93 protein-coding genes (2 of these 93 running past the window's edge) are annotated in these 115343 nt (G+C 67.3%); 34 read left to right on the top strand and 59 right to left on the bottom strand.

Annotated features, from left to right (window positions below; genetic code table 11):
* The 3 genes from GGQ62_RS09080 to GGQ62_RS09070 all read left to right on the top strand — a co-directional run.
* Positions 1 to 423: the 3' portion of a sigma-70 family RNA polymerase sigma factor gene (locus tag GGQ62_RS09080; RefSeq protein WP_243446640.1), read on the top strand. The gene continues 156 nt to the left of window position 1, outside the view; the window shows 423 of its 579 coding nt (coding positions 157-579); its start codon lies beyond the left edge, outside the window; its stop codon occupies positions 421 to 423.
* The gene (locus tag GGQ62_RS09075) at positions 420 to 1145 is read left to right on the top strand and encodes an anti-sigma factor (RefSeq protein WP_152577613.1); all 726 of its coding nucleotides are present in this window, start codon (positions 420 to 422) and stop codon (positions 1143 to 1145) included. The genes GGQ62_RS09080 and GGQ62_RS09075 overlap by 4 nt, the downstream gene beginning before the upstream one ends.
* 206 nt (positions 1146 to 1351) lie before the next feature.
* The gene (locus GGQ62_RS09070) at positions 1352 to 1861 is read left to right on the top strand and encodes a fasciclin domain-containing protein (RefSeq protein WP_152577759.1); all 510 of its coding nucleotides are present in this window, start codon (positions 1352 to 1354) and stop codon (positions 1859 to 1861) included.
* Between the two features lie 79 nt (positions 1862 to 1940).
* On the opposite strand, the gene GGQ62_RS09065 is transcribed toward GGQ62_RS09070, so the two are convergent.
* Together GGQ62_RS09065 and GGQ62_RS09060 are read right to left on the bottom strand one after the other, a co-directional pair.
* Positions 1941 to 3758, bottom strand: a complete 1818-nt coding sequence (locus GGQ62_RS09065) for an ABCB family ABC transporter ATP-binding protein/permease (RefSeq protein ID WP_243446139.1) — start codon at positions 3756 to 3758, stop codon at positions 1941 to 1943.
* 276 nt (positions 3759 to 4034) lie between these two features.
* The gene (locus GGQ62_RS09060; RefSeq protein WP_152577615.1) at positions 4035 to 4628 is read right to left on the bottom strand and encodes a LolA family protein; all 594 of its coding nucleotides are present in this window, start codon (positions 4626 to 4628) and stop codon (positions 4035 to 4037) included.
* Between the two features lie 119 nt (positions 4629 to 4747).
* On the opposite strand from GGQ62_RS09060, the gene GGQ62_RS09055 reads away from it, so the two are divergent.
* A complete protein-coding gene (locus tag GGQ62_RS09055; protein ID WP_152577616.1) occupies positions 4748 to 5044 on the top strand; it encodes a hypothetical protein in 297 nt (98 codons plus the stop codon).
* A 4-nt stretch (positions 5045 to 5048) separates the two neighbouring features.
* Here the strand turns inward: GGQ62_RS09055 and GGQ62_RS09050 are convergent, their stop codons facing one another.
* The 4 genes from GGQ62_RS09050 to GGQ62_RS09035 form a co-directional block, all read right to left on the bottom strand.
* Positions 5049 to 5711 (bottom strand): L,D-transpeptidase, encoded by a 663-nt coding sequence (locus GGQ62_RS09050; protein WP_152577617.1) that lies wholly within the window; start codon positions 5709 to 5711, stop codon positions 5049 to 5051.
* Positions 5712 to 5834: 123 nt separating this feature from the next.
* Positions 5835 to 7679: a cobaltochelatase subunit CobT gene (gene cobT / locus GGQ62_RS09045; protein WP_152577618.1), complete on the bottom strand. Its 1845-nt coding sequence runs from the start codon at positions 7677 to 7679 to the stop codon at positions 5835 to 5837.
* Positions 7680 to 7691: 12 nt separating this feature from the next.
* The gene (cobS, locus tag GGQ62_RS09040; protein WP_152577619.1) at positions 7692 to 8654 is read right to left on the bottom strand and encodes a cobaltochelatase subunit CobS; all 963 of its coding nucleotides are present in this window, start codon (positions 8652 to 8654) and stop codon (positions 7692 to 7694) included.
* Positions 8655 to 8692: 38 nt separating this feature from the next.
* Complete coding sequence (locus GGQ62_RS09035) at positions 8693 to 9229, bottom strand: DnaJ domain-containing protein (protein WP_153401237.1); 537 nt, start codon at positions 9227 to 9229, stop codon at positions 8693 to 8695.
* Positions 9230 to 9339: 110 nt separating this feature from the next.
* On the opposite strand from GGQ62_RS09035, the gene GGQ62_RS09030 reads away from it, so the two are divergent.
* Complete coding sequence (locus GGQ62_RS09030) at positions 9340 to 9612, top strand: BolA family protein (protein WP_152577620.1); 273 nt, start codon at positions 9340 to 9342, stop codon at positions 9610 to 9612.
* Here the strand turns inward: GGQ62_RS09030 and GGQ62_RS09025 are convergent.
* From GGQ62_RS09025 to GGQ62_RS09015, 3 genes are all read right to left on the bottom strand, one after another.
* Positions 9587 to 10597, bottom strand: coding sequence for a glutathione S-transferase family protein (locus GGQ62_RS09025; protein ID WP_152577621.1), 1011 nt, complete (start codon positions 10595 to 10597; stop codon positions 9587 to 9589). The genes GGQ62_RS09030 and GGQ62_RS09025 overlap by 26 nt on opposite strands.
* A gap of 90 nt (positions 10598 to 10687) precedes the next feature.
* A complete protein-coding gene (locus GGQ62_RS09020; RefSeq protein WP_152577622.1) occupies positions 10688 to 13870 on the bottom strand; it encodes a WD40/YVTN/BNR-like repeat-containing protein in 3183 nt (1060 codons plus the stop codon).
* Between the two features lie 148 nt (positions 13871 to 14018).
* On the bottom strand, positions 14019 to 14480 hold the full coding sequence (locus GGQ62_RS09015) for an Lrp/AsnC family transcriptional regulator (protein WP_152577623.1): 462 nt from the start codon (positions 14478 to 14480) through the stop codon (positions 14019 to 14021).
* A gap of 324 nt (positions 14481 to 14804) precedes the next feature.
* Between GGQ62_RS09015 and GGQ62_RS09010 the strand changes: the two genes are divergently transcribed.
* The 4 genes from GGQ62_RS09010 to GGQ62_RS08995 all read left to right on the top strand — a co-directional run bounded on the left by GGQ62_RS09010 (position 14805) and on the right by GGQ62_RS08995 (position 23068).
* Entirely contained in the window at positions 14805 to 17381 is a 2577-nt protein-coding gene (locus GGQ62_RS09010) for a TonB-dependent receptor (protein WP_167649556.1), read from the top strand.
* The gene (locus GGQ62_RS09005; protein ID WP_243446641.1) at positions 17378 to 18718 is read left to right on the top strand and encodes an amidohydrolase family protein; all 1341 of its coding nucleotides are present in this window, start codon (positions 17378 to 17380) and stop codon (positions 18716 to 18718) included. The genes GGQ62_RS09010 and GGQ62_RS09005 overlap by 4 nt, the downstream gene beginning before the upstream one ends.
* The gene (locus tag GGQ62_RS09000; protein ID WP_152577625.1) at positions 18715 to 20028 is read left to right on the top strand and encodes an amidohydrolase family protein; all 1314 of its coding nucleotides are present in this window, start codon (positions 18715 to 18717) and stop codon (positions 20026 to 20028) included. Before GGQ62_RS09005 ends, GGQ62_RS09000 begins: the two co-directional genes overlap by 4 nt.
* Before the next feature lie 100 nt (positions 20029 to 20128).
* Positions 20129 to 23068 (top strand): M14 family zinc carboxypeptidase, encoded by a 2940-nt coding sequence (locus GGQ62_RS08995; protein ID WP_207790492.1) that lies wholly within the window; start codon positions 20129 to 20131, stop codon positions 23066 to 23068.
* A 21-nt stretch (positions 23069 to 23089) separates the two neighbouring features.
* On the opposite strand, the gene GGQ62_RS08990 is transcribed toward GGQ62_RS08995, so the two are convergent.
* Entirely contained in the window at positions 23090 to 26233 is a 3144-nt protein-coding gene (locus tag GGQ62_RS08990) for a WD40/YVTN/BNR-like repeat-containing protein (RefSeq protein WP_152577626.1), read from the bottom strand.
* A 256-nt stretch (positions 26234 to 26489) separates the two neighbouring features.
* Between GGQ62_RS08990 and GGQ62_RS08985 the strand changes: the two genes are divergently transcribed.
* Entirely contained in the window at positions 26490 to 28415 is a 1926-nt protein-coding gene (locus tag GGQ62_RS08985; RefSeq protein ID WP_152577627.1) for a TonB-dependent receptor plug domain-containing protein, read from the top strand.
* A 17-nt stretch (positions 28416 to 28432) separates the two neighbouring features.
* Here GGQ62_RS08985 and topA read toward each other — a convergent pair whose 3' ends face one another.
* The 7 genes from topA to GGQ62_RS08950 all read right to left on the bottom strand — a co-directional run bounded on the left by topA (position 28433) and on the right by GGQ62_RS08950 (position 38944).
* Positions 28433 to 31003 carry a type I DNA topoisomerase gene (topA, locus tag GGQ62_RS08980; protein ID WP_152577628.1) on the bottom strand — a complete coding sequence of 857 codons (2571 nt, stop codon included), beginning with the start codon at positions 31001 to 31003 and terminating at the stop codon, positions 28433 to 28435.
* A gap of 103 nt (positions 31004 to 31106) precedes the next feature.
* On the bottom strand, positions 31107 to 31778 hold the full coding sequence (locus GGQ62_RS08975) for a response regulator transcription factor (RefSeq protein ID WP_152577629.1): 672 nt from the start codon (positions 31776 to 31778) through the stop codon (positions 31107 to 31109).
* Positions 31775 to 34486 (bottom strand): sensor histidine kinase, encoded by a 2712-nt coding sequence (locus GGQ62_RS08970; protein ID WP_152577630.1) that lies wholly within the window; start codon positions 34484 to 34486, stop codon positions 31775 to 31777. Before GGQ62_RS08970 ends, GGQ62_RS08975 begins: the two co-directional genes overlap by 4 nt.
* A complete protein-coding gene (gene kdpC / locus GGQ62_RS08965) occupies positions 34467 to 35048 on the bottom strand; it encodes a potassium-transporting ATPase subunit KdpC (protein WP_152577631.1) in 582 nt (193 codons plus the stop codon). Before kdpC ends, GGQ62_RS08970 begins: the two co-directional genes overlap by 20 nt.
* Positions 35049 to 35058: 10 nt before the next feature.
* On the bottom strand, positions 35059 to 37095 hold the full coding sequence (gene kdpB / locus GGQ62_RS08960) for a potassium-transporting ATPase subunit KdpB (RefSeq protein ID WP_152577632.1): 2037 nt from the start codon (positions 37093 to 37095) through the stop codon (positions 35059 to 35061).
* Positions 37096 to 37108: 13 nt separating this feature from the next.
* On the bottom strand, positions 37109 to 38812 hold the full coding sequence (gene kdpA, locus GGQ62_RS08955) for a potassium-transporting ATPase subunit KdpA (RefSeq protein ID WP_152577633.1): 1704 nt from the start codon (positions 38810 to 38812) through the stop codon (positions 37109 to 37111).
* A gap of 12 nt (positions 38813 to 38824) precedes the next feature.
* Positions 38825 to 38944, bottom strand: a complete 120-nt coding sequence (locus GGQ62_RS08950; RefSeq protein WP_194163368.1) for a potassium-transporting ATPase subunit F — start codon at positions 38942 to 38944, stop codon at positions 38825 to 38827.
* 583 nt (positions 38945 to 39527) lie between these two features.
* Between GGQ62_RS08950 and GGQ62_RS08945 the strand changes: the two genes are divergently transcribed.
* Positions 39528 to 40241, top strand: coding sequence for a LuxR C-terminal-related transcriptional regulator (locus GGQ62_RS08945; protein ID WP_167649555.1), 714 nt, complete (start codon positions 39528 to 39530; stop codon positions 40239 to 40241).
* A 16-nt stretch (positions 40242 to 40257) separates the two neighbouring features.
* On the opposite strand, the gene GGQ62_RS08940 is transcribed toward GGQ62_RS08945, so the two are convergent.
* Positions 40258 to 40998 carry a methyltransferase domain-containing protein gene (locus GGQ62_RS08940; RefSeq protein WP_152577635.1) on the bottom strand — a complete coding sequence of 247 codons (741 nt, stop codon included), beginning with the start codon at positions 40996 to 40998 and terminating at the stop codon, positions 40258 to 40260.
* A 131-nt stretch (positions 40999 to 41129) separates the two neighbouring features.
* A complete protein-coding gene (locus GGQ62_RS08935) occupies positions 41130 to 42341 on the bottom strand; it encodes a glycosyltransferase family 2 protein (RefSeq protein WP_167649554.1) in 1212 nt (403 codons plus the stop codon).
* A 188-nt stretch (positions 42342 to 42529) separates the two neighbouring features.
* On the opposite strand from GGQ62_RS08935, the gene GGQ62_RS08930 reads away from it, so the two are divergent.
* From GGQ62_RS08930 to GGQ62_RS08915, 4 genes are read left to right on the top strand one after another with little or no spacing between them, the layout of a single operon-like run.
* Complete coding sequence (locus tag GGQ62_RS08930) at positions 42530 to 44038, top strand: lipopolysaccharide biosynthesis protein (RefSeq protein WP_152577637.1); 1509 nt, start codon at positions 42530 to 42532, stop codon at positions 44036 to 44038.
* A gap of 20 nt (positions 44039 to 44058) precedes the next feature.
* The gene (locus GGQ62_RS08925) at positions 44059 to 45042 is read left to right on the top strand and encodes a glycosyltransferase family 2 protein (protein WP_167649552.1); all 984 of its coding nucleotides are present in this window, start codon (positions 44059 to 44061) and stop codon (positions 45040 to 45042) included.
* Positions 45042 to 46046: a glycosyltransferase family 2 protein gene (locus GGQ62_RS08920; RefSeq protein WP_152577639.1), complete on the top strand. Its 1005-nt coding sequence runs from the start codon at positions 45042 to 45044 to the stop codon at positions 46044 to 46046. Before GGQ62_RS08925 ends, GGQ62_RS08920 begins: the two co-directional genes overlap by 1 nt.
* A gap of 10 nt (positions 46047 to 46056) precedes the next feature.
* Positions 46057 to 47334: an outer membrane beta-barrel protein gene (locus GGQ62_RS08915; protein ID WP_152577640.1), complete on the top strand. Its 1278-nt coding sequence runs from the start codon at positions 46057 to 46059 to the stop codon at positions 47332 to 47334.
* A gap of 7 nt (positions 47335 to 47341) precedes the next feature.
* Here GGQ62_RS08915 and GGQ62_RS08910 read toward each other — a convergent pair whose 3' ends face one another.
* Entirely contained in the window at positions 47342 to 48124 is a 783-nt protein-coding gene (locus GGQ62_RS08910; RefSeq protein ID WP_167649551.1) for a family 16 glycosylhydrolase, read from the bottom strand.
* Positions 48125 to 48149: 25 nt separating this feature from the next.
* Positions 48150 to 50360, bottom strand: a complete 2211-nt coding sequence (locus GGQ62_RS08905; protein ID WP_243446096.1) for a GumC family protein — start codon at positions 50358 to 50360, stop codon at positions 48150 to 48152.
* Between the two features lie 295 nt (positions 50361 to 50655).
* On the opposite strand from GGQ62_RS08905, the gene GGQ62_RS08900 reads away from it, so the two are divergent.
* Positions 50656 to 51834, top strand: coding sequence for a hypothetical protein (locus GGQ62_RS08900; RefSeq protein ID WP_153401239.1), 1179 nt, complete (start codon positions 50656 to 50658; stop codon positions 51832 to 51834).
* A 50-nt stretch (positions 51835 to 51884) separates the two neighbouring features.
* On the top strand, positions 51885 to 52658 hold the full coding sequence (locus GGQ62_RS08895) for a metallophosphoesterase family protein (protein ID WP_152577643.1): 774 nt from the start codon (positions 51885 to 51887) through the stop codon (positions 52656 to 52658).
* 7 nt (positions 52659 to 52665) lie between these two features.
* Here the strand turns inward: GGQ62_RS08895 and GGQ62_RS08890 are convergent, their stop codons facing one another.
* Positions 52666 to 53373 carry a sugar transferase gene (locus GGQ62_RS08890; RefSeq protein ID WP_243446097.1) on the bottom strand — a complete coding sequence of 236 codons (708 nt, stop codon included), beginning with the start codon at positions 53371 to 53373 and terminating at the stop codon, positions 52666 to 52668.
* A 550-nt stretch (positions 53374 to 53923) separates the two neighbouring features.
* Here GGQ62_RS08890 and GGQ62_RS16385 point away from each other — a divergent pair.
* From GGQ62_RS16385 to GGQ62_RS08870, 4 genes are all read left to right on the top strand, one after another.
* The gene (locus GGQ62_RS16385; protein ID WP_243446098.1) at positions 53924 to 54490 is read left to right on the top strand and encodes a PEP-CTERM sorting domain-containing protein; all 567 of its coding nucleotides are present in this window, start codon (positions 53924 to 53926) and stop codon (positions 54488 to 54490) included.
* Positions 54491 to 54662: 172 nt separating this feature from the next.
* A complete protein-coding gene (gene xrt / locus GGQ62_RS08880; RefSeq protein ID WP_152577644.1) occupies positions 54663 to 55658 on the top strand; it encodes an exosortase in 996 nt (331 codons plus the stop codon).
* Positions 55655 to 56359, top strand: coding sequence for an exosortase C-terminal domain/associated protein EpsI (locus tag GGQ62_RS08875; RefSeq protein WP_152577645.1), 705 nt, complete (start codon positions 55655 to 55657; stop codon positions 56357 to 56359). Before xrt ends, GGQ62_RS08875 begins: the two co-directional genes overlap by 4 nt.
* Positions 56352 to 57419 carry a glycosyltransferase gene (locus GGQ62_RS08870; protein WP_207790559.1) on the top strand — a complete coding sequence of 356 codons (1068 nt, stop codon included), beginning with the start codon at positions 56352 to 56354 and terminating at the stop codon, positions 57417 to 57419. Before GGQ62_RS08875 ends, GGQ62_RS08870 begins: the two co-directional genes overlap by 8 nt.
* On the opposite strand, the gene GGQ62_RS08865 is transcribed toward GGQ62_RS08870, so the two are convergent.
* On the bottom strand, positions 57392 to 58669 hold the full coding sequence (locus tag GGQ62_RS08865) for an O-antigen ligase family protein (protein ID WP_167649550.1): 1278 nt from the start codon (positions 58667 to 58669) through the stop codon (positions 57392 to 57394). The genes GGQ62_RS08870 and GGQ62_RS08865 overlap by 28 nt on opposite strands.
* A 107-nt stretch (positions 58670 to 58776) precedes the next feature.
* Between GGQ62_RS08865 and GGQ62_RS08860 the strand changes: the two genes are divergently transcribed.
* Together GGQ62_RS08860 and GGQ62_RS08855 are read left to right on the top strand one after the other, a co-directional pair.
* Positions 58777 to 59868 carry a nucleotide-diphospho-sugar transferase gene (locus GGQ62_RS08860; protein WP_167649549.1) on the top strand — a complete coding sequence of 364 codons (1092 nt, stop codon included), beginning with the start codon at positions 58777 to 58779 and terminating at the stop codon, positions 59866 to 59868.
* Between the two features lie 2 nt (positions 59869 to 59870).
* Complete coding sequence (locus tag GGQ62_RS08855) at positions 59871 to 60557, top strand: class I SAM-dependent methyltransferase (RefSeq protein WP_194163373.1); 687 nt, start codon at positions 59871 to 59873, stop codon at positions 60555 to 60557.
* 44 nt (positions 60558 to 60601) lie between these two features.
* On the opposite strand, the gene GGQ62_RS08850 is transcribed toward GGQ62_RS08855, so the two are convergent.
* Genes GGQ62_RS08850 through GGQ62_RS08840 form a run of 3 tightly spaced genes read right to left on the bottom strand, consistent with a single transcriptional unit; the run spans position 60602 to position 63658 of the window.
* Positions 60602 to 61522, bottom strand: a complete 921-nt coding sequence (locus GGQ62_RS08850) for a glycosyltransferase family 2 protein (RefSeq protein ID WP_167649547.1) — start codon at positions 61520 to 61522, stop codon at positions 60602 to 60604.
* Positions 61519 to 62535 carry a glycosyltransferase family 2 protein gene (locus tag GGQ62_RS08845; protein ID WP_153401241.1) on the bottom strand — a complete coding sequence of 339 codons (1017 nt, stop codon included), beginning with the start codon at positions 62533 to 62535 and terminating at the stop codon, positions 61519 to 61521. Before GGQ62_RS08845 ends, GGQ62_RS08850 begins: the two co-directional genes overlap by 4 nt.
* 37 nt (positions 62536 to 62572) lie before the next feature.
* Complete coding sequence (locus GGQ62_RS08840; protein WP_243451559.1) at positions 62573 to 63658, bottom strand: glycosyltransferase family 2 protein; 1086 nt, start codon at positions 63656 to 63658, stop codon at positions 62573 to 62575.
* Positions 63659 to 63723: 65 nt separating this feature from the next.
* Here GGQ62_RS08840 and GGQ62_RS08835 point away from each other — a divergent pair, with 65 nt between their 5' ends.
* Positions 63724 to 64305 carry a polysaccharide biosynthesis/export family protein gene (locus tag GGQ62_RS08835; RefSeq protein WP_152577650.1) on the top strand — a complete coding sequence of 194 codons (582 nt, stop codon included), beginning with the start codon at positions 63724 to 63726 and terminating at the stop codon, positions 64303 to 64305.
* Here the strand turns inward: GGQ62_RS08835 and GGQ62_RS08830 are convergent.
* The 5 genes from GGQ62_RS08830 to GGQ62_RS08810 all read right to left on the bottom strand — a co-directional run bounded on the left by GGQ62_RS08830 (position 64302) and on the right by GGQ62_RS08810 (position 69794).
* Entirely contained in the window at positions 64302 to 65432 is a 1131-nt protein-coding gene (locus GGQ62_RS08830; RefSeq protein ID WP_152577651.1) for a glycosyltransferase family protein, read from the bottom strand. The two genes, GGQ62_RS08835 and GGQ62_RS08830, sit on opposite strands and share 4 nt — an antisense overlap.
* Positions 65433 to 65465: 33 nt before the next feature.
* Positions 65466 to 66290: a peptidyl-prolyl cis-trans isomerase gene (locus GGQ62_RS08825; protein WP_167649546.1), complete on the bottom strand. Its 825-nt coding sequence runs from the start codon at positions 66288 to 66290 to the stop codon at positions 65466 to 65468.
* A 256-nt stretch (positions 66291 to 66546) separates the two neighbouring features.
* Positions 66547 to 67680, bottom strand: a complete 1134-nt coding sequence (locus GGQ62_RS08820) for a glycosyltransferase family 2 protein (RefSeq protein WP_243446642.1) — start codon at positions 67678 to 67680, stop codon at positions 66547 to 66549.
* Between the two features lie 125 nt (positions 67681 to 67805).
* Positions 67806 to 68813 (bottom strand): N-acetyltransferase DgcN, encoded by a 1008-nt coding sequence (gene dgcN, locus GGQ62_RS08815; protein ID WP_153401301.1) that lies wholly within the window; start codon positions 68811 to 68813, stop codon positions 67806 to 67808.
* 96 nt (positions 68814 to 68909) lie between these two features.
* A complete protein-coding gene (locus GGQ62_RS08810) occupies positions 68910 to 69794 on the bottom strand; it encodes a LysR family transcriptional regulator (RefSeq protein WP_152577653.1) in 885 nt (294 codons plus the stop codon).
* A gap of 137 nt (positions 69795 to 69931) precedes the next feature.
* Between GGQ62_RS08810 and GGQ62_RS08805 the strand changes: the two genes are divergently transcribed.
* Complete coding sequence (locus GGQ62_RS08805; RefSeq protein WP_152577654.1) at positions 69932 to 71563, top strand: N-acyl-D-amino-acid deacylase family protein; 1632 nt, start codon at positions 69932 to 69934, stop codon at positions 71561 to 71563.
* Between the two features lie 34 nt (positions 71564 to 71597).
* On the opposite strand, the gene GGQ62_RS08800 is transcribed toward GGQ62_RS08805, so the two are convergent.
* A complete protein-coding gene (locus tag GGQ62_RS08800) occupies positions 71598 to 74462 on the bottom strand; it encodes a TonB-dependent receptor plug domain-containing protein (RefSeq protein WP_152577655.1) in 2865 nt (954 codons plus the stop codon).
* A 254-nt stretch (positions 74463 to 74716) separates the two neighbouring features.
* Here GGQ62_RS08800 and GGQ62_RS08795 point away from each other — a divergent pair, with 254 nt between their 5' ends.
* Positions 74717 to 77122 (top strand): penicillin acylase family protein, encoded by a 2406-nt coding sequence (locus GGQ62_RS08795; RefSeq protein WP_167649545.1) that lies wholly within the window; start codon positions 74717 to 74719, stop codon positions 77120 to 77122.
* Here GGQ62_RS08795 and dacB read toward each other — a convergent pair.
* Genes dacB through GGQ62_RS08770 form a run of 5 tightly spaced genes read right to left on the bottom strand, consistent with a single transcriptional unit; the run spans position 77119 to position 82725 of the window.
* On the bottom strand, positions 77119 to 78564 hold the full coding sequence (dacB, locus tag GGQ62_RS08790; RefSeq protein ID WP_152577657.1) for a D-alanyl-D-alanine carboxypeptidase/D-alanyl-D-alanine endopeptidase: 1446 nt from the start codon (positions 78562 to 78564) through the stop codon (positions 77119 to 77121). The genes GGQ62_RS08795 and dacB overlap by 4 nt on opposite strands.
* On the bottom strand, positions 78564 to 79580 hold the full coding sequence (locus tag GGQ62_RS08785; RefSeq protein WP_152577658.1) for a serine hydrolase domain-containing protein: 1017 nt from the start codon (positions 79578 to 79580) through the stop codon (positions 78564 to 78566). Before GGQ62_RS08785 ends, dacB begins: the two co-directional genes overlap by 1 nt.
* The gene (locus GGQ62_RS08780) at positions 79577 to 81106 is read right to left on the bottom strand and encodes an MFS transporter (RefSeq protein ID WP_341534274.1); all 1530 of its coding nucleotides are present in this window, start codon (positions 81104 to 81106) and stop codon (positions 79577 to 79579) included. Before GGQ62_RS08780 ends, GGQ62_RS08785 begins: the two co-directional genes overlap by 4 nt.
* Positions 81090 to 81833, bottom strand: a complete 744-nt coding sequence (locus GGQ62_RS08775) for a GntR family transcriptional regulator (protein ID WP_152577659.1) — start codon at positions 81831 to 81833, stop codon at positions 81090 to 81092. Before GGQ62_RS08775 ends, GGQ62_RS08780 begins: the two co-directional genes overlap by 17 nt.
* On the bottom strand, positions 81826 to 82725 hold the full coding sequence (locus GGQ62_RS08770) for an N-acetylmuramic acid 6-phosphate etherase (protein WP_152577660.1): 900 nt from the start codon (positions 82723 to 82725) through the stop codon (positions 81826 to 81828). Before GGQ62_RS08770 ends, GGQ62_RS08775 begins: the two co-directional genes overlap by 8 nt.
* Before the next feature lie 137 nt (positions 82726 to 82862).
* Here GGQ62_RS08770 and GGQ62_RS08765 point away from each other — a divergent pair, with 137 nt between their 5' ends.
* Genes GGQ62_RS08765 through GGQ62_RS08755 form a run of 3 tightly spaced genes read left to right on the top strand, consistent with a single transcriptional unit; the run spans position 82863 to position 85881 of the window.
* The gene (locus GGQ62_RS08765; RefSeq protein WP_152577661.1) at positions 82863 to 83879 is read left to right on the top strand and encodes an SIS domain-containing protein; all 1017 of its coding nucleotides are present in this window, start codon (positions 82863 to 82865) and stop codon (positions 83877 to 83879) included.
* Positions 83876 to 85012: an N-acetylglucosamine-6-phosphate deacetylase gene (nagA, locus tag GGQ62_RS08760; RefSeq protein WP_152577662.1), complete on the top strand. Its 1137-nt coding sequence runs from the start codon at positions 83876 to 83878 to the stop codon at positions 85010 to 85012. Before GGQ62_RS08765 ends, nagA begins: the two co-directional genes overlap by 4 nt.
* Positions 85009 to 85881, top strand: coding sequence for a glucosamine kinase nucleotide-binding domain-containing protein (locus tag GGQ62_RS08755; protein WP_152577663.1), 873 nt, complete (start codon positions 85009 to 85011; stop codon positions 85879 to 85881). The genes nagA and GGQ62_RS08755 overlap by 4 nt, the downstream gene beginning before the upstream one ends.
* Here the strand turns inward: GGQ62_RS08755 and GGQ62_RS08750 are convergent.
* From GGQ62_RS08750 to GGQ62_RS08645, 22 genes are all read right to left on the bottom strand, one after another.
* Complete coding sequence (locus GGQ62_RS08750; protein WP_152577664.1) at positions 85874 to 87244, bottom strand: DUF6519 domain-containing protein; 1371 nt, start codon at positions 87242 to 87244, stop codon at positions 85874 to 85876. The genes GGQ62_RS08755 and GGQ62_RS08750 overlap by 8 nt on opposite strands.
* 10 nt (positions 87245 to 87254) lie before the next feature.
* On the bottom strand, positions 87255 to 89387 hold the full coding sequence (locus GGQ62_RS08745) for a hypothetical protein (protein ID WP_152577665.1): 2133 nt from the start codon (positions 89385 to 89387) through the stop codon (positions 87255 to 87257).
* Positions 89388 to 89392: 5 nt separating this feature from the next.
* Positions 89393 to 92641: a putative baseplate assembly protein gene (locus GGQ62_RS08740; RefSeq protein ID WP_152577666.1), complete on the bottom strand. Its 3249-nt coding sequence runs from the start codon at positions 92639 to 92641 to the stop codon at positions 89393 to 89395.
* The gene (locus GGQ62_RS08735; protein WP_152577667.1) at positions 92638 to 95226 is read right to left on the bottom strand and encodes a putative baseplate assembly protein; all 2589 of its coding nucleotides are present in this window, start codon (positions 95224 to 95226) and stop codon (positions 92638 to 92640) included. The genes GGQ62_RS08740 and GGQ62_RS08735 overlap by 4 nt, the downstream gene beginning before the upstream one ends.
* Complete coding sequence (locus GGQ62_RS08730; RefSeq protein ID WP_153401246.1) at positions 95223 to 95588, bottom strand: GPW/gp25 family protein; 366 nt, start codon at positions 95586 to 95588, stop codon at positions 95223 to 95225. Before GGQ62_RS08730 ends, GGQ62_RS08735 begins: the two co-directional genes overlap by 4 nt.
* Positions 95585 to 95908: a hypothetical protein gene (locus tag GGQ62_RS08725; protein ID WP_152577668.1), complete on the bottom strand. Its 324-nt coding sequence runs from the start codon at positions 95906 to 95908 to the stop codon at positions 95585 to 95587. The genes GGQ62_RS08730 and GGQ62_RS08725 overlap by 4 nt, the downstream gene beginning before the upstream one ends.
* Positions 95909 to 95918: 10 nt before the next feature.
* Positions 95919 to 96446, bottom strand: a complete 528-nt coding sequence (locus GGQ62_RS08720; RefSeq protein WP_152577669.1) for a phage baseplate assembly protein V — start codon at positions 96444 to 96446, stop codon at positions 95919 to 95921.
* Positions 96443 to 97570, bottom strand: a complete 1128-nt coding sequence (locus GGQ62_RS08715; RefSeq protein WP_152577670.1) for a hypothetical protein — start codon at positions 97568 to 97570, stop codon at positions 96443 to 96445. The genes GGQ62_RS08720 and GGQ62_RS08715 overlap by 4 nt, the downstream gene beginning before the upstream one ends.
* Entirely contained in the window at positions 97563 to 97877 is a 315-nt protein-coding gene (locus tag GGQ62_RS08710) for a LysM peptidoglycan-binding domain-containing protein (RefSeq protein WP_152577671.1), read from the bottom strand. The genes GGQ62_RS08715 and GGQ62_RS08710 overlap by 8 nt, the downstream gene beginning before the upstream one ends.
* A gap of 9 nt (positions 97878 to 97886) precedes the next feature.
* Entirely contained in the window at positions 97887 to 98540 is a 654-nt protein-coding gene (locus GGQ62_RS08705; protein WP_152577672.1) for a hypothetical protein, read from the bottom strand.
* A 49-nt stretch (positions 98541 to 98589) separates the two neighbouring features.
* Entirely contained in the window at positions 98590 to 98751 is a 162-nt protein-coding gene (locus GGQ62_RS08700) for a hypothetical protein (protein WP_153401248.1), read from the bottom strand.
* An 18-nt stretch (positions 98752 to 98769) separates the two neighbouring features.
* Entirely contained in the window at positions 98770 to 99690 is a 921-nt protein-coding gene (locus GGQ62_RS08695) for an eCIS core domain-containing protein (protein ID WP_152577673.1), read from the bottom strand.
* Positions 99691 to 99839: 149 nt separating this feature from the next.
* Complete coding sequence (locus GGQ62_RS08690; RefSeq protein ID WP_152577674.1) at positions 99840 to 100091, bottom strand: hypothetical protein; 252 nt, start codon at positions 100089 to 100091, stop codon at positions 99840 to 99842.
* Positions 100088 to 102175 carry an ATP-binding protein gene (locus tag GGQ62_RS08685; RefSeq protein ID WP_207790494.1) on the bottom strand — a complete coding sequence of 696 codons (2088 nt, stop codon included), beginning with the start codon at positions 102173 to 102175 and terminating at the stop codon, positions 100088 to 100090. The genes GGQ62_RS08690 and GGQ62_RS08685 overlap by 4 nt, the downstream gene beginning before the upstream one ends.
* A complete protein-coding gene (locus tag GGQ62_RS08680; protein ID WP_153401250.1) occupies positions 102172 to 103431 on the bottom strand; it encodes a Pvc16 family protein in 1260 nt (419 codons plus the stop codon). The genes GGQ62_RS08685 and GGQ62_RS08680 overlap by 4 nt, the downstream gene beginning before the upstream one ends.
* Entirely contained in the window at positions 103428 to 104318 is an 891-nt protein-coding gene (locus GGQ62_RS08675; RefSeq protein ID WP_153401252.1) for a hypothetical protein, read from the bottom strand. The genes GGQ62_RS08680 and GGQ62_RS08675 overlap by 4 nt, the downstream gene beginning before the upstream one ends.
* Positions 104315 to 105067, bottom strand: a complete 753-nt coding sequence (locus GGQ62_RS08670; protein ID WP_152577676.1) for a hypothetical protein — start codon at positions 105065 to 105067, stop codon at positions 104315 to 104317. The genes GGQ62_RS08675 and GGQ62_RS08670 overlap by 4 nt, the downstream gene beginning before the upstream one ends.
* Positions 105068 to 105077: 10 nt before the next feature.
* Entirely contained in the window at positions 105078 to 105602 is a 525-nt protein-coding gene (locus tag GGQ62_RS08665; protein ID WP_152577677.1) for a phage tail protein, read from the bottom strand.
* Between the two features lie 11 nt (positions 105603 to 105613).
* Positions 105614 to 107494 carry a phage tail sheath family protein gene (locus tag GGQ62_RS08660; protein ID WP_152577678.1) on the bottom strand — a complete coding sequence of 627 codons (1881 nt, stop codon included), beginning with the start codon at positions 107492 to 107494 and terminating at the stop codon, positions 105614 to 105616.
* Between the two features lie 328 nt (positions 107495 to 107822).
* Positions 107823 to 108197, bottom strand: a complete 375-nt coding sequence (locus tag GGQ62_RS08655) for a YciI family protein (RefSeq protein WP_152577679.1) — start codon at positions 108195 to 108197, stop codon at positions 107823 to 107825.
* A 34-nt stretch (positions 108198 to 108231) separates the two neighbouring features.
* Positions 108232 to 109242, bottom strand: coding sequence for an NADP-dependent oxidoreductase (locus tag GGQ62_RS08650; RefSeq protein ID WP_152577680.1), 1011 nt, complete (start codon positions 109240 to 109242; stop codon positions 108232 to 108234).
* Positions 109239 to 110147 carry an alpha/beta fold hydrolase gene (locus tag GGQ62_RS08645; RefSeq protein WP_243446644.1) on the bottom strand — a complete coding sequence of 303 codons (909 nt, stop codon included), beginning with the start codon at positions 110145 to 110147 and terminating at the stop codon, positions 109239 to 109241. Before GGQ62_RS08645 ends, GGQ62_RS08650 begins: the two co-directional genes overlap by 4 nt.
* Before the next feature lie 158 nt (positions 110148 to 110305).
* Between GGQ62_RS08645 and GGQ62_RS16380 the strand changes: the two genes are divergently transcribed.
* The 5 genes in view from GGQ62_RS16380 to GGQ62_RS08625 are tightly spaced (at most 36 nt apart) and all read left to right on the top strand, a layout consistent with a single transcriptional unit that may run on beyond the window.
* A complete protein-coding gene (locus tag GGQ62_RS16380) occupies positions 110306 to 110980 on the top strand; it encodes a TetR/AcrR family transcriptional regulator (protein WP_152577682.1) in 675 nt (224 codons plus the stop codon).
* The gene (locus GGQ62_RS08640) at positions 110959 to 112377 is read left to right on the top strand and encodes a protein adenylyltransferase SelO family protein (protein WP_424022214.1); all 1419 of its coding nucleotides are present in this window, start codon (positions 110959 to 110961) and stop codon (positions 112375 to 112377) included. Before GGQ62_RS16380 ends, GGQ62_RS08640 begins: the two co-directional genes overlap by 22 nt.
* Positions 112378 to 112413: 36 nt before the next feature.
* Positions 112414 to 112908 carry a flavin reductase family protein gene (locus GGQ62_RS08635; protein ID WP_152577684.1) on the top strand — a complete coding sequence of 165 codons (495 nt, stop codon included), beginning with the start codon at positions 112414 to 112416 and terminating at the stop codon, positions 112906 to 112908.
* Positions 112898 to 114478 carry a lipopolysaccharide biosynthesis protein gene (locus GGQ62_RS08630; RefSeq protein WP_167649544.1) on the top strand — a complete coding sequence of 527 codons (1581 nt, stop codon included), beginning with the start codon at positions 112898 to 112900 and terminating at the stop codon, positions 114476 to 114478. The genes GGQ62_RS08635 and GGQ62_RS08630 overlap by 11 nt, the downstream gene beginning before the upstream one ends.
* A 4-nt stretch (positions 114479 to 114482) precedes the next feature.
* Positions 114483 to 115343: the start of a DUF885 domain-containing protein gene (locus GGQ62_RS08625; protein WP_152577685.1), read on the top strand. The gene runs 996 nt beyond the window's last position; 861 of the gene's 1857 nt are visible here — the first part of the coding sequence; it begins with the start codon at positions 114483 to 114485; its stop codon lies beyond the right edge, outside the window.

Below are 115343 nucleotides of genomic sequence, written 5' to 3'. Positions count from 1 at the left end.
GGCGAAGCCGAGGATGTTCTGCAGGAGGTTTTTGTGACGATCTGGCGAAAGGCGGCCGAATTCGACGCGTCGCGCGCCAGCCCGATCACCTGGGCAGCCACGATCGCCCGCAACCGCGCCATCGACCGGCTGCGCGCGCGCGGCAGCCGCCCGTCGGTGCCCATCGACGATGCCATGCAGGTCCGTGACGAGCGTCCCGATGCGCCGGCCCTGATCGATAGCGCCGGCGATGTCGCGCGGGTTCAGGCTGCGCTCGATGCGCTCGAACCCCGCCACGCCGCGGCGATCCGCAGCTGTTATTTCGAAGGCATGACCTATGAGGTGCTCGCGGCACGCGAGGGTGTTCCCGTCGGCACGCTGAAAAGCTGGGTGCGGCGTGGCATGATCCGCATGAAACAGGGCCTGGGAGTTGGCCCGTCATGACCGGCGACGATCCGATGGACGGCCTTGGCGCCGACGAGATGCTGGCGATGGACTTCGCGCTGGGCACGCTCGGCCGCGCCGACCGCCAGGCAGCGATACTGCGCATGCGATCCGACCCCGGTTTTCGGGCCCTGGTGGAGGCGTGGCAGGCGGCCTTGTCCCCGCTCGATGCCGAAACACCTGCCGTCGCACCGCCGGCTGACGTGTGGACCGCGATCGCTGCCGAACTGACTCCAGTGGCGACACCGGTGCCGGCGCGGGTCGAAGCCTCGGGCCTTTGGCACAGCCTCGCCTTTTGGCGCAGCCTGGCGCTGGCCGCCACGGCCGCGGCGGCAATCGCTGCGCTGCAGATCGGGCCCGCGCCGCAGCCGCCGGGCGCGCCGCCGCAGTTGCTGGTCGCCGCGCTTGCAGGTGCCGATGGCACGCCCCTGCTGTCTGCCGCTTATGATCCGTTGCGCGGCGCGGTGGTGCTGACGCCGGCGACACAACGCGACGATGCCGGAAAGTCGCCTGAGCTCTGGGTGATCGAAGGCGAGAAGCCGCCGCGATCGCTGGGTGTCATCGATATCCGTGGCCCCAACGCCCATGTGGTGTCGTCCCGCCAGATCGCCGGGCTGGCGGCGGGGTCGGTGCTCGCCATCTCCATCGAGCCTTTGGGCGGATCACCGACCGGCCAGCCGACCGGTCCGGTCGTGGCGACGGGGAAACTGTCCGCGATCTGACAGGCGAACGTTGCGATGGGGGCACATTGCCGCAAGCGACGATTGGGCCTGCAACCGCACCGCGGCGGTTCGCGTAGATGGCATGTCCCACAGGATGGGGCCGCCAGTTTCTACCGGGAGATCCTATGACCAATTCCAAGCTGATCGGGACCGCGCTGTTCGCCATCGCGGCCGCCGGCCTGTCCGCCGCGCCGACGGCAGCGCAGATGGCAGCTGCCCCGGCCATGGCCGGCAAGTCCGTGATGGTCGGCGGCGCCGCCATGCTGCCGACACGCGACATCATCGACAACGCCGTCAATTCCAAGGACCACACGACGCTGGTCGCCGCCGTGAAGGCGGCGGGGCTGGTCGACACGTTGAAGGGCGCGGGGCCGTTCACCGTGTTTGCGCCGACCAACGCGGCGTTCGCCAAGCTGCCGGCCGGCACGGTCGATACGCTGCTGCAGCCTGCCAACAAGGCAACGCTGACCGCGGTGCTGACCTATCATGTCGTAGCCGGCAAGATGAACGCCAAGGACATCGCTGCTGCCATCAAGTCCGGTGGCGGCAAGGCAACCCTGACCACGGTTCAGGGCGCGCCGCTGACGGCGTCGATGATGGGCAAGACGCTGGTGCTGACCGATGCCAAGGGCGGTACGTCGCGCGTCACCATCGGCGACGTCAACCAGTCGAACGGCGTCATCCACGTCGTCGATACGGTGCTGCTGCCGCAGTAAACCAGTCGCACCGACTGTCGTCATTCGTGGCGTAGCCTGAACGGGCCCCTCTGACCGGGGGCCCGTTTTGCGTTTGCGGTCAGGCGGCCGCCATGGCGGCACTTTCTTCCTCGGCCTGCTGCAACGCCCACATGTCGGCATAGGCGCCGCCGGCGGCGAGAAGGGCATCGTGGCGGCCGCGTTCGATGATTCGGCCGGCGGCGAGCACCAGAATCTCGTCGGCGTCGGTGATTGTCGACAGCCGATGGGCGATGACGATCGTGGTGCGGCTTTGCGAAACCGTGCCGAGCGCCGACTGGATGTCGGCTTCGGTCGCCGAATCGAGTGCGCTTGTCGCCTCGTCGAGGATGAGGATGGCCGGGTCCTTGAGGATCGTCCGCGCGATGGCGACCCGCTGTTTTTCGCCGCCGGACAATTTGAGCCCGCGTTCACCGACCTGCGTGGCATAGCCATCGGGCAGGGACAGGATGAACTCGTGGATCGCTGCGCCCTTCGCCGCCGCCTCGATTTCGGCCTGCGACGCATCCGGGCGACCATAGGCGATGTTATAGCCGATCGTGTCGTTGAACAGCACGGTGTCCTGGGGAACGATGCCGATGGCACGGCGCAGGCTGTCCTGCTTCACCTGGGCGATATTCTGGCCGTCGATGGTCACGGCGCCGCCGGTGATATCGTAAAAACGGTAGAGGATCCGGCTGAGCGTCGACTTGCCGGCGCCGGAATGGCCGACGATGGCGAGCTTGGCGCCGGGCGGCACATCGAACGAGACGTCGTGGAGGATCTGCCGGCGCGGTTCATAAGCGAAATCGACATGCGCAAAGCGGACATGGCCGCCCGTGATGGCAAGGTCGGCAGCGCCGGGGGCATCGGCGATTTCGGCCGGGGTATCGATCAGGCCGAACATCGCTTCCATATCGATCAGGCCCTGCTTGATCTCGCGATAGACCATGCCGAGCATGTCGAGCGGGCGGAACAGCTGGGCGAGCAGCGTGTTGACCAGGACGACATCGCCGATGGTGAAACGCCCCTGGTGCCAGCCCCAGACCGTATAGCCCATGGCACCGGCCATCATCAGGTTGGTGATGATCGACTGGCCGATATTGAGCCAGGCCAGCGACACTTCATTCTTGGTCGCGGCGTCGGTGTAGCGCTTGATGGCGAGACCGTAGTTGCGATTCTCATGCGCTTCGGCGTTGAAATATTTGACCGTTTCATAATTCAGCAGCGAGTCCACGGCGCGCGCCACCGCCTTGTTGTCCGAATCGACCATGTCGCGGCGCAGTTTCGACCGCCAGTCGGTGACCTTCTGCGTATAGGCGATATAGGCAACGACCATCACCAGCACGGCCGCGACCATCGCGGGCCCCAGCTTGATCCAGAAGATGACGCAAACGGCGGTCAGTTCGAATACGGTCGGAAAGATGTTGAACAGGATGAAGTAGAGCATCGTGTCGATGCTCTTGGTGCCGCGCTCGACGATGCGCGTCAGCGATCCGGTGCGGCGCTCCAGATGGAAGCGCAGCGAAAGCTGATGAATATGGCGGAACACATCCTGGCTGAGGCGTCTTGCCGCAGTCTGGCCGACCTTTTCGAAGATGGCATTGCGCAGATTGTCGAACAATACGCCGCCGAACCGCGCCAGGGCATAAGCACCGACAAGGGCTATGGCGATCTGTATGCCGTCCGGAACGCCGGCCGCCATGCGATCGATCGCGCCCTTGAAGGCAAAGGGCATCACGAGGCTGGTCGATTTGGCCAGCAATACCAGCAGCATCGCAATGACGACGCGGGTCCGCAGCGCCGTTTCGCCAACGGGCCAGAGATAGGGCATGAACCGCTTCAGCGTTGCCCAATCGGCGGTCTTTGCCGGAGCGCCCGGTGCAGGCAGGGCGGACATATATTGCATTCGCCCTATGTGGCGAAGCGCAGGACCGGGCGCAACCATCGCCGATCGCACAGACAATTAGGCCCCTGCTCCGGGGGCATGGAGCAGGGGCCATTATGCGCTCGTCACGCAGCGAGTGGCGATGATCAGCCGCCGGTTAACAGGGGGCAAACACCGGCGACGGGCACCACCCGCAAACGTCTTATGGTGGTCGGCAGCTTGACGGGGCATGAACGATTGCAAGAATTCACGATCGGCATCTCTTGCGACCCCGATGCCGTCACCCCATCAGCGGGTCACCGGGCGCCGGGGATCGCGAAAGCCGAAATCCGCCTTCGACAAGTCGGCATTGTAGCGGATGTTGGACAGGATCGTCGTCGTGCGCCCACCCTGCGCGTCGAAGCTGGTCCATCCGGTCAGGGCGAGGCCCGCAGGCGCCGCCTTATCCGTCCGAAAGGCGATGGCGAGCGATCCGAATTCCGGGCGCTTTGCGTCGCGGGCATCGACGATGACGCCGGTGTCGGTGACCTGGGCAATCCTGGCGACACCCGACAGGTCGGGTTCCGAGGCGAGCAGGATGCCGAGCGGCGTCGATTTGACCGGCCATTGCGAAACCTGGTTGACGCCGTAATCGACGAACGTCAGCGTCCGGCCATTGCCGACGATGAGCAGCTTTGCCGTGTCATATTGGAAGCGGATGCGGCCGGGGCGGGCCAGGATCATCTTGCCGGTCAGCACTTTGCCATCGGCGCCGGTCTGGGTGAAATCCGCCGACAGGCTGGTGGTGGCCTTCAACGACGCCGCGACATCGGACAGCGTGGCGGCACTGGCCGGGGCGCCAAGGGCGAGCGCGAGGAGGGGCAGGTGACGGATCGTGATCATGCCTGCCTCATTGCGCGTCGCCGCGTTGCAGCGCAATGAACGTGCCGGCGTGCCGAGATGGCATCCGATGCGGTTCTGGAACGTTGTGATGCCATCGGCATCACAAATAGGAGATTGATGTGTCAAAGATTCTGCATGCAGCCGTTGCAGCCGCGGTTCTGGCCGGCGGCCTCGCCACCCCGGTGGTCGCCAAGGACAACAACCGTCAGCGCTACGAATATAATGGCCGCACCTACAACAGCCTAGCGGCGTGCCGCGAGAAGAAGCGCAAATCGACCAAGGACGGGACGATCGTCGGTGCCGCTGCAGCCGGTATCGGCGCTGCGGTCCTGGGCGCGAACCTGGGCGAATCGGCGCTGATCGCCGGCGGCGGCGCGCTGGTCGGCAACCAGCTGGGCAAAACGAAGAAGTGCTGAGGCGTCAGTCACCGCCGGCCACCATCGTGCCGCTTTCGGGCATGTGGAATTCGGCGGTGACGGCCCGGGTTTCGGGCAGGATGTAGACGATGCCGCCCGCATCGGCGAATGTCGGGCGGACGAAATCGACAAAGAACCGCGTCGCAACGCCGATGCAGCCGAGCGAAGCACGGCGCGCCGCGGCCGATGGGCTTTGCAGCCGTTCGGCGCGGCTTTTCCTGGAAGGGCCGGGCTTGCGATCCGATGCCCGGTGCAAGGCGATGGCGGCGTCGTAATCGACCCATAATGTATCCTGGCCGGCAGCATTGACCCCCATCTGCGCGACGAAGCGACCCGCGGGCGTGGTGCGTTCGGCGGGTTTGATCGCCGCCAGCTTGCGCGTGCCGATGCCCGGCACCGAATCATCACCGCGGGCGGAGCCGAGCAGCACGGGCACGTCGGCACGAAGCTTGCCGCCGGCATCGAACAGCATCAGCCTGGCACCGACCTTATCGACGACGATGAAGGGCAGTGCGCCATTGTCGTGCGTGGCGACGATCCAGGCGGAAACGCGTGCAGCATCGCCCGGATCGGCTTGCGGGATCGGACTCGCGAACGCGGGTGTGGCGAACAGGGCAATAACGACTATGGCAAAGCGTCGATACGCTGCCGGGCAGAGTGTATACATTCCGGATATGTATACTAACCAAACGTAAATGACATATTATCTGCAGGCTGCGGCAATAGGGCGCGACTTCAGCTCGGCTATGAGCGCCGAATCTGCGATCGATTGCGTCGTTTGATACGGTGCTCAGCGCCGGCTGCGGGGATTGGTTTCGAACAGGCTCGCGAGCTGGTCGATGATCGTGCCACCGAGCTGTTCGGCGTCCATGATCGTTACCGCCTTGGCATAATAGCGCGTCACGTCATGGCCGATCCCGATGGCGATCAGCTCCACCGGCGACTTGGCCTCGATATATTTGATGACCTGGCGCAGATGACGCTCCAGATAGTTTCCGGTGTTGACCGACAGCGTCGAATCATCGACCGGCGCACCGTCTGAAATCACCATCAGGATACGCCGATCCTCGCGCCGGGCCATCAGTCGGTCGTGCGCCCATAGCAGCGCTTCGCCGTCGATATTCTCCTTCAGCAGGCCTTCGCGCATCATCAGCCCCAGGTTCTTGCGCGCCCGGCGCCACGGCGCATCGGCCTGTTTATAGACGATGTGGCGCAGGTCGTTGAGCCGGCCAGGCTTGACCGGGCGATTGTCGGCCAGCCATTTCTCGCGCGACTGGCCGCCCTTCCAGGCGCGGGTGGTGAAGCCCAGGATCTCGGTCTTGACGGCGCAGCGTTCGAGGGTGCGGGCCAGGATATCGGCGCAGATCGCGGCGATCGAGATTGGCCGGCCGCGCATCGAGCCGGAATTGTCGATCAGCAGCGTCACCACCGTATCGCGAAATTCGGTGTCGCGCTCGACCTTGTAGCTCATCGCATAGGCGGGATTGGTGACGATCCGCACCAGCCGCGCCGCATCGAGCAAGCCTTCTTCCTGGTCGAAATCCCAGCTGCGGTTCTGCTGCGCCATCAGCCGGCGCTGCAGGCGGTTGGCGAGCTTGGTGACCGCGCTCTGCAAGGGGACAAGCTGCTGGTCGAGATAGGCACGCAGCCGGGTCAGTTCCTCGGCATCGCACAGGTCCTCGGCGCCGATGATCTCGTCATGGGCGTGGGTATAGGCCTTGTAGTCGAAATCGGGCGGCAGGTCCGACATCGGCAGGTTCGGCCGCCACGGCGTCATCCCCTCCTGGCCTTCCTCGCCCATCTCGGCCTCGGACACCATATCGGTGTCCATCTCGGTCTCGCGGGTTTCGGTCGATTCGCTGTCGTCCTGCGATTCCTCGGCGCGGGTTTCGGTTGACTGGTCCTGGCCGCCGGCGTCCTGTTCCTGCTCCTCGCCCTCTTCGCCCGGGGCTTCCTCGTCCTGCTGTTCGTCGCTGTCTTCGGCCTGTTCGGGCTCGGCATCGGGATCGGCGCCGAGGCCGAGGTCGGAGAGCACGCGCCGCATGACCTGGGCAAAGGCCGCCTGGTCGCCCTGCGCCGCGACAAGGTCGTCGAGATGTTCGCCGGCAGCGGCCTCGATTTCGGGGCGGATGAGATCGACAGCGGCTTCGGCGATGCGCGGTGGCGGCGCGCCGGTCAGCCGTTCGCGGACCAGCAGGCCGAGCGCGGTCGCCATCGGCACCTCTTCGGCGGTGCGGGCGCGCACGATCGGGTCGGCCCGGACGCGCATTTCGGTCATGCGGTCGAGATTGCGGGCGACGCCGACCATATCGGCGCTGCCGATCGCTTCGACACGCGCCTGCTCGACGGCGTTCCAGATGTCCCGCGCCACGCCGGCGTCGGGCTGGTCGATATTGTGCAGCTTGGCATCATGGTGCAGGCGGCGCAGGGCGAAACTGTCGGCCCAGCCGCGGACTTCGGCGACCTGTTCGGCGGGCATGGCGCGCCCGGGCTGCGGCACCCGCGCTTGGTCCCCGAAGCACGATGGCTTGTCGGCGGTGAACGCCAGCTCGACGTCCGGCGCATGGCCGAGCGCGCGCAGCGTCGCGGCCACGGCCTGGCGAAAATCTTCGATGGGGTTGTCGGGCTGGGCCATGGTCGTTCGGCGCTATTTGCGTCCCTTGACGGCAACCGATTCCGGCAGTTCCTCGCCGAACACGCGCTGATAATATTCCGCGACGATGCCACGTTCCGCCTCGTCGCACTTGTTGAGGAACGACAGCCGGAACGCAAAGCCGACGTTGCCGAAGATGGTCGCGTTCTGCGCCCAGGTGATGACGGTGCGCGGGCTCATCACCGTGCTGATGTCGCCGCCGATGAAGCCGGCGCGGGTCATGTCGGCGACCTTGACCATATTGGCGACCTGCTTGCGGCCGGCGTCGGTATCGAAGTCCTTGACCTTGGCGACGACGATCGCGGTTTCGGTGTGGTGGGGCAGATAGTTGAGGGTGGTGACGATGTTCCAGCGATCCATCTGGCCCTGGTTGATCTGCTGGGTGCCGTGATAGAGCCCCGTCGTGTCGCCCAGCCCGACGGTGTTGGCAGTAGCGAACAGCCGGAAATACGGGTTGGGGCGGATCACCCGGTTCTGGTCGAGCAGCGTCAGCTTGCCCTCCACCTCGAGCACGCGCTGGATGACGAACATCACGTCCGGGCGACCAGCGTCATATTCGTCGAACACCAGCGCCGTCGGGGTCTGCAGCGCCCAGGGCAGCAGGCCTTCGCGGAATTCGGTGACCTGCTGGCCGTCGCGCAGCACGATGGCGTCCTTGCCGATCAGGTCGATGCGGCTGATGTGGCTGTCGAGGTTGATGCGGATGCACGGCCAGTTCAGCCGCGCCGCCACCTGCTCGATATGTGTCGACTTGCCGGTGCCGTGATAGCCCTGGATCATCACCCGGCGGTTGAAGGTGAAGCCGGCGAGGATCGCGAGCGTCGTGTCGGGATCGAAGACATAGCTCGGGTCGAGATCGGGGACGCGCTCGTCCTTCATCGAAAAGGCGGGGACCGCCATGTCGATATCGACGCCGAAGACTTCGCGGGCATCGACGGTCGTGTCGGGTGCCATCATGGCGGTATGTTGGGAATCGGGCAGGGCTGACACGGGACTCAGGACTCCGTCTTGAATGCGGATGCGGACTTCAGGTGCGTATAGGCGTTGACGACGGCCTGCAACTTCCCTTCCATCGACCGGTCCCCCTCATTGCTGTCAGGGTGATATCGCCGCACCAGGCGTTTGTACGCCCGGCGCACGTCATCCGCGCTGGCGCCGTCGCCCAGCCCGAGCGCTGCCAGCGCCTGCGCATCACCGAACGCCGCCCAGCGTTTCTTTGGCGGTGCTTGCTTTGTATCGGCGCCGAACAGGTCATGGGCGTCGCCGAAACTGAAGGCCATTCGGCCCTTCGGCGTCGCTGCCTGTTCCCAGCCGGCAAGCGGCGACTGCGCCTCGTAGATCTCGTCGGGCGAAAGCCCGTCGAAGAAGTTGTAGCCGGCGTTGAAGGCGCGGACATGATCGAGGCACAGGAACTGCCAGCCGCCTTCGCTGCCGGGCACGCGGTTCGACCGGGGGGCGCGGAATTCGCCGGGGTTGGTGCAGCCGGGGTGGTCGCACAGCGCGGCATCGGGGCGCTCGATACGCCCGTGCAAGCGGCTGCTGCGCTTCGGCGCTTCGGGAGGAACGTCGGAAATGTCGATGGGTCCTTGGGCTTCGCCGCCGCTGTCGGTATAGACGGCGGCTGATCCGGAAAAGGTGCGATATGGGTGTTGTGGCCGACGAAATCGAGACGCGGCTGCGTGCCGCACTCCAGCCGACCGACCTGTCGATCATCGACGACAGCGATTCGCACCGGGGCCATGCCGGCCATAGCGGCGCCGGTGAAAGTCACTTTACCGTGGTGTTGACCGCCGCGGCGTTCGCGGGCCAGTCGCGCGTGGCGCGGCAGCGGCTGGTTTATGCCGCGCTCGGCGACCTGATCGCACCGGACCGGGTCCATGCCCTGGTGATCAAGGCAAGCGCGCCGGCGGCGTAGCATTTCGCTGAGATTTCGACCCGTCGACCATTTTGGCCCAAGGAAGGTCCGGGCCGGCCGGCACGATCCCAGACGGGTTGAGATCGCGATGGCTGGCGTAATAGTGCGTCATAATATGGTCGAGATGGACCGTCGCAGCGATCGCCGGGACCGCCAGCATGCGTTCGAGATAGCGTTCGAGGGCCGGATAGTCGGCAATCCGGCGGACATTGCATTTGAAATGGCCGACGTAGACGGCGTCGAACCGGACAAGGGTCGTGAAAAGCCGGATGTCGGCTTCGGTCATCGCCGGACCCACGAGCCAGTCCTGCGTTGCCAGATGCCGGTCGAGCCGGTCGAGCATCGCGAAAAGCTGCGTCACGGCGTCGTCATAGGCGGCTTGCGTCGTGGCAAAACCGGCCTTGTAGACACCATTGTTGACGGCCTGGTAGATCTCGGCGTTGATCGCGTCGATTGTTGCCCGCGCCGCCTCCGGGTAGAAATCGCCGGGAAGGGCGCCGATTCCATCCCAGGCGCTGGCCAGCATGCGGATGATTTCAGCTGATTCATTGCTGACGATCGTTTCGGTTTCGCGGTCCCAGAGCACCGGTACGGTGACCTTGCCGGAATAGCCGGGACGGGCGCGCGCATAGAGTTGCCACAGATAGTCCAGGCCATAGAGGCCGTCGCCGCTGCCACCCGCGTCCGTGGCGAAGGTCCAGCCATTCTCGCGCATCACCGGGCTGACCACGGAAACGCCGATGCTGTCCTCCAATCCCTTCAAGGCGCGCACGACCAGTGCCCGATGGGCCCATGGACAGGCGTAGCTGACATAAAGGTGATATCGGCCGGCCGCGGCCGGATAAGCGCGGTGGCCTTCAGGAGCCTCGGCACCGTCGGCCGTCACCCAATCGCGAAAACCGGCATCCTGCCGCGCGAAATTGCCGTCCTTGCTGGCCTCCGTCGCCTCGCCCGGCTGCCAGTGTCCGTCGACCATAATGCCCATGTCACCATCCTTGTTTCGTCAGGAACGCACGATGGTCGGCGGCGGTCCGTCGTCCGGCGCAGGCGCCAGACGACATGGGCACAAGGGGCGTCAGTCCGTCCCTGCCGTGCCGCCCTTGGGCGTTTCGGCAGCACCCGCCACGACTTGCAGGGGGCGCCGCTCGACCGGCTTCAGTCTGTCGGCCTTCAGTGCGGCGTTGAGTGCCGGCAGGTCGCTATCGAGCACCGTCTTCAGCGTGCCGAGCTGGGCATCGAGCTGGCCACGCAGTTCACCATAGACGAGGCCGGCCTGGTCTGTCGGTGCCGCGTCCGCACTTTCGACATTGCTGATCAGCGCGGCGAGCTTGTTGTTGAGCTTGATCGGGTAGTTGAGGGGGTCCTGGCTGCTGCGGTTGCGGACCTGGTAGATTTCCGATTCGATCGCGTCGAGCTTGGCGACGAACTGGGCAATCGCCTCCTTCGTCGCCGGCGTCCTGGCCTGGTTGCTGCGCTCGTCGGTCTGCTGCTTGATGCCGCGGATCAACAGCACGGCATCATTGGCTTGCGACACGCTGGCGGTGATCTGGCGCGCGAGGACAAAGCGCTTCTCGAGGTCGGCAGGGCTGGCGCCCTTGACGCGGGGGTCCGCGCCGATTTCGAAAGGCTGTTCCTGCACGGCACCGTCGACCGTCAGGCGCGCCAGATAACGCCCGGGCAACGCTGCAACACCGCGGTTGCGTCCGCTCCACAGGATCATGCCGGGAAATTCGGTGAACCCGGGGTAGTTCATCGACCATGAGAAGCGGTTGAGCCCCGCCTTCATCGCTGCCGTCGGCGGACCCTTGGGGGCGCCGTCGAAATCGTCATCGTCACCGCCGCCTTCCTTGGCCTTGGGATCCTCGAGCTTGCCGGCAAACCGCTGGATGGACTGGCCGTCGGGGGCAAAGATCTCGATGCTGAGCTGCTTTGCGGCCTTGGGCAGGAAATAGTCGATGGCAACGCCCGAATCAACGCCGCGCACAGCGCGTGCCGGGGTGAAGAGCTTGACGCGATTGTTGTTGGCGCCCTCCAGCTGCCGCAGCACGTCGATATTCTCCATCACCCAGAAGGAGCGGCCATGGGTGGCGATGACGAGATCTTGGCCGGCAACGGCCAGGTCCGCGACCTGGACCGCCGGCAGGTTGCGCTGCAGCTTGTGCCAGTTGCCGCCGTCGTCGGTGGAAACCCAGACGCCGCGCTCGGTGCCCAGATAGAGCAGGCCCGGCCGCACGGTGTCGGCGCGGATGCTGCGCGCGATCTCGTCGGCGGGGATGCCGGTGGTGATCGGCGTCCAGCTGCGGCCGTAATCGCTGGTCTTCAGCACATAGGGCCGGAAGTCGCCGAGCAGGAAGCGATGCGCGGTCAGATAGGCCGTTCCCGGCTGGTGGGGCGAATCCTCGATGGTCGTGATCTTGGCAAATTCGGGCAGCCCTGCCGGGGTCACATTGGTCCAGTTCGTGCCGCCGTCGCGGGTGATCTGGACCATGCCGTCATCGGATCCCGACCAGATCAGGCCCGGTTCGCGCCGCGAAGGCGCCAAGGCGAAGATCGTCGCATAGGTTTCGACGCCAGTCTGGTCGCGGGTGATCGGACCGCCCGACGGCCCGAGGGTCGCAGGGTCATGGCGGGTCAGGTCGGGACTGATCTTCTCCCAGCTCTGGCCCTCGTTGCGGCTGCGCCAGACATGCTGTGAGGCAACATAGAGCGTTGCCGGGTCGCGCGGATCGAAGACGATCGGGAAGGTCCATTGGAAGCGTTCCGCGACGTCGGCTGCCGACCAGCCCATCGGGTTGTCGGGCCGCACCGCGATGGCGCGCTGCCGTCCGGTGCTATGGTCGTAGCGGGTGAGCAAGCCGCCATAGCTGCCGGCATAGAAGATGTCCGGATTGCGCGGATCGTTGACGACATAGCCGCTTTCGCCGCCGCCGACGGCAATGCCGAACTGCCCGCCGAGCACATTGGCGTGCTTCCAGCCGCGCGACGGCACGCAGATGGTGCTGTTGTCCTGCTGCCCGCCGCAGGCAAACCACGGGTAATGGCTGGAAACCGAGACCCGGTACATCTGCGCGGTCGGGAAATTCTGCCGTGTCCAGCTGGTGCCGCCGTTGACGCTGACATTGGCGCCGCCGTCATTGGCCTGGATCATCCGCTGGTTGTCGTCGGCGGCGATCCACAGGTCGTGATTGTCGCCGTGCGGGACCTTGATCTTGGTCGGGAAGGTCTTGCCGCCGTCGTCCGAGCGCTGGAAGTTGACGTTGAGCGAATAGACGCGATCCTTGATCTTGGGATCGGCAACGACGCGCGTGTAGTAAAAGGCGCGCTGGCGCAGGTCGCGCGACTCGCTGCGGCGCGTCCAGCTCTCCCCGCCATCGTCGGAGACGAACATGCCGCCGTCGGCATGCTCGACGATCGCATAGACGCGCGACGAATCGACCGGCGAGACGCTGACGCCGATCTTGCCGATGAGGCCGGTCTGCGGCATCCCCTTGGCGCGGGTCAGTTCCGTCCAGGTGGCGCCGCCGTCCTGGCTGCGGAACAGCCCGCTGCCGGGGCCGCCCGAGCTCATGCCCCAGGGTTTGCGCCAGGCTTCCCAAAGCGCCGCATAGAGCGTGTCGGGCTTTTTCGGATCGATCGAGATGTCGACGGCGCCGGTGCGCGCGTCGCGGTACAGGATCTTCTTCCAGTTGCTGCCGCCGTCGACGGTCTTGTAGACCCCGCGCGCTTCGCCTTCCGCGCCGTAGCTGCCGAAACCGCCGACATAGGCGGTGTTGCAGTCGGTGGGGTGGATGCGGATTCGCGAGAAATTCTGCACATCGGCGAGGCCGATGTTCTTCCAGCTCTTGCCGGCGTCGGTCGATTTCCAGACGCCGTTGCCCGGCAGGACATTGCCGCGCAACTGGGTTTCACCGGTGGTGAAATAGACGACGTCGGGGTTGGCTTCGCAGACCGCGACACCGCCCAGTGCCGCCGTATTGACCTTGCCATCGGTGACCGGCGACCAGGTCGTGCCGGCATCGACGGTTTTCCACAGGCCGCCACCGACAGCTGCAAAATAATATTCGAGCGGGCGCTTGACGCTGCCTGCGGCGGAGATCGATCGACCGCCGCGATCGGGGCCGATATTGCGCCATTTCAGCCCGGTGAAGAACGCTTCCACGCCAGCCGGCGCCTTGGTCGCGGCATCGTCGGCAAGGGCCGGTGCCGATGCGAGGCCGAACACCAGCAGATAGACGACCCGAGAATTCCTGCTTTGCATGCCGTTTCCCCCAAAACCCATGGGCACATTACCCGGTTGAAATGTCATTGCAATATTCCGACTTGAAATTTTATTTCGCGCTGCCGTTACTTTCTCGGCGCCTGCGACCCGGCGGGATTCTGCCCCCGTCGGCTTCGAACGATCCCGGTCAGGGAACGGAGTAGACGCGGCGCATGACGGTCTTCAGGACGAAGCTCGAGTTGATTCGCGACACCACCGATATCTGTGACAATTTGGTCAGGATCGGCTGATAATGGTCGAGGTCGAGGACCACCACGCGGAGCAGATAGTCGAACTCGCCGGTTATCTGGAAACAGTCGGTGACTTCGCGCAGGTTGTTGATGCTCGTTTCGAACGCCGTCAACGCCTCGTCGGTCTGCCGGTCGAGGGTAATCGAAATCAGCGCCTCCACCGATCCGATGAGCCGCTTTTCATCGAGCCGCGCAGCATAGCCCAGGATGTAACCTTCGCTTTCCAGTTGTCGCACGCGGCGCAGCGTCGGGGTCAGTGAAAGTCCGATCTCATCGGCAAGATCACGCCAGCTGATCCGGCCGTCATCGGTCAAGCGTTTGAGAATATTCATGTCGAACGAGTCGAGTTTGGCGGTCATAACGCTTGCTCCGGTGCGCGTCGGATTTGGCTCCCAGCAACCTGTGCTGTCTTTTCGCTGAACGGACATTACACTGCCATATCTACCTTACTTTGGTCGTATCTGCCAGTGCGTTTACAGTGGATAGAGCAAACACCCTAATTTTTCACCATCGCGTAGCGAATTTTAGAGTTGCAATGCCGGGCCGATTGCGGTTTCATGACAATCGAAAGCATGCGGCGAAAGATCGCGTGAATGGGGCGTGTTCGGTGGCGGGCGGGCTGCGCCGGACGACTGGGGGTGGCAGGCGGTGGGAACCGTCTTGCCGAGCACGAGGGCAAGGTCATGATCAAGGTAGCTTTGCATCGCTCTCGCGGTGCGCGAATTCTGCTGAGTGTTTCGCTGCTGGCGACATCGGCGGCGCTCCATGCCCAGGACGTGAGCGCGCCGGCCACGGCGGGGAGCGCGCCGGCCGAAGCCGAGGTTCAGGCGCCGACGAACGATTCCGATATCGTCGTCACGGCGCTCAAGCGGTCGACCGGCATCCAGCGCACGCCGCTGTCCATTTCGGCTGTCGGTGCCGACACCTTGTTCAAACAGAATATCACCGATTCGCAATCGCTTGGCCGCGTCTCCCCCAGCCTCGTCATCAACGAGAGCGCCAATGGCGGCAGCCGCGTCATCATCCGCAACCTCTATGCGACGGGCGAGCCGCTGGTCGGGCTCTATTATGACGATGTTCCGCTGAGTGGCACCGGCGGCGTTTCGAACGACGCCGGCGGCACCCAGCCGAGCATCCGCCTGTTCGACGTGGAGCGCGTCGAGGTGCTGCGCGGGCCGCAGGGCACGCTGTATGGCGCCAGTTCGATGGGCGGTACCATCCGCCTGATCTTCGCCAAGCCCAAGCTGGACCGGTATGAAGGTTCGGTCGATGGCCAGTTGAGCACGGCGGCCGAGAGCGACGGCTCGCTCGGCCGGCAGATCAACGGCATGATCAACATCCCGATCGTCGACGGCAAGTTCGCGATCCGCGCCGTCGGCTATTTCGACCGCACGGCCGGCTTCGTCGACAACAGCCTGCTCAACCTGACCAATATCAACTCGAACAGAAGCTATGGCGGCCGCCTCACCGCGCGCATCCAGCCGGTCGACAATGTCACTCTCGACCTGATGGCGGTCTATCAGGATCGCGAGGGCGCCAGCTCGAGCTGGAACATCACCCAATATCAGCTAACCGGGCAGAAGTTCAACCAGGCGCTCTTCATCCAGCAACCGCAGGAAGACCGGATGAAGCTGTTCTCCGGAACGCTCAACTGGGACATGGGTTTTGCCACACTGACGGCGGCAGGCTCCTATTCGGACCGGTTCCTCGGGTACAAGTTCGACTATACGCCTTATTTCGCGCGCTATCAGAGCGTCAACCAGACCGGCGGCATCGTCGCCCCCTTCACCGGCAATCCGACGACGATCCCGGGCTATGCGACCTTCGCCCGGGACTGCAACTCGGGCTATATCCTGGGGACGACCTGCAACGGCGCCGGCTACCAGACTTTGGTCAACAGCTATGGCAACATGTCCACCTATCAGCCGCAGACCAACAAGACCTCGACTGCGGAAATCCGCCTCGCCGATGACCGCTACGCGTTCAAATGGACGGTCGGATTCTATCACAGCAACCGCAAGAACTTCACCGAATCCATCCTGAACCCGACCGACCCCGTGACCGGCCTGCAGGCCTTTCCGATCGGCTTTCCGACCGGCAACACCTTCACTGTGGGGGTGAACGACACCGGGCTCTACCGGACCATCGACGACACGCTGGCGCAGACCGCGGGCTTCGGCGAAGCCACCTGGGACATCAACGATGCGCTGAGCGTGACCGGTGGCATGCGCTATTTCAAATACACCAAGGAGACGACGGCCGCCGTCATCATCCCCAGCTACATTGCCGGTAACAGCCGGCAGGACGCACTGACCACCGGCGGCGATGAAACCGGCACGCTGTTCAAGTTCGCTGCGGACTACAAGCTGAACAGCGATGTGATGTTCTATGGTTCGGCGTCGCAGGGCTATCGGCCGGGCGGCGTCAACCAGACCCTGGGCCTGCCGAGCTATGCCGCGGTCTACACCTCCGATTCGGTGTGGAGCTATGAAGTCGGTGCCAAGACCTCGTGGTTCGACCGCAAGGTCGTCGTCAACCTCGCGGCGTTCCGCATGGACTGGCAGAACATGCAGATTTCGGCGAGCTTCAACAACGCCTTCGGGTTCATCACCAACAGTTCGAGCCCGGCGCGAATCCAGGGTATCGAGCTGGACACGTCCTTCTACCCGGTCGACCGACTGACGATGCGGCTTTCGGGCAGTTATATCGATGCCAAGCTGCGCGGCGACCAGGCGCTGCCGGATGGCATCACCCAGTGCCCGATCCCGTTCGTGCCCGGCACCACCGGTTGCGCCACGGTCGCGGCCGGGCGCGCCGGCGATCCGATCCCCTTCTCGCCGAAGTGGACCGTTCAGGCATCGGCCGATTACGCCACGCCTGTCGGCAACGACATGCAGATCATCTATCACGCCGACGCCAGCTATCGCGGTGAATCGCTGACCACCTACAACCTGCCGCTCTATGCCAATGCCTATCCGAACGGCCCGGGTGGCACGCCGGGCGGCGCAGCGCTTTACACGCTCCCCGGTTTCACCACCGTCGGCCTGCGGTTCGGTCTGGAAAAGGACGAGGGACGCTGGGGCGTCTATCTGTTCGCCAACAATCTGTTCAACACCGTCGGGTTGACCGCGCTGACCAACGGCCAGGCGAGCGCCACCGCGCTGGGCTGGCGCTACAATGGATCGGTCGTCCGGGCCAATTACGGGGTGACCACGGCACCGCGGATCATCGGCATCCAGGCGATGGCGAGGTTCCAGTGAGCAGGCGAATGCCGGGCGGGCTGGGGACGAACGTGCCGCATCGCGGCATTGTCGCGGCGCTGCTGTTGGGTGGTCTTCTGAATGCCAGCGCGGCCAATGCCAAGGATGTCGTCATCCATGCCGGCAAACTGATCGACGGCATGTCGGCGACGCCGCGGCAGCAGGTTTCGATCCTCATCCGCGACGACCGCATAACCGCAGTCCAGAACGGCTTCGTGACGCCGGCGGGCGCCGAGGTGATCGATCTTTCCACCAAGACCGTCTTGCCCGGCTTCATCGACTGTCACGACCATATCGCCTCGACCGGCAGCCGCAAGCCGCTCAACCGCTTCGTCCTGACCGAAGGCGATGCCACCATCAACGCCGCGATCAATGCCCGCAAGCAGATCGAGACCGGTTTCACCACGGTGCGCGACCTCGGTTCCAGCGAGGTGACGGCGCCGGCGATCATGCGCGCGATCGCGGCCGGGCAATTGGTTGGCCCGCGCTTCTGGACCGCGCTGCAGGCACTGGGACCGACGGGCGGGCACAGCGACCGCCAGAATGGCCTGGCGCCGACCGTGAGCATCGCCGGCCGCGACGGTGCATTGATCGATGGGCCCGAGGACGCACGGCAGAAGGTGCGCGCCCATCGCCGCAACGGCGCCACGGTCATCAAGATCATGCCGTCGGGCGGCGTCGGTTCGATCGGCGATGATCCCAATCACATGGTGATGACCGACGCGGAAATGGTCGCCGCGATCGAGACCGCGCACGAGCTCGGGCTCAAGGTGGCCGCCCATGCGCACGGCAAGAAGGCGATCGACCATGCCATCCTGGCAGGCGTCGATTCGATCGAGCACGGCACCTATGCCGATGCCGAAAGCTATGCCCTGATGAAGAAGCACGGCACATTCCTGGTGCCGACGTTGCTGGTCGCCGACGCCATTTACCAGAATGCGATCAAGTCGCCGGAAACGCTGCCGCCGACCGTCGCCGAAAAGGCGATTGCCGTGACTCCGACGATGATCGGCAATGCCGGGCGCGCCTACAAGGCGGGCGTCAAGATCGCCTTTGGTACCGACCAGTCGGCAAGTTCGGATCGCAACAAGGCGGAGGAGTTTGCCCTGCTCGTCAAGGCTGGTCTCACGCCGATGGACGCGATCTTCACCTCGACGCGAAATGCTGCCGAACTGATCGGCACGCCGCAGGATATCGGATCGGTCCAGGCCGGCCGCTATGCCGATATCGTTGCGGTGGATGGCGATCCGCTGGCCGACATCACGGTGCTGCAGCGCGTCGATTTCGTGATGAAGGGCGGCGAAGTGCTCAAGACCGGCGGGAAGATGGCACGATGAGCGGGCGCCCCATGCTGGCGATGCTGCTGGCCGCCGCGGCCGTGCTGGCGGCCCCGCAGGCCCGCGCCAAGGATGTCGTCATCCACGCCGGCACCATGATCGACGGCACCGCCGCGCAGCCGCGGCGGCAGGTTTCGATCATCATCAAGGATGAACGCATCGTCGGCGTGCAGAACGGCTTTGTATCGCCGGCGGGCGCCGAAGTGATCGATCTGTCGGCAAAGACGGTGCTGCCCGGCTTCATCGACGTGCATGATCATATCTCGATGGGCCCGGACTGGAGCGTCCTCGGCCGTTTCACCCACAATGAATCGGACGCGGTCATCACCGCGATGCGCAATGCCCGGCGCGATATCGAGCAGGGCTTCACCGCGGTGCGCGACTGCGGATCGGGGGCGATCGAGGCGCCGGCGCTGATCCGGGCGATTGCCGCAAAGCAGATCATCGGCCCGCGCATCTGGTCGGCGATGGAGCCGCTGTCGGCAACCGGCGGCCATTCCGACCCGCAGAACGGCATGCGACCGGAAATCCATTTCGAAGGGCGTGAACTGTCGGTCATCGATGGCGCCGAAACCGCCCGTAAAATGGTGCGCCAGCATCACCGGGACGGTGCCAAGCTGATCAAGATCATGCCGTCGGGCGGCGTCGGTTCGATCGGCGACGATCCCAACCACATGACGATGACCGATGACGAGATGCGCGCCGTGACGGAAACGGCGCACGAAATCGGCTTGAAGGTCGCAGCGCATGTGCACGGCAACAAGGCGATCAACCATGCGGTGGAGGCCGGCGTCGATTCGATCGACCACGGCACCTATGCCGACGCCACCAGCTACAAATTGATGAAGCAGCACGGCACCTATCTGGTGCCGACCTTGCTGGTCGCCGACTGGATCTATCAGACCGCGACGAAGACCCCCGAAAAACTGCCCCCGACTGTCGCCGAAAAGGCGATTGCGGTGACGCCGACGATGATCGGCAATGCCGGCCGCGCCTATAAGGCCGGGGTCAAGATCGCGCTCGGCACCGATTTCACCGGCCTTGGCGATCGCAACAAGGCGGAGGAGTTCGCGCTGCTGGTCAAGGCGGGGCTGACGCCGATGGACGCGATCCTGGCCGGAACGCGCAACGCGGCCGATCTGATCGGTGTTCCGCAGGACATCGGGTCGATCCAGCCCGGCCGCTATGCCGATATCGTTGCGGTCGACGGCGATCCGCTCGCCGACATCGCAGTGCTGCAGCGCGTCGGCTTTGTGATGAAGGGCGGCGACGTGCTCAAGCGCGATGGTGTGATGCAGCGGATGAACTGAACCGGGTTGCGTCGATGGGCCAGCGGCCGATCGCGCCCGGATTTCGCAAGGCGCGCCGCAATCGCTGCGACGGACTGAGGCATTTTCCAGGGGGCCATATATGGGCGCGCGCTTTTCGGTTCAGGCCAGTGTTCTGGCCGCCACGATGCTTTCCACCGGGCCGATCTTGGCGCAGGCGGTGGCGCCCGGGGCACCCGTCACGCCCTCCGGCGTGGCGCCGCTGACCCAGCCGCAGGATGCCGAATATGGCCGGCTGATCCAGCAGCATCTGGTCGACAAGCGCTTTACCACCGAACTTGTCGACCATCTGCCGGCATCCGATACCGTCCCGACACCGCTGAAATTCTTCGGGCGTATCCCGGGCACTCCCGGTGAACTGACCTACGCCGCCGATATCCACCGCTATTATCGCGAGCTGGCGCGCACGTCGAAGCGGGTCAAGCTGATGACGCTCGGGACCACCGAGGAAGGGCGCGAACTCGTCGTGCTGGCCATTGCCGACGAGGCAACGCTGGCGAAACTCGACGACTACAAGGCGCAGCTGGCAGCGCTGGGGGATCCGCGGCGGACCGACGCTGCCAAGGCCGCCGAGATCATCAAGACCGCCAAGCCGATCTACTGGGTGACCAGCGGCATCCATTCGCCCGAAACCGGCGGGCCGGAGATGCTGATCGAACTGGCCTATCGCCTCGCCGTCGAGGAGACGCCGTTCATCCGCAACATCCGCGACAACATGATCACCTTCATCACCCCCGTCGTCGAGGTCGATGGGCGCGAGAAGATCGTCGACACCTATTATTACGGCAAGAAAACCGGCAAGCCCAAGCCGCCGCTGGTCTATTGGGGCAAATATGTCGCCCATGACAACAACCGCGACGGGCTCGGCCAGTTTCTGAAGCTCACCCAGAACATCACCAAGGGCATGCTCGACTGGCATCCGACAGTGCTGCACGACCTCCACGAGGCACAGTCGTACCTGTACGTGTCGACCGGGACCGGGCCCTATAATCCGTCGCTCGACCCAATCCAGTCGAACGAATGGTGGCTGCTCGCCGAAACCGAGGTCATGGAAATGACCAAGCGCAATGTGCCGGGCGTGTGGACCTATGGTTTCTACGACGGCTGGGTGCCCAATTATCTGTTCTGGATCGCCCATACTCACAACAGCTTCGGCCGCTTCTATGAAGTGCAAAGCTATGGCCCGGATGTTCAGAAGAACCTGAAGCTGGCGCCGACCGTCACCAGCCGCGAATGGTTCCGCCCGAACCCGCCGCTGCCGTCCATCGACTGGGGTCCGCGCAACAATACCAACATCCAGCAATCGGCGCTGCTGTTCGCGCTCAACCGCGTCGCCACCGACCATAGCCTGTATCTCGAGAATTACTGGACCAAGAGCCGCAACGCGATCGAGAACGGGCGCACCGGGGCCATCAACGCCTATGTCATCCCGGCCCGCCAGCATGCCCCGCACAACGCCACCGACATGCTCAACATGCTGCGCCAGCAGGGCATCGAGATCGGCACCGCCACACAGGGCTTTACGGCCGGCGGCGTCCAGGTCGCCGCTGGCGATTATGTGATCCGCGCCGACCAGCCGTACCGGACGCTGCTCGACATGTATCTGAGCGTTCAGAACTACCCGACGGCCAACCCGCGTCCCTATGACGATACGGGGTGGACGATGCAGTATATGCACAATGTCGACATGAAGACGATCAAGGACCCGGCGGTCTTTGCCCAGGCGCTGACGCCGGTCACGGCCGATATTGCGCCGCCCGGCGGCGTGTCGGGAACCGGATCGACCATCGTCTTCAACCACAATGGCGACAATGCGCTCGTCTCGCTGCGCTTTCGTCTGAAGGACGTGAAGATGCTCGCCGCCGAAGCGCCGTTCGAAGCGGATGGCCGGCGCTATGCCGCGGGCAGCTTCATTCTGCCCAATGCCGATCGCGCCGCCGTGGCACGCGTCGCGGAGGCGCTCGGCGTTGCTGGCGAAGCCGTCGCGGCCATGCCGAACGTGGCGAGCCATGTGCTGACGACGCCGCGCATCGGTTATGTTCACAGCTGGCTGCGCACGCAGGACGAAGGCTGGTGGCGCGCCGCGCTCGATACCTATGGCATTCCCTATGATTATTTCGCCGACACGACGCTGAAGCAGCGCAACCTGCGCGCCAAATATGATGTGCTGATCTATCCGACGGTTGCGGTCGGCGCGCGCGAGCAGTTCGTCGGCGTGCCGATGAACGGCAAGGATGCCATTCCGTACAAGAAGACCGCGCTTACGCCCAACCTCGGCAAGCTTGATTCCGCCGACGATATCCGCGGTGGCATCGGCGGCGCCGGGCTGGAAGCGATCCGCAGCTTCGTCCAGCAGGGCGGGACGCTGCTCGCCGATGGATCGACGGTGGAAATGCTCGCGGCGTTCGGCGCGACACCTGGGGTGACCGTCAACGCGCCGTCGGACCTGTACAACAAGGGCGCCATCATGCGCGGCATGATCACCGACCAGGCCAGCCCGATCGTCTATGGCTATGCGGGCAAGCAGCTGCCGGTGTATTTCTCGCAGGCGCCGGTGATGACGATCGCGCGCGGCGGCGGCGGCATGGGCTATTTCGACCCCAATGGCCCCGGCGCCCGGCTGGCGCAGAATGTCACGCCGAACGCGGTTCCGACGCCGCTGTCACCCTGGCTGCCATCCGAGACCAGCGCCCCGGCGACGGCAACCGTCGATTCGTCGAGCCCGTTCGGGTCCGCCCAGCCGGCGTCGCGTTCCAGCGGGTCCGAGCCGACCCAGTTTCCGCGCGTGATCATGGCGTTCCCGGACAAATCGAGCGACATCTTGCTGAGCGGCATGTTGAGCGGCGGTGACGCGCTGGCGAAAAAGCCGCTGGTCGTCGATGTCCCCGACGGGCGTGGCCATATCGTGCTGTTCGCGCTGCGGCCATTCTGGCGCTGGCAGACCCAGGGCAGCTATATGCTGGGCTTCAACACGATCCTCAACTGGGATCGCCTCGACGCCGGAAAGCCGGCGCCGAAGTGATCGCGGCGGTCACCAGCCCGCTCAGCGGGCCGGTGACGCCGGGCCGAGCACCCGGTCCACGTCGGCCAGGGCGGCATCGACCTGCTGCCGCAAGGCGGTGTACCGGTCCACGGCATCGCGGCCCACCTTCTGGTCGCTGGCACCCGTCTCGCTGTAGAGATAGGTGACATGGGTTTGCAGACCCGGCGCGCTGTAGCGGATCGGCGGGGTGATCAGCCGGGCAGCGACGGGGGCAAGCGCCCGGGCCTTCGCTTCATCGGGCGATCGCTTCAGCTCCGCCTGTGCCTGGCGGACGCGTGCTACCGCCAGATTGGTGTCGTGGACCAGCTTGAGCACGCGCATGTTGTGATCGAACTGCGCAACGAGATCGGCGTCCGTCACGCCGCTGGCCAGCACGCGCGGATCTTCGACGATTTTCAGTGGCTGGCGCGCGGTGAAGGATCCCGACGTCATCACCACGGTATAGGCTCCGGGGGGCGCCACCGGGCCCGCTGGCCAGCGCGGCCGGGTCGGGTCCGCGGTGCCCGGCTGGACGCCGCCGGGAGCGGCTTCGCCGGGCTTGGGGCTTGTCGGCGGCAGTGCGCTGGGTTGGGGTGCCGCCGGGGCCTGTGCCGGCGCGCCGGCGTAGCGCAGATCCCAGATGAAGCGGTGCACCCCGGGTGTTGCGTCGAGCCTGGTGGGATAGGTCGGCCGGTATCGGCCGCCATCATCGTCACCCCCGCCGCTGCCAGCGGGCGGCGTTGCCGGTGCATCGCTCGAAAACGTCCGGACGACATTGCCGGCGGCGTCGAGGATCGTCAGCGTGACCGGCGCTTGCGTGGCAGCGGCAACGAAATAATCGATTTGCGCGCCGGGCAGGATATATTCGGGGCCCTGCCTGGGGTCATAGCCCTTGTCGCCCGACGCGTTGACGCGCACGGCGACCGCCGGCGTGTACAGGCGATGGTCGGTCGCGCGGGCCGGCTGTGACGGCAACTGGCGCAGCACGCCGAGGTTGTCGAGAATCCAGAAGCCGCGGCCCTGGGTCGACAGGATCAGGTCGCCATGCGCCAGCCTGATGTCGGTGACCGGTACCGCCGGCAGGTTGAGCTGGAACGGCTGCCAGCGAGCGCCGCGATCGAAGGAAATGTGCATGCCGAATTCGGTGCCGGCGTACAGCAGGCCGGGGCGATCCGGATCTTCGCGGATAACGCGCGTGGGCTCGTCGGCGGCAATGCCGTTGCGACCGTTGGTCAGGCGGACCCAGTTTTTGCCATAGTCATCCGTGCGATAGAGATAGGGCGCATAATCGCCGAGCAGATAGCGATAGACGGCGATATAGGCGGTGCCCGGGGCGCGCACGCCGGGTTCGATGTTCTGCACGCGGCCCCCCGGCGGCAGGTCCTTCGGGGTCACATTCTGCCAGCTCTTGCCGGCGTCCTGCGTCACATGCACCAGGCCGTCGTTCGATCCGCTCCAGATCACACCGGGCTTCAATGTGCTTTCGCGGATGGCATAGACGGTGGAATAAACCTCCTCGCCAGTGGCATCGCGGGTGATCGGTTCGCCCGAGGCAAGTTGCTTGTCGGGGGGATTGAGGGTCAGGTCGGGGCTGATGACGTCCCAGCTGACGCCGCCGTCGGTCGAGCGATGGACGTACTGCGAGCCGTAATAAAGGGTGTTGGGTTCGGTCGGGTGCACCTCCATCGGCGCGACGCGCTGGAAGCGATAGCGAAGATCCTTGGGGTCGCTGCCGTAAAGCGATTCGCTGCCGACCCAATATTGCTGTTCATTGCCGTTGGTGCGCAGGTCGACGCGGCTGAACTGCCCCTTGCACCCCCCCCAGACGACCATCGGGTCGCCGCGCTTGGGAATGATCGGCCCGGTTTCGCAGCCCGGCCCGATCCGATAGTCCTGCTGGTCGCCAAGCGCCTGCGACGGCACGATGACGGTCGTGTTGTCCTGCTGGGCGCCGTAGAGGCGATAGGGATATTGGTCGTCGACGGCGACCTGATACATTTCGGCTGTCGGCTGGTTCGATTGCACGCTCCATGTCGCGCCGCCATCAAGCGAGACATTGGCGCCGCCGTCGTTTGCCTGGACGATCAGCCGCGAATCGCGCGGGTTGATCCAGACATCGTGGTTGTCGCCGTGCGGCGTGGCCTGGGTCTTGAACGTCTTGCCGCCATCGACCGACCGGAACCAGCTTTCGTTGCCGACGAACACCAGGTCGGCATTGTTGGGATCGACGCCGAGCGTGGTGTAATAGAAGGGCCGGGTGACGAGCCGGTTCTCGCCATTGACCAGCGTCCATTTCGCGCCGCCGTCGTCCGACCGATACAGGCCATGGCCGGGCTTCGCCTCGATCAGCGCGTAAAGCCGGTCGGGCGCGGCGGCGCTGACGCCGATGTTGGCGCGGCCGAACAACCCCGTCGGCAGGCCGCCGGCCATCTTTGCCCAGCTGTCCCCGCCATCGGTGGATTTGTAGAGGCCGCCATCGGTGCTGCCGGAAATGATCGTCCAGGGGTGGCGAAGGCCATGCCACATGGCGGCATAAAGCACGTTTGGCTTGCCTGGCTGCATCTCGACATCGGCGGCGCCGAGCGAATCATTGAGGAACAGCACCTTCTTCCAGGTCTTGCCGCCATCGCGGGTGCGATAGACGCCGCGGTCGCTGCTGTTCTTGAACGGGTCGCCGGTGGCAGCGATGAACACTTCGTCGGGATTGTCGGGGTTGATGCGGATGGTGGCGATTTGCCCGACGTCGCGCAGGCCGATGAAGCGCCAGGTCTTGGCGCCATCGACCGACTTGTAGACGCCGCGCCCCGTCGAAACATTGCTGCGGATCTTGGAGGAGCCGGTGCCGGCGTAGATGACATCGGGATTGCTGTCCGCCACCGCGACGGCACCCATCGCACCGACAGGGATCTGGCCATCGGTGGTGTTGGTCCAGCTGTGGCCGGCATCGGTCGTCTTCCATACGCCGCCGCCAACCGTGCCCATGTAGAAGGTGCGGGGCTGCGACGGCACGCCGGTCACGGCGGTCACGCGCCCGCCGCGCCAGGGGCCGACGTTGCGGTAATGCAGGCCCGACCATTGCGATGGATCCTGCGCCCGCGCAGCAAGGCCCTGACCGGTCGTTGCCAGAAGCGCAGCGACAAGCAGGCGTGAAAAAGTGGCTGTCATGGTCCGTCCCCGATGGCCCCGCGGTCCGATACACATTGCATCCGCGGGTCGTAATCATCGAAGACGATGCGGCCGGTCAAGGCAAGGCCTTGATTGGAAAGCCGACAAGATGGATTAGCGGCTCATCGTCGATGGACGATCGGACGCAGGGATCGCATATTGCGACGCAGCAGTGGTCGATCACGGGCTGCGGGCGCTTGATGAAGGACCATGATTGTTGACTCAGCGCCTGCGTATCGCGGCATCCCTGGCCGCGATGGTTCTTGCGATCGCCCCTGCCTCGGCGCGGGCGGATGACGACGATGAACTGGTGATCACCGCCGCCGAGATGGAAGATCGTGTCCGCCCGCCACGCCTTACCGCCGACGAAGCCTTTCTGATCGAGCGGCAGCCGCGCAACGTGGCGGAGATGCTGCGCTTCCTGCCCGGCGTCTCCGCCAAGACCAATTCTCGCGGCGAAACCATCGCACGGGTTCGCGGCGCCGAGGAACGCCAGACACAGGTGTTCCTCGACGGCGCACCGCTTGCCGTGCCGTGGGACGGACGGATCGATCTGGGCGTGCTCCCCGCCGGGCTGGTGCGATCGGTCGAGGTCGCCAAGGGGGCGGTGCCGATAGAATATGGGACCAACGCCGTGGCAGGTGCGATCGACCTGCGCACCGGCGATGACGCGACCGGGGTGCACGGCATGGCACAGGTCGGATCGGATGGCTTTGCCACCGGATCGGTGGTCGGCGGCGCCGCGGTCGGGTCGTTCCACATGATGTTCGCCGCATCGGGTGTGACCCGTGACGCCGAGCCGGTGGCGGACCGTGCCGCACTGCCGTTCAGCCAGGCGGCGGACGGCGGACGGACCAATACCGATCTCGATTCGGTCAGCCTGTTCGGCGCGCTGGGCTATGCGGGACCGGTCGTGGCGGCCCGTGCCAGCTTGCTGCGGGTGACCACGCGCCGTGGCATCGCGCCCGAGTCCGATCGCGATCCCGCGGTCGCGGCGCCGCGCTATTGGCGGTATCCCGATATCGATCTGACCCAGCTGACCCTGAATGCCAGCGCCGATATCGGCGAGGCGACAACCCTGCGCGCCGTTGGCTGGCGACAATGGTTCAGCCAGTCGATCGATGCCTACAGCAACGCCAGCTACACCGTCCGCCGGACGCGGCAGGATGACGAAGACGATACGCTGGGCGCGCGGCTGGTGCTCGCCACGGCAATCGCGCCGTTCGACCTGCGCCTGACGAGCAGCGCCCAGACGTCGCGCCACGCCCAGGTCGACACCAATCTGCAAACCGGGGTCGCCGGGCCGCGCCTGGTCTACCGGCAGAACCTGTTCACGGTAGGGGCCGAAGTCGATGCGCCCCTCGGGCCGGTGAAGGCGACGGCGGGCGTCGCCTATGACCGCGCCACCACGCCGCTTACCGGCGACAAGCCGGCCCAGCCCGCAACCGATGCGGTTGCCTTTTCGCTGGCGGTGCAGGGGGACGTCGCCCGGGACACGACGCTCACGCTTTCGGGTGGGCGCCGCACGCGCTTTCCGTCAGCGCGCGAGTTGTTCGGCGAGGCGCTGGGCCGTTTCCTGATCAACCCCGACTTGCGACCGGAAACGGCATGGCTCGCCGACATCGAACTGGCGTGGCAAGGAGCGACCGCCAATCTGGTGGTGAATCCCTTTTACCAGCGCGGCGCGGGCACGATCGGGCAGCGGGTCGTCCGGGTCAACGGCGTGTCGTTGCGTAAGCGTTACAACCAGTCCGGAACGCGCACCTATGGCGTCGATGCGCAGGCGAATGTGGCACTGATGGCCGGGCTCGATGCCGAGATCTTCGGCACGGTGATGAGCGCGCGCGCCGATCCGGGCGACGCGGCATTCCGCCGTTTGTTGCAGCGGCCAGCCTATGAGGTCGGCGGGGCGCTGCGATACCGTCCGTTCGACGCGCTGCTGCTGCGCGGCGAATATCGGCGGGTCGGTCCGGCCGTCGATCTCGACGCTGCCGGCAACCGCGCCGAGCTGGCGGCGGGCGATGAAGTCAATCTGCGGGCCCAGTGGCGCGTGGCGCGCATCGGCAGTTCGGCCGTATCGGTCACCATGGCCGTCGACAATCTCGGCAATGACGTGATCACGCCGCAGCTCGGCCTGCCGTCGCCGGGGCGCATGGTGCGCTTCGGCGTTCGCATCGATTGACGCAGCCGACGGGCTGCTTAACTCTCGGCCTTCTTCTTCGCCGGCGGCTTCTTCTTGGCGGCCGGCTTTTTGGCCGCGGCCTTCTTGACCGGCTTCTTGCCCTTGGATGGCATGGCCGCACGGGCGTCGATCAGGGCCGCCGCGTCGTCGAGGCTGATGGTCATGCCGTCTTCGGTCTTGGGCACAGTGGCGTTGGTGGCGCCATCGGTGATGTACTGGCCGAAGCGGCCGGCCATCAGCTTCATCACCGCCCCCGACACCGGATGCGCACCGATTTCGCGCAACGGCGCCTGGACGCCGCGGGCGCGCGGCCCGGCGGCTGCAGCTTCGGCGAGCTTGACAACGGCGGCGTTCATGCCGGTCTCGAAAACCTCGGCAGTCGAGGTCAGCCGGGCGTATTTGCCATTATGGGCCAGATAGGGGCCATAGCGACCGATGCTGGCCGTGATCGGTTCGCCGCTTTCCGGATGGGTGCCGATGGTGCGGGGCAGAGACAGCAGGCGCAAAGCCAGGTCGAAGTCGTCCGGCCCGGTGACCGGTGCATCCTTGGGGATGGAGGCGCGCGGCGGCTTTTCCCCTTCCCCGCGCTGGACATAGGCGCCGAAGCGGCCCGACCGCAGGGTCACGGGCTCGCCGCTGTCGGGATCGGTGCCGAGCAGGACGGGGCCGCTGTTTTCCTGCGCACCGCCATCGCCGGCGAACTGCCGCGTGTAGCGGCATTCCGGATAGTTGGAGCAGGCAACAAAGGCGCCGAACTTGCCGGTTTTCAGGCTCAGCCGGCCGGTGCCGCAGGTCGGGCACAGCCGCGGGTCGCTGCCATCACCCTTGTCCGGGAACAGCATCGGCGCCAGATATTCATCGATGGCGACGGTCACATCGGAGGGACGAAGCTCCAGAATTTCCTTGGTCTTGGGGGAAAAGTCCGACCAGAAATCGCGCAGTACCGTCAAATAGTCGAGATCGCCGGCGGAGACATCGTCGAGCCGGGTTTCGAGGTCGGCGGTGAAGTCATAGCCGACGTATTTTTCGAAATAGCGCTCAAGGAAAGCGGTGACGAGCCGGCCCTTTTCCTCCGCCCAGAAACGGTTCTTCTCCACCCGGACATAGGCGCGATCCCGCAGCGTCTGCAGGATCGAGGCATAGGTCGACGGCCGGCCGATGCCGAGCTCCTCGAGCCGCTTGACCAGCGAGGCTTCGGAAAAGCGCGGCGGCGGCTCGGTGAAATGCTGTTTCGACGTCACATCGCTGGTCGTCGTGCTTTCGCCCTTGGTCAGGCGCGGCAGGCGGCGGCCTTCGTCGTCATCGGCATCCGACGCGATATCCTCGCTGGTCTCGGTATAGACGGCGAGGAAGCCGGGGGTGATGATGACCTGGCCGGTGGCGCGCAGCCCGGTGCGACCGCCGGCATCGAGCAGGTCGATGCTGCTGCGCTCCATCTTCGCACTCGCCATCTGGCTGGCGACGGTGCGCTTCCAGACGAGGGCATACAGCTTTTCGGCATCGCCGGCCGGCGCTTTCGACGGGCGATAGCCGAGATCGGTCGGGCGGATCGCCTCGTGCGCTTCCTGGGCGTTCTTGGCCTTGGTGGCATAATGGCGCGGCTTGTCGGGCAGCACATCGGGGCCGCTGCCATAATCCTGCGCGATGACGTCGCGGACGGCGGCGATGGCTTCGCCGGCGATCTGGACGCCGTCGGTGCGCATATAGGTGATGCGGCCTTCCTCATACAGGCCCTGCGCCACGCGCATCGTGTGGCTGGCGGTAAAGCCGAGCTTGCGTGCCGCCTCCTGCTGCAGGGTCGAGGTGGTGAACGGCGGATAGGGGTTGCGAGTCGCCGGCTTGGTATCGACGGCATGGACGGTGAAAACACCGCTGCGCACATCGGCGACGGCACGGGCGGCGGCGGCCGCGTCGGGAATGTCGAAGCGGTCGAGCTTCTTGCCCTGCCAAAGGCTGAGCCGGGCCGGAAAGGCCTGGCCGGCGGCCGACACCATCGCGGCGTCGATCGTCCAATATTCGCGCGGGCGATGGGCCTCGATCTCGCTTTCGCGCTGGCAGATCAGCCGCAGCGCTACCGACTGGACACGGCCGGCGCTCTTGGCGCCGGGCAGCTTGCGCCACAGCACCGGCGACAAGGTGAAACCGACGAGATAGTCGAGCGCCCGGCGGGCGCGATAGGCATCGATCAGCGCCGAATCGAGTTCGCGCGGGTGTTTCATCGCCGCCAGGATCGCGGTCTTGGTGATTTCGTTGAAGGTCACGCGGCTCGCCCCGGCCTTCGGCAACGCCTTCTTGCCCTTCAGCCATTCGAGCAGATGCCAGGAGATCGCTTCGCCTTCGCGATCGGGATCGGTGGCGAGGATGACATGGTCGGCGCGCTTGGCAGCGTCGGAAATCGCCTTCAACTGCTTGGCGCGATCGCCCGAAACCTCCCAGAGCATCGCGAAATCATGGTCGGGATCGACCGAGCCGTCCTTGGGCGGCAAGTCGCGGATATGGCCGAAGCTGGCCAGAACCTCATAGTTCGACCCCAGATATTTGTTGATCGTCTTGGCCTTGGCAGGCGATTCCACGATCACGAGATCCATGCGGGTCTGTCTTTCGATATGCCGTCGAGGCAGCGGCGCGGCCCCTACGCTCTATATGGGGTGTGGCGCAAGGGGCGGGAAGCCGTTTCCGTTTTCTGAAAGGTCAGCACATCAGCCGATAACCGACCCCGGGGTCGTTGCGGATCAGCGTCGGCGCAGCCGGATCGGCCTCCAGCTTGCGGCGCAGGCCGCGCACGGTGACACGCAGATATTCGACATCGCCGACATGCGCTTCCCCCCACACCGATGCCAGCAACTGGCTATGGGTGATGACACGGCCCGGGTGGCGCGCAAGCTCCGCCAGCAGCGCAAGTTCCTTGCGCGTCAGCGGTACCAGCACATTGTCGCGCGTGACCTCCCGCCGCAGCAGGTCGATGCTGATCGGACCGCAGGTCAACGGGCCGGGGGCGGTGCCGCCGCGGTGGCGCAGCGCCGTGCGGACGCGGGCGAGCAGTTCCTGGGTGTCGAACGGCTTGACGATATAGTCATCGGCGCCGAGATCGAGCGCCGCCACCTTTTCCCCGGTATCGTCGCGCGCCGTCAGCACGACGACGGCGCGGTCCATCGCCACCAGCAGCGGCACCAGTTCCAGCCCGTCGCGATCGGGCAGGCCGAGATCGAGCAGCACCAGCTCGCATCCCGGCCGGCGGGCGAGCGCCAGGCCTTCGGCGGCCGTTTCCGCCTCGTCGGCGCGGTGGCCGGCGCGCTCCAGCGCGCCACGCACAAGCCGGCGGATGGCGGGCTCGTCGTCGATGATGAGCAGTGGCGCGGTCATGCGGTCATATCCTCGGATCGGGCGCGGCGGACCTTGGCATCGGGCCAGGTGACGGTGAACACCGCGCCCGGCCCATCGCCGCGGTTGGCGGCGCCGACGGTCAGCCCCATGGCTTCGGCAAAGCCCTTGACGATGGCGAGGCCCAGGCCGGTACCGCCGCTGCGGTCATCGCCTTCCCCGCGCGCAAAGCGGTCGAACAGCACGGCCTCGCGTCCGGCCGGCAGGCCGGGGCCCGAATCGATAACGGACAGCGTCACGCCGGCAGCGGTTCGGCGCCCGGCGATGGTGATGGCGCTGCCGTCCGGCGCGAATTTGGCGGCGTTGCCAACAAGGTTGATGAGGATATGGTTGAGCAGTCGCGGGTCCGCATCCACCAGCGGCAGCGATGGCGGCACGTCGAGCACCAGCCGGTGGCGGCCAAGGTCGGACTTGAGGTCATGAACGGCGGCGCCGATGGCATCGACGAGGTCGGTGGCCTCCAGCGTCTGTGCCAGTGCGCCGCTGTCGATTCGGGTCATTTCGACCAGGTCGTCGAAGACCCGGCGCAACTGACGCGCCTCGGCGGTCAAGATGGCCGCGTCGGCGCCGCCCTGGCCAGCCGCAAGGGCTTCGGCCGCCGCGACAACGGCGGTGAGCGGTGTCTTGAGATCATGGCCGATCGAAGCGAGCAGGGTGATCCGCAGCGAATCGCGCTGCTTGAGCGCGCCCAGCTGGCGCGCGTCGGCTTCCAGCCGGATGCGTTCCCACGCCAATGCCGCCTGACCGACCAGGGTGGTGAACAGCAGCCGGCGGTCCCCCGGCACCGGGTCGCCGCGTTCGGGCCGGGCAACGCCGAGGATGGCGAGGACGCCGAGCGCGGTCGCCAGCGGATGAAATTGCCAGTCGCTGGCGGTCAGGGTGGCCGTGTCGGCGCCAGCGGGCTCGCCGCGCTCGAGCGCCCATTCCGCCGCTGCCATGTCGATGGGGCCGAGCGCCGGATCGGCCGGAACCGCGGCGATGGCGGCGAGCCCCACCCCGTGCCGGCACAGCAGCACCGTCTGCACGCCCAGCAGCCGGCCGACCTCCTCGCAGATGGCGAGCGCGGTGCCGCTGTCATCGGCGGTGGCGGCAAGCCGCTGTCCGAACGCTGCCAACGCGGCATTCTCGCTGGCGGAACGCGCCCCGACATTGGCCTCGCGCTTGAGCCGTCCCGCCAGCTGCGAAGCGACAAAGGCAACGCCGGTCAGCACGATGACGGTGACGACATTGGCGGGATCGGCGATGGTAAAGGTGTAGAGCGGCGGCAGGAAACAGAAGTTGTAGGCGAGCGCCGCGGCGATGCTGGCCACGAGCGAAGGCCGCAGCCCGAACAGGGTCGCCGACGCCACCACCGGCACCAGGTAAAGCAGATCGATGGCGTTGACGCCGATGACGCGGACCAGCAGCTGCGCGACCAGCGTCGTCGCCGCGACCATTGCGACGGCCAATGCGGTGTGGCGCCAGGGCCAATCGCCATGCCCGGTGTGCACATCGGCGGCGGGCACCGCGTCGATCGGCACGACATGGACCGAGACGCCATCGAGCCCGCGGACCAGCGTATCGACGATGGAGCGGTGGCGCAGCGCGAACCACCAGGGCCGCCGCATCTTGCCGATGACGAGGGTGGTGACGCGCGCTTCGCGCAGCCAGGCGTGCAGGCCCGCCGCGACATCGGCAGCCGGCACCACGGCGATGCTGGCGCCCAGCGTCGCCGCCAGCTTGAGCGCTGCGGCGATCCGGTCCTGTGCCGTTGGCGGCAGCGCGGCGTGTCGCGGTGTCTCGACGACCAGCGCTGTCCATGGTGCCGACAGCGCGTCGGCGAGGCGCTTGGCAGTGCGAACGAGGATATCGGCGCCTGGCTGGTCGCCGATGGCGACGACGATGCGTTCGCCCGCCGCCCATTGCCCGGCGGCGCCGATGCTGCGGACATGGTCGAGCATCTGGCGATCGACGGTTTCGGCGGCGCGGCGCAGCGCCATTTCGCGCAATGCCGACAGGTTCGATTTGGAAAAGAAATGCCCGAGCGCCCGGCTGGCTTCCTCGGGAATGTAGATCTTGCCGGCCTTCAGCCGCGCGATCAGCTCGTCGGGGGGCAGGTCGACCAGTTCGATCTCGGCATCGTCGAGCACCGCATCGGGCACTGTCTCGCGCACGCGCACCTGGGTGAAGCTGGCGACGATGTCGTTGAGGCTTTCGACGTGCTGGATGTTGACGGTGGTCAACACGTCGATGCCGGCGTCGCGCAGCTCCTCGATGTCCTGCCAGCGTTTGGGGTGGCGGCTGCCCGGCGCGTTGGAATGCGCCAGTTCGTCGACCAGCGCGACATCGGGCGCGCGGGCGAGCAGTGCGTCGATATCGAGCTCGGTCAGCGTGTGCGGGCCATGGCGGATGGTCCGGCGGGGCAGCACTTCGAAGGGCGCGACCAGCGCCTCGGTGTCGGCGCGGCCATGGGTTTCGACGATCCCGATGACCACGTCGCGGCCGGCGGCGGCCAGCTCGGCCCCTTCGCGCAGCATCTCGAAGGTCTTGCCGACGCCCGGCGAGGCGCCGAGCAGGATCTTCAGCTGGCCGCGGCTTTCCCGGCGCGCGGTGCGCAGCAATGCGTCTGGCGAAGGGCGGGCCTCGGTCACGCTGGCAGGGTAGCGGAACTTTTCCCCGTCATGCCAGCGGTCACCGCCTTGCCAGCGCATCGAGGGCGCGGTTGAGCGCCAGCACGTTGACGCGGGGTTCGCCGAGCAGTCCGAGCAGCGGCGTTTGCACTTGCGTTTCGACCAGCGTCGCGACTGCGGCGGCCGGCAGGCCGCGGGCGCCGGCGACACGGGCGACCTGCAGCCGGGCCGTATCGGGACTGATATCGGGGTCGAGCCCCGAGCCCGATGTCGTCACCATGTCGGCGGGAATGGCGCCGGCAACGCCTTCGTCGCGCAATGCTCCGATGGCGGTGCCGATGCGGTCGGCAAGGTCCTTCGACCCCGGCGCCAGATTGGAGCCCGACGAGGCACTGGCGTCATAGCCCTTGCCGGCGGCCGACGGGCGCGGATGGAAATAGCGCGGGCTGGTGAAATCCTGCCCGATCAGCGCGGATCCGACGACGCGGTTGCCGTCACGGACAAGGCTGCCCCCGGCCTGCGCCGGCAGTGCCACTGTGGCGATACCGGTGACCAGCAGCGGATAGGCGACGCCGGTGAGCAGGGTGAAGCCGGCGAGCATGACGACGGCAGGGCGGAGAGCGGAACGAAGTTCGGTGAACATGTCGATATCCTCAGGCGAGACCCAGGCCAGTGACGGCCATGTCGATGATCTTGATGCCGATGAACGGTGCGATCAGCCCGCCGACACCATAGATGGCGAGGTTGCGCGCCAGCAGGTCGCCGGCGGGAGCAGGGCGATATTTGACGCCCTTCAGCGCCAGCGGCACCAGCGCCGGGATGATCAGCGCGTTGAAGATGATCGCCGACAGGATGGCGCTTTCGGGCGATCCCAGCCGCATGACATCGAGCGCGCCGAGCCCAGGGTAAAGCACGATGAAGATCGCCGGCAGGATGGCGAAATATTTCGCGACATCGTTGGAGATCGAAAAGGTCGTCAGCGCGCCGCGGGTCATCAGCAATTGTTTGCCCAGCCCGACGATCTCGATCAGCTTGGTCGGGTCGCTGTCGAGATCGACCATGTTGCCGGCCTCGCGCGCGGCCTGGGTGCCGGTGTTCATCGCCACGCCGACGTCCGATTGCGCCAGCGCCGGAGCGTCGTTGGTGCCGTCACCGCACATGGCGACCAGCTTGCCGCCCGCCTGTTCCTGGCGGATCAGCGCCAGCTTGTCCTCGGGCGTTGCCTCGGCAAGAAAGTCGTCGACGCCGCTTTCGGCCGCGATGCTGGCGGCGGTCAGCGGATTGTCGCCAGTGATCATCACAGTGCGGATGCCCATGCGGCGCAGCTCGCCGAAGCGTTCGCGGATGCCGGCCTTGATGATGTCCTTCAACTGGACGACGCCGAGCAGGCGTGCGCCGTCGGCCACCGCCAGCGGCGTGCCGCCGGCGCGGGCGATGTCGTCGGCAATGCGCTTGAGGGCGGCGGCCGCCGCGGGGTCGACGCGGGCGCCAAGACGCTTGATGACGGCATCGACGGCGCCCTTCACCAACTCGCGGTCGGCGATGCGAACGCCCGACACCCGGGTCTGGGCGGTGAAGGCGATCGGCTCCGCCCCTGCCGGCAGCGCGTCGCCGGCGCCCGCCAGCACGACGATCGAGCGGCCTTCCGGCGTTTCGTCGGCAAGGCTGGCGAGGCGGGCGGCGGCGGTAAGTTCGGCTTCGGAAACGCCGGGCACCGGCAGGAACGCCGTCGCCTGGCGGTCGCCCAGTGTGATCGTCCCGGTCTTGTCGAGCAGCAGGGTGTCGATATCGCCGGCGGCTTCCACGGCGCGGCCCGATTTGGCGAGCACGTTGAAGCGCACCAGCCGGTCCATGCCGGCGATGCCGATCGCCGACAGCAGCGCCGAGATGGTGGTGGGGATCAGCGTCACAAACAGCGCCACCAGCACCGGCACGGCAATCGCGCCCCCGGCATAGGCGGCAAAGCTGGGCAACGTCGCGACGGCGATCAGGAAGATCAGCGTCAGCCCGGCCAGCAAGATCGTCAGGGCGATCTCGTTCGGCGTCTTCTGCCGCGACGCGCCTTCGACGAGCGCGATCATGCGGTCGAGGAAGCCTTCGCCCGCCGCCGCCGTGACGCGCACGGTGATCTGGTCGGAAATGACGCGGGTGCCCGCCGTCACCGCCGAGCGGTCGCCACCGGCTTCGCGGATAACGGGCGCCGACTCCCCGGTGATCGCGGCTTCGTTGACGCTGGCGACGCCGGCGACGACTTCGCCATCGGCGGGGATCAGGTCGCCGGTTTCGACCAGCACCAGGTCGCCGACCTGCAGCTGGCTGGCCGGGACATTGGTCCAGGCCTTGGCGAGGGCGCCGTCGGAGCCGGCGAGCCGCTTGGCCGACAGTTCGGCCTTGGTGGCCCGCAGCGACGCCGCCTGCGCCTTGCCGCGGCCTTCGGCCAGCGCCTCGGCGAAATTGCCGAACAACACGGTCAGCCACAGCCAGAACACCAGCTGGCCTTCGAACCCCGGTTGGCCGGTGCCGGTGGCCAGGCCCTTGATCCACAGAAGCGTGGACAGGGCGGCGACCAGCGCCACGACGAACATCACCGGGTTGCGGATCAGCAGGCGCGGATCGAGCTTGACGAAGCTGTCCCTGACCGCCGCCGACATCAGCGGCGCGGTGAACAGCGATTGGGGAGCGTTGGACATCGAATCTTGTCCTTCAGAGTGTCTTGGCCGCAGCGACCTGGAACTGGTCGGCGATCGGCCCGAGTGCCAGGCTCGGCAGGAAGGTGAGGCCGCCGACAATGACGATGACGGCGATGAGAAGCCCGATCCACAGCGGCCCGGTGGTCGGGAAGGACCCGGGGCCTGCGGGCACATGGCGCTTGGCAGCGAGCGAGCCGGCGATGGCGAGAACCGGCAGCAGCACGCCAAAGCGGCCGACGAACATCGCAAGCGCCAACATGCTGTTGTAGAAGGGCGTGTTGCCGGTCAGCCCGCCAAAGGCGCTGCCATTGTTGGCCGCCGCACTGGTGAAGGCATAGAGCATCTCCGAAAAGCCGTGCGGCCCCTTGGCGAGCGGCCCCGCAAGCCCCGCCGGCACGACCGCCGCGACGGCGGCCAGGCCAAGGATGGCCAGCGGCGGAATGACGATGGCGATGACGGACAGCTTCATTTCGCGCGCTTCGATCTTCTTGCCGACATATTCCGGCGTGCGGCCGACCATCAGCCCGGCGATGAAGACCGCCAGAATTGCATAGACGAGGATCGCGTACAGCCCTGAGCCGACGCCGCCGATGATGAGTTCCCCCAACTGCATGTTGAAGAGCGGCACCAGCCCGCCCAGCGGCATGAAGCTGTCGTGCATGGCGATGACGGCGCCGGTGGAGGTCGCGGTGGTAACGGTGGCATAGAGCGCCGAGGCGGCGGCGCCGAAGCGCCCTTCCTTGCCCTCCATGTTCGCGCCGGCGAGGCCCATCGCCTGGTGGATCGGGTTGCCGCCGGCTTCGGCCCAATAGGCAACCCCGGCGCCGATCGTCAGCATCAGGACCATGGCGGTCAGCAGCGCCCAGCCCTGGCGGGTGGCGCCGACGGCCTTGCCGAAAGTCCAGGTCAGGCCGGCACCGATGAAAACGATGCTGAGCAATTGCAGCATATCGACGAGCGCCGAGGGGTTTTCGAAAGGATGCGACGAATTGGCATTGAAGAAGCCACCGCCGTTGGTGCCGAGCTGCTTGATCGCCAGCTGCGACGCCACCGGACCCAGGGCGATGACCTGTTTGCCACCTTCCAGCGTTGTCGCCGTTACCGAGGCGGCGAGCGTCTGCGGCACGCCGGCTGCGACATAGGCCAGCGCCAGGGCGATGCTGAGCGGCAGCAAAAGGTAGAGGGTGATCCGAGTCAGGTCCGCCCAGAAATTGCCGATGCCGGCCGCATTGCGCCGCGCGAAGCCACGGATGAAGGCGAAGGCGACGGCAATGCCGGTTGCGGCCGACAGGAAGTTCTGCACCGTCAGCCCCGCCATCTGCGACAGGTGCGACAAGGTGGTTTCACCGCCGTAATTCTGCCAATTGGTGTTGGTGACGAAGCTGACCGCGGTGTTGAGCGCCAGCAGCGTTTCGACCCCGCCGAAGCCTTGCGGGTTGAGTGGCAGCACGCCCTGCAATTTCAGCACCGCGAACAGCAGGACAATGCCGGCCAGGTTGAACGCCATCACGCTGGCGGCATAGCCGACCCAGCTCTGGTCGCGCGCGGGATCGACGCCGGCAAGACGGTAGAAGCCGCGTTCGACAGGCGCGAGGACCGTGCGCAATGGCATGTCCTCACCCAGGTACAGACGGTACAGCCATGCGCCCGCGGGCCTTGCGAGCGCCACGAGCAGAAAAATGAAGATAAGGATCAGGCCCCAGCCGGCAAAAGTCATGGCAGCGGACCTTCAGAAGCGATCGGGGCGCGCCAGCACGGCGAGCAGGTAAAGGAGGATCGCGGCCGCCACGATGGCGCCGAGAGACGTGTCGAATGTCATGGTGTTCGCCTTCTGGATAAGACGCGCCATTGAGCACTTCCCGCCGTCAAGGCGCTGTACGCAAAGCAATGTCGTTGCATAAGGCGCACGTAAAATTCCGGCTGCGGCGGCTTGGTCAAAGTTGGCTGAGCGCTGTCGGGCGGGCTCGCGGACGCGCACTGGCGGGTCGCCTGTCGATGGTACAGACTCGCTCTTGCAGGGCGCGCCCGGTACAAAACGTCACACAGGGCGACTGTGCCCGCCAGCTTCCGACATCCAATTCCGAGCGCTGAAGCAGCTATCCTGCATGCCGAAGCTGCCGTTTTATTGCCCGAATACAAGGCGGTAAATTGCGCTCGTCGCTTCGGCGCTGCCGAGGCCGACCGCCGGAAGGCGTATGCTTTACGGCCGTGGAAGCACTAATTTGCATTGCGACTTTGGGTTAAGGTTCTTTCAAGGTGACTTGATTGATACTTTTTGTTAATTAGCGATTCACACATTCGCACCGATGTGGCCGCATGGAGGGATGCGGTCCGCATGGGTGATGCAAAGGAGGGGGTTTCGGGGGATCTAACATCGACAAATGCACTGGCGATACTGCCAAGGTAGCAATCTATTGCGCATAGGGGTCAAAATGGGGTCGAAAGTTTCACTTGCCATCATCGGCAGAAATGAAATCGTTCGGGAGGGGTTAAGTCGCATTCTTGTCGACCAGGGGTTCGACATCGTGGCGACCAGCGTCGATGCCGATGCGTTGCGTGACATGGCGATCGGCCGGCTCGCACTCGATCTCATCATCATTGATGCGCCGTCGAAGGCGGAAGGCCATGCTGCCTGCCGATCGCTGCGCACCGATTTTCCCACGGCGCGGATCGTGTTGCTGGGGGAGGACTTCAGTGTCCAGACCACGTCCGAAACCATGTCGGTCGGGGCCGACGGCTATCTTGCCAAGCATATTTCCTGCGAGCCGCTGGCCCGGTCGCTGCAGCTGGTCGCATCGGGCGAAAAGGTGGTGCCATCGCAGACCGTCCTCGCGATGATCGCGGCCGACTGGAGCCGGCCGAGCGGCGGAATGTCGTCGCTGACGATGCCGAGCGACGTGCGGCTGTCCGAGCGGGAGCGCGGCGTCCTGCGTTGCCTGACGCGGGGTGATGCCAACAAGCAGATATCGCGCGAACTGGACATCACAGAGGCGACGGTCAAGGTCCATGTCAAGGCGATCATGCGCAAGCTGGGCGTGCTTAACCGCACCCAGGCGGCAATTCTTGCCGTGACGCGCGGCCTGGTCGAATCGCCCGTCGTGCAATCGGTGACGCGGTCCGCGGCGCAGGCCGCACGCGCCTGCTGAAAGGCTCAGCTGGCCGTCATAGCTTGACGGCCAGGAACACCGTTTCGCCGCGGATCAGATTGTGGCTGGCGCTGTCCGGCCCGCCGGCAACAAACTCCCGACATTCGAACTTCTGCGCGCGGATCCGCTGTCGGACGTCCGCACCGAACCAGCGCAGATGGTCCCATTGGCCGAAATGGCGTTCGCGTTCGGCGGGCGTCCCGATGACATCGTTTTCGTAGGTTTCGCGCCACGCCTCGATGACCGGCATCATGATGACGATCGCGCCGCCCGGTCGCAGCACCCGCCACATTTCGGCGAGCGCACGCTGGTCATCGACATGTTCCAGCACATGCGAGCAGATGATGCGGTCGAGCGAGGCGTCGGGCAAGGCCAGCGCTTCGATATTGAGGATGCGGTCGGCCCGACCCGGTTCCAGATCGGCGGTTTCGTTGCACGTCGGCCCCTGATCGGCGACCATCTTGACGATGATGGCGTCGGGCGCGAAATGCAGCACATCCTTGCCGTGGAAATCGACGAAGCCGCGCGCCATGGACAGCGCCAGCAGGCGATGGCGTTCCAGGGCACCGCATGATGGGCAACGCGCGTCCAGCCGCAGCCGCAACCCGGTCGATTCGAACTTGCCGTGGAAGCCGCAACACGGACAATCGGCTTCCGGACGCTTTTCATGCGCAACCAGCGCGGCCTTCAGGAACATCCGGTCGCTGGGGTTCAGCAGCGCCTGGACCATCCGGACGTTTTCCATGATCTTGACCATATACCCACCCCTGTTTGCTGGACGGCAGCACTGGACGCCGGCTGCACGAACGTTACGGCAACCATGAATAATGATTTAATGCTGCGCTGCATCGCTGCTCTTAGGGTTTACCGCTTTCGAGACACGGCGCGTCAGGCAGCAATGCGCATCAGGCCCTTTTCCCACAGGCTGTCGTCGATGGCGCGGTCATTGCGACCGCGCAGATGCTCGGCCACGACGCCGACCGTGCCCCGCGGCCCGGCAATGGTCGTCAGCAGTGACAAGGCGGCACGTCGCACCATCGGCGTGTCGCGCCGCAGCCGCCACAACAGGCCCGCGAGTCCGGCGCGGATGATCCGGGCGTGCGCTGCCGAGCCATTGTACATCCGGCCGAGTTCGGTGCGGGTCGCGCCTTCCATGGCGCCGGAAAATCCGTGCTTGCCGCCGAACATCCGGCGGCAGATCGTGCGCTCCACGCTGTGCAGCGGGCGTTCGGGCAGTATGGCCGCCGCGTCGGCCAGGTCGGCGACCACGACCGGCCACAGGCCGTGGCGGGCATGGACGCAGGCACGCTGCAACAGCGCGGCGCGGCGGACGTGATCGGCATCGGCGCCGTCGAACATGGTCTCGAACGCGCGGCGTGAAACCCGGGCGGCGTTGGCCTGGAAGATCATGCGGTCATATTGCTGCCAGACTTCGTCCGCACCCGTCGCGGCGTGGCGCACCGTCGACGGGCCACGGACCCCGTCATGCTTGCGCTGATCGAACACGACCGTGTCGACATAGGCACCGCTGCATTCGAGCGCCAGCCGCACGAACATCTCATAATCCTGCGATCGCAGGAACGATTCATCGAACGCCCCGACCCGCGCATAGCTGGCGCGTCGGACGAGCGCGCCGTTCTGCATGACAAAAGCGTCCTCCAGAACATGGCGCGCCAGCGTGCCCGTCGCCAGGTCCGGCCAGTAACCGGGCCCCATCGCGACGCGATTGCCCGCCGAATCGGCCCGAAAGCGTTCGTGACGACCGAATACGAAGTCGGCACCGCTGCTTTGCAACGCGGCCACCAGCCGAGGGACGGCGCCGGCGCGCAGCAGGTCGTCGTCGTCGCAGATCCAGACATAATCGCCATCGGTCATCGCCAGCGCCCGGTTCAGCGCCGCCGACTTGCCGGCATTGTCCTGACGGACATAGCGCACGCGCGGGCCCAGGCTGTGAACCACGGCGCTGGTTGCGTCGGTCGAACCGTCGTCGACCACCAGAATTTCGTCGGTGTCGTCGGCCTGGGCCAGGATTGCCTGTAGCGATTCGGCGATCAGCGCCGATCGATTGAACGTCGGCATGATGAACGAGATGCGCGTCATGGCGTGTGCCCGGTTGCTTTCGACGTCGTTAACGGCTGCGGCGATTACCGCGATTAGGGTTGTCGCCGTCAACCGGAGCATCATGGCGCAAAAGAGTTATAAACGAAAGTTTTGTCTAATAATAATGAACTGAACGTAAATTGATCGTATAAGCGTCGGAACGACATCAGGGGTGAAGTCGCAGTCTCATGAAAGAACGACTGGCAAGGGGGGCCGCCTGGCTGGGTGCGACGCGCGTGATCGTCAACCTGATCGGGTTCGTCAGCACCATCGTCCTCAGCCGGCTGTTGTTTCCGGCCGATTTCGGGCTGGTGGCGATCGCGGTTGCCGTCCAGGCCATCGTGGGATCGGTGACGGAATTGTCGACGGCGTCGGCCCTTATTCGCCACGACGACCCTCAGGATGCGCATTTCGACAGCGTCTTCACACTGAATATTCTCAGGGCCGGTTTCATCTGTCTGCTGTTGTTCGGCTCGGCGCACGCCGCAGCGTCGCTCTACAACGATGAACGGCTCGTCGACATCCTGTACGTGCTTGGCCTGTCGGCGCTGATCGGTGGGTTTTTCAATCCCAAAACGGCGCTTTTCGCCCGCGAGCTTCGCTTCGCGCAGGAGTTTGTTCTCGCCGTTCCACAAAAGCTCGTCGGGCTCGTGGTGGCGCTTGCCATTGCGCTTCTCTACCAGAGCTATTGGGCGTTAATCATCGGCGGCGTGGCGGCGCAGTTTGCCGGCTTGCTGACGTCGTATCTGTTATTGCCTTATCGTCCGCGCTTCAGCCTTGTCCACGGCCGCGAGTTCATGGGATTTTCGGTCTGGATCGGCCTTGAACGTGCCGTCGGCGCGCTGAATCAGCGGGCGGCGCCGCTGCTGATCGGCTATGCCCTCGGCAACGCGCAACTCGGCTATTTCGCCTTTGGGGACAATCTCGCCGGACTGCCGACACGCGAAGCGACGGCGCCGGTGTCGGGCGTGTTCCTGCCGGCGTTTTCGAAGGTGAAAAGCGACAAGGCGGTGTTGCGCGACACCTATCAGCGCGCCCAGGCGCTGTTGTGCGCAATCGCCTTGCCGGTCGGGTTCGGCTTTGCCGCCATCGCCCACCCGTTGATCCTGCTCGCGGTCGGCGACAAATGGCTGCCGTCAGTGATCGTGGTCCAGGTGCTGGCCGGGGTCTTTGCCATCGATATGCTTTGGGCCGGGATCTGGCCGGTGGCGCTGGCGCTGGGCGAGACCCAGCTGCTGTTCCGGCGCGAAGTGATCAACACGTCGATCCGGCTGCCGCTGATCATCGCCGGGCTGTCCTTCGGTGCGCTTGTCGGCGTGCTGGTGGCGCGAACCGTCAGCAGCATCGTCATCTTCGTGCTCAACATGGTCCTGGTCAGGACGCTGCTCGATCTGCCGGTTCGCCGCCAGCTCGCGGCCAATGGCCGGACGATCGGCGCAACCGCCGTCATGGTCATGGGGCTGGCGCTGCTGCAGCAGAGCATCGACTTCTTTCGCCCCGGCGCGGTGTCGATCGTCAGCCTTGCCCTGCTGACCCTGGTCGGCGCCGTCCTGTACGGCGCCACGGTCCTTGCACTGTGGATCCGCGCCGGACGTCCCGCAGGTCCGGAAGAAACGATTCTGTCGCTGCTGAACAGGGTGCTGCAGTCGCAACGTGTAACGGCGATGTCGCAGGCCGTATTCGGTAGTCATCGCTAGGCCGCGGAATGGGGGGCATTTTGAAACTGGCTGTCGTCATTCCGTTCTACCAGCGCCAACCCGGCCTGCTGGGCACGGCGGTGGCGTCGATCGCGGCGCAGCGGCTGCGCGATGATGTGACGATCACGGTCATCATCGTCGATGATGGGTCGCCGGTCAGCGCGGCATCCGAAGCGTTGCCGGACCTGCCCGGGGCAGGCGGGGTGCGGATCATCGCGCGGAGCAATGGCGGGGTCGCATCGGCGCGCAACGCCGGGCTCGACGCGGTCGCGGCCGATACCGACTATGTCGCGTTCCTCGATTCGGATGATCGCTGGCTGCCTGATCATTTGCAGAACGGCGTCGACCTCTTGCGTCAAGGCGCCAGCTTCTACTTCGACAATGGCTATGACACCCAGGGTCGCGATCGCTTCACACGGACGCCCTTCATCCGCGACCATATGGGCTATGCGCCCGAACAACCCCCTTGCGGCCGTGTGTTCGAGGGACGACGGCTGTTTGCGGCGCTGGTGACCGAATGCGTGCCGCACACGTCGCAGGTCATCTATGATTTTCAGGCGCTGGGGCATCACCGCTTCGACGAAAGCCTGCGGATTGCCGGTGAAGACCATCTGTTCTGGCTGACGTTGACACGATCGGCCGCGCTGGTGGGCTATCACACCGGCCTGATGGGCGCGCGCGGCTTCGGCATCTCCATCAATCGCGACGCTTTCGGCTGGGACAAACCCGAAAGCCTGGAGCGCCTGGTCGACGAGATCGGCCTGTACACCAAGATTCGCCGCAACTTTGCGTCGACCGCCGACCAGCGCGCCGCGATCGATGCCAAGCTGGCGCAGGATCACGACCATTTCGTGTTTCTCGCCCTGCGAAACTGCACGCGCAATCCCGGTGCAGTGGCGCGCGCCGTCGGGCGGGCGTCGCGGATCGATGCGGCGCTCTGGCGCCGGGCGCCGGCCTCGCTTCTGCGGTTGCGCACGCATCGCGCCAGCTTCCGGACCGTCTGATGGAGCACGCGGGGGCCTGTCCGAAGGTTGCGGTCATCATCCCCTTCTACCAGGCCACGCATGGCCTGCTCGCAGCGGCCGTCGGCTCCGTCGCGGCCCAGCGGGTCGCCCCCGGAACCGCCATCGACATCATCGTCATCGACGATGGCTCACCGGTCAGCGCGGCGTCGGAAACCCTGGCTGACCTGCCACCGCACTGCCGGCTGCGGGTGATTGCACAGCGCAATGCCGGCGTCGCCGCGGCGCGCAATGCCGGGCTCGACGCGGTATCGTCCGACACACGCTTTGTGGCGTTCCTCGATTCCGACGACATCTGGCTCGATGGTCATCTGGCCGCCGGCCTTGCGGCACTGACCGGCGGCGCCGACCTTTATTTCGACAATACCGACAATTGCGACGGCACCGACCAGCTCAGCTCGTCGAAATATCTGCGGGAGCGGCACGGCCGCCTCGACCCCCGCTCGCCGATTGTCGGCACCATTGAAGGGCGTGCGGCCTTCGACACGATTTTGTCGGAACATATGCCGCAGACGTCGCAGGTGATGTACGACTTCCACCACCATGCCGCCACGCGTTTCGAGGAAGCGCTGAAGCTGGCGAGTGAAGATTACCTGTTCTGGTTGTGCCTCGCCAACCGGTCGCGGCGGCTGAGTTATTGCACCGGCATCATGGGTCGTCGCGGACGCGGCGTCTCGATCTACCGGTCGACCATGTCATGGGACGAGCCGCGGCGGATCGCGCGGGTCGTCGACCAGATCAACATGCGCCGCATCGTCGCCGCGCGGTTCCGGCTCGATGCGCAGCAGGTCAAGCGCGTCGACGACGAGATCGCCGAGCTTTGCGACCATGTGACGTTCCTGGCGGTGCGCAACAGCTATCGCCATCCCCTGACCATTGTTGCCGAACTGCGCCGCCTGACGGGAATGTATCCAGGCTTCTGGCGGCGCGTGCCGGCGGCTATTGTGGGATTGCCGACGATCCGGTCGCGGCTGCTGCAGGGTTGAAGGTGGGGGGATGACGACAGGGCGAATCTGGCGGGCACGGCGGCTGCACCGGGTGACGTTGGCCGCCATCGCCCTGGCGGGGTGGGGCCTGCCATCGGCCGCGGTCGCCCAGTCGGTGCCGCCCGGGCAGGGGGTCGGTGACAGGCCGCGGCCGGGGTTCGATCCGATCGGGGTCGATGTCGGCGGCTTTCAACTCTATCCCAGCCTGCAGGCGGATGTGCGGGCGACCGACAATTTTCGTGCCAGCAACAGCAACCGGCAGGGGGATATCTACCTGGTTGCCACGCCGGCCGCGCGGCTGACCAGCAACTGGTCCCGCCACGCGCTGTCGGCGCAGACCTTTTTCAGCCGCAGCTTTCATGATCGACTGAAGACCGAGGACGTCAGCCAATATGGCGTGTCGGCGCTCGGCACACTCGACATATCGCGCGAGGCACGGATCAGCATCAACGCCGGGGCCGACCGCAAGACCGAGCCGCGCGACAGCCTCGCCAGTTTCCAGGGCACGCCGAGTCCGGTCAGCTACGATATCTACCGTGTCGGCATCTCCGGGGCGCAGGCGTTCAATCGCTTCATTCTCAATGCAAGCGCGGGTGTTGAAAAGCGCGCGTTCAACGATGTCGCGGCCGCCGACGGGACCATCATCGACCAGAGTTTTCGCAATGTCCGCACTGTCACCGCCAGCGCCAGTGCCCAGATGGAGTTGCGCAGCGGGGTCAGCGCACTGGTCAGCGGCCAGTTCGACGACAGCCATTATGAAGCCCAACTTGCACCGGGCCAGCTGCGTCGCGATTCGAGCGGCTACACCGTCCTCGCCGGCGTATCGCTCGAACTCAGCACGCTGGTCTTTGGCCAGCTGCAGGTCGGCATCATCAACCGCAGCTACCGCGACTCGCGACTGCGCGACGTCACCGGGCCATCCTATCGCGCCAATCTGTTGTGGAATGTGACGCCGCTGACCTCGTTACGGCTGACCGGCGCGCGCACCGTGGAAGATGCCGCCTCGACCATCTTCGCCGGCAACACCCGCAGCGACGTCGGCCTGGCGGTCGACCATGAGCTGTACCGCTATGTCATCGTTTCGGCGGACAGCAGCTATTCGCGCTTTTCGGCCAATGGCGTGGGGGCGAAGGGCAGTGAGTTCCAGATCGGGGCAGGCGCGCGCTATCTGTTCGGCCGGCGCTGGTCGGTCAGCGGCCGGATCCGCTACGCCCAGCGGCGGTCGGACGACCAGCGGCTTCGATACCACGCGACCATCGGCATGGTTTCGGCGCAGCTGGCGTTCTGATTGCAGCTCAGCGGCGCTTGCAACTGATCGATTGCTGGAATCGGCACCGTTCGCCCGGGGCGGTGAAGGCCACCCAGTCGACCTCCGCGGTAACCGGAGCCGTCGAGGGGACGAAGGTTCCAAGCCAGTTGCTGTTCTTGTCCGTTCCATTCCAGAGCGTAAGAAAAAATTGCCCCGGAGTCGTGGGCCGTGGCGCAGCGGTCACCCTGCGCACCAGCCGGCCGTCGATATACCAGGTCAGCGCTGTCGGGGTCCATTCAAAGGCATAGGTGTGAAAGGCCGCCGATGCATTGCTGCCAACGCTGGCAATCGATTCATGGCCGCCGCGACCCGCGACATAATAGTTGAGCTGCACGTCGCGCGGCGACTTGCCGAGGAACTCGAAGTCGATCTCGTCGTGAATGGGAGTCAGCGGCCGCCCCGAATAGGTGAACATCGCGGTGTTGAGCCCGGCGCCGGCTGCGGTGCGCATCGACACTTCGTAAAGGCCATAGCCATGGCTGCCATGGGTCCGGATTTCGGCACATTTATAGGCACGCAACGGGTTGGGTGCCTTGGTCAGTTTCATCTGCAGGATGCCGTTGCGGATGACCAGATTGGACTTCGCCCAGGTGCAACCATGCCAGTTGCCGTTGACCCAGCCATCGGAGATATACCAGCGGCTGTTGTCGATCCTGTCGAACGGATCGAAGAAGGACGCCGCCTGCCCCAGCGCCGGTGTGGCCGCAAGCAGGACGGCGGTTGCCGCCACAGAATACACGCAGGCAAATACCGGTGCGGTCTTTTGCATGTCATTCTCCCAGGCTGGACTGGCTTCAGTTGGTATAATAGCCTTTGAACTTGCCATAGTAACTATAGATATCTTCGTGTCCGGTGCTGGCATATTTGCGGATATCGACAAGGGTAAGGGCAACGCCGGCGACCTTGGCATCGGCGGCGATGAGCATGTCGAGCGCGGTGTCGACCGTCCGCAGCGAGGTCTTCTGCCAGCGGGCCAGCAGCATGACGGTGTCGGCATGGGCCGCAACGATGCGGGCATCCGCCAGGCCGATGACCGGCGGCGTGTCCATGACGACATATTCGAAACGCGCCCGCAGCGCCGCCAGCAGGTCGCCCAACGCATCGGTGGCGAGAAGGTCGCGCGGGTCCTGGCTATCGGATGACACGCCCAGAATGACCAGATCGGTATCGCGGTCCTTGACGAGCGCCGAGTCGAGCGACGCGTCGCCGGCAATGACATCGAGCAACAGGCCGGGCCGGTCACCGAGCAGGATGTCGCTGGCCGAATGGCGCCGCACGTCGCAATCGACCAGCACCGTGCTGGCGCCCGACAACGCCAGCGTTCGCGCCAGGCAGATCGCGGTGGTGGTCTTGCCTTCGCGCGGAAGCGCGGAAACGACGGCAATGATCTTGGGACGGCGCCGACCGCGCAAGGTCAGGGAGGCACGCAGGCCGCGCAGCGCTTCGGCAAAGATCGACTGGGGATGCGAGACGATATAATCCTGTGCGGCGTCGAGCTGGCGCAGGTTGGGAAGCGTCGAGCCGAGGTCGGGCACGGCGCCGAGGTAGCGCGCGCCGAGTCGGCGTTCGACGTCCTGCTTGGTGCGGATGCCGCCGTCGACAAATTCTGCCAGCGCCACCGCCATCAGGCCGAACACCAGCGCGAACACCGCGCCCATTGCAGCCAGCAGCCGGACATTGGGGGCGCTGGGCACGATCGGGATGAGTGCAGGCGATGCGATCGAAGCGCGCGGCTGGTCGATCCCCGCACGTGCAGCGGCACCGATCGATTTGTTGAGAAAGGCCTGGTAGATCGCACGCGCGGCGATCGCCTTGCGATCGAGTTCCAGATAGCCGACTTGCGCCGCGGCATTGCCGGCCAGCTTCGCCTGCGAGGCGCGCTGGCTGGCCAGCAGAGATTCGACCCCCGATGCCGCGACCTGCACCTCGGCTTGCAGGCTGGACAGGATGCGATCGATTTCCAGCTGGATCTGGCGCTGGATCGACGTGAGTCGCTCCTCCTCCTGCGCGATCGATGGGTGGCGCGATCCGTAGCGTGCCCGCAGTTGCGCCATGTTGCGGCTGCTGTCGGCCTCCTGCGCGCGCAGGGCGCCGATCGTGCCGGAATTGAGCGCCGTTGCGACATCACCGCCGCCGCCGCCATGTTCCAGCTGCCGCCGCGCCGCCGCAAGCCGGCCGCGGCGCTCCGCCAGCGTCGCCTTCGCGCCGGCGAGTTGCTGGTTGAGCACCGAGGTTTCCTGCTCGGCCGTGGTCGCGCCCTGGGCGCTCATCAGCCCATTGGCGATCTTGTACTGCTGGAGCGCAGCATCGGCGCGTTCGGCATCGACGCGGAGTTCGGCAAGGCGGCTGTTGATCTGGACGGTCGACAATTTGTCGGCACTGTCCTTGGCGGCACGAATCGAATCGAGATAGGCCTTGGCAAAGGCATTGGCGATGCGTGCTGCCTGGGTCGCGGACTGTGACGTCGCCGCGATTTCGACGACCGAGGTCCGGCCGGCGCGGCGGACGACCACGGCGCGACGCAACGCTTCGGCGCTGGCGACGAGCCGTGCCTGCGCCTGTTCGGCACTTGTCCCATTTGCTGGAGGCAGGCCGCCGGAGAATTCCGGGTCGTCGGTGAGACCGAGGGCGGTGACGACCGAAGCTGCCATGCGCGGCGAGTCGATGACCACGATCTGCGTGTCGATATAGTCCGAACTCGGCAGGACCTCCGTCGACGGGGAGTTCGTCTGCTGGATGGGGTCTGCGCCTCTCGGCTCGATGAGCACGCTGGCGGTTGCCGAATAATGTTTGGGGGCGAGCGCGATATAGGTCGCCACGGCAGCGATGATGATTGCTGCGACCAGCAGAAAAACCCAGATGCGCCGGCGGAAGATCGCCCAAAGCACGCGCAGGTCCGGGAACAGGCGGCTCGAATCGGCCCCCGCGTCCGATGTGCCGAACGGCACTGCCTTGCCCTGGCCGGCGTTGAAGCCGTCGTGCATCACAGGATCGCCGATCGTCATGGCTTTGCCCCCCCGGCTCGAACAACGGCAACATTTGCGGGCGTTCTAGCCCCTGCGTGGTAAAACCTTTACGATACGTTATTCGCATTCGACTCGGTTGCTTACAAGTCGTTATGCTTGGGTACGGAGAACAATCGCGATCGATTCCGCTGTCACCGACCTGCCTAGTCGCGACATCGGACTCAGTATTTCCCGAAAGGGCGGCAAGTGCTCGGGGTGGGGGCAGGATTTGGATACTGTTGATACGGCCGTTCGACAGCAAGGCCCATGGTTTGACGGTGTCGCACCGCTGCGTTTGAGCGTGGTCGCCGTGCTGTTCGCCTATCAGGGCCTGGAAGTCAGCACGAGCTACGGCCGATTCGCCAACACGCCGATCTGGATCCTGCCGGCGTTGCTGGTGCCGGCATTGTTTGCCATTGCCGGTTTCCTGCTGGCGCGGAGCCTTGATCGGGGTGACTTTCGAGACTTTTGGCGCCGCCGCCTGTTGCGGAGTTGGCCGACTCTTGCCTTTGCGGTGGTGGCAACGGCGCTGGTGATCGGTCCGCTGGCGACCCGGTCGAGCCTCGCGCGCTATTTCAGCGACCGCGACCTGGCGCTCTATTTCCTCAATCTTGTCGCCATTCCTTTCGACCGGCTGCCCGAGGTGTTCACCACCAACCCGGTCGGCAGTGTCAACGATATCCTCAGGGTCGTGCCTTTCGCGCTGGTCGGATCGATCATCCTGGCCGTGTCGTCGCTGCGGCCGCGCTGGGGGACAGCTGTTCCGGCTATAGCGATCGGGGTGGCGACGGCCGTGGCCCTGCTGCTGCCGGTCTTGGCGGCTTCGCTTCCGGCCAACCTGCCGGTGGTTCAGGCCGCCCTTAATGGCTGGCCGCTGACGGCGTTCCTGTGCCTGTTGCTCGGTGCGCTGGCCTGGCGCCAGCGCCGCCGGCTTGTGCTGCACAAGGTGCTGGCGGCCGCGGCGGCAATGCTGTTGCTTGTCGTGGCGGTTGCGGGGCGTCGCGACTGGAACGGTATTGCCGCTTTCCATCTATTGATCGCCTTGCCGCTGACCTATCTGGTGGTGACGCTCGCCCTGGCGCGGCTGCCGTTTGCCGGGCCGGCCGCGGCCGTGCACAAATATCTTGCCGGATTCGTCCTGATGGCCTGGCCGGTGCAGCAGCTGGTCATATCGAGCCGGCTGGTCGGGGAGGGTTTCTTTGCAAGCACCGTGGCCAGTCTGCCGCTGGCGGTGCTGCTTGCCGTTGCCGGTTGGCACGGCGTGCAAAAACCGCTGTTTCGGCGGTCGGGCGGGATCGAAGGCAACAGCGGCCTCGCGATCCGGGCGGCGCGACCGCTCACCCTCGCCGGCATCTGGCAGCGCAGCGCCGAACGCGCGCCGGAACTGGCCATGTGGGTCGCCTTTCTGCTGGCGGCGATGGCAGCGATGGCGATGACCATGGTTGCCTTCAGTCCGGAAAGCGGCGGGGTCTGATCGGGCGCGGCACAGACATGTCGCGCGATCCGTGCTAGCGAAGACGATCGATGCCCCGATTGTTCCGCCCCAAACGCGCAACCAAGCCGCGACTGCCGGCCGGTGAACGCATCTATGCGATCGGCGATGTCCATGGCCGGCTCGATCTCCTTTACGCACTGCTGACCAGAATCAGTGCCGATGTCGCCGCGCGTCCGGCCATGCGCACCCGCTATGTGATCCTGGGCGATATCATCGATCGTGGACCGAAGTCGCGCGACCTGATGGAACTGCTGGCCGGTCTCGATATGCCCAATTTTCTTGTCCTCAAGGGCAATCACGAAGCAGCGCTCCTCGATGTGCGACATGGCGACCATGACGCAGCAAGGCTGTGGGTGACATTCGGCGGGCTGGCGACGCTGGCCAGTTTTGGCGTCGATATCGCGGCGCTCGATCCCGACGATTCGGACGCGATCATCGCGACGGTCCGCCGGGTCATTCCCGACTCGCTGGCACAATGGCTGGAGGCGCTGCCGGTGTCGTTGACGGTCGGCGATTATTTCTTCGTCCACGCCGGTGTGCGACCCGGCGTCCCTATCGCCCGCCAGTCGGAAGACGACCTGCTGTGGATTCGTGATCCGTTTCTGTCCAGCACTGCCGACCATGGTCTGATGATCGTGCATGGGCACAGTATTCACCAGGCCGGGATCGATTTCGCTGCAAACCGGATCGGTGTCGATACCGGCGCCTACCGCACCGGGCGACTATCGGCGGTTGGGCTGGAAGGTGACCAGGTCTGGTCGCTGCACACCGGGGACGATGCCGGCGGCGAACGCCACGGCTGACACGGCGTCAGCAGGCACCGCGGCCAAGGATGACGGCCGGTATGGTGCAGGCGATGATGCGCAGATCGACGGCGGGTGATTTGGCGCGGCTGTAGACGATGTCGCACGCGATGCGGCGACGATAGGTCGTCGCGCTGCGCCCCTGCACCTGCCACAGCCCGGTAATTCCGGGTCGCACCGCGCAATAGGCGCCGATATAGCGGCCATAACGGGCGATTTCGGCGGGCACGATCGGGCGGGGTCCGACGATCGCCATGTCCCCGGCCAGCACATTGAAAAGCTGCGGCAGCTCGTCGAGGCTGGTCTTGCGCAGGAAGCTGCCGGCCCCGATGATGCGCGGGTCGTTCTGCAGCTTGTGATTGCGTTGCCATTCTTCGCGGGCGGCGGGACACGTCGCCAGCAGCGTATCGAGCACTTCGGCGGCATCGGTGCGCATGGTGCGGAACTTCAGGCAGCTGAACAGGGCGCCGTCCCGGCCGATCCGCTGCTGCCGGAACAGCACCGGACCGTTGTTCGATGCCGCAACGGCAAGCGCGCAGATCAGCATGATCGGCGCGAACACCACCAGCGCGGCAATGGCGATGACGATATCGAGCGCGCGACTGACGGGCGCATCGGCAGCTGGCGTGGGTGCGAGGGGGGCGGGCGCCGGCCACGTCGTGGTGCTGCCGTGGAAGATGTTGCCCATGCGCGCGGCAGACGGTTCGAACGACATCGCAGTATCAAAAGATTTCGAGAAATCCTGCAACATCTTCTCTGCCCCCTGTGTCGTCATCGCGGGCGACCCGTGATGGCGCGGAAACGATGCATTGAAATGGCCCCAATTCAATGCTTCGTTAATTGCATCCTTCTCATATGACAGTAAAAGCTACAATATGATCGGATGGAGCTGCCGCTATTGCGCAGTCATTGCCAGTTACCACCTTGTTGATAGTCGAAGCGATCATTAGGTATTATTTCGAGATAATCCGGATGAGGTATCTCATCGGCGCGATTGACTTGACATAAGGGAATCTTTAACCGTTTAGTCCAGTCCGCAGTTCCGGCATTGGTGTTGGGAAGGGGGCTGACCGGGGGAAGACGCCCAGGGAGAATGCACTGTCCGCGCTCCGTCTCGTCGCGAGCGTTCACTTCAATCAGGGAGCGTACCAATGTTGAAGAAACTGCCTATCCTCATGGCTTTAGCGGGCGCGGCGCTGGTTAGCGCTGCGCCGGCCAATGCACTGTCGATCACATGGAACCAGGGAGCTGCTGCCACCAACTTGATGGGCACGACTCTTTTCGAAGACTTCGAAAGCTATGCCGTGGGTGCTTCCTATGGCGGCGGCGCGCAGGTCTTCGCTCCGCCGTCGACCCCCGGCTTTGCCGCCGTTCCGGCTTTCGGGAGTTCGGACAACTATCTGGGGGTGCAGAACAACCTCAACCCCGCAGGCAACGTTGTCTCGTCGGCGACCATCGGGATCCCGGGCATGCAGGTCCTGTCGTTCGTGATCGGGTCGCTCGATACCTACAATCAGGTCATCCTGCACTTCGCGTCGGGTGGCTCGATGCAGCTCGATGGCTATCAGATCGTCGGCCAAGGCCCGAATTTCCTCGACGGGATCAGCGGTGACCAGCTTATCGCTGCGACCAATGGCCGGGTCTTCTTCGACACCCAGGGTCTCGACACGATCACCGGCTTCGAGCTGCGGTCGCTCGGTGCCAATGCGTTCGAGATCGACAACATCTCGATCGCGGCGCCGGAACCGGCGACCTGGGGCATGATGATCCTCGCTGCCGGCATGGCCGGTGTCGCGCTGCGGCGTCGCCGCACGCGTCCGGCGATGGCCTGAGCCTTGGTCCAGAGTTGCGGGCGCGTCCGTAGCGGACGTGTCTGCAACTCTGGATGAGGCAGCCTACGGGTGCCGCCGGCGTTTTGCGCCGGCGGCATTCGTGTCTGGAGTTAGCATCGCCGAAAGCGGCGGATGCGTAGGGCGGGCGTTACCATCGGGCGGGGCGGGCGGCATGTGGAACGGTTTCAATGTTGCAGCCAATGGCGCGGCCGGATCGGCCGTCGCGACAGCGGCTGTCACAACAACGGCTGTCGACGGCGTCGCCGCCAAGGCCGATGGAAGTGTCTCGACCACCGAAAGGCGCGGATCGGCGGCCCAAGTCTGGGCCGACTGGCGATGGGCGCTGCCGCTTGCAATCGGTTTCGGCGTCATGGCGCTGGCAACGTTCCAGGGCATCGCCCGGCAATCCTGGTCGACCGAACAAGGCGCCCATGGGCCCATCGTGCTGGCGCTCGGCGTCTGGCTGATGGTGCGCAGCTGGCCGGCGATGGCGGCGCAGGCCCGGCCCGGTCGACCGCTTTTCGGTGCATTGCTGCTGGTTCCGGCGTTGGTGCTTTATGCCTGCGCCCGCGTGGTCGGCAGCATCGTGATCGAAAGCGGTGCGTTGTATCTCGTGCTGCTGGCGACACTCTATCTTTTCATCGGCGCGCGGGCGATGCGCGTCGGCTGGTTTCCGATCGCCTATCTGTTGTTCCTGCTGCCGCCGCCGGGCAGTTTCGTGGCTGCGGCGACCCAGCCCTTACGGCTCCAGCTTTCCGAACTGGCGGTGTGGGGGCTGTCGAAGTTCGACTATCCGGTGGCGCGATCGGGGTTGAATATTTTCGTCGACCAGTATCGGCTCGGCGTGAAGTCGGCGTGTGGCGGTCTCAACTCCATGATCAGTCTGACGGCGATGGGCTTGTTCTACGCGCATCTGCGGCAGCATCGCGGGTTTGCCTATAATTTGGTCTTCTTCTTCGGCATCATCGCGATGGCCATTCTCGCAAATCTGGTGCGGGTGGCGCTGTTGATTCTCATCACCTATCATCTCGGTCAGGCTGCGGCGGAAGGCTATCTTCATCAATTTGCCGGGCTGACGATGTTTGCGGTGGCGATGGGGGGCGTCTTGCTGCTCGATGAGGTGATGTCGCGAGTCTGGCCGGCGCCGGCGACGGCGGCTGCGGCATGACGGAATTCGGCCCAGCGTTGTCGCGACGCGCGCTTGTTGTCGGTGCCGCCATGGCCTCCACCGCGGCGGTCGCCTATGCCGCGGTGCCGCGGCGATCGGGGAATCGGCTGGTCAAACATCGACTCGAAGACCTGATCGCGCCGCAGATCGCCGATTGGCGCTGGGTGTCAAACAAGGGCGTCGTCACCACCACCGAAACCAGCGACAATGACGGCTATGACCAGCAACTGATGCGAGTCTATGCGGCGCCCGACCTGCCGCGCATCATGTTGCTGATTGCCTATGGCAGCACCCAGGGCGGCAGCCTGCAACTGCACCGTCCCGAAACCTGTTATCCCGGGCAGGGGTTCCGGCTTGCCGATTTCCGCGATCTCGATCTGGCGCTTGGGGTACCTGCGGTTCCGGTCCAGGCGCGGGCGTTTACAGCGCGGCGCGACGATCGCATCGAACGGTTGCTGTACTGGACGCGGGTCGCTGCGGCCTTCCCGCGCAACACGGCGGAGGAATATCGTGCGATCCTGGCCAGCGTCGTGACTGGCACGGTTCCCGACGGCATCTTGGTCCGCGTGTCGACCCTGGGGGATACCGACGCGACGGCCGACCAGGCGCTTGCCAGGTTCGCTGGTGCTATGGTGACAGCGGCGCCACCACTGGCGCGGGCCCTGCTGGTCGGCGGCGCGCCGACAGGCCAGCGTGGCTGAAGCGGCCATGGCCGACGCCGCGATGGCCGCGTCGCATGCGGCGTCCCTGCATCGGACGCGCCGCGGCCCGCTCGTCCTGCTGTTCTATGACGGCTTTGAATGGCGCGCCCGGCCCGGTGCCATCGGCGGGTCGCTGGCGCAGGCGCGGCGCTTTGCACGCTTTGCCTATCGATCGGCGCGGCGTCGGCAGGTACGGACCGGGTTCTACACGGCCTTTGTCGCGTTGCGGACGGCGCTGGAGCGTCACGGCTGCGACGTCCGGGTAAATGATTTCGCCACGGCCGCTGCGATGCCGGACTATCCCATCGGCCTCGCCGGCTACCCGGACGTGCTCGACGCCGTTCGGCTGCCCAACCCGGTGCTGTTCGGCCCGGGTGACTTCGGCCCGCCGGGCGATGCCGTCGCGGTCGCGGCACAGGAGCGCATTCGCTTGCTGATCCAGCCGTCGGACTGGTTCGCCGATTATTACCGCCCCTCGTGCGGCGACAAGATGGTGACCTGGTTCGCCGGCATCGACATCGACCGCTGGCAACCTGCGCCCAAGGCGTCCAAGTCGATCGACGTGCTGATCTACGACAAGATCCGCTGGCACCGCGATACCCAGGTGCCGCAGGTCCGCGACCGGCTATGTGCCCATCTCGATGCGCGCGGCCTGCGCTATCGGATCCTGCGCTATGGCGAACACCATCAGGGCATGTTCGCCGATGGCTTGCGCAATGCGCGCAGCCTTGCCTTTCTGTGCGAGCATGAAACCCAGGGATTGGCGTACCAGGAGGCGCTGGCGGCAGGCGTGCCCGTCTTCGCCTGGGACGAGGAGGAATTCGTCGACCCGCATCTGTCGCGGGACGCCCCCGCCGGGCTCGCCGTCAGCTCGGTGCCCTATTTCGATGGTCGTTGCGGACGGCGGTTTCGCGTGTCCGAACTGGAACCCCAGTTCGACCTGTTCTGGTCACAGCGGGCCAGCTATCGGCCACGCGATTATGTTCGGGATGCGCTGTCGCTGCACCGGTCGGCGCAGGCGTATCTGGCGCTTTATGCCCGGGCCGGGGCGCGCGGTTGACGACCGTCCATCCGGCGCCGGCGCGCCGGCAATGCGCCGCGGTCCGCACTCGGCCCGGCGCGGTCGCGGCGCCGATCGACCCGTTTGCGGTCGGGTGCACGCGCATAAACGACGGTGGCAAGGCAGAACACCGTGACGGCGCTGAACGGGGCGATCATGCCGGTTTCCGTCAGCGAACGCGCATAGGTCACCGCCAGAAAGGCAAGGAAGAAGGCCATCGGCACCGTCGGCCGGGTAAATTGCCGATAGCAGGCAACACCTGCGATGCCGATGCACATTGCCACCAATATGCCCAGGCCGACCCAGCCGAGGTCGACCTGCATTTCGATGAAGGCGTTGTGAAAGTTGAAGCCGGACCGGCTGGCAATGCCGCCCCAGCGCCACAAGCCTTCGGCGCCGAGGTTGCCGTGCCGCCAAAAGGCATAATAGCCGCCGCCCAGCCACGGCCGTTCGCGATTGAGCTGATCGGCATATTCCCACAAATATGTGCGGCCGGTCAGCGTCGCGTCCTTTTTGAGCACATTCTCCCGAAACGCGGCGATTGCGGCTTCGATATCGCTGAGAAAAATGCTGCCGATCACCAAGGCAACGATCAGCAGCAGCAGCACGATCAGACGGCCGCGCTGCGACAGGCGGCCGAGCAGCATCAGCGCCGGAAAGGCGATGAAAGTGATGCCGACGGACGCGACAGCGCCGGCCGAATTGCTGAGAACCAGCAAACCCAGGCCGAGCGGGACGGCGGCGGCCGCGACAAAGCGCGCGATCGACGGTTGCTGGCGGTCGAAGATCACCGCCAGCGCCAGGGCGACCAGAAGATGCGCCGAGAACCCCATCTGGTTTTTCGAATCGAACGGGCCAAGCAGCGGCGTGCCGCCGGCAAGGCTGGCCGGCACCGACGGCAGCGCGATGAGGGCGAGCACCCCATAGCCGATGAACAGGGTCAAGATGGCGTGATCGGCTGCGAGACGGCGACAGACCATGATGGCCGCAATGCAGGTCAGCATGAACTGCAGCGCCGCGCGCATCGTCCGTTCCGGGGCATCGGACCACAGCGTCGAAGCGATCGCGACGAGCGGCAGCACCAGCAATGGCCAGAATTTCAGCAGGTCGCGCGCCGCGGCCAGTGGCCGGAATGCGACCAGCAGCAAGGCTGCGAAGATGAAGACGCCCGCGGCCGGAGTGCCGAAAATGCCGGTTCCGACGATGGCCAGCAGCGCCGCCACGGCAATCGGCGCTTCGAAACGCTGCAATGTGTCGCCTACCGAAAGGCTGTTCCGGCGCGGTCGTTCGAATGAGTCGTCAACGAAGGAACCGCGGCCGCCCGGCATCTGGAAGGAACCCCTTGTGCTGCTGAAACATGCTCGGAATCTGCGCGATGTGCAATGACGCGGACGCCTCGCGCGGCGCTGCCGCGACTGCGCAGAGCGATCCCGCGGCCGCGCCGCTGGTGTGCTGCATCGCCGAGGACCGGGTTTCGTGCGAGCCGGCGTTGCGCATCCTTGTCGCCAGCCTGGCGGAACATTGCCCCGGCACCCGCGCCCATTTGTTCTGCCCCAATGCCAGCCCGGACTTCGTGCAGTGGCTCGCACGGTTTCCAGATGCGATGCTCGCCGATACCCCGCTCGATGGCGTGTGGACCAAATATGACATCAAGCCGCTGGCGCTGCGCACGATGCTGCGGAACGGCTTCGACAATATTCTCTGGATCGATTCCGACATTCTCATCGCCGCCGATTTCCGGCCGTTGTTCGCAGGGCTGTCTGCCGACACCATCGCCGTCACGGAGGAGGCGCTTTGCAGCGGTTACGCCGATCCCGACGGACTGCGGGCCCGGCTGTGGGGCATGACCGTCGGCCGCAGCCTGCCGTTCACGGCCAATACCGGGGTCATTCGGGTCACGTCCCGCCACATCGGCCTGCTTGAAAAGTGGCAGGCGCTGCTCGAAAGTCCGGACTATCGCGCCGCCCAGGCGCTGCCGTGGACCGAACGCGGCCTTCACATGATGGGTGACCAAGAGGTTTTGACCGCCTTGCTGGCGAGTGCCGAGTTTGCCCATTTCCCGATCCGCTTTCTCGCGCGCGGTGACGACATCATCCAGTTCTTCGGGACGTCGGGCTATACGGTGGCCGAACGGCTGGCGCATCTGCGCCACGGCATGCCGCCCTTTGTCCATTCGCAGGGGTTCCGGCCGTGGTGGCCGCGTGACGCTGCCGGCAAATCGGTGCGCAAGCGGTTCCTTGCCGTCTACAACGATCTGTCGCCCTACACTGCGCTTGCCAGGCATTATGCCGGCGAGCTTGCCGACCCGGCATGGCTGGCACCGCAGTCCCGAGTCGCGGCGGCCATGCGACGTCTGGTCGGGGACAGCGCACCGCTTGGCGGGCTGCCGCTGGCGGTGCCGGCCGACATCATGCGCCTCTTGAAGGGCGCCGTGGCGCGGAGTGCTTGACCATGCCGGGTATCGAACAGGCCAGGCTTGCCGCCGCCGTCCAGTCGGGCGGAACGTCGAGCAGCGACATTCACCGGGTGGCGCTTGCCGCAGCTTGCCAGGCGTGCCCGGCGGCGGCGCATGTTCTCGATTTCGGGTCGGGCAGCGGCAGCTTCCTGCCAAGCCTGCGCGCGGCCTTTCCAGCCGCCGCGATTGCCGCTGCCGACATCATGGCGCGTCCGCCGGGCGTTGCCGCCGATGTTGAATGGCATCGGGGCGACCTGAATGCCGACCTGCCGCTAGGCCCTGACATGTTCGACCTGATTGTCGCCATCGAAGTGATCGAGCACCTGGAAAACCCGCGGGCGATGCTGCGCGAGATCCACCGGTTGTTGCGTCCGGGCGGAACTGCCGTGCTGACGACTCCCAACACCGGCAGCTACCGGTCGATCCTCACGATGGCCGCACGCGGCCATCACGCCCAGTTCGACGACAGCAATTATCCGGCGCACATCACCCCGGTCAGCGAAGTCGATTTCGATCGCGCCGGGCGCGAGGCGGGCTTTGATCGCCTGCACTTCTTCTACACCGATGCGGGCACGATTCCCAAGCTGTTGCACACCCGCTGGCAGTCGCTCCCGGTCGTCGGACGCACCCTGGTCGGCCGCCGGTACAGCGACAATTTCGGTGTCGTGTTCAAAAAGCGCTAGGGTTTCGGGTCGCTGGACGGTCGTCCCGGCCAGTGGCAAGCGGCCTAGCCCGGCTCGCCTGCCGCTCTGCCCGGCGCGCGAACGGCATATTCGCGATAGGGCGCCTGGCCGAGCATCGAGGCGATGACACCGGCATGCAGCATGCCGCGCAGCACCGCCGCCGCCGCCCGGTCGGGCCGTGGCAGTGACGCCACCCCCAGGGCGAAACAGGCGAGGGCCTTGGGCAGAGCGGTCATGCCGGCAAGCGGGCCATTGCCCTGCCGCTGAAGCAGCAGATAATGGATCTGGCCGGAGCGAAAGCGGCGCAACGCCAGCCAGCGCAGCCCGGCGCGGGCGATCGGCGTGTCTTCATGCACGATCGCCGCCGGCGCATAGCCGAAGCGCGCGCCGGCACGATGGGCATCGAAAAAGAACATCGTGTCCTCGCCGCCGGTCTCGCCGAGCGCCGTGGCAAAGCGCAGCTTTCGGGCAGCGACAAAGCGCCGGTTGATCAGCACGTTCGCGGTATAGCCGTTCCACGCGGCGTCATTGCCGGCCATGCGGTTGCTGTGGAAATCACCGCGCACCACCCAGCGCGGTGTCGCCGGATCGGGATAGCGCGCCTGGGAGACGCCGAAAACGATATCGGCGTCGCCGCGTGCGGCCAGCAGCGCCGCAACCCATTCGGGCGTCGCGACCTCGTCATCGTCGATGAACGCCAGCCAATCGGCATCGGCGGCATCGAGGCAGGCATTGCGCGCCACCGAGATGTTGCGCGCAGGCGCATGGATGTAGCGAAGGTCGAGCCCGAGCCCCTCTGCCGCGGCGATGATGTCGGCCTTTCGGGTCGCCGTGTCGTCATTGTCGGCAACGAGCGCCCGTAGCTGGATGCCGGGCGGCAACGCCTGCGCCGCCAGCGATGCCAGCGTTTGCGTCAGCGACGCGCGCCGGAAGGTGCAGACGCAGATGTCGATCCGCGTGGTCATGCGTCCACTCCGAAGGGACGCAGCGCTGCCAGCGCCGCCGCTGTCGCCGGCGCGGGTGGCGGCGGCTGTCGCGGCCGGTCGGGACGGAACCGGGCGAGGAACCGGTCGCGTGCGGCCCGGATGGGCATGTGCAGCAGCACGACGGCGGCGGGATCGGCAACCGCGATCCCGGCGGCCGCAGCCAGCCGCCGGTCCTTTAGCGCCTGGACCAGCGCTGCAAAGGCGCGCGCCTTCCGAAAGGCGCGACGCCGCCGCGCCAGCGCCGCGCGAATCTCGGCAGCCCGGCCGACGCCGGCGGCTTCGTGGCGCTCGCCCGCCGCCAGCATGGCCTCGGCATTGGCGAGCGACAGCCGGTGCGACGTCGATCCGGCGTGGCGACGATAGCCATAGCCCGGGGTCGGCTCGAACCAATAGCGCAGGTCGGCGAGCAGCGCCCTGACGATGAGATCGTCGTCCTCGGCAATGCGCAGACGCTCGTCATAGCCGATGTCGGCCGCCCGCAACCGGTCGACGCGGATCAGCGGCTTGAGATAGCCGAGGTTGGGGCCATCACCGTAAATGGCCGTTCGGCGCAGATAGTCGACCGCTGTGATCCAGCCAGGCGGGGTGGCGCGATCGAGGAAGACATCGGCTTGGCCGTCACCGAACACCAGCAAATTGTCGGCGACGATATCGGCATCGACGCGGGTGCCCGCCGCGGTCAACATCTCCAGCCGTGACGCGATCATCACATCGTCGCTGTCCAGAACGGCAAGCCAGCGGCCGCGTGCCAGCTCCAGCGCCCGGTTGCGCGCCGCCGCCGGACCGGCGTTCCGCGCCAACCGATCGACACGGACCCGGGCGTCGCCGGCCTGCAGCCGCATTGCAACGACCAGCGTATCGTCGGTCGATCCGTCATCGACGATGATCACCTCGATTGCCGTCAGCGTCTGTGCCAGCGCCGATTGCACTGCCGATTCCAGATATCGCCCTGCGTTGAACGCCGGGATGACAACGGAAACCAGCGGGCCCAAGGCCGGCGAACCCGGCGCGGCGCCGGCTCCCGAGGCGTCACGCGAAGAGATAACGCACCTGTGCCGGCTTGGGCGCGCCGGGGTGACGGTCGCGCCATTTGTCACGCGCGATGGCGAAGGCCAGGGGCGGAACCTGGTGCGGTCGCAGCAGCGCCTGTGCGAGTGCCGCGGGCAGGCCCTGCGCACGCCGCATGTCGAGAAAGCGCCGGTGCCGGGCCTTGGCGGCGGTCTGATCGCGGTGGCGGCGAATCGCGCGACGTGCCGAATCGTCGAGACCGTCTTCGCCGAGCAACGCCAGGTCTGAAGCGGCAAGGTTGGCGAGGTCGACACCGCGATGACAGCCGCTGAGCGAGCTGGCGCGTTCGACGGCCACATAGCCACAGCGCGCGACAGTCAGGAAAGCCCCGCCGCGCGCGAGAATGCGCGCATAGAGCGCGTAATCTTCTCCCAGTCGCAGCGATTCGTCGTAGCGCAGGCCATGAGCCGCGAGGAAGGAGCGGCGGATGACGGGCTTGACGAAGCCTAGTTCTGCGCGCGGCTGGCCGGCAACGCTGATGTTGCCGAGGACGAATTCCGCCAGCGACAGCCGTCGTGGCGACGCGGTGCCGTGGTCGAGCGTGGCCGGTGCCAGCGCGGCAACCTGATCCTCGGGCACGAAGGCGAGGTTGTCGGCAATCGCATCCCAGCCAGGTGTGGCCAGCAGAGGCGCGAAACGCCCGGGCAGCAAAAAATCGTCCGAATCGAGGATGGCGAGAAGCGGCGCGGTGCTGGCATCGATCGCGACATTGCGCGCTGCCGCGGGCCCGATGTTGCGGGGCTGACAAAGAACGCGCAACCGTCCCGACCCGTCATCGGCGTCGGTGGCAGACTGTGCGGTGCCATCGGTCGAAGCATCGTCGACGACGAGCACTTCGGCGACCTGCGGTTGCGCCAGCGCCGAGGTGACCGCCCGCACGATCGTGGCTTCGGCGTTCCAGGCCGGGATGATGACGCAGATGCCGCTGTGTAGAGTCATCGCCGACCACCGATTCTGAGAGGTCGTTTCGCCGCTGGCATCGCTCGAACGGCATTCACACCGTCGTGGCTTTGGGTTAAACAAATCTTCATCAGTTGCCGGCGGCAACCCGCTCCATCGATTGCGGTCTTGCCGGCAAGCCGCGCGGAATGCGGCCGGAATGGGGGATGAGGATGATGCGAATTCTGCAATCGTTGTTCTTGCTGCTGGTGGCGCTTGCCTTGCCGCTCCACATGGGTGCCACCGCGCAGGCGGCCGAAAGCGTCACGGCGACAACGCCGGCGCCCAATGTGGAATATACGCTCGCCCCCGGTGACAAGGTTCGCATCGTCGTTTTCGGGGAAGACAATCTCAGCGGGGAATATGTCGTGACCAGCGGCGGCAACCTGTCGTTTCCGCTGATCGGCAATGTTGCGGCCACCGACAAGACGGTCGAGACGTTGCAGGTGGCGCTGACCAAGGCCCTGGCCGATGGTTACCTCAATGATCCGCGGGTCAGCATCCAGGTGGTGTCGTTCCGCCCCTTCTACATTCTGGGCGAAGTGGGCCGGCCGGGCGAATATGCCGTGTCCACCGGCCTGACGCTGCAGCAGGCCGTGGCGACCGCTGCCGGCTACACGTACCGGGCCAACACCCGCAAGGTCTTCATCCGGCGCGCCAATGAAACGTCCGAGACTCTGCTCGACCTGCGCCGGACAGGCCCAGTGATCGTCCGTGCCGGTGACACGATCAGGATCCCCGAACGGCATTTCTAGGCTGCCACTGCAACTGGCTGCTGTTCATCCGCAATCGCGGCGGCAAGTGCGTGGCATGCTGCCGGGCCCACGACGACCGCGGATCGCGGCAACTGCGCCACGCGTGCGCGCAGCACTGCAAAATCCGCTGGCTGCAGTCGATCGAGCAGCGCCGGCACATTGTCGGCCGTATCGACCACAAGACCGACGGCGTGGCGCTGCAGCCAGGCGCCGGTTTCGACCTCGCCAAGCGCGATCGGGACGGCGCCATGGGCCAATGCCTCGTAAAGGCGGTTGGGCATCAACCAGGCCGAATTCAGCCCTTCCTCGAAATAATCGATTGCCCAGGCAAAGTGGACGCGGCTGTAAAGCGACGACAGATCGTCGGGGCCATAGGCGCCGCTGACATGAATGCCGGGGACCGTCTTTGCGACTTCGAACAGATCGCCGAGTTCCCTGACCGCAGGCACGCCGGCGAGCACCAGTTCGATTCCGCCGCCCGATCGGCGTACCATTTCGATCAGCATGCGCAGGCTGCGGCGGCAGCGCAGCATGCCGAACCAGCCGATCACCCATGGTGGCGCCGGCGGCGCTTCGCCGATCACCGGCGCCCGGCCGGTCAGCGCCAGCACCTTGTTTTCCACAAGCAGCAGCGGGACGGACGTCGATCGCCGCCTGTGGAAATATTCGTCGATGAAACGGCTGGAGGAGGTGATGACCAGATCGACGCGCCGCAGCAGGTTGCGTTCGATCCGCTGGATGAGGCGTGACGCCAGGCTGTTGCCAAGCAGCAGCCCATGGATATCGAGACATTCGTACACCAGTCGGCGGCCACCGCGCCCGCGGTTGGCGAGCACCAGCATTTCCAGGTTGCGCGCCATGACCATGTCGCAATCGTCCATGGCGGCGGCGACGGGCCGGAAACGTAGCAATGTGCGCAGCACGGCCCCGGCGCGCTGCAGCAAGCGGCCATCGGCGGTGGCGCCAAGGTCGAGTGTGGGCGCACCGTCGATGAACGCCGGTGGCGTGCCGTGCCGGTGAAAGCCGATGACAGTGACCCTGAGGCCGCCCGCGTGGATCATGCGGACCCGGCGTGCGACGGCAGCATCGCCGAGATCATGGACGAAATAGGCCAGGTGCCGGGTCACCGCCGGCCCGTTGATGCCAAGGCCGTCATGGCGTCACGCCGCCGGTGCCTTTTTGGCCTGGCGATAGGCGGCATCATATTGGATCGGTGTCGCCTTGCGCAGCTTGGCAAGTTCCGTTTCGACCCGCGATGCGACCTGCGATCGGGCCACCGCGGCCGTCGCCAGGCCGTTCCAGTTCGCGGGCGTGCTGGGAAGCGGCGCGCGGCCGGTGATCGCCGCAATGTATGTCGCTCCGTTCATCGTCAGGTCGAAGACTTCGCCATCGGGCAGAGCGGCGATCTGCTTCGCCACGCCGGGGTCGACGCTGGCCGTGTCGAAGACGCCGCGTCCCCGCCGGAACTGGATTCCTTCGGCTGTCAGCCGCGCGGCGGTCGCATCGAGATCCTGCAGCTTGACCAGCGACTGGATGACGGGCTGGTCGACCCGCCCGGCCAGCTGGATACGATCGATGTCGAGGCGCTGGCGCTGGGCGAACAGCGTCGGGTTGGCATCGATGAACTTCTGCACCTCGGCCGGCGATGGCTTGGGCGGCGTGCCGGCAAGCTCGCGGATGGCGAGCGTGGCCAGCAGCTGCTGTTCGATCTGGCGCCGCCGGGCCACATAGTCGGGGGACCGGTCGAACCCCTTGTCGCGGGCATATTTGGCAAGCAGGTTGCGGTCGGTCAGCCGTTCGAGCGCGGCCGCATTGGCGGCAAGCACTTCGGGCTCGGCTGCCGTCGGCGGCGTGCGCGCTTCGGCGCGCAATTCGGTCAGCGTGATCTCGTCGTCGCCGACAACGGCCACGACCTGGCCACCCGGCTGCTTGTCACAGCCAAGCAGGAGCAGGCTGGCACACAGGCCACCGATGACAGGCCACAAGCGGAACTGCCGTCCCGCTGCGTGGCCGCGCGGCGACGAATGCCCGTCATCGTTGCGGTTGCCACATGCAACGCCGATCTGGTTGCTGTTCACCCAAGCCCCCCAATTTGAACCGATGCTTCGAATTACGGTCAGGACCGCTTTGCCTGCAGCCCATGCGTTTTCGATCGCCTCCGTATCGTTAGGACTTTGTCAAACTATTGGCCGCAGGCAAACGCCTTCGATGGCAGTACTGCTTTTGATAAGTTCGGATTGCTCAGGATGTTGCGGCCTGGACCGAGCCCGAGAATCGCATTTGCCAATAGCCCATCGACCAGCCCAGATGCATGATCATGGCCGCAAGGCCACCGAGTGCAGCGCAGCGCGACCGGTCCCGCACCCCCATCCAGAGGCCGAACCCGGCGCAGCAGGTTGCCCAGGCCAGTGCCGGCAGCGCCAGCACGCCAAAGGCCGGCGCCAGAAAAAATGCAAGACCCGTGCCCAGCACGGCCAGGACGGCCGCCGGCAAAACCAGCAGCGGCAGGGTCTGGCGCAATTTGAGCGGCAGGCGATGTTTCGCCACCGTGCGCGCGCGGCCGCGCCCGTAATTGACATATTGGCGGAACAGGGCCTGCGGCGTGCGCCGCGGCGCATAGACCAGCGCGGCGCCGGGTTCGAGCCAGATACGTACGCCGCGTGCCGTCAACCGCGTGTCGAGCTCGGCATCCTCGTTGTGCGGAAAACTGTCGTCATAACCACCTGCGGCGGTGAATGTTGCCAGCGCGAACAAGGCATGGTGACCATGGTCGACATAACCGCCGTCGCCCAGCCTGCGGTGCGACGCGCCGCCGGTGCCGATGATCGAATTCTGCGCTGCCGCCGCGGCCCGCTGGAAACAGGAATCGCCCCGCGTCACCATCGGCACCACGACACTGGCGGCGTGGCGCCGGTCGGCAGCGGCCAGCAACATGGGGACGAAGCCTGCCGGGTAACGGCAATGGGCGTCCACCCGGACCAGCCAGTCATGGCCGTCGCCATAGGCAGCGACAGCCAGGTTGATGCCGGCGCTCTGGATCCTGTGCGGATTGTCGAGAAGGCGCAGGCCGGGCAGGCGCTGCGCCAGGCCTGACACGATCGCCCTGCTTCCGTCCGTGCTGCCGCCGTCGACAACGACGATGGTCGCCGCGGGGTTTTCGGCGGCAAGCTGCGGCAACAGGTCGGGCAGATTGGCGGCCTCGTCGAGGCAGGGAACAACGATCAGGACGCGTTGATGGTCTGGCCGTGCATTGGCGACGCGCGCGTCATTCGGGAGCCGATACGGCTCCGCCCGATCGACGACCTCCGCAACCTGCGTTGCATCGGCGAACTTCAGGCTGGCATCCTGCCGCTGCACATGGCCCCCACCGGCCACGGCCGGTGCCCCCGGGGTCCCGATTTCGCCGATAGCCTGTGCCCCGAAATGGGTTCGCCAAGCCGCCGCTGTCGATTGCGCATGTGGCTATACCCCGATGGATTCAGGGCGCCGACGGACGTTTGTCAGTCGAATGCTTCCACCAGTGTGTCGACGATGTCGGCTACGCTCAGGCGATAGGGGTCGGTGCAGGGCAGCCCTAGCGCGGCGGCTGTACGATCGCAGAGCGCGCTTGCCTCGGCTGCGGGCAGCGCGGCGGTGTTGAGCGCAATGCCGACCGCCCGGACGTCGGGGTTGGTCAGTCGGGCGACGCGCAGATTTGCTTCCAGGCATTCGGCAAGGCCCGGGGGGGCATAATGCGGCAGCCCGCGCATGTGGCTGCGCAGCGGGTCGTGACACAGGATGATGGCGTCGGGCTGGGCACCGTGCAGCAACCCGGTCGACACGCCGGCGAAGGACGGGTGAAACAGCGAGCCCTGGCCTTCGATCAGGTCCCAGCCCCCGTCGTGCCGGTCGGGCGAAATCTGCTCGATGGCGCCGGAAATGAAGTCGGCGACCACGGCGTCGAGCGGCACGCCGCTTCCGGCGATGAGAATGCCGGTCTGGCCGGTGGCCCGAAAATCGGCGGCAATGCCGCGATCGGCAAGCGCGCGGGCGAGGCAAAGGGTCGTGTACATCTTGCCCACCGAACAATCAGTGCCGACCGTCAGCAACCGCTTGCCGGCGCGGCGGCGTCCCGTGCCGACCGGAATATCGGGTCGGGGGTCGCGCACATCGTGCAGGGACCGGCCCAGGCGAGCGGCAGCCTCCACCAGTCGCGGTTCATCCTTCAGCCGCTGGTGCAGTCCCGAGGCGATGTCGAGCCCGGCGGCCATGGCGTCGAGCGCATCCTCGACAAGCTCCGCACCCAATCGGCCGCCGGCGTTGGCAATGCCGAGCACCAAGGTCCGGGCCCCGGCGTGATAGGCATCGGCAAACCCCATCCGCGGCAGTCCGAGCGTCAACCGGCAATCGTCATGGCGGAACTCGCCGACGCAGATATCGGGCCGGAAAACGGCCAGTCCGCGGGATGTCTTGATCCCGATCTCGTCATTGGAATGGCCGAGGTAGAGGAGATAGGGGGTGGCAATCATCACGCTTCGGAACCCGGGCTGGAGGCGAGCAGCCATGGTAGCGCAGCCAAGGCGCCCTTGCCCCATAGCAAGGCCCATCTGGCCTATAGCCGGATGCTATAGATTCTCGATCACCTGTGCCAGCCGCGCCAGGAACTCCGATGCGGTTTTCGACGGCGGGCGGTTTTGCAGATAGACCGCGTGGATATCGAAGGTGATGGCGGGTTGCAGCGGCCGGCTCGACAGGCCCGCCGCAACCGCTGCATTGGCGGTGAAATTGTCGACGATGGCCATGCCGACGCCGGCGCGCACCAGCGCCGCCGCGACATAATAGGTGCGTGCCGACACCACTTCGTCGAGTTCGACGTCGAGGCGGTTGAGCTCGGCGGACAGCATGCGGCCGATGGGACCCGCCTGAACCGGACTGATGAAGCGATGGCCGCGCAGGGCATCGAGGTGCAAACGCGGCGGCGCATCGGGCATTGCCGCCTCGGGATAGAGCACCACCAACTCGCCTTCGCCGATCACCTGGTGCGCAACGGGCGCGGACGGCGGCACTTCGAAGCCGATGGCGATATCGGTCTCGCGATCGTACAGCTTGCGGACCATTTCATCATGGTGGAGCGTCTGCAGGTCGAACAATATATCGCTATGGTCGCGCAGGAATTCGGCCACCGCTGCGGGGATGGCGCCCAGGCCCAGCGACGGCAGCGCCGAAATGCGCAGCAGCGCGCCGCGCCCCTGGCGCATGTTGTGGCAGGCCTGGCGCAGCGAGCGCACGCGATCGTGGATGTCGGCGACTTCGGTGAACAGCGTGTGGGCATCCACGGTCGGGATCAGCCGGCCCTTGGTGCGTTCGAACAGTGGCAGACCGATCGCGCGCTCCGCATGGCGCAGCACCTTCGTCACGGCGGGCTGTGATACGTTGAGGGCGCGTGCGGCGGCGCTGACGCTGCCGTGAAGATAGACGGCGTGGAAGATCTCGATCTGGCGCAGGTTCATGGTCGAAGGTCCCGTTCGCCGTGTCGCGCGCGCTATGCCATCGGGTTATGGCATCGCGCAACCATGGCGGCTGGACGATGCCGGGGCATCGGGGCCATGGTGGGCGTCCGCCGCCCTTTCTGAAAGCCATCGCCTGCATGCGCGAAATCCCCAGCCGGAACCGTTCCCGCCTGCTGCTGCAGGCAGCCGGTCTCGTCGTCACGGTGGCTCTGCTCGCGGCGGCGGCGCCGGCACCCGAAACCGCCGATGTGCTGATCCGCGGCGGCATGATCCATGACGGTGGAACCGGCAAACCCTATGTCGGCGATGTGACGATCACGGGCGACCGCATCACCTTTGTCGGCCCGCACGCGGCGGTGTCGGCGAAGCGCACCATCGATGCCGCCGGCATGATCGTCGCCCCCGGTTTCATCGATGCGCATACCCATGCCGACAGCTTCATTCGGTCCTCCGATCCGGCAACCCGGGTCAACGCTGCCTGGCTCGATCAGGGCGCGACCAGCGTGGTGATCGGTGTCGATGGCTATGGCACGCCCGATGTCGGCGCCGATGCGGCCAAATTGGCGGCGTCGGGAATCGGGACCAACATCATTCCCTTTATCGGCTTTGGCGCGGTCCGCCAGCGCGTCCTGGGGCAGGATGCCCGTGCGCCCGATCCGGCCGAACTGGCACGCATGCAGGCGCTGGTCGCCAAGGGGATGTGCGAGGGCGCCGCCGGCCTGTCGACGGGGCTCTTCTACCCGCCGCAGAGCTTTGCCAAGACCGCCGAAGTCATCGCCGTTGCCAGAGAAGCGGGAAAGCGCGGCGGCATCTACGACACCCACCAGCGCGATGAATCAAGCTATACCATCGGTCTTCTTGGATCGGTCAGGGAGGTGCTGGCCATCGGCCGCGCGGCGGGCATGGCGGTGCATTTCGCGCATATCAAGGCGCTGGGGATCGATGTCCAGGGTCAGGCCCAGGCCGTGATCGACGTCATCGACGCGGCCCGTGCGGCGGGCCAGGAGGTGACGGCCGACCAATATCCATGGCTGGCATCGGGATCGAGCCTCGATGCGTCGCTGCTGCCCGGCTGGGCGGTCGATGGCGGGCCGCTGGCGCTGCTGAAGCGGCTCGACGACCCGGCGACGCTGGCAAAGATCCGTACCGAGATGCAGGAGAACATGCGGCGGCGCGGCGGCGCGAAGTCCTTGCTGCTGATTGCGGCGGGCTATGACTGGACGGGCAAGACGCTAGACCAGGTGGCGCGCGAATGGCGGATCGATCCGCGCGATGCGGCGCTGCGCATCATCCGGGCCGGGATCGACGGGAAAGGCACCGGCCGCAAGGGCGGCACATCGGTCGCATCGTTCAACATGGCGCAGGCCGATGTCGACCTGTTCATGAAGCAGCCCTGGGTCGTCACCTCGTCGGACGGCTCCGACGGCCATCCGCGCATGTTTGCCACTTTTCCGGAAAAATATGTGAAATATGTCAAGGGTCGGCGCGTGATCAGCCTGCCGGCGTTCATCCGCCATTCGACCGGCCTGACCGCCGACATGTATCGGCTCGACCGGCGCGGGTATCTGCGGCCCGGCTATTATGCCGATGTCGCGGTGATCGACCCGGCACGCTACGCGCCGCGTGCCGATTATCTCCACCCGCGTGTCTTGAGCGTCGGCGTCGCCAAGCTGTTCGTCAACGGCGCACTGGCAGTCGACAACGGCGTGACCACCGGCACCCGGGCCGGCCGGGCGCTGTTGCGACCAACGCCTGCCGGCTGTTCCTGATCGGATGGGTGGGCGGTTCGCCCACCCATCACCATCAGTTGGTACGGAAGCGCAGGCCGACGCGGAACGCCCGGCCCAGCAGGTCGCTGAACGACGAATTGGCCGACAGGCCGGTTTCCGGCAGCAGGATGGGGTCCTTGTCGAACAGGTTGGTGATGTTGAGGAACAACTGGCCGTCCGACGATCCCACCTTGATCTTGGCGGTGAAATTGAGGTCGGTGTAGAACGTACCGGCGATGTGATTGTCGTTCACCGTCGGGTTGGTCGGCGTGCTGGCCGGGCAGCCCGTTGTGCAGACGATGTACGTGTTGTTGTAGGTGCCCGAACTGACACCGCGGCCCACGGCGGTGATCGAATAGGCGGGTGTGTCGAACGTTGCGGCCATGCGGAAGATCCATTTCGGCGTGCCGCTGGTCTGCCCGCTGTTCTGGCCGACCGTGTCGACGGGGATGGAAATGCCGTTGTTGACAGTGTTTTCCAGATAGTTGGTCGCTGTTCCGCGCAGGACGAGGCTGCTGGGGCTGTCGTTGAACATCCGGGCCAGCGGCACGGCGTAGCTGGCTTCGTAATCCATGCCGCGCACCGTGATCTGTGCGAAGTTGAACGGGCTCGCCGCCACCACGAAGTCCCGCACGCCGCTGGTATCGACGGTGATGGCGTTGCAGAAGTCCTGGCGGCCTTCGTTGCAGCGCAGCGCGATGTCATCGGCGAACAACTGGCTGATGGCGTCCTTGACCTTGAAGCGATACCAGTCGACCGACAGCGACAGGCCGGGCACGAAACGCGGCTGGAAAACCCCGCCGAAGGTCAGCGAATCAGATTTTTCCGGGCGCAGCGACAGGTTTCCGGTGGTGACCTCGCGGAAGTTCCGGCCCGCATATTGGCCAAGGCCGGAACCGGTGCCGAACGTGTTGGTCCGCGACGTTCCCGACTGGAACAACTCGTTGAGGTTGGGCGCGCGAATGTCGCGCGAGGCGACGCCGCGCAGCCGGATGTCCTCGATCGGCTGCCACGTCAGCCCGGCCTTCCAGGTGGTGACATAGCCCGAGGTCGAATAATCGGTGGCGCGCACGGCGCCGTTGAACTCCGCGCCCAGGCCCAATGGAATGACGGTTTCGAGATAGGCTTCCTTGACATTGTAGTTGCCGAAGGTGGGCAGGAAGTTGCCGACGGACCAGCCGGTCTGGAACTCGGTCGGCACCGATCCGGAGACTTCCTCCTTGCGATATTCGCCGCCGACGGCAACGCTGACATCGCCGGCCCAGGTGGCGAAGGGTGTCATCGACAGGTTGACGCCGGCGACCGTCTGCTTGAACCGCTGGTCGCGATAGGGGTCGCCGAGCACCCAGCTGACCGCCGCGGGATTGGCAACACCGACCCCGAGCCGGTTGAGCGGCAGGCAGCCGTTGGTCGTCGCGGTCAGTGTCGACCGGCAGACGATGGTCCCGGCAGCGACGCCAAGGGCGTTGCCGGCTGGCGCGAACACGGCGTCGGTCGCCAGCGCCATCCGGTTGTTGTTCATGATATCGCGCAGCTGCTCGTGCGCGTCGGTCTGGCCATATTGGGCATAGGCGCTCCAGATCGACTTGTTGCCGAACATCTGGAATTCGCCACCGGCGCCGAGCGTGTAGCGCTGCACCTGGCGGTCGCTGTTGTTCTTGCGATAGGGCAGGTCGGCCGCCGACGTGCCGAGCGCCACCGACGTGACCCCCGTCAGCGCCGCTGCGCCGAGTGCCTGGACCAGATAGGCATTGTCACGGGTCAGGGAGAAGGTCGCTGCCTGCGGCCCTGCGTTGAACAGCGTCTTGTTCCAGTTGTACGAAGCCTGGCCATAGACTTCGAGCCAGGGCGCGACTTCGTAGCTGACGCGGCCGAAGGCGCCGCGCCGGTCGTCGGTGGCATCGAGGCCGATACGGCGCGACGTATCGTTGACCTGCCAGTCACCGCCGACGGTCTGCGAGGCATCGGTCAGCGTGCCGAAATTGTAGTTCTTCACGGCACCGCCGAGGTCGAAATACTTGCCGCGCAGCACGGTGCTGCCGCCGACCTGCGACCGGATGATGCTGCCGGGCGTCGTGTTCCAGGTGCCGGCCCCGGTGACGACGAGGTTGGCAGGCTGGCCGTTGGTGGCGGTATAGTTGGGGTTGACGAGGGTGCGATAGCCGATCTGGTTCCAGTCGCGATCGACGCTGAAGATGCCATCGCGATGGGCATATTCCCCCGACAGCAGGATATGGCCGCGGCCATCGGCGAAGGGCATGCCGGCAGCGGCGGAAACGCTGTAGTTGAAGCCGTCGCCGCTGCTGTTGATGCCGTTGTCGACGTCGATCTTGAAGCCGGTATATTTCTTGTCGAGCACGAAGTTGACGACACCGGCCACCGCGTCGGAGCCATAGGCGGCAGAGGCGCCGCCGGTGACGATCTCGACGCTTTTGACAAGCGATTGCGGGAAGGTGTTGATGTCGACGAGGCCGGTGATGGTGGAGCCGACCGAACGACGGCCATCGAGCAAGACCAGCGTGCGGACTTCGCCGAGGTTGCGCAGGTTGAGTGTGTTGATGCCGGCAAGGCCCGAGCTGATCGCCAGCCGCGAATTGGCGGGGCGGGTGCTGCCGGCGAGCGCCGGGACCTGGTTGACGAAATCCGCGAGGTTGTTGGTGGGCGACTGGTTCTGGATTTCCTGCTGCGACAGCACGGTCAGCGGCGTGGGCGACTGGAAGCCGTCGCGCACGACGCGCGTGCCCGTGACGATGATCTGTTCGGCAATGGGATCGGGATCGGCTGCGGCGGGCGCCGCGGTTTGCGCGCCGGCGGGCGCAGCGAGTGCGAGCACCGCCGTGGCGAGACCAAGGCCAGTGGAACAGACCAGCGAATGACGAACCTGCCGCAGACCACGCATTGCAACCCCCTTTGAACGACCCCGCGAGTGCCGCGAAATGACCGGCACCCAGCGCGCCAACCGGCGCTGCCATGACAATGACGTTACAACGTGGCAAAGGCGGGTCAATAGATTTGGTATTACTTGGATGGGCCAAAGGTATAGCTTTGGGGAATGGCGGCGGGACGACCGGCTCTGGCGCCGCGTCGGACAGCCTGTAGGGTCGGGTTGGAAACGGTGACCGGTCGGGCGCATCGTTTCGGCAGGAGGGTGTCTTGATCGAGCGGCGCGCATTTCTGATGGCCTCGGTTGCCGCCCTGGCGTTGCCGGCGTGCACGCCGACACGGGCCACCCCGGCACGCGATGGCGAGACCGACTCCGCCGGCGGCAAGCCGACAGCGCGCGTGCAGGGCGCCCGAGGGCCGATCGAGATCATCGAGGACAGGCTCGGTGTCCCGCATGTGCGCGCCGGTTCGCTGCACGACGCCTATTTCGGCCAGGGCTATCTGGTGGCACGCGACCGGCTGTTCCAGATCGACCTCGATCATCGCCGCGACCTGGGCCGCATGGCAGAAGTTTTCGGTCCCGGCTTTGTCGCGGCCGACACGGCGGCGCGGCTGTTTCATTATCGCGGCGACCTTGATGCCGAACTGGCGATCGTGCCGCCCGACGTTCTCGAATGCGCGCAGGGCTATGTCGCCGGCATCAACGCGCGGATCGCCGAATTGGCGGCGGACCCGACCCAGCTGCCAGCGGAATATGCCATATTGGGCATCAGCCCGCTGCGCTGGGACGTGCGCGACCTGGCGCGGATCCGCGGTGTCGACACGGGTGACGCCGATGACGAGGTGCGCCGCGCCCGGCTGCAGGCGATGGGCATGCTGGAAATCGACCGGGTGATGGCACCATTGCGTCCGGCGTGGAAATTCACGGTGCCGGCGGGCCTCGATGTCGCTGCCGTGCAGGAGTCCGATCTCGGCATATTGGCGCCGTCGGCACGGCCGGTGCCGTTCGACACCATCCAGGAAGCGACGCCCGATGCTGCGGCCCGGCGTGCCGACCGGTTCGCGCAGGGCAGCAACGCCTGGACGATCGCCGCCGCGCGCAGCGCCACCGGTCGGCCGATCCTGGCCAACGACCCGCACCTCGGCATCGGCGGTTTCAGCCCGCGGCACATGGTGCATCTGACCGCGCCGGGGCTCGACGTGATCGGTGCCGGGTCGCCCGGGCTGCCGGGCATCATGCAGGGGCATACCGACCGTTTCGCCTTTGGCCGCACCAATTTTCACATCGACCAGACCGACCTTTTCATCCTGCGCACGGCGGACGGCGACCCCGAGCGCTATTGGCACAAGGGGGAATGGAAGCGGTTCGAGATCCACGAAGACGCGATCGCCGTGAAGGGCGGGCCGGCGCAGCAGGTGACGCAGCGTTATGCCGGCGGCCGCCCGATCGTGTCGCAGGACCCGGCACGGCAGCGTGCGGTGGCGCTGGCCAATGTCGGCATGTTGCCCGGCGCGCTGATGCGCTTCGCGATCATCGCCATCAACCTCGCGACCGACTGGCCGTCGCTCCACCGTGCTTTCAAGCTGCATGTGTCGCCGACCAACTTTCATTACGCCGATATCGACGGCAACACCGGCTGGCAGACGATCGGCTTCACCCCGCGCCGGCCCAGGCACGACGGCTTGTTGCCGGCGCCCGGCGACGGCGACTTCGACTGGACCGGGTTGCTGCCTGTCGCCGAAATGCCGCATGTGCTCAATCCGAAGGAAGGCTGGTTTGCTTCGGCCAACCAGCTCAACCTGCCCGAAGGCTACCCCTATGGGCAGAAGATCATCAGCTTCGAATGGAGCGACCCGTTCCGCTACAACCGCATCGCCGAGGTGTTGCGGGCTCAGCCCAAGCACCGGATCACCGACAGCATCGCACTGCAGCATGACGTGCAGTCGCTGCCGGCGCGGGCGCTGGTCAGGTTGATTCCCACGGCGGTGTCGGCGGAGGCGGCGCCGGCGGCGGCGCTGCTGCGGGGCTGGGACAACGGCCTCGGCGCCGACAGCGCGGCAGCGCTGCTGTACGAAATGGTGATGCCCGAGCTGCTCAGCGGCTATCACGCGCTTGTGGTGCCGGCCGCGGCGCGGGCGCTGGTGCCGACGGTCAATCTTCATGACATGCTCGAAAGCCTTGCGGCCCCTGGCGCTTTGCTGGGGGCGGAGCCGATGGCAGCGCGCGATGCGCTCATCGATCGGGCGTTGGTGGCGGGGTGGAAGAAGGCGCTTCAGCACGGCGGTGCCGACCCGGCGCAATGGCGCTGGGGTGATCTGCACCGGGTGGAGATCGCGCACCCGCTGGCGTCGCTGCCCGGAATCGCCGCTGCTTTTCCCAGGATCGACGGCGGCCGGTCGGGTGGGGACGGCTTCACGCCGATGGCGCGCGGCGTGCCCAAGCGCAGCTTTCGGGTCTCGCACGGGGCCAGCTATCTGCTGGTGGCGGACGTCGGCGCCTGGGACAACAGCCGCTTCCTGCTGCTGCCGGGCCAGTCGGCGGACCCGCGATCGCCGCACTACAAGGATTTTTACGGGCGCTGGCTCGCCGGCGACATGCAGCCCTTGTGGTTCAGCAAGCAGGCGGTCGATGCCAATGCAGCGGCGCGAACGCTGTTGGCGCCGGCGCGGGGTTAGAACGCCTCGGCAATGACGACCATGGCGCGGTCGACGGCGGCGCTGGCCTCGGCATCGGTCCCGTCGGGCATGTCGTTGGCAAGCGCCGAAAATACCAGCGTCTGGCCGCTGCGGCTGATGAAATAGCCTGACAGCGCGCGGGCGGCGTTGAGCGATCCGGTTTTGGCGAGCAGCTTGCCTTCCAGCGCCGAGCCCTTGAAGCGATTGCGCAGCGTGCCGTCCACGCCGGCGATCGGCAGGGTTTCGCGCCAGGCGGTGCCCCAGGGTTGACGTGCGATCCAGCCGAGGAGCGTCACCGCGGCGCGCGGCGTGACACGGTTATACGACGACATGCCCGACCCATCGGCGAAGGTGAAGCTGTCGGCCGGCAGCCGCGCCTGTGTCATCTGCCGGTGCAGCACCGCCTGCCCATCGGCAATCGAGCCGCTACCGGATTGCCGTGCGACCCGGCGCAGCATCAGGTCCGCGTGCAGGTTCTGGCTCTGCTTGTTGATGATCCGCATGTCGTCGGCCAGCGGCGGAGCGGGCAGCACCGCCAGCATTTCGGGCTGCGGCGGGCGCGGCGCCGGGGCGCCGCCGCGGATGGCGGGGTCGTCGCTGGGGGCGAGCGGGCGATGGCGGGTGGCGATGGCGCCGGTCACCGCGACGCCGCGTTCGCGCAAGAGGTCGCGCATCCGCCAGGCGGCATAATGGGCAGGGTCGTCGAGGCTGAAATACAGCGTTGCCGGCGGCGCCTCGACGCCGATGGTGCCGGTGAGGCGGACAAGGTCGGTATTGGGGGCGCGTTCGGTGGTGATCGCCCGGTCCTTGCCGGCAATGGTGAGGAGGCGGTTGTCGATCCGGTAATAGGGCGCGGCGACGACCGCCGGCGTGGTGCCGATGGCGCCGGGGGTGACCGTGGCGGCAATTTCGTTGTCGTCGAGGGTCAGCGCCGAAATGCCGGTGCCATAGCGCGATTCGATATTGTTCCAGCTCATTCCCGGTCCCCAGCGTTCCGCAGGGAACCAGCTGTCGTCGCCGATGACATTCCGGACACGCCGGGTCCGCGCGGCAACGGCATCGGCGAGCGTTTGCAGGCAGTCGCTTGTGCAACCCGCAGCGCTTGCCAGCAGCGCATCGCCGCGGCCGTGAAGGACGACGTCGATCGCATCGTTGTCGACCGTTTCGAGCCGCACGCCGGTGCCGGTCGCTGCCTGCTGCAGCGTCGGCAGATCGGCATAGGCCGTCGCGGTGACGAACATCTTGGTGTTGGACGCCGGGATGAAGCGCTGGTCCGGCGCAATCGCCAGCAGCGGTTCGCCATCGAGCGTGGTGACCATCAGGCCATAGCGGGTGCCTGCGGGCCCCTGCGCCAGCACCGCCTCGACACGGGGCAGCAGTGCGGGGTCGGGTGCGGCCGCAACGGGCGCGGCGAGTGAGAGAAGCAGCCAGCCATAGTGCATCACTGATCCTTCCAGGCGTGCGCCAGTGCGTCGCCGACGGCGCGGCGCAAAGGCATGATCCCGCTGTCGGAATGGCGCGTCGGGTGGACCCGGTTGGTCAGCAGCGACCAGGCATAGCCATGGTCGAAGTCGATCCACAGCCCGGTGCCGGTGAAGCCGGTGTGGCCGATGGTTTCGGGCGAACAGGCGTTGCCGCCCGGCCAGCCGGCAAAGGCACGTTCCCAGCCGCAGGTGCGATGGCCCAGTTGCGGGGTGCGGATCTCGGCCAGCATTGCCGGCGACAGGATCTCGTCGGCGAGCAGCGCCCGCGCGAAGCCGAGCACGCCGTCGATGGTGCCGAACAGCCCGGCATGGCCCGTGGCGCCGCCGAGCGCATAAGCGTTCTCGTCATGGACCTCGCCCTTCATCACCCGGCCGCGCCATTGGCAGGCCTCGGTCGCGACCGCGGGGCCCGGCGGCGGCCCAAAGGCGAGGCCGTCACCCAGCGGCCAGTCCGACAGCGGCGCGCCGGTGATGCGCTCGATGGCGATGCCGAGCAGGATGAAGTTGATGTCCGAATAGACCGGCGGGCCGTGCCGCCATTCGCGTTGCAGGACAAAGGCGCGCAGCCGTGCGGGGTCGTCGCCGTAGGTGTAGATGGGTTCGACCGCGGGCAGGAAGCTGCGGTGCGCAAGGCAGTCGCGGAAGGTCAGTTTGCGTTCCGCCGCGTTGGCGACATCATATTGGCGCAGGTCCGGAATGGCGTCGGTCAGCGGCCGGTCGAGATCGAGCCGGCCCTGGTCGGCGAGCTGCAGGATGATCGTGGTGGTGGCGATGACCTTCGACACCGACGCAAGGTCGAACCAATGGCCGCGGGTCAGCATCTCATGGTCCGGCACCAGCGCTGCCGCACCGGCGACACGCACGGCGTGGCGGCCGTCGGCAGTGACGATGCCCAGCGTGGCACCCGGAATGCGACCGTCGGCGACGGAAGCGGCGGCTGGGGCGAAGGCCTGCTCGCAGAGGGTGTCGATCATGGGAGCGGTTCCGTTTCGGCGATGCGCGGGCGCAGCCGCATGACGAAGGGCAGCAGCAGGATGGCAGCGAGGCTGAGCGCCCCCGACAGCATGAAGAAGCCGTCATAGCCGATCTGCTTCTGGATCGTCCCGGCGGCGCCCCCGATCAGTCGTGGCAGCAGGAAGGCAAAGCCCGACAGAAAGGCATATTGGGCTCCGGGGTAGCGCGGGCTGACCAGCATCGACAGATAGACAACGAAGACCGCGCCTTCCAGGCCATGGCCGAACTGGTCGACGCCGGCGGCGACGTACAGCACCCAGGACGACGGTTCGGCAAACCACAGCCAGACGAACACCCAGTTGCCGATGGCCGAGGCGCAGGCGCCGATGACCAGCGCCACCACCATCGGCAACCGCGCCGCGCACAATCCGCCCAGCGCCACCCCCGCCATGCTGCAGGTCAACGCCACCACGCCATCGGCCATGCTGATCTGTTCGAGGCTGTAGCCGGCGGCGTTCCACAATGGGTGCGACAGGGTCAGCGTCAGCACATCGCCCATCCGATAGAAGGACACAAAGGCCAGCAGCGGCAGGATGCCGTAGGAATAGCGCCAGAACAGTTCGACATAGGGGGCAAGGAACGCCGGCATTCGCGCCGGGGCGTCGGCAGCGAGGCGATTGATGCGCGGCAGTGCGATGGCAAGCGCCGCAAAGGGCATGAGCGCAACGGCAAGGACGATGGGGGTGACATTTGTCTCGGCCGTGAAACCGGCACCCTGGACCGCCGACAGCAGCACCCAGCCGATGCCCGCCGTAGCGACGGCGCTGGCGAGGATGATGGCGAGGCTTATGGCGGTGCCGTGGAGCAGCGCGCGGGTGCGACCGGGGGTGTCGGGGCGCTCGGGGCGCATCGCGGCGAGGATGGGAAAGGGCAGGAAGGCGGCAACGGCGATGGTCAGATAGGCCAGCGTCCAGTCCGAACGGGCAGCGACCAGCACGGCGCCGCTGCCGGCGGCGACCATGGCGCTGCGATAACCCCAGAGGTTGGCAGCGACGATCGGCGCCTGTTCCGCCTGGCCGGGCGCGAGCTCGATGCGCCAGCCATCGGCCGCGACTTCCAGGGTCGTCGTCCAGAAGGCGAGGAGCAACGCGAACAGCGCCGTCAGCGGCAGGTTCTGGTCATCCGACGTGAAGGCCATCGCGACCATCGACAGGAAGATGCCGAGTTGCGACAGCATGATCCAGCCGCGCCGCCGCCCCCAGAAGCGCGAGAAACCGGGAACGCTGTAGCGGTCGAGCAGCGGTGCCCAGGCGAATTTGAAGGTCGGCAGCAGTGCGATCCAGGCGAAAAAGCCGATGACGACAATATCGACGCCATGGCGGGCGAGCCGCAGCGTCAGCACCGCATTGAACATGTAGAAGGGCAGGCCGGCGGAAAAGCCGAGCAGCAGATAGAGGCGGAGCAGCCGCGTCGGCGCGGCGACTGGCGCCGGCGCCGCGGTCAGGTCGGCGGTTGCCATGGCGGCGACGTCAGTCGGGTTCTGCACCTATGCCCCTCAGTTCGGTGACGATGTCATAGCGGTCGCCGCGATAGACGGAACGGGTGAATTCGACGGCGCGGCCGCTTTCGACGCGGGTAACGCGCTCGATGCGCAGCACTTCGCTGTTCTGCTGGACACCGAGCAGCCCGGCTTCGGTCGGCGTGGCGAGCGAGGCGCGCACCCGCTGGGTGCCGGTGACGGGGCGAAAGCCGCTGCGGCCCATCGCTTCATACAGCGAATCGCCGATGCTGGTCAGGTCGGGCAGGCAGTCGGCGGGCACCACGGCATGTTCGATGGCGAGCGGTTCGCCCGCCGACAGCCGGACGCGGCCGAGGCGGGCGACGCGGGTCGACGGCGGGATCGACAAGGCGGCGGCCTCCTCCTCGGTCGGCTGGGCATAGGATTTGATCATCCAGAAGACGCCGGGGTCTTCGCCGCGCAACCGGGCATCGCTGCTGAAGCTCGACAACACCGACGCCGGCGTTTCGATGCGGCGCAGGACGAACGTGCCCGACCCCTGGCGGCGGAACAGCATCCCTTCGTCGATCAGCGCCTCGATCGCCTTGCGAACGGTGACACGCGAGATACCCGCCATCTCGCTGAGGTCGCGTTCGGACGGCAGGGCATCGCCGGGCGTGATGGCACCGCTTTCGATATGGTCGCGCAGGTTGCGGGCGAACTGAAGGTAAAGCGGCGTGCCGTCGGCGCCGCGGGTCACCAGAAGGTCACGCATGCCGGGCCTCCGCGCGCCAGGCCGTGAGGGCGCGCGTCAGGTCATGGCTGTGACGATCGAGAAGCTGGCGGCCGGCGTCGGGGGCTGCGCCGAGGGCGAGGAGGACGGCGAGCTTTATATCCTGCCCGGCGGCATCGAGCGCCTGCGCGGCGCGCATCGTATCGACGCCGGCAAGATCGCGGACCATCGCTTCGCCGCGCTGGCGCAGCTTGTCGTTCGAAATGCGCATGTTGACCATCAGGCCGCGATGGATGCGCCCCTGACGCAGCATGATAGCGGTCGACAGCAGGTTGAGCATCGCCTTTTGCGCGGTGCCGGCCTTCATCCGCGTCGACCCGGCGATGACTTCGGTACCGGTGACGGCCACCAGCCCATGGTCGGCGAGGGCAAGCAGCGCGCAGCCGGCGTTGTTGGCGATGGCGATGGTCAGCGCGCCGGCGGCGCCGGCGGCGTCGATCGCGGCGACGGTATAGGGGGTGCGGCCGCTGGCGGCGACGCCGATCACCACGTCATCGGCGCCGATCGCCGCGCCGGCGATCGCAGCGCGGCCGGCGTCGGCGTCGTCCTCCGCCCCTTCGGCGGCTTCGGTGAGTGCAGCGAGGCCGCCGGCCATCAGGAACACCAGCCGGTCCTGCGGCCAGTTGTAGGTCGGATGAAGTTCGGCGCCGTCCTGCACGGCGATCCGCCCCGATGTGCCGGCGCCGACATAGGCGAGCCGCCCGCGATCGCCCAATCGGGCCGCGGCGGCTTCGGCGGCTTCGGCGATGGGTGCGACCTGCGCGGCGACCGCGGCGATCGCGGCAAGCTGGCCTTCGAACATTGCCGCCACCGCGACGGCGGTGGGCCATCGATCGATATCGACAAAACGCGGATCGACGGTTTCGGTCTGCATATGGCCTCTGCGTGAGACGAACGACAGGCGTGTCAGCTGGTATTATCTGCGGCCGTGCGCGATGCAACCAAATTAAATCCAATTGATCGCACAATCGGTTTTGGTATTGTCCCGCCATGCAGCTGCCGGCTTCCCTGATGGCGCGCGAGACACAGGCAGCGCCGGCCCTGTGCGCCGCGCAGATCGTCCGCAATGCGGCGTTGATGCGTGCGACCGGTGCCCGGCTCCGCGCGCTTGCGCCCCCCTTCGCAGCGACGCTGGCGCGTGGCAGTTCGGACAATGCGGCGGGCTTTGCCAAGGTGTTGCTGGAAACCCGGGCGGCAATGCCGGTCCTCAGCCAGGCGCCGTCGATCGGCTCCATCTACAAGGCGACGTCGCCGCGTTTCGCCGGGGTTCCGTTGCTCGCCATCTCCCAGTCGGGGCGCAGCCCGGACCTGATCGCCGCGGCGCGCGATGCGCAGCGGCAGGGCGCGCTGGTTGTCGCCATCGTCAACGATACCGAGTCCGCCCTGGCGGCGCTCGCCGACATCTGCATCCCGGTCCACATGGGGCCCGAGATCAGCGTTGCTGCCACCAAGAGCTTCGTCGGCACGCTGGTCGCGATCATCCACCTCGTCGCCGAATGGACCGAAGACGCCGAACTGCTGGCGCTGCTGCCGCAGATCGCCCCGGTGCTCGCGGCCGCGGAGGACTGGCGCGCGGCGGTGCCGCTGCTGCGCGACGTGTCGTCGATGCTGGTGCTGGGGCGCGGGCTGACCCTGCCGATCGCCGGCGAGGCGGCGCTCAAGCTGAAGGAAACATCGGGGATCCACGCCGAGGCGTTCAGCAGCGCCGAAGTCGCACATGGACCGATGACGCTGGTCGGCGATGGCGTCCCGGTGCTGGCGTTCGGCGCGACCGATGCGGCGCGCGCCGGGCTGCATGCGCGGCTGACGGAATTCCGGGCGCGGGGCACGCAGGTGATCGCCGCCGGGCACCCGGACGACACGGCCACCGCGACGCTGGCACTCCCCTTGCCCTGGCAGGCGCACCCGTTGCTGGCTGCCTTGGCGGCGATCCAGAGCTTTTACGGTTTGGCCGAGGCGCTGGCGCTGGCGCGGGGGCTCGATCCCGACCGGCCGCCGCACCTGTCCAAGGTGACCCATACCCTATGAGCGTCACTGCTCTTGTCGGCGCGGCGATCGTGCAGCCGGATGCGGTCATCGCCGGCCATGCGCTACTGATCGACAAGGGGCGGATCCTGCGGCTGGTGCCCGATGACGCGCTGCCGGGCAGTTGCCGCGTGGTGCGTCTGGAGGGCGGCTGGCTGCTGCCGGGGTTCATCGACACCCAGGTCAATGGCGGCGGCGATGTGTTGCTCAACGACCGGCCCGACGTGGACGGCATCGCTGCCATCGCCCGGGCGCACCGCCGCTTCGGCACCACCGCACTGCTGCCGACGCTGATCAGCGATGATGCCGCGGTGATCGCGCGGGCGATGGCGGCGACGGAGGCGGCCCTGGCGGCGGGCGTCCCGGGGGTCTGGGGGCTGCATCTGGAAGGCCCGCACCTCAACCCGGCGAAAAAGGGCATTCACGATGCCGCCCGGTTCACGCCGGTCGACCTGGCGGTCCTGCTGCAGCCGACGCGCGGTCGCCGGCTGGTGACGCTGGCGCCCGAACTGGCGCCGCCCGGCGCGATCCGCGCGCTGGCGGCGGCCGGCGTCATCGTGGCGGCGGGGCACAGCATGGCCGATTACGGCGCGACCCGTGCGGCGCTGGCGGAGGGGTTGGCGGGCTTCACGCATCTGTTCAACGCGATGACGCCGCTGGGCAGCCGGGAACCGGGGATGGTCGGTGCAGCGCTCGATGATCGCGCCAGTCATTTCGGGCTGATCGTCGATGGCGTCCATGTCCACCCGGCGACATTGCGCATCGCGCTGGCGGCGCGCGGGCTGGACGGCGCCATGCTGGTCACCGACGCGATGCCGCCGGTGGGCGGGGTTGCCGACAGCTTCACGCTGATGGGCCAGGCAATTCGCGTGGTGGATGGCACCTGCCGCGGCGCCGACGGGACGCTGGCCGGGTCGGCGCTCGACATGGCGACGGCGGTGCGCAACGCCATGGACCTGCTCGGCGTGTCGATCGTGGCGGCGTCGAAGCTGGCCAGCGGCAACCCGGCGCGCTTCCTGCGCATCGATGGCGACACGGGTGCGATCCGGCCGGGGCTGCGCGCCGACCTGGTGCATCTGGACGCCGACCGGCAGGTCACCCGAAGCTGGATCGGCGGCGAGGTAGAGGCGGCATGAGCTATTTCCTGGGCATCGACGCCGGCGGCAGCAATTGCCGCGCCCGGCTGATCGACGCGGACGGCGTGGTGATCGGCACCGGCCAGGGCGGCCCCGCCAACGCCCGCATCGGCATCGAACCGCTTCACGCCGCGCTGCGCGATGTCGCCGACCAGGCGGTGGCGGCGGCCGGCCTGTCGGCAGCGGAGATGGCGACGATCCGCGCCGGCATGGGCATCGCCGGCATTTCGCGGCCGGGCGTGCGCGCGGCGCTGGCCGATCTCGCCTTTCCCTTTGCCGATGTTGTCTACGCCACCGACGCGCTGGTCGCCAATCTCGGCGCCCATGGCGGGGCGGACGGCGCGATCCTGATCATCGGCACCGGCAGCATCGCGCAGGTACGCGCCGCGGGGCGCGACTTCACCATCGGCGGCTATGGCTTTCCGATCTCGGATGAAGGCAGCGGCGCCGCGCTGGGGCTGAGCGCTGTCCGCCATGCGCTGCGCGCGCTCGACGGGCGGACGCAGGCGACGCCGCTCAGCCAGGCGGTCACCGAGCGTTTCGGCCATGACACGGCGCAGGTCATCGCCTGGATGGATGGCGCGGGCGCCGGCGATTATGGCAAGCTGGCGCCGCTGGTGATGGACCATGCCGAAGCCGATGATGCCATCGCGCGCTCCATCGTCGAGGACGCGGTGCTGCATATCGAGCGGTTCATCGAGACGATCTTCGAACGCGGGGCGACGCGCTGCACGCTGATGGGCGGGCTGGCGCCGCGGATGCGGCCCTGGCTACGGGCGCGAACGGTCGACCGGCTGCGCCCGCCGCTCGGCGATGCGCTCGACGGCGCGCTGGCGCTGGCCGGGTATCGCGCCCCATCCGTCAGCTGAGTTCGACGAGCGATCGGAAGCGGCGCGTCAGGTCCCGGGTAACCTTGATCGATCCGTCGCCGCCGATCATGACGATGGCCAGCGGCGCGCGATGGCGCTCGATGCCGTGCGGCGGGATCGCGCGGGGTGCGCGCGCGGCAGTGCCATCCCGCGGCCACAGGACGTCGCCCAGGGCGACGCGCGCCGGGATCAGCCAATAGTCACCGGCCCGGTAGGTCGCGGGCGACGCCTTGTCGCTGTCGAAGCGGATGGTGATGCCGTCTTCCAGCGTCAGCCAGCTGTCTTCGACCAGCGGCACTTCGTGATCGACGAGGCTGCGGGTCACGCCATGGTCCCAGCGGCGGAGCAGGACGGGGCGCGCGGGGTCGTCGCTGGTTTCGACCGGGCTGCGATCGAGGGTGACAGTGGCGCTGTCCGGATCATAGGCGATGATGCGGTAGAGCGGCGATGCCTCGGCCCCCAGCCCGGCACTGTCGTCCGCCAGTTCGACGATATCGCCGGTGGCAAGCGCGAAGCGTTCGTCGCGCCAGGCGTCGGCGAGCGTGACCCGCGCCCCGGCGATCTGCGCGACGGGCAGAGTGACGGCGCCGTTCTCGCGCGACCAGGCAAGGCTGGCGCCGGCAGCGGCCGTGCCGCCGCGCCGGATCTCGACCCGGTAAAGCTGGTTCTCGATGCCGCGATAGCGGGAGCGGGGGGACACGGTGCACGGGTCGCCGGTATCGACAGGGGCTTCGGCGGCCTTGGCGGACATGCGCCCGCGCGCGGCCGGGAACCAGCTTTCGGACAGTTTCTGCCATTCCTCGTCGGACAGCGATTGTTCCGGTGCCAGGCCGAACTTGGCGCCGGATTGCAGCCGGACCTGCCAGACGACCTGGGCGCGCGACGTCGTGTCGGGGCCGTCGAGGGCGACTTCGCGGATGGCGTCGGGCGCCGCGATGTCGCCGCCGCGGTCGGCCTCGGCGGCGCTGACATGGCGTTCCCAGACCTCGAGATAGGCGAGATGAACGCCGGGCTCGGCCTTGGGCGGATCGCGGAACCACGGCTGGCCCGGGGTTTCGCCGAACCCGCGATAGCCGGTGGGCGCGGGGTTCTCGCACAGCCAGCCATCGACATAATAATGGCCGGCGCCGATGACGAGTTCGGACCCGCGGCCCTCCGCGTCGGCTTCCGACGTCACGACAAAGCCGCCCTGCGGGCCGCCGTGGCGCCCGATCAGATCGGCGGCGAGGCTGCGCAAGAGGTGGAGGTTGATCGCCTGTTGTTCATTGGCATCGGCATCGAGCGTCACCCGGCCCTGTTGCACAAGCACCCGACTGAACCGGTGCAGGGGGTCGAAGCGGATCCGCGAAAAATCGCCCTTCATGTCTCGTCTCCTAATCTGCCAGGACCACGCCCGGGGCGGTGCCGACCGGTGCCATGTCGTCGAGCGCCGCGGCGAGGCCGGCGAGCCGCCTTGTCGTTTGCAGATGGTGGAACACGCCCATCTCGTTGCCGTCATCGGCGCCGGCGCTGATTTCGGGCGGGCAATCGCTGGCGAGCCGGCAATAGCGCGGCTGGCCATAGCGCAAACTGTCGAAACGCGGCGCGACGCCCGGTGTCAGGTCGGGCTGGCAACGAAAGCGCCGCGGCGTGCGGGACTGCGGCGCGACATAGCAGAAGCGCAGATGGCCGATCTGACGGCGGGCGACGGTGATGCGGCCGAGGAAGAGGCAGTTTTCGCCCGTGAGCGCATGGGTATGGATGCGGCCGATGACGGTCGATCGGGAAAAGCAGGCGGTGGCGAAGGCCAGTCGCGACCCCGCGGCGCCAAGCGCTTCGCACTGCGGGCTGTCGCAATCGGCGCCGGTGGCATCGACGATGCTGTCGGAGACGCGGAGTGCGATCGGTTCGGTGTGGACCTCGTCATTGTTGATCTGGATCGAGCCGATGATGCTGTGTTCGACCACCAGGCACAGGCCGCTGTCGGTGATTTCGATGCTCGGTTCGGCGGGACGGCGCGGGTCGCAATCGGGTTCCAGCGACCAGCCCGGCACCAGCGTCGCGTGGCGGATGGTGACCGACGTCAGTCCGCCCTCCAGCGCGACGCCGCGGCCGGCGACCATGATCCCATCAAGGACGAAGCGGCTGCCCTCGGCGCCGGCAATGCTCATGCTGTCGGGGGCATCGACGTTGAAGTCGGCGAGCTTTATCACCGGCCGGCAGTGCTGGGCGGCGCGCAATTGCAGGCTGTTGCCCTTGCCGATCAGGATGGCGATGGGCAGCGTGTAGACGCCGCTGTCGGTGATCTCGATGACGGCATGGGGCGGCTGGGTGGCGGGCGCGACCATGTTGCCGGCATCGTCGAGCTCCGACTGCCAGGGCAGCAGCGCGCGGCGCAAGGCCTCGCTGCCCTGCACCGAAATCACCTCGGCATCGTCATGCTGCGACAGCGGCCGGCTGTATTCACCCCCGCCGATGGCGGCGCTGAAGCCGTACCAATAGCTGACGGTCACACTCGCCTGGCGGCGCGGTAGTTGTCGCGGCGGAAAGGCGATGCGCCCACGCACCGGATCGATGGCGACATGGTCCCTGGGCGGCTGGTACAGCCAGTCTTCCAGATCGGCGACGATGATCCGGTCGGCGGGGATCGGCTCGGCGCCATCGGCGCGTGCGTTCGGCCAGCCCTTTGCCCAGATGGCGACGGAGCGCGCCACGCTGGCGCCATCTTCGGTTCGCGTCCCGTAAAAGGCCGGGTTGGCGGTGGCGACGCGGCTGCCGCGCGGGCGCGGCGCCGCAAAGCTGTGACGGTCGATGGCGGCAGGGACATCGGCGGGACCGGCAACCGTGTCCGTGCCCGGCGGCGGTGCGTTGAACAGCGGCGCGTCATTGCCGAGCACGCTGAAGCTGTAGAAATTGGGGGCGATATCTTCCAAGCACGCCGCCGGGGCGCGGGTGACGCTGAAGGCGCGCAGCCGCCACAGGTGGAGCCCGACCTCGACCGGCAGCCGGCCGCTGGCGCGGGCGCTGTCCCGCCGCAGGTCGGCGGTGGTGGCGCGGCTGTCGAAGCCGGCGCCGGCCATCGCGGGGCTGCGCACATCGATGCTGCGGCCGCGGGCCGGCTGCGGCATCCGCAGCGACTGGCTCTGGGCAAGAAGCGGCCCCATTTCGACGGCACGCGCCGGCCAGTCGCCGGCATTGCGCGCCAGCGCTGCAAGCACGGCGAGGCTGCCCTTGCGCCGGCGGTCGCGGATGGCGTTGGCGACGGTGCGCCGTGACGGTACGGCCGCCGCGCCGGGCAAGGCGACGCCGACCAGGGCGCCGATATAGGGGATCGCCCAGGGTGCGCAGGTTTCGATGAAGGCATCGTCGTAGCGCTGGCCGATATCGTCTTCGATCAACACCATCTGCTCGGCGATGATTTCGAGAAGTGCGCGCAGGGCGTTGCCGGTTTCGGCATCGCGGCGTCGGTGGATCGCCGGCAACAGGTCGTAGAGCCGGTCGAGGCGAGGGTCGCGGTCTGGCACCATGGCGGTCACCGGAGTTCGTTCAGGATGAGCGTTGCGGGGACCTCCGGCGACAGCAGCAGCAGCTCGGCGGGCAAGATCCCGCTTTCGCCGCGCCGCGCGGGCAGCGCCGCCAGCCGGGGGATGACGCCGGCGTCGATGACAGCGGCGACGGCATTGGTGAAGGCTGGCGGCGTCAGTGGCAGGCGGGACGGACCATCGACGGTCGCAACGCTGCCGAAGACATCGAGATCGACATGGGCGACGCCCGGCACCGATTGCAGCACGGCGATGATTTCGCTCGCCGAAACGCCGGTCGCCAGGCTGCGGTTTTCGAACCCGAAGCGGTCGAACAGCCGGGCGCGGGCGGCGGCGACGACGCTGTCCCAGCTGCGGTCGGCGTCGATCGCCAGGCGCGCGGCGATGATGAGCAGCCGCAGTTCGCGCGGGGCGACGCGCACCGTCTGGCCGGGATCGCCCAGTGCGGCAAGGGCCCGCCGCAGCGCGACGACAAGATCATCGCCGGGGTCGAGCGGCGCATCGGCTTCGGCGGCGATGGTCAGGTGCACGAGGCGGCGCGCACCGTCGCTGATGCGGACGGCCGCTGCCTTGGCGATGCCGGCAAAGCCGCGGGCGAAATCGGCGTGATCCTGTACCGAGACCAGCCGGTCGAGCGCCATGGTCGTCACCGGGGCATTGCGGCGGGCCTGGTCGCGGCTTTCCGGGTCGGCACCGCCGGTGGCGGGCAGCGGGTTGGTGACGCCGCGCACGCCGAGCGGGCGGGTGGCAAGTTGTTCGAGCTGGCGGGCGCGGACATTGCCGGGGCGGCCGATGCCGGTGCGATAGGTGGCGCGGACATTCTGGCTGCCGCTGGGCGGGCGGGCGCCTTCGCGGCCATCGCCGAACTGGACAATTGCCTGGCCATCGGCGCCGGGGCGCAGCAGGTAATGGCGGTCGGCGGGGCCGGAATCGAACAGCTGGTCGACCTGGCGCCACAAGATGTCGTCGACGCGCACATCGAGGGCGGCGGCGGCGCCGCGTGCCGTTGCCGCCGCAACAAAGGTCAGCGGCGCCTGTTTCAGCGCGAACCGCTGGTGCGCCTTGGCGGCATCGCCGTTGCCGAGCACTTCGACCCGGGTTTCGCCATGGGTGGCGCGCGCGACATTGCCGTACAGCGCGACCGTGGCGCGGCGGTAGCAATAGCTGAGCGGCCGGTCGAACCAGATGAAGCTGTGGATCGTGTCGCCGGGCATCGCGAGACCGGGATCGCCATCGTCGCCGAGGTCGCCGAGCGGACGGATCGCGCCATCGGTGGCGCGCGGGTCGGCGCGGACATCATGGACGATGCGGGCGATCATTGCGACTTCGCTCGCCATTACGCCCGCCGTATCGGCGATGTCGGCGCGCTCGCCACTGACGACGACGAAACGGCCGGGCTCGAGATCGGGGTGGAGGCCGGCAAGTTCGATCGGCGCGTCACTGTCGGCGAGGCAGAAATCATCGGTGATCGGCGCGTCGGCAAGCGCCAGCAGCTCGGGCCTGGCATGGACCGTGGTGCGGCGGATGAGCTGGAAATCGCGGTCGATCGCGGCCTGGTCGTCGAGGTCGGGGCCGTTGTCGCCATCGGGCTGGCGATATTCGATCCAGCGGTTGCCATCGGCGAGCGTCAGCGCCGTAGCGTCGCCGCTGCCGCCATAATCGGCCCGGGCACGCTTGGCCTCGACCGCATCGATCCGGGTGACCAGCAGCGGCGCGGTGGGGCGAACGATCCACGGCTGGCCGGTGTCGCCGGTGCCGTGCATGTCGATAAGCATCCACGACCCCGGCGTGATGCCGTCCTGGGTCGAATCGAGGGTGATTTCGGTTTCGCTCTCGCGGAACAGGTCGGTCTTTCCGGCGACCGAGCGGATCGGCCATTCGCCGACCTCCACTGTTTCGAAGGCGCGGACATTGTCGCTGACGGTGCGTTGCAGGCTGGCGACGCGCTTGGGGAAGGCGCGGCCGAACAGGCCGGTGCGCAGCCGCAGCGCATAGACCCTAAGCGGTTGCGGCGGCGCCGCGGCGCGGTCCCCGGCGAGCGCCGCCGGATAGGCATCCCCCACCGCCGGCGCCGTGCGACGCAGCAGCTGCAACGTCGCGGCAGCGCCGAGCCGGAAACTCGCGGCGCTGCTGCGCACCAGTCGCGCAGCGGTCGCGGGGGGCTGCGATGGCGCCACGGCGAGCCTGTCGATGCGCAGCCGGGCACGGTCGGGCTGGTCGTCGCTGGTGCCGGGGTCACTCGTGGCGGCAGCGGCGGGTGCGGCAGCGAGCGCCTCCACCTGGGCGCCGATGGCATCGAGCCAGACGCGCAAGGGGGTGCCGGTGGCGGTGCTGAGGCCGGCCTGCGCCGCCTTGATGCGGGCGATCAGCGCCGGAGCCATCGCCCGGGCCTTGTCGGGCGGCGCTGCCTGGAACTGGGCAACGGCGGCAGCGATGCCGGCAGCGGTGACGCCGGCGGGCGTGTTGGCAAGGATATCGGCAAGCTTGGGGTCGGCGATGCCGGCGGCGCGCCAGGGCTCGAAGCGCACCAGCGTGCGGTCGGCGGCGGTATCGGGGGTGACGGTCAGCACGCGCATGGGGGCCGGCGCGCCGCCGCCGCTGTCGAACAGCAGCGCGTCGCCGGGCTTGAGGCCGGTGGCGGTGCCGGCGAGCCACAGATCGGTGTCGGGCGCGACCTGCGGCGCTGCCAGCCGCAACCCGATGCGATTCCACGCCGCCCGCGCCACCAGCGCATCGCTGGTTTCGAAGCTCTGCGGCAGCTCGTCCTGGCCGGGGACGGACTGGACGCGCATGCCCCTGGCGATGGTGACAGCCGTGGTGGTGGCCGGGTCGATTTCGAACGCCAGCCAGCCGCTGGCGGCCACGCCGGGGCGCGGCACATAACCGATCAGCGCCGCCAGCGCCTGCACCGACCGGAATTCGGTGGCGGTACCGAGATAGGATTCATTGGCGATGCGTTCGCTGGTGAAGGTCAGCAGGTCGCCGAGGCAGGCAAAGCCATCGAGAAGCGCGATCGCCGGATCAGCGGGGTCGCGCGTGGTCAGTGCCTGCAACGGCCGGCTGCCGTCGGCGAATCGGTGCTGCGACAGGCGGGCGTGGAGCGACTGGCGGAAATCGCCATGGCTGCCGATGCGCGCGGCGATGGCGGCAAGGCCGGGGCGGTTGTCAACCGGCCGGGGCGTGGTGACGGCGATGCCGTCGCAGCAGCCGCAGTTGCTCGTGCCGCAGTCGCAGCTCATCGTCCGCCCCCCATCACGATCGTCAGCTGGCCGTTTTCGGGCGCGTCCGGATCCTGGTCCAGCCGGGCGATTTCGAGCGGGCCGATGGACAGCAAGCCGGATTCCAGCGCGCCATCGGGGGCTTCGAACAGCCGGTGGAGGGCTGTCACCTCGGCATGGGTGACGCCGTCGATGGCGTGCAGGGCGGCCAGGATCCGGCTGATGGCGATGCCGGTGCCAAAGCTGAGTGCGTCGGGGTGGAAGAAGCCGCCCGGCCCGGTGCCGAGCGCGTCGCGGACGGCGCGGCGCAAATGGTCGGCAATACGGTCGGGCGCCACACAGACCCTGACCGCGAGCGCCACCGGAACCTGCATCGCGGCAACAACGCGGACATCATGGCCGATTCGCCGATACCCATCGAGGTGGCGGGCGATGCAGCCGAGCAGCGCCGGGTCCGGTTCGGCACGGCCGCGCGGATCGATGGCGACACGGACTTCGGTGCGCACGCCGCTGACCCGCAGCGATGCCGCGGCGCGCTGCACCTGGCCGGCGAAGTCGCGCATGACGATATCGGCATAGTCCTTCGCGGTGACGGCGCGGGCAAGGCGGCGGCGGAACTGGCTGGGAGCGCGCAATTTGGCGCTTGCAAGCGCTTCGGGTGCAGTGCCGCCGCGCGCCGGCAGCGGGTTGGTGATGCGCAAGGTCACGCCGGTGGGATAGCGGTTGCGGAACAGGATCAGCCCCAGCGCGTCGGCGCCGATGTTGCCGGCGGGGCCGTTGCCGATCCGGTAATGTGCGCGCAGCGTCTCGCCGGCGGCAGGGCGACGGCCGTTGCTGTCGTCACCGAAGCGCAGGGTGGCGGTGTCGTCTTCGGTTTCGACGACGAAGTGCCGGTCGGTGGCGCCGCTGTCGAGCAGGTCGGGGCGCGGCAGCCAGCGGGCGCCGCTGCTATCCGTCAGGGTGACGGCGGGAATGGCGCCATCGGGCGTGGCGGTGCCGCGCGCGGTGGCGGCCCGGGGGCCGCAGCCGCCGCAGGCATGGCCGTCGTCACCGGGCTGGGCGAGGAAGCTGAGGCCGGGTTGCGGCAGGACCGGGCGGAAGCGCCACGGGATGATGCGGGTCTCGGCCGGGGTACAGGCGTCGGCGCAATCGGCTTCGGTGCGGGCGGTGCCGACACGGCCAAGGTCATCGGCAACGCTGCGGCCGTGGTCGACGGGAAGAATATTGCCCCAGGCGACGCTGACGGGGGACAGGGCGGCGCAGTCGGGCGGGCCGCCGATGGCCGACAGGCAGAGCGGGAAGGGCAACGCATCTTCGGGGCACCATGCGATGTCCATGACCAGCTGGCCGTTGAGCGGATCATGCCCCGGGCGGACGCTGGTCAGCCGGACCGGGTGGCGGTGCATCGGGTCGGCGTCGGCGGGGTTGCCGGTCTGCGGACCGATGATTTCGGCGAGGATCAGGACGTCGCCGGGGCTGAGCTTGAGCCGGTGCCATTGCCCGGCGCCGACGCCGGCGTCGATATCGGGCGGGGGCGCGTCGGGGGTGCAATCATTGTCGTCGGGCGGCGGCGGCGGCGGGATGGTGCCGGGATCCTTCAGCGTCGCCGATGTGGCGCCGACCGGCAGGCAGCATCGGGATGGCGATTGCGCACCGCCGCTCCAATCATAGAATTCGATGACATCATGGTCGGCGTACAGGGTGATCGCGGCGACGCTGGCGTCGGGTTCGAAGACGATCGTGCCGGGTTCGAGCGGATGGTCGGCGGCGGGTGCCATCGGCGCTTCGACTCCGGGCAGCGGCGGCAGCAGCATGATATCGCGCGGGTCGAGCGTCAGGGTATCGGCGCCATCGAGGCTGATCCGCGCCCAGGCTTGCGCATTGCAGCCTTCGCCGAGCCGGTAATCGACCAGCCGCAGGTGGCGACGCACCGAGGTGCGCAGGCGGGCGGTGCCGAGAAACGCTTCGGTGGCGACGGCGTCCTGATAGTAGCTGAGATCGTCGGCGGCATAGGCGAGGATTTCCACCAGCGTGATGCCGAGGTCGGGAGCGTGGCGCTCGGTCCAGCCCGGCATGGTCAGTGCCAGCCGATCGAGCAGCAGTTGGCGAAAGCCCTGGTAGTCGCGCGCGAGATAATCGAGCGCCGGCGCGGCATGGACCGGCACCGGGCAGGGCGGCGTGTCGGCGGGGTCCTGGTCGACCGGGCAGCCGGCCTTGAAGCCGAAGCCGACCGATGTGTAGCGCGGGTCGAAGCCGGCGGGGGTGCGGCCGGTGGGATGACCGTTCTCGTCGATATCGATGATCCGCAGCCGATAGTTCGAAAAGTCGCCGGGGCGGTCGACCCTGACGAGCATGACGTCGTCGAGCCCTTCGTCGTCGGCGGGAACGATACGGACATCGAGGACGCGCAGATCGCGTTCGCGCCGGCCGCCTTCGATGACCAGATGTGCCGGGGTGATCCCGTCGGGCGCGCGGCCGAGGAAGGTGACGGTCAGCAGCGTCTGCGCGCAATCCACCTCGACATAGTCGAAGCCGTTGTGCGTCGCAGCGCGAACGACGGCGCGGCGCGCGTCGCCGGTGCAGCAGGGGGCAGTGGCGGGCGTCATGTCGGCGACCCGACGGGGAAGCTGGCGACGCGGCGGTCCCCGGTCCGGCGGATGGCATAGCTGACATCGACGACCAGCGTCGCATCATCGGCGCGGGCGGTGAGGGCGCCGACTTCGATCAGGTCCCCCAGATAGCGGTGGAGCGCGCCGCGGGCGGTCAGTTCCAGCGCCAGCGCGGCTTCGGGACTGGCGGCGCCGAACAGCGCGTGCATCAGGCCGCCGCCGAAATCCGGGCGATTGACGCGCTCGCCGGGGCGCGTCAGCAACAGCTGTTCGATCATGCGGCGGACATGGGTGTCGGTATCGCAGGTCGCGGTGCGGCCGGTCGCGGCGAAAGCAAAAGGGAAATCGATGGCGATCATATCGCCGTCACCCGCAGCTGCGCGGCGATGATCAGCATTGGCGTCCCGGTGGGGGCGCAAAGCGAGGCGCTGCTTTGCACCACCAGGGGTTGGCCGTTCGAGGTGACGCGGGTGGTGCCGATCAGCCATTGCCCGGTGACGCAGGGGCCGTTGGCGGCCGGCGGCGGCGGAAAGGCGCAGCCGGCGATCACCATCGGCGCGGCAATGGTCAGGCTCGGCGCGCCGCCCAGGGTGACGCGCGGGTTGGGGGCGGTGGCGGTCGCCTGGCCACCGTGGCTGCACATCACCTGTGCGCCGAACTGGACGAGCGGTCCCGGCATCAGCCCCTCCTCATGTGACGACCAGTGCGCCGTTGTTGATGGTGATGACCGGGCCGACAAGGGTGATGGAGGCGCCCTTGCCGTTGTTGATGTAGATGCCCGAATCATTGACGACGATCATCGCCTTGGTGGCACTTTGCAGGGTGACGCCGCCGGTGACGGGGGTGGGCGGCATGTCACTGATGACAAGGCCGTGCTGGCCCAGGGTCTGGAAGACGATGTTGGGGGATACCGGCAGGCCCATGGTCGCGGGCAGCGGAATGTCGGTGCGCGCGCCCCAGCGGCAACCGCTCCAGATCGGGTAGTTGAGGTCGCCCCGTTCGAATTCGGCCCAGACCCCGGCGCCGATCGGCGGCACCAGATAGGCCCCCATCGGCGGGCCGGTGGGGCCGGCAAGCGGCGTGCACGCCTCCGCCCAGGTCGATGGCACCGGGCCCAGCACATCGGGGATCATCAGCTGCAGCCGGCCCAGCCCTTCGGCATCGATGTTGTTGAACACCGTGGCGCGGTACTTGCCGAAATAGGGGCCGGCGGTCATGGCACCACCACCGGCGTTTGCGACACCATGCCGTCGCGCGACAGCTGGAAATTCTGCTTGTATTCGCCGCGCTTGATATTGTGGGTGACGCTGTCGACGAAATACAGGCCATCATAGGTGATGCCGGCGCCGCGCACGCCGACCATCATCCGCGCGCGCAATGGCACCCCATAGGCGCCGACATCGAGCGCGCCCGACGCGCTGACCGGGGTGGCGCTTTCCAGCATGATGCCGAAGGCGCGCTTGGCGGCTTCGGACGCGGTCAGATGGGTGGTGTTCTGGGCAAAGCCGACGCGCGCCGGCACCACCGGGCGCAGCCCCAGCGGCGGCCGCAACGGGTTGATCGGCGGGATGGGGATGGGAATCGGGATCTTGCGGGTGACCGGGTCCATCAGGAACATGATCGTCTGCTTCTTGGCGAGGCCGTCGAGGCTGAAGCTGATGCGTTCGACATTGGTGTCGGCATCCATGTTGACGCTCAGCGCGCGCTGGACGACGGGCAGGCGGATGTCCGGCCCGAAATAGGCGATGCTCTGCCCGGGCAGCGGCCCGGGTTCGACCTGGAAGACATAGCCGCTCTGGGTTGCCAGCTGGCGCAGATAGGCGCGATCGGTGCCGTCCTGCGTGTCGAAGCGACTGGTGGGGCTGTCGACGGCAATGACCGGCGGCGGGATGACCATCGGCACCACGCCGAAGGCGGCGTATTTGGCGAGGATGGTGGCGATGCGCGCCGCCTCGGGCATCGCCAGCCAGGGGATGCGCAGCTCGACGATGTCCATCAGCACGCTCAGGTCCTCGCCGGTGATGGTGAGGGTGGCCTCGCCCGGCTTGTTGCCGGGCTGCACCTCCTGCCGGGTAACGATGCCGTCCATGATGACCTGCGGCAGCCCCCTGACGACGACAACGATGATGACGCGCGTGGCGATGGGGTCGAAAAAGCCGAGCGGCAGCAGCGCCAGCTGCAGCGGCGACGCCTTGCCGAGCGTGAAGGTCAGCTGGAAGCCGCTGCGATCGCGCGAGCTGTCGACCTCGACGCTCTGCAATGCCTCGGTGACCGGCAGCGGCGCCGGCAGGGGCACCGGCACCGGGCCGATCAGCAGGAACAGATAGCCGCTGTCAAACATTCGGCAGCGCCCCCACGGCGTCGGGCAGGGTGATGCGCAGGCGCCTGCCGATGCCGTCGGTCAGCGCGCCGGGACGCATGGCGCGATTGGCGTCGGCGATCCGCCAGGCCAGTTCCGGGTCGCCCAGCAGCACCGCGGCGATATTGTCGAGCCGGTCGCCTTCGGCAACGACATGTTCGGCGAGCATAGCGAAGCCATCGGGATCGGGCAGGTAGCGTTGCTGGAGGCAGGCGACCTCGGTGCCGTCGGCGCGGGTCAGCGTCGTCCGGGCGATGCCCTGGTAGCGGCTGTTGGCGGCAGGGGTCATCGCGGGGTCCTAAAGCTGCAGCGCGGTGCCGAGGTTCTGGGCGCTGTTGAAGATGTTGGCGGTGGCCAGCACCTCCTTGGTGATCTGATGGACGGTAAACAGCGCGTTGCCCGGCGAGGTCAGCGCAAGGTCGTTGTAACTCATGACGTGGAGCGTCAGCTCGACCTTGGCGCGGGTGGGGTTGAGCAGCGTGTCGAAGGCGTCCTCGGTGATCGTCATGGCGCCGACGCGCACCGGCAGCACCCGGCTCGGCCCCCAGACGAACAGCACCATCGGGCCGCTGGTCGGCAGGATCTCGATGCCGCCGACAGCGGCAATGGCGGCGTTGGCGATGACCGCCAGGCTTTTGGGATAGAGCAGCATTTCGAGCGCGGCGAGCGACGGGCCGACGCCGCTGGCGACAGCGACGGGGTTGACGTCGGCCAGCTGGTCGGCAGCATCGATTTCGACCGAAAGGGTGATGGTTTCCTTGGGCGCGCCCGACAGCCGATAGGCCTCGCCGCGGTCGCCATCGGCGCCCGTCATCGACCGCGGCTCCAGCCGCCGCGTCATGGTGTCGGGATTGTATTGAAAGACGATGATGCTGGCGAGCGGGTTGAACAGGTCGACACCGATCAACGCCCCCTTGAGCAGCCGGGGGGAAATGGGCGGGGCCGTCGTCATGGGGCGGCGGCCCGTTGCCGTCGGTGTTCCGTCTGCTGCCCGCTCGCGGCTATTTCGAGCGTACGAAAAACAGGAAGCCGGCGATCAATCCGACGAAGGCCACGCCGATCAGCAGATAAGCAGTGCGACCCTGAAAATTGCCCCAGAACAAGGCGACAAGAAGAACGACGCCCAAAAGAATGGCGCTGATCCACGCGAAAAGTGCATTCATGGCATGTGTCCCGCCTGCTCATCGTGGATTCGCCCCGGCGCTGCGGAAATCGGGATCCCGGGAGCAGCCGGTGATGATGCCAAGCACAGCACCGACCGAGAAGCCGATGACGCCGGCGATGCACACCGCTGCGCCAAAGGCTGCGGTCCCGGCCGCGCCCGGCCCGGTGGGGCTTCCGGCCAGGGCGCCGATCAGCCCGCAGGTCGTGCCGACGATCGCCAGCAACCAGGAGGCCACCCCGGCACTCGACAGATTTTCGTTGACGCATTGCAGCGTCGTCTTGCGTTCGCCGTCACGTGCGATCGAAGGTGCGCTTTGCGCCTGTTGAAGGGTGTGGGTCAGTTCGTGCGCGATCAGTGCCTTGCCGTTGCTGGCCTCTGGCGCAAAGCTGCCGTCCGCGAAGAAAATGTCGCTGCCATAGGTGAAGGCACGCGCCTCCAGGCTTCGGCTCAGCCGGTCGGCACCGCTGTCGTCATGGACGCGCACCGCCCGGAAATCGGCGCCGAAAGCTGCTTCCATTTCGGCGCGCAGCGCGTCGGGCAACGGGCGGCCTTCACCGGCTTGCGGGCCGAAAACGCCCGAAAGCCCGCCCTGGCGCGCGCCCGCCGATGGCCGGGACGGTTGGGCCGACACAGTTTCGCCCGTCGCCGTCCCCGGTTTGGTGGCGGCGACCCGGCCCCCCATCTGCCGCGCCGCACGCTCGGCACCGTCCGACGGTGAACTGACCGACATGGCGCCGCTGCCGGAAGGTTGCTGCATCATCCCGGCAAGGCCGTGCGCCAGCAACTGGCGGGTGGTGTCGACCGGCGGCAATCGCCCGTTCGTGTTCGCGGCCCTGCCAAGCTGGAATCCGAGCGCCGACAGCTCCTGCGAGCGATCGTTCGAATGTGTCGCGACATGGGCCAGATCGTGCCCGAGGAATTCCGCCAGCGCGCCCATGCCCGCACCTTCGTCGTGGCTGCATTTCGCGCATTGCCCGCCTCCTCCGGTCTTGGCACCGCACCCGCCGCACGCGTGGCCGGTCGCCTTGTCGGCGCGTCGGGCCGGAGGGGCCATTCGCTTCAGTTCGCCCGCGGTCTTGTGCTTGCTCATGGGAATATCCCTCCAAAAACGGCGGCGGCCATATCTTCGCCCAGCGCGCGCGTATCGGTCGCGGGCGTGCGGAGGGGCGGTGCGGTCAGACCGGCGATCGCCCCATGAGTGCCCCGCATCGCCAAGTCCGGATCGGCAAGCAGCCGCTGCAGCGCGTCGCTGAAAGCCGCCTCGAAAACCGGCAGATCGGCCACCGCCACCACGCCCGCATCGAGGACAATGCGATCGATGTGCAGCCGGACCGTCATGCCGCGACCCCCTTGGGCACCGGCGGGGCGGTGCGGAAATCGGCTTCGTTGACCGGGCGGTCCAGCTTGCGGAATTCGGCGCGGGCGGCGTCCATCAGCAGCGGCATCGTCACCGGGGTGCCGCGATCGGCGGCGGCGAAGGCGGCATTGAGTGCGACCGACTGGATCGCGGCGCCGGTCAGGTCGAGCCGGGCGAGGCGGGCGACATCGATGCTGTCGAGCGGCACGGCCGGCGGGAAGGCGCGCTGCCAGATGCGCTCGCGCTCGGCGGCGCCGGGATAGGGAAAATCGACGATGAAGCGCAGGCGCCGGGTGAACGCCGGGTCGAGCGCCGCCTTCATGTTGGTGGTCAGGATGGCGAGGCCGCGAAACGCCTCCATGCGCTGCAGCAGATAGTCGATCTCGATATTGGCGAAGCGGTCATGGGCATCCTTGACCTCGCTGCGCTTGCCGAACAGCGCATCGGCTTCGTCGAACAGCAGCACGGCGCTGCCGGCTTCGGCGGCATCGAACAGCGCGCCCAGGTTCTTTTCGGTTTCGCCGATATATTTGCTGACGACGGCGGACAGATCGATCCGGTAGAGGTCGAGCCCCAGTTCATGCGCGACGGCCTCGGCCGCCATCGTCTTGCCGGTGCCGCTGTCGCCGACGAACAGCGCGCTGACGCCCATGCCGCGGTTCATGCGGTCGCCGAACCCCCAGTCGCCCAGCACGGTGACGCGGTTTTCGACCTGCGCCACCAGCTGCGCCAGCTGCGCCGCCGGCGCCGGCGGCAGAACGATGTCGGCAAGGCCCGCCTTGACGGCGACCCGATCGGCAAGCCGGTCGAGGCGCGGCCGGGTGCGGTCGCGCGTCGCCGCCATCAGCCGGTCGTGCAGCGGCGTTTCGGGCGCCCCCGACAGCGCCGCGCGGCCGGCGTCGGCAATGGTGCGCCGGTCGAGATCGAAGCGGCCGGCAAGCGGGCGGGCGATGGCATCGTCGGTGTCGGCCAGCGCGTCCTGCCACAGCGCCACCTGCTCGGCGGCTGTCGGGCGCTGCACCTCGACATCCGCCAGCGGATCGAATCCCAGTGGCACGGCGGCGCGGCTGGCCAGCAGCAACGGGCCGCCGCTGCGGGCGGCAAAGCGCACCGCCCGGGCGGCGGCCCCGTCGACGACGGGGCCCTGGGCGTCGATGAACAGCGCCAGCGGCGCCAGCAGCGCCTCGCGGTGCCACAGTCGGGCGAGTAGCTCGATCTCCTCGGGTGCCGCCGGCAGGTCGTCGGCGGCAAGGCTGTACAGCGACAGGCCATGGGCCGCGGCGGCGGCGGCGGCGACATCGTGCTTGCTGGCAAGGTCGCTGCCGCGCAGCACGGCGAGGCCGGGCGCATCGGCTCCGAGCGCCGTCGCAACGGCGCCCGCGCCGGCCCATTGCGATCCGGGCAGATGGTCGGGTGCCGGCGCCAGCGGGCGCAGCAGCGGCGCCAGCCGGGCGTCGCGGTGTTGCAATCCCTTGGCATGGTTGAGGATGCGCTCGTCGATGCGCAGCGGGCTGGCGGCGAGCGACCGGCCCTCGCCGCGATCGACCGCGACGAGTTGCCAATGGCGCAGCGGGCGGTCGGGTGCCAGCGCTTCCCAGGCGCCGTCGGGCAACACCGCCAGGGCAATGGCAAAGCTCGGCCGGCCGCCGGGAAGCGCGGCGGCGATGCCGGGGTCGAGTTCGGCGGCAACGCACAGGGCGAGGATGTCGCGCTCGAACGGAGTCAGCTGGAAACGCTGGCCCAGCGCCACCAGCGCCGGCGGCGGGTCGTGCGCCTCTGCCTCGGCCACCGCATCGGCGAGGCGCTTTTCCTCGATCGCGGCGGAAACCGGGCCGGGCGGCGGCAGCAGCATCGTGGGTTCGGCGGCGTCGGCATCGCTGCCCCACAGGCCGAACAGCCCACGGCGCGGCGGCGGGGCAGGCATGTCGGCGGGTCCGGCAGCGGGCGGCGGCGGGGCAGCGAGGTTGAGGCGGTGACGCAGCTGCGCCATCATCGCCGCCAGCCAGGCATCATTGGCGGCGAACCAGGCCTTGGCGGCCATGTCGGGGGCGGGAGCGGCGCTCATGCGATGGTCAGCCGCTGGCCGTCGTCGAAGGCGAAATCGCCCGACACGGCGTCGATAACGACCGGCAGGCTTTCGGCGCCATCGACAGTGAGCCGAACCAGCGCCCCCGCCAGCACCGGGGCGGGGTCGAGGATGAAGACCAGCGGATCGCTGTCGAGCCCGCGCGGCTCGGCCGCGACGGTGATGGGGCCGGCGCGCAGGCTCGCGGCCTGGGTGGCCAGCACGATCGGTGCCGTCGTGACGGTGATGGCGACGCTGCCGCCGGCCGGCCCGGCCGGGTTGGGCGACAGGCCGGTGACACGCGGTGCCAGCACCAGCGGCCACAGCGGCGCACGCAGCAGCGTGCCGTCGCGAACGACTTCGGCGGTGACGGCATAAAGGCCGGCCGCCCAGTCGGCGCCATCATCGGGGATGGCGAGCCGGATTTCGCTGGCGCTGCGGTCGGCAGCGGCGATGGTCAGGCTGCGGTCGGCGCGGCGCGGATGGACGAAGTGCAGGTCGAGCCGTTCACCATCGAGGTCGGTGCCGGCGATGCGGAGCAGCGTGCCCGGCATCGCGACGGGCAGGCTGGGCAGCGGCGGCTGCCGGTCGACCGATGCGGCAAAGCCGACCCAGGCGGTGGTGAGCCGCGGGGTGCGATCGATGCTGGTCAGTACGCCGCGGCCATCATCGCCGCGCCGCAGCACAGGCGCCGGCGCAGGGCCGCTTTCAAGGGCGTCGATCAGCACGACCCCGGCGCGATAGGCGACCGACAAGGTGTGCGGCGCCTGGGTGAACAGCGACCAGAGCCGCGACATGTCGTCGATGGTCAGCGACATGGGCGTGAGGGTGACGCGCTCCAGCGTCTGGCCCAGGTTGCTGCCGGTCAGCGACGCCGCATTGCTGGCGACGGCATTGGCGAGCGTCGCGGCGTCGAGCACCGGACGGGCGTGGAGATCGCGCACCACTGCACCGGCCATGCGATCGGGCTCGAACAGCTGGGCATTGCCGTAGAAGCTGACGAGGTAATGGAGGTCGAGCGCCGCCGTCGGCCGGCCGGCGAGCCCGCCGGTGCCGCTGCGCGTCGGCAGGTCGGCGTTGCGCAGCGCGGCATTGGGGACGATCTGGTAGAGATAGACGTTGACGCGGCCGCCGGTGTCGGTGGCGTTGGGGCGGCCATAGCGGATGCCGACGCCGCCGACGGCGCCCTGCGCCGCGCCATGGGCGATCTGGCCGATGGCGGCGGTGACATTGGCGATGGCGAGGTGGTTGCTCACCGCCGACTTCCTTCGCGCTTGCCGAGGTAATCGGCGAGGCTGAGCGGCGGCGCCGGGTTGCGCGATTGTGCCTGCCGGACCGGCGGGGCGGTGCCGGCGCGAACCTCGATGCGGCCGATGCTGATGATGACATCGGGCGGCGGCGGGGCGGATGCGGGCGCCGCCGGGGCGGTGACGGGGGTCACCAGGGCAGCGGGCGGGGGTGCCGGCGGGACGATCGGGGTCGGGCGCGGGGCGCTCTGGGGCAGCGTCGGGATGACGGAGGGGCGTGCCGGGGGCGCGGCGGCGCGGGGCGCCGCGATCGGAAGGTGCGGCGCCGGGACGGGTGCGGGCGCGGGCGCTGCACGAGGGGCGCGGGCCGGCGCCGGTGCCGGCGGATCGGCGGCGCGGGGCGATGTGGTGCGGCCTGCCGATTGCGGTGCCACAAGCGGCTGCGGAGGTGGAAGCGGCGGCGCCGCGGCGGCTTGGGTCGGGTGCGTGGGGCGCGGGCGGGTGGCCGGCGGCGCCGGCAGCGGTTCGGGGATGGGGTCAGGGGCAGCGGCGCGGTGCGCGCGGCGACGCGGCAGGGCGACGGGGTCTTCAGGGTCGGGCTGGCGCGGCGATTTCGCCGGCGCCGGTGGTGTCATGGCCGGCACCGCGGCCACCGCCGGCACCTCGGCGGCCGACCTTCGAACGGGCGGCGTCCGCGGCTCCGGTGCGGCTGGGACCGGAGCCATTGCGGCGGCCGGCGACGGCGCCGGGTGGCGCGGGGGTGCCGGCCGGGCGCTGTCCGCGACCAGGTCTTCGCCCGGTGCCGGGTGCGGCGCGCCGAAGTCGGGCGCGAGCAGCGGGCGCAGGCCGGTCCCGGCGGCGAGGGTGCGCTGGACGAGGTGGCGAATGAGGCTCATGCGGCGCCGGCGATGCGATCGAGATAGGCCTGGCGGCGGACCGGGCCGAGCGCCAGGATCGCAGCCTCGCTCCAGCCATAGCTGCGCGCGAGGCTGTCCACCGCGCCGAGCATGGCGCGGGCCCAATGGTCGAGCCGCGCCCAGACATGGCCGACGATATCGAAGGGCGCCAGCGCCGTCGCGGCGCAATCGGCGCAGGCGATATCGAGCAGGATTTCCGCCTGCGGATCGGCGGCGGCGAGGGCGGCACCGACGGCGTCCATCGCGGCTGCCGGGACCTCGGCGGGCGCCACCGGCGTGCCGGCATGTTCGGCGGTGACGATGCAGCGTTCCAGCAGCCGGCGCTCGGCGGTGGTCGGGTCGCTTTCGGCTTCGATGGCGAGCAGGTCGCGGCTGTCGAGCAGGCGCGCGCGGATGCGGGTGTCGCCGACGACGACGTCGACCGTGTCGCGCAGCGCCGCATCGGCGCGGATATCGTCGGTGGCAAATGCCAGCTCGATCGGGGCACCACAGGCGGCACAGTCCGTCCGGCAGGCGATGGCAGGTCCGAACAACCGGTCGTGGAGCGCCAGCAGTTCGGCGTCGCGCGCGCCGATGCTGAGGTTCGCCAGCCCGTGCGTGTCGGGCAAGGCCGCCGCGAGCAGGTGGAGGCCGCGCCGGGTCAACGACGCGCCGCTGCCGGCCTCCCAAAGGTCGAGCATCGCGGCCTCGCCGGGCGCTGCCATGGTTGCAGGCATGGTTGTGGGCATGGCCCCGGCCTCAGGCGGGCTCGGTGAAGCTGGGCTCGGACGGTTCGGCGACTTCATAGTCGCGTTCCCAGCCTTCGTGTTCGAGCTTGATCGACTGGATCAGGACGGCGTTGGCATTGGCGTCGAGATCGGCCTGCGCCTGGAATTCCGACACCCAGGCGCGGAAGATCTTGTAGGCAATGACCTTCTGCCCGGCCTCGTTATAGACCTCGATGATCAGGTCCTTGCGAAAGTCCTTGAGCGAGACTTCGCTGCCCAGCCCCGACCCGAAGTTCCAGACCTTGTTGGCCCAGCGTTCGAATTCGACATCATGGGTCACGCCGCGTTCCAGCGTGATCGCTTCATATTCGGTGCGGCCGGGTGACTTGCGGCTGCTGCTCGGGTCGCCGCCTTCGCGATGCTTGACCACCTCGGTGGTGCGTTTCAGCGCGCCGACCTTGGAGATTCCGGCGACATAGCGGCCTTCGAGGCTGACCCGGAACTTGAAGTTCTTGTACGGATCGAACCGCGAGGCGTTCACGGTGAATTGTGGCACCTTCGGTCTCCTCAGGCCTGGATCTGCCCGGCGATCTGCTGCAGGCGGATGACGACGAACTCGGCGGGTTTGAGCGGCGCGAAGCCGACGACGATGTTGACGACACCGCGGTCGATATCGGCCTGCAGCGTCGTGTCCTTGTCGCACTTGACGAAATAGGCATCGCGCGGGGCGGTGCCCTGGAAGGCGCCCTGGCGGAACAGGCCGTGGAGGAAGGCGCCGATGTTGAGACGGATCGACGCCCAGAGCGGCTCGTCATTGGGTTCGAACACCACCCATTGCGTGCCGCGATACAGGCTTTCCTCAATGTAGAGGGCGGTGCGGCGGACCGGGATATATTTCCACTGGTCCGCCAGCCGGTCGCTGCCGCGCCGGGTGCGCGCGCCCCAGACGACGCGGCCGGCGCCGGGCAGGGCGCGCAGGCAATTGACCCCGAGCGGGTTGAGCTCGCCATTTTCGAGGTCCGTCAGCGGCACCGACAGCTTCGGCACATTGACGAGAGTCGCATCGAGCCCGGCCGGCGCCTTCCAGACGCCGCGCTGGCCGTCGATGCGGGCGATCAGCCCCGCGATGGCGCCGCAGGGGGCAAAGGCTTCCTCCCGGTTGTCGCGCAGCGGGTTCTGCTGGACGATGCGCGGAAAGAACAGCGCCGCATTGGCGCTGGCGGTCCCGACTCCGGCATCGACGCCGGCGATGGCATCTTCCTTGCTGTCCCAATCGGCCGGCGGATCGACGATCATCATCGCGCGGCGGCCGGTGCAATAGGCGATGCCGGCATCGACAAGGGCGGCTTCGATGCTGCCTTCGGGGGTATGCGGCGGGATGCACAACAGGTTGAACTGGTCGGCCTTGTCGAGCGCGTACAGCCCCTGTTTGGCAGCCGCAGCGCCGGCCGGAGTGAAGTCGCCGGCGGTCAGGGCATTGCCGTTGCCGGCGCGATCGGCCTCCGCCACGGCGGCGTTGGTGGCCGGGGTGTTGGTTGCCCAGGGGTCCGTGCCGGGCGTGGTCGTGCTGGCGCCCGGGCGGGCCGCCGGCAGCGTCGGGGCGCGGACAAGGGCGGAGGAATCCTTGAGCACCAGGTCGGCGCGGCGCGGATGGCCAGGGTCGACCGACAGGTTGCGGTGGACCTCGACCTCGCCGGTCTGGCCGTCGCGGACGGTCAGGTTGAACATCATTGTGGCGGCAGCGGGGTTGGCGGGATCGACAGCGACATCATGGTCGATGCGGGCGCGCAGCAGATTGCCCCAGTCCCCGGGGCTTGCCGCCTCCAGCGACAGGCCGTTGGCATCGATCGACGCGGCCGTGACCGGCGCTGCGCTGGCCGCGGCGGCGGTCACGGCATCGGCGACAGCGCCGGTCGCCGCAGCCGAGACAGTGGCCGGGGTCGCAGCCGGCGCTGCGGCAGCGGCTGCCGCAGCGGCAGCGACGGCGTTCCCGGCGGCAAGGCCCGACGTGCCGACGGCGGTCCCGGCTGCCGTCTGGGCGGCCGCCGCGACGCCGGCGGCGGTGGCGCCGCCGGCCCCGGCGGCCGTGGTCGCGGCGGCGGCGACGAGGTCGGCCCCGGTCTGTGCCTCGGTGGTGGCGGCAGCAAGCGCGGCGGTGCGGGCGGCGGCATCGGCGAATTGCGGGTGGAACAGCCGGACGATGATCGCGGTGCCGCCGCCGTTGAGATAGAAGTCGCGCACCGCGAAGCTGAGCGGGCTGGCCACCCACAGGCCGCCGAAACGGCGTTCGAAATCGCCATAGCTGTTGATGACGATCGGTTCGTTGGTGGGCCCGCGGCGGGTGCGGCCGACAAAGGCGGCGATGGAGGTGGCGACGCCGGCGATGCTTCGCACCCCGCTGGCGGTTTCCTCGATATAGACGCCCGGATAGGTCAGCACGGCCGGCATGGCTCACTCCCCCGCTGCAATATGTTCTGTTCTCTATTCTCTGATCTGGATGTTCTTCACCTGTTTCCCGTCGCCGGGAACTGTTGTCGCAAAGACACGAAGGTCTAGTGCCGCAAGATGCGACGACGGCCTTCAGCAATGACTTCGAATCCCCGGCAGTCCCTGCGCTATTTCAATGCTGTCCGGCGCCTGTTCCGGCGCATGTTTTCTGGCAGTTAATCAATGGTCTGATCAGAATGTCGGAGTTGATTACCACGATTCGCGTTCATCGGCAATCGAACTGGCCAATCCTGTTCATTTGGCGAGGATTTTGGATCGTGGCGCGCGGTCAGAAATCGGGCAGGTCGTTACTTTCGTAAAGCGGTCGGATTTCGATAATGCTGGGGCCGGGCATCGGGTTGGGGCAGCGCCGCACCCAGGCGACCGCCGCGTCCATGTCCGCGACATCCCACAGCCAGAAACCGGCGACGAGTTCCGACGTCGCGGCAAAGGGACCAGCGACCACGGTGCGATCGGCACCGTCGAAGACGACACGCCGGCCGTGCGACGAAGGCTTGAGCCCGTCGCCCGTGACCAGAACCCCGGCCGCGGCGAGATCGTCGTTGAACCGCCCCATGGCCGCCATCATGCTTGCGGTCCAAGGCATGGGAAAATGGCCGGCCTCGCTGTCCGCCGTCGCCTTGACCAGGATCATGACGCGCATCGCCAACCGCCTTTTGCGCCGTCCGGCGCCCGTGTCAGGGCGGCGTGACCTCGACGAGCAGTTTGCCGAAGTTGCCACCGGTGTAGAGTTCGCGGACGAGCCGGGCCGCATTGTCGAGGCCCGGCCGCACATCCTGCCGGGTCTTCAACCGCCCGTCCAACATCCAGCCGAGCAGCGCCTGGCCGCTTTCGGCGAACCGGGGTGCGAAATCGGTGACGATGAAACCGCGCACCGTCAACCGGCGCATCAGCATCATCGTCCAATAGCCCGGTGGCTCGCTGGCGGTGGTGGCGTTGTAGCTGCTGATCAGCCCGCACAGCGGCATGCGGCCGAAGGTTTTCATGCGCTGCAGCACCGCGACCATGATGTCGCCGCCGACCTGTTCGAAATTGATGTCGATGCCGTCGGGCGCCAGCCGGTCGAGCGCGGCGCCGACGTCCTGCGATTTATAGTCGATGCAGGCATCGAAGCCGAGCTCGCCCGTGACATAATCGCATTTGGCCTTGCCGCCGGCGATGCCGATGACGCGGCAGCCCTTGATCTTGCCGATCTGCCCGACGATCTGGCCGACGCCGCCGGCGGCAGCGCTGACCACCAGCGTCTCGCCGGGCTGCGGCTGGCCGATGTCGAGCAGCCCGAAATAGGCCGTGGGCCCGACCAGCCCCAGGGTGCCGAAGGCGGCAGCGAGCGGCACGCCGGGAATTTCGGGCAGGCGGCTGAGCCCGGTGCCATCGGTCACCATGACATCGGCCCATTCGCCCAGTCCGGCGAACAGGTCGCCGGGGTTGACGCCGGGCTTGCGGCTTTCGACCACCCGGCCGCAGACGCCGCCGCGCATCGCCGCGCCGACGTCGACCGGCGGCATATATTGCTCCTGGTCGCTCATCCAGATGCGGTTGGTCGGGTCGAGCGACAGATAGGTCAGCCGCAGGCTGAACTGGCCCTCGGCGATGTCGGGGAGCGGTTCGCTGCCGTAGACGAGGTCGCCATCGGCGATGTCGCCGACCGGGCGGTGCGCCAGCCGCCAGACGTTGCGTGTCGTCATGCGTTCTCTCCCTTCAGCACATCGGCCAGCATGGCGTCGATGGCGGCGGCCGCAGCCGGCTCGTCGAGCGTGGGAGCATGGCCGACGCCGGGCACCGTCACCACCCGCAATTGCGGCAGGCGGCGCGCCATCGCGGCCTGGGTATCGGGCGCCAGCACGTCGGACAGGGCGCCGCGCAGGCTGAGCACCGGCAGGCCGGCAAGGGCATCCAGTGCCAGCCACAGGTCCGACCCGGCGTCGCCATGCGGCAGGCGAAAGGGTTCGGCGATGCGCGGATCATAATCGAAGACGATGCGCCCCGCCGCCGTCAACCGGCACAGGCGCCGGGCAAAGGCCAGCCAGTCGGGCAGCTGCCAGCCCGGGTAGCTGTCGCCATTGCGCTGCGCCAGGTCGCGCGCCGCGTGGATCCATGTCGGCCAGTTGCCGCCGCGCCCGACATTGGCGCGCAGCCGCGCCAGCCCTGCCGGTTCCACCGCCGGGCCATAATCGTTGAGGATGACGCCGGCCATGGCAGCGCGGTGGCCGGTGGTCAGTTGCAGCGCCAGCGCGCCGCCCAGCGAGGAGCCGAGGACGACGAAGCGCTGCAGGCCGGCCGCGGCGATGAGCAGCCCGAGATCGAGAAGATAGGTCAGCGGCACATAGGTCAGCGAATCGCGCGGCCAGGCCGATTCGCCGCGGCCGCGCAGATCGGGCGCGACCACCCGCCACTGGCCGGCAAGGCGCTGTGCGAGCGCTGCGAAATCGGCGCTGTTGCGGGTGAGGCCGGGCAGGCAGAGCAGCGCCGGGCGATCGGCGGGGCCGGGAAGATCGCGATAATGGAGGCGCAGGCCGTCGTGCGACCAGTACCAGCCATGGTCCCATCGGGCTTGGTCGATGGCGGGCGGCGAGGCGGGGCGCGGAATCACCCGGCGAGCTTGCGGGCGCGTCCGCGACTTGTCCACGCTTTCCGGCGCCCGATCACCTTGGGCAGGTGACCGGCCGCGCCGCATGCCCTATTTTGACTTTGGCGACGCCGATTGCCATATGGATCGGCGACCGGGGGGCATGAGGAAGACACACTATCGTGGCAACGCGCGCGACCGATATCGCCAGTCCCCGAGCAACCTCCAGGGCCGAGCCCCGGGCCGACAGCCGTGCGCGCCGATACGACCCCGCCGAAACCAAGCAGCGCGTTCTGGCCGCCGCCCATATGCTGTTTTCCACCAAGGGCTTTGCCGGCACCGGCACCGCCGACATCGCGCGTGAGGCGGATGTTTCGGAAGGCTCGATCTTCTATCATTTCGGGTCGAAAAAGGCGCTGCTGGCGCAACTGGGCGAGCGCCATGGCCAGGCGATGATCGAGGCGATGGAGCAGGGCGACGCCCTGGAGGATCTGGAGCCGGGAATCATCATTTCGCGGGTCTTTGCCTTCTGCAAGGCCAATACCCTGTGGGAAGGCATCACCGGCAGCGAATGCGAGGTCGGCAAGCCGGCGATGCTCAAGAACCCCGAAGCCGAACCCTTTTACCACGCTGCCAAAGCGACGACGACGGAATGGATCCATCGCCAGATGGCGGTGTCGATGCAGAAGCGCGGCATCGACGGCATCGATATCGAGCTGGCAGCCTCGTTCATGCACCATGTCGTCGGCGACGCCATCGACCTGGTGCTGACCGCCAAGACGCCGGAAGAGGAAGCGCGAGTCGCGCGCGAGACCATCCGCTTCATCCGCGCCGCCTGTCAGTACCCGACCAATTGACGGCCTTTCACGGCGAAACCGCGATCCTGGAACTGGGGGACGGCTTTTTCGACCCCGTTGCGCCGGCGGATTTTCCCGAAACCGTCCTGCGCTTCCGCAACGACCGCGCGGCCGCGGAGATCGGCCTCGAAGCGCTGTCGGACGGCGACTGGCTGCGGCATTTCGGGCGGTTCGCACCCTTGCCGGGCAGCCTCGATGTGCCGCTGGCCTTGCGATACCACGGCCATCAGTTCCGCACCTACAATCCCGACCTCGGCGACGGGCGGGGCTTTTTGTTCGCGCAGTGCCGCGACGCCGCCGGCCGGCTGATGGACCTCGGCACCAAGGGCAGCGGTACGACGCCGTGGAGCCGCGCCGGCGACGGCCGGCTGACGCTGAAGGGCGCCGTGCGCGAGATACTGGCGACCGAAATGCTCGAGGCGCTGGGCGTGACGACGAGCCGGACGCTGTCGGTGATCGAAACCGGCGAGGCGCTCGACCGCAGCGACGAACCGAGCCCGACGCGCGGTGCCGTGCTTGTCCGGCTGAGCCACAGCCATGTCCGCTATGGCAGCTTCCAGCGCCAGGCCTATCTGCAGGACGAGGCCGCGATGGCGCGGCTGGTCGATTACGCCTGCCGGCATTTCGTTCCCGAAGGGCGGGACGCGGCGGCGCTTCTGGACCATGCGGTGACCAGCGGCAGCCGGCTGGCGGCGCAATATATGGCGGCGGGGTTCGTCCATGGCGTGCTCAACACCGACAATATCAACATCACCGGCGAATCGTTCGACTATGGCCCCTGGCGGTTCGCGCCGGCGTGGGACCCCGATTTCACCGCGGCCTATTTCGACCATCACGGGCTTTACAGCTTCGGCCGGCAGGCCGAGGCGCTGCAGTGGAATGTCTATCAGCTGGCGGGCGCGCTGCGGCTGGTGGCGCCGCTCGACGCGCTGAAGCCGGCGCTCGAGGCCTTTGCGCCGCGCTACCAGGCGGCGATGGTGACGGCGATGCTGGGCCGGCTGGGGGTGGCGTCGCGCGGCGCCGAGGCCGACACCGCGCTGGTCAAGGCGATTGAGGCCGGGCTGGTGGGATCGCGGATGGCGCCCGATCGCTTCTGGTTCGATTGGCGGGGCGGCGTGCGGCGTGGCGATTCGCCGGCCGATGCGATCTATGCCGGGCCGGCGTTCACCGGCTTTGTCGCCGCGGTCGCGGCCTATGCCGGGGCTGCACCGGCGCATGATTACTGGGCCGATGCCGGGCCGTGCACGCTGCTGATCGACGAGGTCGAGGCGATCTGGGCGCCGATCGCGGCCGCCGACGACTGGTCGGCGTTGACGGCGAAGGTCGGCGCCATCCGGCGCATGGGTGAAGCGATGGGTGAGGCGATGCGCCCCGCCGCCGGCGTGACCGGACCCTAGCCATTTTGCGGGCGATGCCATAGGGCTTGCGGCGCCATGGACCTTGCCGAACCCCCCTTCGATCCGCGCCGGTTGCGCGATGCCTTCGGCTGTTTCGCCACCGGCGTCACCGTCGTCACCGGCCGCGCGGCCGATGGCACGCGCACCGGGCTGACGGCCAACAGCTTCACTTCGGTGTCGCTCGATCCGCCGCTGTTGTTGTTCTGCCCGGCCAATGGCGCGTCGGCGCTGCCGTTGCTGCGCGAAACCGGGCGCTTTGCCATCAACATCCTCGATCTCGATGGCCAGCCGATCGCCGATCGTTTCACGCGGCGCGGCATCGATCGCTTTGCCGAAGCCGACTGGATCGATTGGGACGGGCTGCCGGTGCTCGCCGCCGCCAAGGCCGCCTTTGCCTGCCATATCCATGCCGATCATGATGGCGGCGACCATCGCATCATCGTCGGACGCATCACCCGCTATGGCCTGGCGCCGGAGCGCGAATCGCTGCTGTATCTCCATGGCCGCTATCGGCGGGTGCATGTCGGCTGACCCATCCGGGAACGGCAATGCCCAGCCCGCCGAGCGGGCGAGAGCCGAAGCCGCCGAGCGGGAGGGGGCCGAAACCGCCGCGCTGGCGCGGGGCGGGCGGACCAGCTTCATCGGCTATGTGCTGCGGCTGGCGGCGCGCTTTCCCTTTCTGTTCATCGCCGGGCGCATGTATGGCGCCGATGCGCTGGGGCGCTTTGCCTATGCGACGATGGTCGTCGAACTTGTGGCGATGCTCGCCACCCTGGGGCTGAAGCGCGGACTGGCCGAGGACATGGCGCGGCGGCGGACGCCCGATGGCGAAACCCATGCGCTTTACGACGCGCTGCTGCTGTCGCTGCTGGCCGGCATCGGCGGCGCGATGCTGCTGATCGCGGTGCCGCAGATCGTCTTTCCCAATGGCGATGTGTCGCCCAGTGCGCGGCTGTTCCCGCTCATCATCCTTGCCATCGTGATCTCCGACATCTGCCTGGCGGCGCTGGCCTTTCGGCACGATATCGGGGCGACGGTGCGGGCGCGGTCGCTGGTCGAACCCTGGGTGCTCAGCATCGCCGCGCTGGCGCTGGCGTTCACCGCGCTGAAGCCGGGCGGGCTCGGCATTGCCTATGTTTTGTCGATGGCTGCGGCGGCGCTGGCATCGGTGGTGCCGGCGCTGCGCGCCTTCGGGCTGGTCGGCGGCTGGGCGCCCGATCTGGCGGCGCTGCGCTCGCTGGTCACGCGCAACCTGGCCCTGGCCGGGGCGGACATCACCGAATGGGGCGCGCGGCGGCTCGACATCTTCATCCTCGGGCGGTTTGCCGGGCCGGAGATCGTCGGCATCTATTATGTCGCGCAGCAGATCGCATCGCTGCCGCAGCGGCTGAAATCGAGCTTCGACCCCATATTGGCGCCGGTGCTGACCACCAACCTCGCCGCCGGCAACCTTGCCAAGGTGGCGGCACATGTCCGGCAGATCAGCTTCTGGGTCGGGGCCGCGCAACTGGGCGTCGTGCTGGCGCTGGGGATGACCGGCAAGGCCGGCATGGGTCTGTTCGGGCCTGTGTTCGCCGGCGGCGCGCTGGTGCTGGCGGTGCTGCTGACCGTCGAACTGCTGGCGGCGCAGGCGGCGGTGGCCGAATCGGCGCTGATCTATGTGGCGCGCGGGCGCAACCTGATGTGGTCGCTGGTCGGTGTCGCGATCCAGATCGGCGTCAGCCTGGTGCTGGTGCCGCGGTACGGCGGCGTCGGCGCCGCGGCGGGGCTGGCGGTGTCGGCGCTGTTTTTGTCGATCGTCAAGTCACGGCTGCTCGCCCGCGTTCTCGGCCATCCGGTGGCCGGCTGGCGCCTGTCGATGCTGGCGGCGGGTGGGGCGGCCTTTGCCACCGGGCTGCTGGTCATGCGCACCCCCGAACCGGTGCAGCTGTCGATCGGGCTGGTCGCGATCCTGGGTGTTTATGGCGGCATCATCTGGCGCTTCGGCTTCAAGGGCGCCGACCGGTTGCTGTTCGCCCGGAAATTGCGGACGGTGCCGTTGCTCGACGAGCCGGAAGTCCCCGGCCTGTTGAACGTTCCTCCCACCCCCAGAAAGATCTGACCCGATGACCTTTGCCAATCCGAGCCGCCGCAGTCTGTTGGGGAGCGCCGCCGGGCTCGGCGCCGTCGCTGCATTGCCTGCGATGGCACGTGCCGCAACGGCGGCGACCACGGCGGCAACCACGGCGCCGCGCGACCCGCAGCTGGCGGCAGCGTTGCAGACCATTGCCGACCAGCTGCTGAAGCGCAGCCCCGAACAGGCGACGCTGCTCGGCATGGACACCGGCGCCAATGCGGTGCTCGCCACCCGCCTGACCGACCTGTCCCCGGCCGGGGTCGCGGAAGACCGGCGCGTCAATGCCGCCGCCAAGGCGTTGCTTGCCACCGTGCCGCGCGACCGGCTGCAGGGCGCCGACATCAACAATTACGATTCGGCCGCCTGGGCGCTGAACATCGGCACCGAAGGCGAAGCCTTCGACTTCGGCCAGTCGGGGACATCGGGGAGCATCCCCTATATCGTCAGCCAGCAGAACGGCACCTACAGCCAGGCCGCCGAGTTTCTCGACAGCTATCACCGCGTCGAGGACGCCGCCGGGGCAGCTGCCTATCTCAGCCGGTTGCGCCAGGTGGCGACCAACCTCGACGCCGAAACCGCACGCATCGCGGCCGACGCCGGCAAGGGCGTGGTGCCGCCCGACTTCCTCATCGCCAACACGCTCGGCCAGCAGGCGACGCTGCGCGGTGTGCCGGCGGCACAGTCCAAGTTCGTGACCTCGCTCGCCGCCCGCGCCAAGAAGCTCGGCCTGCCCGATCCGACCGCCGAAGCGACCGCGGTGGTCGCCGATGCCATCTATCCGGCGCTCGATCGCCAGACGGCGGCGCTGAAGGCGTTGAAGGCCAACAGCGACGCCGGGGTATGGAAGCTG

The organism is Polymorphobacter fuscus, assembly GCF_011927825.1.
GTDB classification, from domain to species: Bacteria; Pseudomonadota; Alphaproteobacteria; order Sphingomonadales; family Sphingomonadaceae; genus Sandarakinorhabdus; species Sandarakinorhabdus fusca.
This window is presented reverse-complemented; position numbering and strand designations above follow the sequence as displayed.

What these genes read in the sequence shown, in the direction of transcription:
- GGQ62_RS08915 (WP_152577640.1), top strand. Translation starts at nt 46,057, where the DNA reads ATGACGACAGGGCGAATCTGGCGGGCACGGCGGCTGCACCGGGTGACG.
- GGQ62_RS08710 (WP_152577671.1), bottom strand. Translation starts at nt 97,877, where the DNA reads ATGACCCCTGCCGCCAACAGCCGCTACCAGGGCATCGCCCGGACGACG.
- GGQ62_RS08630 (WP_167649544.1), top strand. Translation starts at nt 112,898, where the DNA reads ATGTCGGCTGACCCATCCGGGAACGGCAATGCCCAGCCCGCCGAGCGG.
- GGQ62_RS08720 (WP_152577669.1), bottom strand. Translation starts at nt 96,446, where the DNA reads ATGACCGCCGGCCCCTATTTCGGCAAGTACCGCGCCACGGTGTTCAAC.
- GGQ62_RS08805 (WP_152577654.1), top strand. Translation starts at nt 69,932, where the DNA reads ATGCGCGAAATCCCCAGCCGGAACCGTTCCCGCCTGCTGCTGCAGGCA.
- GGQ62_RS09060 (WP_152577615.1), bottom strand. Translation starts at nt 4,628, where the DNA reads ATGATCACGATCCGTCACCTGCCCCTCCTCGCGCTCGCCCTTGGCGCC.
- GGQ62_RS08685 (WP_207790494.1), bottom strand. Translation starts at nt 102,175, where the DNA reads ATGAGCGCCGCTCCCGCCCCCGACATGGCCGCCAAGGCCTGGTTCGCC.
- kdpB (WP_152577632.1), bottom strand. Translation starts at nt 37,095, where the DNA reads ATGTCCAACGCTCCCCAATCGCTGTTCACCGCGCCGCTGATGTCGGCG.
- GGQ62_RS09010 (WP_167649556.1), top strand. Translation starts at nt 14,805, where the DNA reads ATGATCAAGGTAGCTTTGCATCGCTCTCGCGGTGCGCGAATTCTGCTG.
- GGQ62_RS09075 (WP_152577613.1), top strand. Translation starts at nt 420, where the DNA reads ATGACCGGCGACGATCCGATGGACGGCCTTGGCGCCGACGAGATGCTG.
- GGQ62_RS08750 (WP_152577664.1), bottom strand. Translation starts at nt 87,244, where the DNA reads ATGAAGGGCGATTTTTCGCGGATCCGCTTCGACCCCCTGCACCGGTTC.
- GGQ62_RS08950 (WP_194163368.1), bottom strand. Translation starts at nt 38,944, where the DNA reads ATGGCGCGTCTTATCCAGAAGGCGAACACCATGACATTCGACACGTCT.
- GGQ62_RS08650 (WP_152577680.1), bottom strand. Translation starts at nt 109,242, where the DNA reads ATGACGACACGCAACGTCTGGCGGCTGGCGCACCGCCCGGTCGGCGAC.
- GGQ62_RS08725 (WP_152577668.1), bottom strand. Translation starts at nt 95,908, where the DNA reads ATGCCGGGACCGCTCGTCCAGTTCGGCGCACAGGTGATGTGCAGCCAC.
- kdpC (WP_152577631.1), bottom strand. Translation starts at nt 35,048, where the DNA reads ATGTTCACCGAACTTCGTTCCGCTCTCCGCCCTGCCGTCGTCATGCTC.
- GGQ62_RS09065 (WP_243446139.1), bottom strand. Translation starts at nt 3,758, where the DNA reads ATGTCCGCCCTGCCTGCACCGGGCGCTCCGGCAAAGACCGCCGATTGG.
- GGQ62_RS08940 (WP_152577635.1), bottom strand. Translation starts at nt 40,998, where the DNA reads ATGGTCAAGATCATGGAAAACGTCCGGATGGTCCAGGCGCTGCTGAAC.
- GGQ62_RS08990 (WP_152577626.1), bottom strand. Translation starts at nt 26,233, where the DNA reads ATGACAGCCACTTTTTCACGCCTGCTTGTCGCTGCGCTTCTGGCAACG.
- GGQ62_RS09020 (WP_152577622.1), bottom strand. Translation starts at nt 13,870, where the DNA reads ATGCAAAGCAGGAATTCTCGGGTCGTCTATCTGCTGGTGTTCGGCCTC.
- GGQ62_RS08770 (WP_152577660.1), bottom strand. Translation starts at nt 82,725, where the DNA reads ATGCAGACCGAAACCGTCGATCCGCGTTTTGTCGATATCGATCGATGG.
- xrt (WP_152577644.1), top strand. Translation starts at nt 54,663, where the DNA reads ATGTGGAACGGTTTCAATGTTGCAGCCAATGGCGCGGCCGGATCGGCC.
- GGQ62_RS08875 (WP_152577645.1), top strand. Translation starts at nt 55,655, where the DNA reads ATGACGGAATTCGGCCCAGCGTTGTCGCGACGCGCGCTTGTTGTCGGT.
- GGQ62_RS08675 (WP_153401252.1), bottom strand. Translation starts at nt 104,318, where the DNA reads ATGAGCCTCATTCGCCACCTCGTCCAGCGCACCCTCGCCGCCGGGACC.
- GGQ62_RS09015 (WP_152577623.1), bottom strand. Translation starts at nt 14,480, where the DNA reads ATGACCGCCAAACTCGACTCGTTCGACATGAATATTCTCAAACGCTTG.
- topA (WP_152577628.1), bottom strand. Translation starts at nt 31,003, where the DNA reads ATGGATCTCGTGATCGTGGAATCGCCTGCCAAGGCCAAGACGATCAAC.
- nagA (WP_152577662.1), top strand. Translation starts at nt 83,876, where the DNA reads ATGAGCGTCACTGCTCTTGTCGGCGCGGCGATCGTGCAGCCGGATGCG.
- GGQ62_RS08660 (WP_152577678.1), bottom strand. Translation starts at nt 107,494, where the DNA reads ATGCCGGCCGTGCTGACCTATCCGGGCGTCTATATCGAGGAAACCGCC.
- cobS (WP_152577619.1), bottom strand. Translation starts at nt 8,654, where the DNA reads ATGATGGCACCCGACACGACCGTCGATGCCCGCGAAGTCTTCGGCGTC.
- GGQ62_RS08800 (WP_152577655.1), bottom strand. Translation starts at nt 74,462, where the DNA reads ATGCGTGGTCTGCGGCAGGTTCGTCATTCGCTGGTCTGTTCCACTGGC.
- GGQ62_RS08765 (WP_152577661.1), top strand. Translation starts at nt 82,863, where the DNA reads ATGGCGCGCGAGACACAGGCAGCGCCGGCCCTGTGCGCCGCGCAGATC.
- dacB (WP_152577657.1), bottom strand. Translation starts at nt 78,564, where the DNA reads ATGCACTATGGCTGGCTGCTTCTCTCACTCGCCGCGCCCGTTGCGGCC.
- GGQ62_RS08890 (WP_243446097.1), bottom strand. Translation starts at nt 53,373, where the DNA reads ATGTCGTTCGAACCGTCTGCCGCGCGCATGGGCAACATCTTCCACGGC.
- GGQ62_RS09030 (WP_152577620.1), top strand. Translation starts at nt 9,340, where the DNA reads ATGGGTGTTGTGGCCGACGAAATCGAGACGCGGCTGCGTGCCGCACTC.
- dgcN (WP_153401301.1), bottom strand. Translation starts at nt 68,813, where the DNA reads ATGATTGCCACCCCCTATCTCCTCTACCTCGGCCATTCCAATGACGAG.
- GGQ62_RS16385 (WP_243446098.1), top strand. Translation starts at nt 53,924, where the DNA reads ATGGGCACGACTCTTTTCGAAGACTTCGAAAGCTATGCCGTGGGTGCT.
- GGQ62_RS08775 (WP_152577659.1), bottom strand. Translation starts at nt 81,833, where the DNA reads ATGCGTGACCTTCTGGTGACCCGCGGCGCCGACGGCACGCCGCTTTAC.
- GGQ62_RS08995 (WP_207790492.1), top strand. Translation starts at nt 20,129, where the DNA reads ATGGGCGCGCGCTTTTCGGTTCAGGCCAGTGTTCTGGCCGCCACGATG.
- GGQ62_RS08785 (WP_152577658.1), bottom strand. Translation starts at nt 79,580, where the DNA reads ATGATCGACACCCTCTGCGAGCAGGCCTTCGCCCCAGCCGCCGCTTCC.
- GGQ62_RS08910 (WP_167649551.1), bottom strand. Translation starts at nt 48,124, where the DNA reads ATGCAAAAGACCGCACCGGTATTTGCCTGCGTGTATTCTGTGGCGGCA.
- cobT (WP_152577618.1), bottom strand. Translation starts at nt 7,679, where the DNA reads ATGGCCCAGCCCGACAACCCCATCGAAGATTTTCGCCAGGCCGTGGCC.
- GGQ62_RS08670 (WP_152577676.1), bottom strand. Translation starts at nt 105,067, where the DNA reads ATGCCCACAACCATGCCTGCAACCATGGCAGCGCCCGGCGAGGCCGCG.
- GGQ62_RS08705 (WP_152577672.1), bottom strand. Translation starts at nt 98,540, where the DNA reads ATGACGACGGCCCCGCCCATTTCCCCCCGGCTGCTCAAGGGGGCGTTG.
- GGQ62_RS08970 (WP_152577630.1), bottom strand. Translation starts at nt 34,486, where the DNA reads ATGCGCTGGCAAGGCGGTGACCGCTGGCATGACGGGGAAAAGTTCCGC.
- GGQ62_RS08635 (WP_152577684.1), top strand. Translation starts at nt 112,414, where the DNA reads ATGGACCTTGCCGAACCCCCCTTCGATCCGCGCCGGTTGCGCGATGCC.
- GGQ62_RS08860 (WP_167649549.1), top strand. Translation starts at nt 58,777, where the DNA reads ATGCTCGGAATCTGCGCGATGTGCAATGACGCGGACGCCTCGCGCGGC.
- GGQ62_RS08745 (WP_152577665.1), bottom strand. Translation starts at nt 89,387, where the DNA reads ATGGTGCCAGACCGCGACCCTCGCCTCGACCGGCTCTACGACCTGTTG.
- GGQ62_RS09025 (WP_152577621.1), bottom strand. Translation starts at nt 10,597, where the DNA reads ATGGGCATTATGGTCGACGGACACTGGCAGCCGGGCGAGGCGACGGAG.
- GGQ62_RS08975 (WP_152577629.1), bottom strand. Translation starts at nt 31,778, where the DNA reads ATGACCGCGCCACTGCTCATCATCGACGACGAGCCCGCCATCCGCCGG.
- GGQ62_RS09050 (WP_152577617.1), bottom strand. Translation starts at nt 5,711, where the DNA reads ATGTATACACTCTGCCCGGCAGCGTATCGACGCTTTGCCATAGTCGTT.
- GGQ62_RS08730 (WP_153401246.1), bottom strand. Translation starts at nt 95,588, where the DNA reads ATGATCGCCATCGATTTCCCTTTTGCTTTCGCCGCGACCGGCCGCACC.
- GGQ62_RS08810 (WP_152577653.1), bottom strand. Translation starts at nt 69,794, where the DNA reads ATGAACCTGCGCCAGATCGAGATCTTCCACGCCGTCTATCTTCACGGC.
- GGQ62_RS08920 (WP_152577639.1), top strand. Translation starts at nt 45,042, where the DNA reads ATGGAGCACGCGGGGGCCTGTCCGAAGGTTGCGGTCATCATCCCCTTC.
- GGQ62_RS08855 (WP_194163373.1), top strand. Translation starts at nt 59,871, where the DNA reads ATGCCGGGTATCGAACAGGCCAGGCTTGCCGCCGCCGTCCAGTCGGGC.
- GGQ62_RS08985 (WP_152577627.1), top strand. Translation starts at nt 26,490, where the DNA reads ATGGTTCTTGCGATCGCCCCTGCCTCGGCGCGGGCGGATGACGACGAT.
- GGQ62_RS08735 (WP_152577667.1), bottom strand. Translation starts at nt 95,226, where the DNA reads ATGACGCCCGCCACTGCCCCCTGCTGCACCGGCGACGCGCGCCGCGCC.
- GGQ62_RS08755 (WP_152577663.1), top strand. Translation starts at nt 85,009, where the DNA reads ATGAGCTATTTCCTGGGCATCGACGCCGGCGGCAGCAATTGCCGCGCC.
- GGQ62_RS08700 (WP_153401248.1), bottom strand. Translation starts at nt 98,751, where the DNA reads ATGAATGCACTTTTCGCGTGGATCAGCGCCATTCTTTTGGGCGTCGTT.
- GGQ62_RS08690 (WP_152577674.1), bottom strand. Translation starts at nt 100,091, where the DNA reads ATGACGGTCCGGCTGCACATCGATCGCATTGTCCTCGATGCGGGCGTG.
- GGQ62_RS08655 (WP_152577679.1), bottom strand. Translation starts at nt 108,197, where the DNA reads ATGCGCGTCATGATCCTGGTCAAGGCGACGGCGGACAGCGAGGCCGGC.
- GGQ62_RS08695 (WP_152577673.1), bottom strand. Translation starts at nt 99,690, where the DNA reads ATGGGCGCGCTGGCGGAATTCCTCGGGCACGATCTGGCCCATGTCGCG.
- GGQ62_RS08945 (WP_167649555.1), top strand. Translation starts at nt 39,528, where the DNA reads ATGGGGTCGAAAGTTTCACTTGCCATCATCGGCAGAAATGAAATCGTT.
- GGQ62_RS08930 (WP_152577637.1), top strand. Translation starts at nt 42,530, where the DNA reads ATGAAAGAACGACTGGCAAGGGGGGCCGCCTGGCTGGGTGCGACGCGC.
- GGQ62_RS09000 (WP_152577625.1), top strand. Translation starts at nt 18,715, where the DNA reads ATGAGCGGGCGCCCCATGCTGGCGATGCTGCTGGCCGCCGCGGCCGTG.
- GGQ62_RS08850 (WP_167649547.1), bottom strand. Translation starts at nt 61,522, where the DNA reads ATGACCACGCGGATCGACATCTGCGTCTGCACCTTCCGGCGCGCGTCG.
- kdpA (WP_152577633.1), bottom strand. Translation starts at nt 38,812, where the DNA reads ATGACTTTTGCCGGCTGGGGCCTGATCCTTATCTTCATTTTTCTGCTC.
- GGQ62_RS08740 (WP_152577666.1), bottom strand. Translation starts at nt 92,641, where the DNA reads ATGAGCTGCGACTGCGGCACGAGCAACTGCGGCTGCTGCGACGGCATC.
- GGQ62_RS08835 (WP_152577650.1), top strand. Translation starts at nt 63,724, where the DNA reads ATGATGCGAATTCTGCAATCGTTGTTCTTGCTGCTGGTGGCGCTTGCC.
- GGQ62_RS09070 (WP_152577759.1), top strand. Translation starts at nt 1,352, where the DNA reads ATGGCAGCTGCCCCGGCCATGGCCGGCAAGTCCGTGATGGTCGGCGGC.
- GGQ62_RS08905 (WP_243446096.1), bottom strand. Translation starts at nt 50,360, where the DNA reads ATGACGATCGGCGATCCTGTGATGCACGACGGCTTCAACGCCGGCCAG.
- GGQ62_RS08895 (WP_152577643.1), top strand. Translation starts at nt 51,885, where the DNA reads ATGCCCCGATTGTTCCGCCCCAAACGCGCAACCAAGCCGCGACTGCCG.
- GGQ62_RS08715 (WP_152577670.1), bottom strand. Translation starts at nt 97,570, where the DNA reads ATGTTTGACAGCGGCTATCTGTTCCTGCTGATCGGCCCGGTGCCGGTG.
- GGQ62_RS08935 (WP_167649554.1), bottom strand. Translation starts at nt 42,341, where the DNA reads ATGACGCGCATCTCGTTCATCATGCCGACGTTCAATCGATCGGCGCTG.